The sequence below is a fragment of the Parafrigoribacterium mesophilum genome (assembly GCF_039652555.1).
Classification (GTDB): domain Bacteria; phylum Actinomycetota; class Actinomycetes; order Actinomycetales; family Microbacteriaceae; genus Parafrigoribacterium; species Parafrigoribacterium mesophilum.
On the sequence record NZ_JBDJAF010000001.1, the window covers coordinates 455,130 to 570,472 of the forward strand.

At 65.7% G+C, this 115,343-nt stretch carries 75 protein-coding genes (2 of these 75 cut by a window edge); 19 read left to right on the plus strand and 56 right to left on the minus strand.

Features of this window, described 5'->3' with window-relative positions:
• The 8 genes from dusB to recO form a co-directional block, all read right to left on the minus strand.
• Positions 1-611: the 5' portion of a tRNA dihydrouridine synthase DusB gene (dusB, locus tag ABFX56_RS02280; protein WP_346231660.1), read on the minus strand. 559 nt of this gene lie to the left of the window's left edge; 611 of the gene's 1,170 nt are visible here — the first part of the coding sequence; its start codon is at positions 609-611; its stop codon lies off the left edge, out of view.
• A gap of 61 nt (positions 612-672) precedes the next feature.
• Positions 673-1,572: a dihydrodipicolinate synthase family protein gene (locus tag ABFX56_RS02285; RefSeq protein WP_346231661.1), complete on the minus strand. Its 900-nt coding sequence runs from the start codon at positions 1,570-1,572 to the stop codon at positions 673-675.
• 200 nt (positions 1,573-1,772) lie between these two features.
• On the minus strand, positions 1,773-2,435 hold the full coding sequence (locus ABFX56_RS02290) for a DsbA family oxidoreductase (RefSeq protein WP_346231662.1): 663 nt from the start codon (positions 2,433-2,435) through the stop codon (positions 1,773-1,775).
• Positions 2,432-3,457 (minus strand): hypothetical protein, encoded by a 1,026-nt coding sequence (locus ABFX56_RS02295; RefSeq protein ID WP_346231663.1) that lies wholly within the window; start codon positions 3,455-3,457, stop codon positions 2,432-2,434. Before ABFX56_RS02295 ends, ABFX56_RS02290 begins: the two co-directional genes overlap by 4 nt.
• 288 nt (positions 3,458-3,745) lie before the next feature.
• Positions 3,746-4,126: a hypothetical protein gene (locus tag ABFX56_RS02300; RefSeq protein ID WP_346231664.1), complete on the minus strand. Its 381-nt coding sequence runs from the start codon at positions 4,124-4,126 to the stop codon at positions 3,746-3,748.
• Between the two features lie 51 nt (positions 4,127-4,177).
• Positions 4,178-5,560 (minus strand): glycine--tRNA ligase, encoded by a 1,383-nt coding sequence (locus ABFX56_RS02305; RefSeq protein ID WP_346231665.1) that lies wholly within the window; start codon positions 5,558-5,560, stop codon positions 4,178-4,180.
• A gap of 135 nt (positions 5,561-5,695) precedes the next feature.
• Positions 5,696-6,496: an isoprenyl transferase gene (locus ABFX56_RS02310; protein WP_346231666.1), complete on the minus strand. Its 801-nt coding sequence runs from the start codon at positions 6,494-6,496 to the stop codon at positions 5,696-5,698.
• Positions 6,493-7,284, minus strand: a complete 792-nt coding sequence (recO, locus tag ABFX56_RS02315; protein ID WP_346231667.1) for a DNA repair protein RecO — start codon at positions 7,282-7,284, stop codon at positions 6,493-6,495. The genes ABFX56_RS02310 and recO overlap by 4 nt, the downstream gene beginning before the upstream one ends.
• Before the next feature lie 60 nt (positions 7,285-7,344).
• Between recO and ABFX56_RS02320 the strand changes: the two genes are divergently transcribed.
• Both ABFX56_RS02320 and ABFX56_RS02325 read left to right on the plus strand, forming a co-directional pair.
• Positions 7,345-8,094, plus strand: a complete 750-nt coding sequence (locus ABFX56_RS02320; RefSeq protein WP_346231668.1) for an SDR family oxidoreductase — start codon at positions 7,345-7,347, stop codon at positions 8,092-8,094.
• Positions 8,095-8,194: 100 nt separating this feature from the next.
• Positions 8,195-9,109, plus strand: a complete 915-nt coding sequence (locus tag ABFX56_RS02325; RefSeq protein WP_346231669.1) for a hypothetical protein — start codon at positions 8,195-8,197, stop codon at positions 9,107-9,109.
• A 12-nt stretch (positions 9,110-9,121) separates the two neighbouring features.
• Here ABFX56_RS02325 and ABFX56_RS02330 read toward each other — a convergent pair whose 3' ends face one another.
• From ABFX56_RS02330 to hrcA, 12 genes are all read right to left on the minus strand, one after another.
• On the minus strand, positions 9,122-10,126 hold the full coding sequence (locus tag ABFX56_RS02330) for a D-alanine--D-alanine ligase family protein (protein ID WP_346231670.1): 1,005 nt from the start codon (positions 10,124-10,126) through the stop codon (positions 9,122-9,124).
• Positions 10,127-10,134: 8 nt separating this feature from the next.
• A complete protein-coding gene (gene alr / locus ABFX56_RS02335) occupies positions 10,135-11,331 on the minus strand; it encodes an alanine racemase (protein WP_346231671.1) in 1,197 nt (398 codons plus the stop codon).
• 24 nt (positions 11,332-11,355) lie between these two features.
• Positions 11,356-13,155 carry a 2-isopropylmalate synthase gene (gene leuA, locus ABFX56_RS02340; RefSeq protein ID WP_346231672.1) on the minus strand — a complete coding sequence of 600 codons (1,800 nt, stop codon included), beginning with the start codon at positions 13,153-13,155 and terminating at the stop codon, positions 11,356-11,358.
• 423 nt (positions 13,156-13,578) lie between these two features.
• Entirely contained in the window at positions 13,579-14,913 is a 1,335-nt protein-coding gene (locus tag ABFX56_RS02345; RefSeq protein ID WP_346231673.1) for an MFS transporter, read from the minus strand.
• A gap of 251 nt (positions 14,914-15,164) precedes the next feature.
• Positions 15,165-16,073, minus strand: coding sequence for a GTPase Era (era, locus tag ABFX56_RS02350; protein ID WP_346231674.1), 909 nt, complete (start codon positions 16,071-16,073; stop codon positions 15,165-15,167).
• On the minus strand, positions 16,070-17,380 hold the full coding sequence (locus ABFX56_RS02355; RefSeq protein WP_346231675.1) for a hemolysin family protein: 1,311 nt from the start codon (positions 17,378-17,380) through the stop codon (positions 16,070-16,072). Before ABFX56_RS02355 ends, era begins: the two co-directional genes overlap by 4 nt.
• 10 nt (positions 17,381-17,390) lie before the next feature.
• Entirely contained in the window at positions 17,391-17,852 is a 462-nt protein-coding gene (gene ybeY, locus ABFX56_RS02360; protein WP_346231676.1) for an rRNA maturation RNase YbeY, read from the minus strand.
• Entirely contained in the window at positions 17,849-18,895 is a 1,047-nt protein-coding gene (locus ABFX56_RS02365; RefSeq protein ID WP_428834385.1) for a PhoH family protein, read from the minus strand. Before ABFX56_RS02365 ends, ybeY begins: the two co-directional genes overlap by 4 nt.
• Entirely contained in the window at positions 18,885-19,241 is a 357-nt protein-coding gene (locus ABFX56_RS02370) for a histidine triad nucleotide-binding protein (protein ID WP_346231677.1), read from the minus strand. The genes ABFX56_RS02365 and ABFX56_RS02370 overlap by 11 nt, the downstream gene beginning before the upstream one ends.
• 56 nt (positions 19,242-19,297) lie before the next feature.
• Positions 19,298-20,032, minus strand: a complete 735-nt coding sequence (locus tag ABFX56_RS02375; RefSeq protein ID WP_346231678.1) for a 16S rRNA (uracil(1498)-N(3))-methyltransferase — start codon at positions 20,030-20,032, stop codon at positions 19,298-19,300.
• Between the two features lie 4 nt (positions 20,033-20,036).
• A complete protein-coding gene (gene dnaJ / locus ABFX56_RS02380) occupies positions 20,037-21,134 on the minus strand; it encodes a molecular chaperone DnaJ (protein WP_346231679.1) in 1,098 nt (365 codons plus the stop codon).
• 80 nt (positions 21,135-21,214) lie between these two features.
• Positions 21,215-22,237, minus strand: a complete 1,023-nt coding sequence (gene hrcA / locus ABFX56_RS02385; protein ID WP_346231680.1) for a heat-inducible transcriptional repressor HrcA — start codon at positions 22,235-22,237, stop codon at positions 21,215-21,217.
• Between the two features lie 200 nt (positions 22,238-22,437).
• Here hrcA and ABFX56_RS02390 point away from each other — a divergent pair, with 200 nt between their 5' ends.
• Complete coding sequence (locus ABFX56_RS02390) at positions 22,438-22,830, plus strand: DUF4870 domain-containing protein (protein ID WP_346231681.1); 393 nt, start codon at positions 22,438-22,440, stop codon at positions 22,828-22,830.
• A 34-nt stretch (positions 22,831-22,864) separates the two neighbouring features.
• Positions 22,865-23,236: a DUF4870 domain-containing protein gene (locus tag ABFX56_RS02395; RefSeq protein WP_346231682.1), complete on the plus strand. Its 372-nt coding sequence runs from the start codon at positions 22,865-22,867 to the stop codon at positions 23,234-23,236.
• 41 nt (positions 23,237-23,277) lie between these two features.
• Here the strand turns inward: ABFX56_RS02395 and hemW are convergent, their stop codons facing one another.
• A complete protein-coding gene (hemW, locus tag ABFX56_RS02400; protein ID WP_346231683.1) occupies positions 23,278-24,501 on the minus strand; it encodes a radical SAM family heme chaperone HemW in 1,224 nt (407 codons plus the stop codon).
• A 4-nt stretch (positions 24,502-24,505) separates the two neighbouring features.
• Complete coding sequence (lepA, locus tag ABFX56_RS02405) at positions 24,506-26,374, minus strand: translation elongation factor 4 (protein ID WP_346231684.1); 1,869 nt, start codon at positions 26,372-26,374, stop codon at positions 24,506-24,508.
• Between the two features lie 244 nt (positions 26,375-26,618).
• On the opposite strand from lepA, the gene rpsT reads away from it, so the two are divergent.
• Positions 26,619-26,879, plus strand: coding sequence for a 30S ribosomal protein S20 (gene rpsT / locus ABFX56_RS02410; RefSeq protein WP_346231685.1), 261 nt, complete (start codon positions 26,619-26,621; stop codon positions 26,877-26,879).
• 148 nt (positions 26,880-27,027) lie between these two features.
• Here the strand turns inward: rpsT and holA are convergent, their stop codons facing one another.
• From holA to pabB, 7 genes are all read right to left on the minus strand, one after another.
• Positions 27,028-28,029 (minus strand): DNA polymerase III subunit delta, encoded by a 1,002-nt coding sequence (holA, locus tag ABFX56_RS02415; protein ID WP_346231686.1) that lies wholly within the window; start codon positions 28,027-28,029, stop codon positions 27,028-27,030.
• Between the two features lie 2 nt (positions 28,030-28,031).
• Positions 28,032-29,276, minus strand: coding sequence for a beta-ketoacyl-[acyl-carrier-protein] synthase family protein (locus tag ABFX56_RS02420; protein WP_346231687.1), 1,245 nt, complete (start codon positions 29,274-29,276; stop codon positions 28,032-28,034).
• Positions 29,273-30,919, minus strand: a complete 1,647-nt coding sequence (locus tag ABFX56_RS02425; protein WP_346231688.1) for a class I adenylate-forming enzyme family protein — start codon at positions 30,917-30,919, stop codon at positions 29,273-29,275. The genes ABFX56_RS02420 and ABFX56_RS02425 overlap by 4 nt, the downstream gene beginning before the upstream one ends.
• Before the next feature lie 91 nt (positions 30,920-31,010).
• Positions 31,011-33,392 carry a ComEC/Rec2 family competence protein gene (locus ABFX56_RS02430; RefSeq protein ID WP_346231689.1) on the minus strand — a complete coding sequence of 794 codons (2,382 nt, stop codon included), beginning with the start codon at positions 33,390-33,392 and terminating at the stop codon, positions 31,011-31,013.
• A 10-nt stretch (positions 33,393-33,402) separates the two neighbouring features.
• Positions 33,403-34,044, minus strand: coding sequence for a helix-hairpin-helix domain-containing protein (locus tag ABFX56_RS02435; protein WP_346231690.1), 642 nt, complete (start codon positions 34,042-34,044; stop codon positions 33,403-33,405).
• Positions 34,045-34,324: 280 nt separating this feature from the next.
• Entirely contained in the window at positions 34,325-36,853 is a 2,529-nt protein-coding gene (gene leuS, locus ABFX56_RS02440) for a leucine--tRNA ligase (RefSeq protein WP_428834386.1), read from the minus strand.
• Positions 36,854-36,891: 38 nt separating this feature from the next.
• Entirely contained in the window at positions 36,892-38,247 is a 1,356-nt protein-coding gene (pabB, locus tag ABFX56_RS02445; RefSeq protein WP_346231691.1) for an aminodeoxychorismate synthase component I, read from the minus strand.
• An 11-nt stretch (positions 38,248-38,258) separates the two neighbouring features.
• On the opposite strand from pabB, the gene ABFX56_RS02450 reads away from it, so the two are divergent.
• Both ABFX56_RS02450 and ABFX56_RS02455 read left to right on the plus strand, forming a co-directional pair.
• On the plus strand, positions 38,259-39,053 hold the full coding sequence (locus tag ABFX56_RS02450; RefSeq protein WP_346231692.1) for an aminotransferase class IV: 795 nt from the start codon (positions 38,259-38,261) through the stop codon (positions 39,051-39,053).
• On the plus strand, positions 39,050-39,721 hold the full coding sequence (locus ABFX56_RS02455) for a DedA family protein (protein WP_346231693.1): 672 nt from the start codon (positions 39,050-39,052) through the stop codon (positions 39,719-39,721). Before ABFX56_RS02450 ends, ABFX56_RS02455 begins: the two co-directional genes overlap by 4 nt.
• A gap of 4 nt (positions 39,722-39,725) precedes the next feature.
• Here ABFX56_RS02455 and ABFX56_RS02460 read toward each other — a convergent pair whose 3' ends face one another.
• The 5 genes from ABFX56_RS02460 to ABFX56_RS02480 all read right to left on the minus strand — a co-directional run bounded on the left by ABFX56_RS02460 (position 39,726) and on the right by ABFX56_RS02480 (position 43,711).
• Complete coding sequence (locus ABFX56_RS02460; protein ID WP_346231694.1) at positions 39,726-40,652, minus strand: ABC transporter substrate-binding protein; 927 nt, start codon at positions 40,650-40,652, stop codon at positions 39,726-39,728.
• 37 nt (positions 40,653-40,689) lie between these two features.
• The gene (locus tag ABFX56_RS02465; RefSeq protein WP_346231695.1) at positions 40,690-41,406 is read right to left on the minus strand and encodes an ABC transporter permease; all 717 of its coding nucleotides are present in this window, start codon (positions 41,404-41,406) and stop codon (positions 40,690-40,692) included.
• Positions 41,403-42,086: an ABC transporter permease gene (locus tag ABFX56_RS02470; protein WP_346231696.1), complete on the minus strand. Its 684-nt coding sequence runs from the start codon at positions 42,084-42,086 to the stop codon at positions 41,403-41,405. Before ABFX56_RS02470 ends, ABFX56_RS02465 begins: the two co-directional genes overlap by 4 nt.
• A complete protein-coding gene (locus tag ABFX56_RS02475) occupies positions 42,083-42,916 on the minus strand; it encodes an ABC transporter ATP-binding protein (protein ID WP_346231697.1) in 834 nt (277 codons plus the stop codon). The genes ABFX56_RS02470 and ABFX56_RS02475 overlap by 4 nt, the downstream gene beginning before the upstream one ends.
• Positions 42,917-43,078: 162 nt before the next feature.
• Entirely contained in the window at positions 43,079-43,711 is a 633-nt protein-coding gene (locus ABFX56_RS02480; protein WP_346231698.1) for a TetR/AcrR family transcriptional regulator, read from the minus strand.
• Positions 43,712-43,908: 197 nt separating this feature from the next.
• On the opposite strand from ABFX56_RS02480, the gene ABFX56_RS02485 reads away from it, so the two are divergent.
• Positions 43,909-44,952 (plus strand): App1 family protein phosphatidate phosphatase, encoded by a 1,044-nt coding sequence (locus ABFX56_RS02485; protein WP_346231699.1) that lies wholly within the window; start codon positions 43,909-43,911, stop codon positions 44,950-44,952.
• Positions 44,953-45,055: 103 nt separating this feature from the next.
• The gene (locus tag ABFX56_RS02490; RefSeq protein WP_346231700.1) at positions 45,056-45,856 is read left to right on the plus strand and encodes a siderophore-interacting protein; all 801 of its coding nucleotides are present in this window, start codon (positions 45,056-45,058) and stop codon (positions 45,854-45,856) included.
• Between the two features lie 16 nt (positions 45,857-45,872).
• On the opposite strand, the gene ABFX56_RS02495 is transcribed toward ABFX56_RS02490, so the two are convergent.
• Positions 45,873-47,258, minus strand: coding sequence for a glucose-6-phosphate dehydrogenase (locus tag ABFX56_RS02495; RefSeq protein WP_346231701.1), 1,386 nt, complete (start codon positions 47,256-47,258; stop codon positions 45,873-45,875).
• Positions 47,259-47,418: 160 nt separating this feature from the next.
• On the opposite strand from ABFX56_RS02495, the gene ABFX56_RS02500 reads away from it, so the two are divergent.
• The 3 genes from ABFX56_RS02500 to ABFX56_RS02510 all read left to right on the plus strand — a co-directional run bounded on the left by ABFX56_RS02500 (position 47,419) and on the right by ABFX56_RS02510 (position 50,818).
• Positions 47,419-49,266, plus strand: a complete 1,848-nt coding sequence (locus ABFX56_RS02500) for a glycoside hydrolase family 15 protein (protein WP_346231702.1) — start codon at positions 47,419-47,421, stop codon at positions 49,264-49,266.
• A 140-nt stretch (positions 49,267-49,406) separates the two neighbouring features.
• Complete coding sequence (locus ABFX56_RS02505) at positions 49,407-49,739, plus strand: hypothetical protein (protein ID WP_346231703.1); 333 nt, start codon at positions 49,407-49,409, stop codon at positions 49,737-49,739.
• A gap of 35 nt (positions 49,740-49,774) precedes the next feature.
• On the plus strand, positions 49,775-50,818 hold the full coding sequence (locus ABFX56_RS02510) for an FUSC family protein (protein WP_346231704.1): 1,044 nt from the start codon (positions 49,775-49,777) through the stop codon (positions 50,816-50,818).
• A gap of 8 nt (positions 50,819-50,826) precedes the next feature.
• Here the strand turns inward: ABFX56_RS02510 and ABFX56_RS02515 are convergent, their stop codons facing one another.
• Positions 50,827-51,327, minus strand: coding sequence for a hypothetical protein (locus tag ABFX56_RS02515; protein ID WP_346231705.1), 501 nt, complete (start codon positions 51,325-51,327; stop codon positions 50,827-50,829).
• A gap of 40 nt (positions 51,328-51,367) precedes the next feature.
• Between ABFX56_RS02515 and ABFX56_RS02520 the strand changes: the two genes are divergently transcribed.
• Positions 51,368-52,345, plus strand: a complete 978-nt coding sequence (locus tag ABFX56_RS02520) for an NAD(P)H-quinone oxidoreductase (RefSeq protein WP_346231706.1) — start codon at positions 51,368-51,370, stop codon at positions 52,343-52,345.
• A 16-nt stretch (positions 52,346-52,361) separates the two neighbouring features.
• Entirely contained in the window at positions 52,362-53,258 is an 897-nt protein-coding gene (locus ABFX56_RS02525; protein WP_346231707.1) for a UbiA family prenyltransferase, read from the plus strand.
• A gap of 27 nt (positions 53,259-53,285) precedes the next feature.
• Here the strand turns inward: ABFX56_RS02525 and ABFX56_RS02530 are convergent, their stop codons facing one another.
• Positions 53,286-54,677 carry an MFS transporter gene (locus tag ABFX56_RS02530; protein ID WP_346231708.1) on the minus strand — a complete coding sequence of 464 codons (1,392 nt, stop codon included), beginning with the start codon at positions 54,675-54,677 and terminating at the stop codon, positions 53,286-53,288.
• Positions 54,678-54,780: 103 nt separating this feature from the next.
• Between ABFX56_RS02530 and ABFX56_RS02535 the strand changes: the two genes are divergently transcribed.
• Positions 54,781-56,310 (plus strand): molybdopterin-dependent oxidoreductase, encoded by a 1,530-nt coding sequence (locus tag ABFX56_RS02535; RefSeq protein WP_346231709.1) that lies wholly within the window; start codon positions 54,781-54,783, stop codon positions 56,308-56,310.
• A gap of 188 nt (positions 56,311-56,498) precedes the next feature.
• Here ABFX56_RS02535 and ABFX56_RS02540 read toward each other — a convergent pair whose 3' ends face one another.
• Positions 56,499-59,027 (minus strand): DEAD/DEAH box helicase, encoded by a 2,529-nt coding sequence (locus ABFX56_RS02540; protein ID WP_346231710.1) that lies wholly within the window; start codon positions 59,025-59,027, stop codon positions 56,499-56,501.
• 61 nt (positions 59,028-59,088) lie between these two features.
• Here ABFX56_RS02540 and ABFX56_RS02545 point away from each other — a divergent pair, with 61 nt between their 5' ends.
• On the plus strand, positions 59,089-59,370 hold the full coding sequence (locus tag ABFX56_RS02545) for a hypothetical protein (RefSeq protein WP_346231711.1): 282 nt from the start codon (positions 59,089-59,091) through the stop codon (positions 59,368-59,370).
• A gap of 21 nt (positions 59,371-59,391) precedes the next feature.
• Here ABFX56_RS02545 and ABFX56_RS02550 read toward each other — a convergent pair whose 3' ends face one another.
• Positions 59,392-59,850: a carboxymuconolactone decarboxylase family protein gene (locus ABFX56_RS02550; RefSeq protein WP_346231712.1), complete on the minus strand. Its 459-nt coding sequence runs from the start codon at positions 59,848-59,850 to the stop codon at positions 59,392-59,394.
• Between the two features lie 82 nt (positions 59,851-59,932).
• Positions 59,933-60,586, minus strand: a complete 654-nt coding sequence (locus tag ABFX56_RS02555; protein ID WP_346231713.1) for a DUF1684 domain-containing protein — start codon at positions 60,584-60,586, stop codon at positions 59,933-59,935.
• Positions 60,587-60,831: 245 nt separating this feature from the next.
• Here ABFX56_RS02555 and ABFX56_RS02560 point away from each other — a divergent pair, with 245 nt between their 5' ends.
• Positions 60,832-62,043, plus strand: coding sequence for an LCP family protein (locus ABFX56_RS02560; protein WP_346231714.1), 1,212 nt, complete (start codon positions 60,832-60,834; stop codon positions 62,041-62,043).
• Positions 62,044-62,055: 12 nt separating this feature from the next.
• Here ABFX56_RS02560 and ABFX56_RS02565 read toward each other — a convergent pair whose 3' ends face one another.
• From ABFX56_RS02565 to ABFX56_RS02635, 15 genes are all read right to left on the minus strand, one after another.
• Complete coding sequence (locus ABFX56_RS02565) at positions 62,056-63,423, minus strand: D-alanyl-D-alanine carboxypeptidase family protein (RefSeq protein WP_346231715.1); 1,368 nt, start codon at positions 63,421-63,423, stop codon at positions 62,056-62,058.
• 95 nt (positions 63,424-63,518) lie between these two features.
• Positions 63,519-94,604, minus strand: coding sequence for a carbohydrate-binding protein (locus ABFX56_RS02570; protein WP_346231716.1), 31,086 nt, complete (start codon positions 94,602-94,604; stop codon positions 63,519-63,521).
• A gap of 282 nt (positions 94,605-94,886) precedes the next feature.
• Positions 94,887-95,102, minus strand: coding sequence for a flavodoxin family protein (locus ABFX56_RS02575; protein ID WP_346231717.1), 216 nt, complete (start codon positions 95,100-95,102; stop codon positions 94,887-94,889).
• 70 nt (positions 95,103-95,172) lie between these two features.
• Entirely contained in the window at positions 95,173-95,448 is a 276-nt protein-coding gene (locus tag ABFX56_RS02580; protein ID WP_346231718.1) for an SHOCT domain-containing protein, read from the minus strand.
• 337 nt (positions 95,449-95,785) lie between these two features.
• The gene (locus ABFX56_RS02585; RefSeq protein WP_346231719.1) at positions 95,786-96,721 is read right to left on the minus strand and encodes a type II toxin-antitoxin system death-on-curing family toxin; all 936 of its coding nucleotides are present in this window, start codon (positions 96,719-96,721) and stop codon (positions 95,786-95,788) included.
• Entirely contained in the window at positions 96,718-97,449 is a 732-nt protein-coding gene (locus tag ABFX56_RS02590) for an N-6 DNA methylase (RefSeq protein ID WP_346231720.1), read from the minus strand. The genes ABFX56_RS02585 and ABFX56_RS02590 overlap by 4 nt, the downstream gene beginning before the upstream one ends.
• A 521-nt stretch (positions 97,450-97,970) precedes the next feature.
• Entirely contained in the window at positions 97,971-98,540 is a 570-nt protein-coding gene (locus ABFX56_RS02595; RefSeq protein WP_346231721.1) for a DUF4411 family protein, read from the minus strand.
• The gene (locus tag ABFX56_RS02600) at positions 98,537-99,667 is read right to left on the minus strand and encodes an ImmA/IrrE family metallo-endopeptidase (RefSeq protein WP_346231722.1); all 1,131 of its coding nucleotides are present in this window, start codon (positions 99,665-99,667) and stop codon (positions 98,537-98,539) included. The genes ABFX56_RS02595 and ABFX56_RS02600 overlap by 4 nt, the downstream gene beginning before the upstream one ends.
• Positions 99,668-99,898: 231 nt before the next feature.
• On the minus strand, positions 99,899-103,396 hold the full coding sequence (locus tag ABFX56_RS02605) for an SIR2 family protein (protein WP_346231723.1): 3,498 nt from the start codon (positions 103,394-103,396) through the stop codon (positions 99,899-99,901).
• A 247-nt stretch (positions 103,397-103,643) separates the two neighbouring features.
• Positions 103,644-104,363 (minus strand): M48 family metallopeptidase, encoded by a 720-nt coding sequence (locus tag ABFX56_RS02610; RefSeq protein WP_346231724.1) that lies wholly within the window; start codon positions 104,361-104,363, stop codon positions 103,644-103,646.
• Positions 104,350-107,451, minus strand: a complete 3,102-nt coding sequence (locus ABFX56_RS02615; RefSeq protein ID WP_346231725.1) for a type I restriction endonuclease subunit R — start codon at positions 107,449-107,451, stop codon at positions 104,350-104,352. The genes ABFX56_RS02610 and ABFX56_RS02615 overlap by 14 nt, the downstream gene beginning before the upstream one ends.
• Positions 107,448-108,401: a GIY-YIG nuclease family protein gene (locus tag ABFX56_RS02620; protein WP_346231726.1), complete on the minus strand. Its 954-nt coding sequence runs from the start codon at positions 108,399-108,401 to the stop codon at positions 107,448-107,450. The genes ABFX56_RS02615 and ABFX56_RS02620 overlap by 4 nt, the downstream gene beginning before the upstream one ends.
• A complete protein-coding gene (locus ABFX56_RS02625; protein WP_346231727.1) occupies positions 108,398-109,651 on the minus strand; it encodes a restriction endonuclease subunit S in 1,254 nt (417 codons plus the stop codon). Before ABFX56_RS02625 ends, ABFX56_RS02620 begins: the two co-directional genes overlap by 4 nt.
• On the minus strand, positions 109,648-112,083 hold the full coding sequence (locus ABFX56_RS02630; RefSeq protein WP_346231728.1) for a type I restriction-modification system subunit M: 2,436 nt from the start codon (positions 112,081-112,083) through the stop codon (positions 109,648-109,650). Before ABFX56_RS02630 ends, ABFX56_RS02625 begins: the two co-directional genes overlap by 4 nt.
• Positions 112,084-112,383: 300 nt before the next feature.
• The gene (locus tag ABFX56_RS02635; RefSeq protein ID WP_346231729.1) at positions 112,384-112,965 is read right to left on the minus strand and encodes a hypothetical protein; all 582 of its coding nucleotides are present in this window, start codon (positions 112,963-112,965) and stop codon (positions 112,384-112,386) included.
• 87 nt (positions 112,966-113,052) lie between these two features.
• Here ABFX56_RS02635 and ABFX56_RS02640 point away from each other — a divergent pair, with 87 nt between their 5' ends.
• The gene (locus ABFX56_RS02640; protein WP_346231730.1) at positions 113,053-113,370 is read left to right on the plus strand and encodes a hypothetical protein; all 318 of its coding nucleotides are present in this window, start codon (positions 113,053-113,055) and stop codon (positions 113,368-113,370) included.
• Between the two features lie 639 nt (positions 113,371-114,009).
• On the opposite strand, the gene ABFX56_RS16270 is transcribed toward ABFX56_RS02640, so the two are convergent.
• Positions 114,010-114,627: a helix-turn-helix domain-containing protein gene (locus ABFX56_RS16270; RefSeq protein ID WP_428834387.1), complete on the minus strand. Its 618-nt coding sequence runs from the start codon at positions 114,625-114,627 to the stop codon at positions 114,010-114,012.
• Between the two features lie 178 nt (positions 114,628-114,805).
• On the opposite strand from ABFX56_RS16270, the gene ABFX56_RS02645 reads away from it, so the two are divergent.
• Positions 114,806-115,343, plus strand: the beginning of a protein-coding gene (locus ABFX56_RS02645) for a tyrosine-type recombinase/integrase (RefSeq protein ID WP_346231731.1). Its footprint extends 641 nt past the window's final position; the window shows 538 of its 1,179 coding nt (coding positions 1-538); the start codon lies at positions 114,806-114,808; the stop codon falls past the right edge of the window.

Here is a 115,343-nt window from a genome sequence, read left to right on the forward strand (position 1 = left end):
GCGATCGCGGCCCAGTCGGCGTGGCCGCTGTAGAACTGCGCGGCGGTGCGGGCATGCAGGGCGATGCTGGACACCCCGGCGCCCTCGGCCGCCTTGGCGGCCTCAAGGAAGGTGAGATGGTCGGAGTCGATGCCCTTGCGCATCTTCACGGTGAGCGGCAGCGGGCCGGCGGCCTTCACAGCGCCCTCGACGATGTCGCGGAACAGTCCGCGTTTCCAGGGCAGCGCCGCACCGCCGCCCTTGCGAGTGACCTTGGGCACCGGGCAGCCGAAATTCAGGTCAATGTGGTCGGCGCGGTCCTCGGCCACGAGCATGGTGACCGCCTCGGCCACCGTCTTCGGGTCGACGCCGTACAGCTGGATGCTGCGCGGCGACTCGGAGGCGTGATGTTGAATGAGGTGCATCGACTTCGGGGTGCGTTCCACCAGGGACCGGCTGGTGATCATTTCGCTGACGTAGAGTCCGGCGCCGAATTCGCGGCACAACCGACGAAACGCCGCGTTGGTGATGCCGGCCATGGGGGCCAGCACGACGGGGGTGTCGAGGGCGATCGAGCCGATGGTGAGGGCTGGCTTCGCCGGGTGCGGGACGGTGGTCGTGAGGAGACTCATTTCCTCAATTCTCTCAGACAGCGCAATTTTCTGAAGACAGGCCTCGGTGTCGTGCGCCGCATCAGACCAGCCGGCCGGCCTCGAGCGCGAGGATCAGCGCGGCCTTCTCGTCGTATCCGAGCGGTAACAGGGGCTCGGGCGGCAGTGCCGAGCTGAGGCCGAGCAGGTCGACCAGGGCGTACATCACCCGGATGCTGCCCACCCGACGCATGAGCTCCCACATCGGCTGGAGGCGGGCGTCGCACCGCCGGGCGACGTCGTGGTTGCCGTCGGCGATCGCCTTCACGAGGGCGGTGCCGGCATCCGGAAGCGTGCCGGCCAGCACCGAGTACCAGGCGCCGGATCCCTCGATGAGCGCCTCCACCGCCAAGGCGTCGCCGCTCATTCCGATCACAAAGTCCTCGTCGACGAGCGGAAGGATCTCGGCGCGCCGCGCGGCCAGTTCCTCGCTGCTGCCCGCGCTGTCTTTGATTGCGGCCACGTGCTCCAGCTGGCTGAGCTCACCGATGAGCGCAGGACTGAAGGTGAACTTGGTGGTGCCGGGATTGTTGTAGATGCAGATCGGGAGCGCGACGGCCTCGTTGACGCGTTCGAACAGCCGCACCACTTCGCGGTCGTTCAGCGGTATGTACGACATCGCGGACAGCAGGATGGCATCCGCTCCCGCCTTCTTCGCGTCGAGGGCATGCTCGAGCACCTGGTCGGTGCGCAGGGCGCTCACCCCGGCGATCACCGGCTTGGTGAGCACGTCATGCGCGGTCTTGATCGCGCGACGGCGCTGCGCCCGATTCAAATAGGCGGCGGCGCCGGTGCTCCCCAGCACCCCTACCGAGTCGATTGCGGAGTTCTCCAGGCGCTCCAGCAGCACACCGAATTCGTCGACCATCACCTCCCCGGATGCCGACGCCGGGGTCAACGGGAACGCGCTCAAGCCCGTGAAAAGAGTGGATTCGTCAGCCATCGGGTCTCCTGCTTCCCAGCCTGCATTCTGGTTTTTCACAGTACACCGCGGGCGCGGCATGCCACACAGGCAGGAGGCAGAAGGCTACTCCGTGGAAAAAGGCCGATCAGCATCCGTTTCAGCGACGGGAATCGCGCAGACCCCGTCGACGCAGCTGGCGGCATCCGGATCGCCGATCATGTTCAGCGGTACCGGGGCGGTCATGCGGACACCTTCTCGTCGCGCACCTGAGCCAGGGCGCTGGCGAAAACCTGCGGATCTTGCGCCCCGGAAATGCCGTACTTGCCATCGATTACGAAGAACGGCACACCCTGGATGCCGTACGCGACAGCCTGCGCTTGATCGGCACGCACGTCGGCGAGGTATTCGTTCTCGGCGAGCGAGCGCAGCACATCCTCGCGGTCCAGGCCGATCTCCGCGGCCAGGTCGGCCAGGTCGGCGTCGCGGCCGACGTGCCGCCCCTCGACAAAGTAGGCCTTCAACAGGCGCTCCTTCATGTCCAGTTGCCGACCATGTGCCTTCGCGTAGTGGATGACCTGGTGCGCTTTGACCGTGTTGGTGTGCTTGAGCGCGTCGTAGTCGTAGTGCAGGTCGACGCTCTCCGCGACGCCGGTGACTCGCGCCAGCATCTGCGTGACCTGGTCGACAGGAAGGCCTTTGCGTGCCGCGAGGAAGTCGATCTCGCTGCCGTCGAAGTCGACGGGCGTATCGGGAGACAGTTCGAAGGAGTGGTACTCGACCTCCACCTCTCCGGCGAATTCGGCAGCGCCGGCCTCGAACTTGCGCTTGCCGATGTAACACCACGGGCAGGCGATGTCGGACCAGATGTCAACTTTGATGGCTTCACGCCCAGATTCACTCATACTGGGGCCAACTGAGCGATCCGCGAGATCATTCCCGTCCTCATCCTGCCCCCTCCCCTCGGAAATTCAGGAAGTCGGGTGGACGACCCATCCAGCATCCGCCATCTTCTGCGGCCGCGGTGGGCTGGGCGGACGCTGCATCCTGATTTTTCGAGGGACCAGCCCGGATGCCGGGCGACGATCGCGGACTCGATCGCTTCGACGAGACGGTCGAACTCGTAGCGGACCATCGTGTAAGTCGCTCTCAGTGCGTGGCGTCCCTCGATCGTGATGCTGATGTCTTTGCGCCGGTCTTTTTCGGACCGGCCCAGGTGGAGATCCCCATCCGTCTCCAGCGCGACGATGTCCTCGATCACGAGGTCGATGCGCTCGAGCCTGCCCACGGGAACCTGACTCGTCACAAGAAAACCATGCAGTTGCAGGCCGGTGCGCGCGATGCTCTCGAGGATGCTGTCGCACCGGACGTCGATCCAGTTGGCGATCATCCGTGCGTCGTCGGGCAGCGCGAGCAGGATGCGCTCGAGGCCCCGCCGGTTCAGGCAGCCGGTCCGCAACCCCCAGTCGAACGCGGCCACGGCGAGCTCGAACGGTTCGTCCAGCACGACACGGACGAACGCATCCGTCAGGCTCACGAGCTGGCTCCCGCCGCGCGCCACCACACCATCGTCGTCCCAGTGCAACACGACATCCGTGCTCAATGCCGGGTCCAATCGGGAGAATCGGTCCCACTGCTTGCGCAAGCGAGCTGCCCGATGCGGGACGGACACGTGCAGCGGATGCTCCTGCCAAGTCCAGCAGCCGAGTTCGACGAGCGCCGAGATTCCGGTCAGCCTGCCGCCGACTCGGGCTGCCCGTAAGACGGGTTCACTCTCCGGGAACGTGGAGTACCACCCTTGCCGCGCTCGGTGCACCTCGCCGCCGCGAACCGCCCGCGTCAGCATCCAGTCTGTTGCTCCAAGCGCAACCAGCTGCCGCTTCTGAGCCAACCCGCCGAGGCTCGTCACCATCTCCCGTATCGACATGGCGCCGACTCTGCGCCATGCGGCGAGCCGAGCCGCCGCCTCACCGGCGAGCCGGGCACACCCCGCCGGGACCTGCTCCTGGGGAGGAGAGGAGACACGACATCCGTCTCCCGCTGCGTCCCCCTACGGAAATTCAGGACTCCCCGTCGCTTCAGGCCCTCGGTGCCCGAGGATACGGACGGCCAACACGCCGATTCCTGAATTTCCGGGGGGGGCGTGCGGGTGAGGGCGGGGCGCGGGCGGGGCGCGGGCGGCGCGGGGGCGGCGCGGCGGCGCGGGCGGCGCGGGTCAGAGCTCGATGCAGTCGGCCCGACACGCGTCATCGTCGACGGCAGCTGCCCCGACGAGCACCGGGGTCGCGGCCCGGTGCAGCACGGCACGGGTCGGGGTGATGCGTAGGATGCCACCATCCTGCAGGGAGTCGCCGTCCACGATCAGCGAGTACCCGCCGTCGGCTGCCGGCGGCCACACCAGCGAGATCGCCGGTCGGGCCGCGGCGTTGCGCAAGGTGCGCCCACCAGCCTCCGCCACGACGACGACGCCGTCTGACACGCTCGGATGTACGGCCACGGCATGCACGCGTCCGCTGTCACCGACGGTCATCACGTAGGCGTACCCGTACTTGTCCACCTGGTCGGCCAGCTTGCCGACATCCACCTGAGTGCTCATGACCGAAGGCTATCCCCGCGGCGGCGGTCGGTCGAGTGACTTTAGTCCTACTCAGGCGACGAACTGCTCGGCCAAGTAGCCGCGCAGCCGGTCCAGGGAGATCCGCTCCTGCGCCATGCTGTCCCGCTCACGCACGGTGACTGCTTTGTCGTCGAGGCTGTCGAAGTCCACGGTGACGCAGAACGGCGTGCCGACCTCATCCTGGCGGCGATATCGGCGCCCGATCGCGCCGGCGTCGTCGAACTCGATGGCCCAGTACTTGCGCAGGTCCGCGGCCAGCTCCCGCGCCATCGGCGAGAGCCGTTCGTTCCTCGACAACGGCAGCACCGCCACCTTGACCGGCGCGAGCCTGCGATCCAGCCGCAGCACGGTGCGCTTGTCAACGCCGCCCTTGGTATTGGGTGCCTCGTCCTCCGAATACGCGTCGACCAGAAACGCCATCAGCGCACGGGTGAGACCGAACGCCGGCTCGATCACATATGGGGTCCAGCGCTTGTCCTGCGACTGGTCGAAATAGGACAGGTCGGTGCCGGATGCGGCGGAGTGCGTCTTCAGGTCGAAGTCGGTGCGGTTGGCCACGCCCATCAGCTCACCCCACGGGTTGCCCTGGAAGCCGAACTTGTACTCGATGTCCACGGTGCGCTTGGAGTAGTGCGACAGTTTCTCTTTCGGGTGCTCGTAGAGTCGCAGGTTCTCCGGGTTCAGCCCCAGGTCGGTGTACCACGCGTAGGACTGGTCGATCCAGTACTGGTGCCAAGTCTCATCGGTGCCGGGCTCGACGAAGAACTCCATCTCCATCTGCTCGAACTCGCGGGTGCGGAAGATGAAGTTGCCCGGCGTGATCTCGTTGCGGAAGCTCTTACCCACCTGACCGATGCCGAACGGCGGCTTCATCCGGGACGCGCCGAGCACATTGGCGAAGTTCACGAAAATACCCTGCGCGGTCTCCGGGCGCAGGTAGTGCAGCCCCGCCTCGTTGTCCAGCGCGCCGAGGAAGGTCTTGAGCAGTCCGGAGAAGTTCCGCGGCTCGGTCCACGATCCGGGCTGCCCGGTGTCCGGGTCGCGGATGTCCGCGAGGCCGTTCACCGGCGGATGCCCGTGCTTGAGTTCATACGCCTCAATCAGGTGATCGGCGCGGTAGCGCTTGTGCGTGTGCAGCGACTCCACCAGCGGGTCGGTGAACACCTCCACGTGCCCTGAGGCCTCCCACACCCGCCGTGGCAGGATCACCGAGGAGTCCAGCCCGACGACATCCTCGCGGCCGTCGACCATCCACTGCCACCACTGCCGCTTGATGTTCTCCTTGAGCGCCACTCCGAGTGGGCCGTAGTCCCAGGCCGACCGTGAACCGCCGTAGATCTCACCGGCCTGGAAAACGAATCCGCGGCGCTTGGCCAGGGAGATGACGGAATCAAGACGGGAAGGTGCTGCCACAGATGCTCCAAAGGTCAGCCGCGCTGGGTACGCGGTCGGCGTCGCGCCACAACCGTGCGACCACGCCGCAGGATGTCGCAGTGCGACCGCTCCGAGTCTACTGGCCGCTACCTGACCACCGTGCGGGCCCCGGCATCAGAGCGTGGGGCTGTCCACCGCGGCCCCGAACCGGCGGGTACGGGAGGCGTACAGTTCCACCGCGCGCCAGAGATCGTCCCGGCTGAAGTCCGGCCACAGCGTGTCGAGGAACACCATTTCGGCGTAGGCGCTCTGCCAAAGCATGAAGTTGCTGGTGCGTTGTTCTCCGGAGCTGCGCACGAACAGGTCGACGTCCGGCAGCTCCGGCGTGTACAGGTGACGCTGGATGGTCTTCTCGGTGATCCCGGACGGTTTCAGCCTGCCCGCCGCGATATCGTCGCCGACCCGGCGGAGAGCATCCACGATTTCGGTGCGTCCGCCGTAGTTGACGCACATGGTCAGCGTGAGCACGCTGTTGCCTGCGGTGAGGCGTTCGGCGAACTGGAGTTCTTTGATGACAGAGGTCCAGAGCCGCGGTTTGCGTCCCGCCCACCGGATGCGCACGCCCCAGTCGTTGAGCTGATCGCGCCTGCGATGCAGCACTTCGCGGTTGAAGCCCATCAAAAAGCGCACCTCGTCGGGCGAGCGTTTCCAATTCTCGGTGGAGAAGGCGTAAACGCTGAGGTGCTTCACGCCGATCTGGATGGCGCCGGCCACGACGTCCAGGAGTGCCGCCTCTCCGGCTCGGTGACCTTCGATCCTGGTGAGCCCGCGACGGTTGGCCCAGCGGCCGTTGCCGTCCATGACAATGGCGACGTGGGCCGGCACCGCGGCGGCGGGAAGTGGCTTCGGGTAGCGGCCGGTCCAGTCGACGGGTTTAAAGTCGACGGCGTCGCGATGGGTTTTGGGGACGGTCATGAGGTCTCGATACGCTCGCTGGCTTCCGCTACTCGACCAGCGGAAACCGCGCTCGGCTCGACGAACGTACGGTCCACGTGCTGCAGCGACCGCAGGCTGCGTTCAAGATGGAACTGCGTGTACGCGGCGACCACGCCGCTGGCCTGGCTGCGGGTGCCGCTTGGGCTGGCCTCGGCGATGGCCCAGTCCCCCGCAAGCAGCGCGGCCAGCAGGCCCAGCGTCGCCGAGTCGAGCCTGGGTGCGCCGGGCGGAGCCACCTCGTCGGACACCACGCCACCCAGTTGCACCACGAAGGCGGAGTGCGGTCCCGGGGCGCCGGTGACGGCGCAGTCGACGAAGCTCGGCGCCCACCCCGCCACGGACAGTGCTCGGAGCAGGTACGAGTCCAGGGTGAGGCTGGGGTGATGCTCGTGCCGCGACAGTGACCGCAGTCCGCCGATCAGCAGCAGGTACTGCTGCAGCGAGCCGTTGTCGTCGGTAATCTTGTCGGCTGTTTCGACCATGACGTTGGCGGCGGTATAGCATCCGTAGTCCTCGGCGATGTCGGCGCCGTAGGAGCCGAGCGACTCCGCCTGGGTGATGATGTCGAGGCTGCGACCCTCGTAGAGCTGAACGTCGGCGACCATGAACGGCTCCAACCGGGCGCCGAATTTGGATGCCGTGCGCCTCACGCCCTTGGCGACGGCGCGGATCTTGCCGTGCTGACGACTGAGCATGGTGACGATGCGGTCGGCTTCGCCGAGCTTGTGCGTTCGCAGCACCACTGCTTCGTCACGGTAGAGGGGCATACGTCAATTATCACCGGGGTGGAGGTGCGCCGAGGCAGGGCACAGCCACACAATGGATTCATGAGAGAAACTACGTTGGTAACCGGCGGCACAGGAACTCTGGGGCGCATCGTGGTGCGCAGGTTGCGGGAGGCCGGGGCGACCACGCGTGTGCTCAGCCGGCACGCCGCGCCTGGGGTATCCGTCGGCAACCTGGCCACGGGGGTCGGCGTGGATGCTGCGCTGCAGGGCGTAAGCACCGTCATTCATTGCGCCACGGGGAAGAACGACCCGAAACAGGCTGAGAACCTCATCGCGGCCGCTCGACGGGCCGGCGTGTCGCATCTGGTGTACATCTCAATCGTCGGGGTGGACCGGCATCCGTTCCACTACTACCGGGCGAAGTACGCGGTCGAAGGTCTCGTCGAGCACAGTGGCCTGCCGTTCACGATTTTGCGGGCGACACAGTTCCACAACCTGGTGGTGAGCGTGCTGAGCGCGCAGCGGCCCTCGCCGTTCATCCTGGTTCCTGATGTGCCGATCCAGCCGGTCGAGGTCGACGAGGTGGCTGAGCGTCTGGTTGCTCTGGCGGGGGCAGAGCCTTCCGGGCGGGCGCTGGACCTCGGCGGTCCGCAGATCCGCCGCCTGCGCGACCTGGCGGCGTTGTGGCGCACGGCGGCGGGCCGGCGCGGCGTGCTCGTGCCGCTGGTGCTGCCGGGTAAGACGTTCCAGGCATTCACCGCCGGCCTGCATCTGGCACCGGAGCACCCCGACGGCACGGTCACTTTCGAGCAGTTCCTGTCGCAGCCGGTGTCGACTCTGAGGCGCTGAGGGCCGCACCGTCCGGTCCCCGAATGCGGCCCATGGCCGGTGACCCGGCCGTGAAAACGGGGGCTGGGAACGGCTTCGAGCTCGATGTACCCTGCCCTGCATGGCTGCGGGCGAAGATGCGGGCGAAGAGTTGGGCGCGCGCGCTCGAGCAGCCCTGGACCTGGTCTGCCAGGATGCCGTGGCATGCGACCGGTTCACCAGGGCGTACACCGGGACGGGAGACGCCCTTCTCGCTCTCCGTGCGGCCGCCGACCCCGTGAGCAGCATCCCGGGCGAGCAGCTCGATGCGTTGCGCAGGATCGCCTTCGGGCGCACACGAAGTGCCGCGGAGGAAACCGCCGCATTGGCGGCGCGGCACGTGCTCCACGACGAAGAGCGTGTCCGCGCCCGGAACGCCGACGCACTGGATCGAGCCATCCACGCCCTCGGTGAAACCGGCGGAGCCGGGCACAGTCCCGCTCCACCGCCGCCCGCGGATGCCGGGCCAGCGGTAACCCGTCCCACCGGCGTGCTCCGGCGGATCTGGATCGCACCGATCGCGGCACTGTGTCTGGTGGTCGGCTATGGCAGCGCAGCTTTCAGCAGACACTCGACCAGCGCACCGCCGTCACCACCCGCAGCGCACGCGGAAACGGTGCAGCAATTCGCGGTCGTCGACCCGCCCAAAGCGACGAACGCGGGGTGGACAATCGCCGCCGAGGAGTGGTTCAGCACGCCTCAACTTGAGGAAGACACTGTTGACGCCCCTGCAGTGGTGAACGATCTGGGGATCGATCCGGCCACCACCCGCCTTATGGGAACCACTGTCCACGGCGCGCTCCTCTGGATCGCGAAGGGGACGAACCGCAGCTACTGCATAGTCGGAATGCGGCCCTGGAACGGTGGGGCTTTCGGCCTTTGCACCACGGTGGCCAACTTCCGCCGTGGTGGCCTGGAGCTGACGCAGGGACTCGACTCCGTCCGTTGGGACGGCATCAAATTCACAACCTCGTCCACCACGTCAGCGATTGGCTAGGCCCTTGCTGCGCTAGGCGGTGCGGGCCGGACGAGCGACCAGCGCGCGGTCGATGAGGCGGTTCAGCAACTGGCGATAGTCCACGCCCACGACGTCCCACATGGTGGGGTACTGGCTCAGTGCCGTCATCCCCGGCATGGTGTTGACCTCATTGAGGGTAATCGTGCCGGCCTCGTCGAGGAAGAAGTCCACCCGGGCCAGCCCCTCGCAGCCCAGCGCGCGGAACGCGGCGAGGGCGAATGCTTCGAGCCGGGTGGCGGCCAGAGAGTCGAGCTTGGCAGGAACCTCGAACTCGTGGCCGCCGTCGGTGTACTTGGAGGCGTAGTCGAAGAAGGTGCTGCCACCGGACGGGCGGATGCGCAGCGGCGCGCCAATCGACAGGCTGCCGTCGGCTGCCTGCAATACACCCAGATCCACCTCGGTGGCGTCAATGAGCGGCTGGATCAGCGCCGTGGAGTCAGAGGACAGCGCCAACCCGATGGCGGCATCCAACTGCTCGGCCGTATCGACGCGGCTCACGCCGACGCTGGATCCCGACCGGTTCGGTTTGACGAACACCGGGTAGCCGAGTTGGTCGGCACCAGCGGCGGCACCGGACCGGTCCAGTTCGGTGACCGCCACGGTGGGGATGGTGGGCAGACCAGCCGCGGCAAGCACGTTTTGGCACAGCAACTTGTCCATCGCCAGGGCGCTCGCGAGCACCCCGTTGCCCACGTACGGGATTCCAGCCAGGTCGAGCAGGCCCTGCACGGTGCCATCTTCGCCGAACCTGCCGTGCAGCACCGGCAACACCACATCGATGCCGGTGAGGTCGGGCAGCAGCGTGCCGGTCCCCGCGGTCGCGAGGCCACCGATCGAGTCGAGCCGGTGCCAGCCACCGCGCTTGTCCACGCCCAGCAGCACCGGGGCGAAGCGCTCCCGGTCCAGGCTGCCGAGGACCCCCTCCGCGGACGAGCAGGAGACCTCGTGCTCGGTGTTGGCTCCGCCGAAGATGATTCCTACGCTGGTGTGGCTCATGGGTTCTTTCAATGTCGATTCTGGTCGGATTGGTGATTCAGGCGATGTTGATTCAGGTGAGTGCGTCGCATCCTGCCGCCGAGACCGGTGAGGATTTCGTGCGGCAGGGTTCCGGAGATGGTAGCCCATTCCGCGGCATCCGGTTCGCCCACGGCGGCGTCGCCGAGCAGCACGACCTCATCGCCGAGGTGCACACTGGCATCACCGAAATCGACGCTGAACTGGTCCATCGACACGGCGCCGACGATGGGATAGCGGGTTCCGCCGAGCACGATTTCGCCGACCCCGCCGAGCGACCGTGGAACCCCGTCGGCGTAACCGACCGGGATCAGCCCGAGGGTGGTCGGCTTGGCGGTGACATACTTCTGTCCGTAGCCGACGCCGACGCCGGCGGGCACCCGCCGCAGCTGGGTGACGTGGGAAACAGCGCGCAGCGCGTACTTCAGCCCGTACTCGATGCCGTCGACGGTCTCGATGCCGTAGACCGAGGCGCCGCAGCGCACCATCGTGAACGAGGTACGCGGGTGGGCGAGGGTGGCGGCGGAGTTGGCCAGATGCCGCTCCTGGGGGGTCAATCCTGCCGCCAACGCGACATCGATACCGGCCTGGAACGCCAGCCACGCCGGTTCGACGCCGGACCAGTCCGGATCGGTGGCCAGCGCGAGGTGCGACCAGACGCCGGTAACCCGCACCGAACCGTCATCCTCGGCCCGCTTGGCCTGGGCGCACAGCGCCGGCCAGGCGGCGGCCGGAGTGCCGGCCCTGGACATCCCGGTATCGATCTCCAGGTGCACATCGGCGCGGATGCCGGCGGCTGTCGCGGCGGCGATGACCGCCTCGAGCGTGTCGTGGTTCGCGCACGAGACCGTCACCTGGGTGCGCAGCGCGCCGGCCAGGTCGCTCCACGGGTCGACGAGCCAGGCCAGGATCGGTGCCGTGACGCCGGAGCGGCGCAAGTGAAGCGCTTCGTCGACGGTGGCCACGCCGAGCCAGGCGGCTCCGGTCTCCATGGCAGTGGCAGCCACTTCCGCGGCGCCGTGGCCGAAGGCATCCGCCTTGACGACCGCCATGAACTTCGCGTCGCTCTTGGAGCTGAGTAACCGGATGTTCTCGGCGATCACCGAATGATCGATCGTGCACAGTGCCGTCGGTCGGGCCACCCTGGGTGCTTCGTGCGAACCAGGTACGGTCTGCACAAACGTCATCTCACGATAATACGGCGAACACCCCTAGGCGACGGGCACCCGCGCCGCGCTCGACTGCGTGGACGGTACCGGTTCCGGCGTCCAGTGGCTGTCCCGCAGGGCTCGGTTGACGGCCGAGACGACGGCCTTGAGCGAGGCGGTGGAGATGTCGGCGTCGATTCCGACGCCCCACAGCGGCCTGCTGCCGACGGAGCATTCCACGTAGGCCGCGGCGACCGCATCCCCGCCGGACCCGAGGGCGTGCTCGACGTAATCGAACACCTTCACCTCGATGGAACGGGCCGCGAGGATGTCGAGGAACGCGGCGATCGGGCCGTTGCCTTCCCCGTCGACCTCCACGATGTCGTGGTCGACGCGCAGCTTCGCGTGCAGGTGCACGCTGCCGGCCATGTCGCTCGAGGTGCGGGTACTGAGCAGTTCGAAGCGGCCCCATTTTTCCGGGGCATGGCTGGCGGGCGCCGGCAGGTATTCGTCCTGGAAGATCTCCCAGATCTGCTGGCTGGTGACCTCGCCGCCCTCGGCATCCGTCTTGGCCTGCACCACGCTGCTGAACTCGATCTGCAGTTTGCGCGGCAACTCGAGCGCGTGGTCGGCCTTGAGCAGGTACGCGACGCCGCCCTTGCCGGACTGGGAGTTGACCCGGATGACCGCTTCGTAGCTGCGGCCGAGGTCCTTCGGGTCGACGGGCAGGTACGGCACGGCCCAGAGCAGGTCGTTGACATCCTTGCCCTGCCCAGCCGCATCGGCCTCCATGGCCTCGAAGCCTTTCTTGATCGCATCCTGGTGCGAGCCGCTGAACGCGGTGTAGACCAGGTCGCCCGACCACGGCGTGCGCTCGTGCACGGGCAATTGGGTGCAGTACTCGGCCGTGCGCTTTACCTCGTCGAGGTCGCTGAAGTCGATCTGCGGGTCGATGCCCTGGGTGAACAGGTTGATGCCGAGTGCGACCAAGTCGACATTGCCGGTGCGTTCCCCGTTGCCGAACAGGCATCCTTCGATGCGATCGGCGCCGGCCAGGTAGCCCAGCTCCGCCGCGGCGACAGCTGTGCCGCGGTCGTTGTGCGGGTGCAGGGACAGGATGATGTTCTCCCGGTGGTTCAAGTGCCGGGACATCCACTCGATGGAATCGGCGTACACGTTCGGGCTGGCCATCTCCACCGTCGCGGGGAGGTTAATGATGACGTTGCGCTGCTCGGTCGGCTCGAACACCTCGATCACCTGGTTGCAGATGTCCAGGGCGAATTCCAGTTCGGTGCCGGTGTAGCTCTCCGGTGAGTACTCATAGTAGATCTCGGTGCCGGGCACGGTGGACTCCATGGCGCGGCACTTGCGGGCGCCGGCCAGCGCCAGGTCGATGATGCCCTGCTTGTCGGAGCGGAACACCACGTCGCGTTGCAGCACGCTCGTGGAGTTGTAGAGGTGCACGATGGCGCGCTTGGCGCCGCGGATGGCCTCGTAGGTGCGCTCGATCAGGTGGTCTCTGGCCTGCGTCAGCACCTGGATGGTCACGTCATCCGGAATCAGATCTTCCTCGATGAGGGTGCGCACGAAGTCGAAGTCGGTCTGGCTGGCCGACGGGAAGCCAACCTCGATTTCCTTGTAGCCCATCCGCACGAGCAGGTCGTACATGACCCGCTTGCGCTCGGAGTTCATCGGATCGATGAGCGCCTGGTTGCCATCCCGCAGGTCTACCGCGCACCAGCGCGGGGCCTTGCTGACGTGGTTGCTCGGCCAGGTGCGATCCGGCAGTTCGATCGAAAACTGCTCGTGGTACGGACGGTACTTGTGTATCGGCATCGCCGATGCTGACTGCATGTTCTTCATGGTCTCGCTGCTCCCCGGAGCCTCATGGGCTCGCGCTGTTGGGCTTTCGCCTAGTCTGTTCAGCCAACGACAAACTCCGCGACGAGGAAGGCCTGGGTTAGGACTCGGCGCGGCAGCTAAGGAGGAGCAGACCGTATGGCACGGTTCCAGGGTAGCACCGTGCCGCCGTCCCGGGCGACCGCACCGCATTCCCAGCCGCCCCTCCGCCTTTGCCGCGCGACCGTCCCGCCGTCCGGCCCACCCGCATCCGCACCCCGTTTCCTCACCACGTTTCCTTACCCCGTTTCCTTACCCCGTTTCACGGAGTTTCTGTCTCCGGGGCCCATCTGGGCAGCCAAGTAGGGGCCAGCCGGACAGAAACTCCGTGAAACGGGTTTAAGAAACGGGTTTGAGGGGGCCCGGCGAAACGGATGGCGAGGGCGGCTAGTCCTCCAGAGCCTGGCCGCGCTTCTCCGGCAGGGCGAAGGCGCCGGCCGCGGCGACCACGAAGAACGCGGCAAAGATGGCGAACAGGAGCACCGTCCCGCCGCCGTCACGCAGGAACGGCACGGCCAGCGGCGCCAGGATGGAGGCGATCCGTCCGATGCCGGCCGCCCAGCCCGCGCCGGTGGCGCGCATCCGGGTCGGATACAGCTCCGGAGTGACCGCGTACAGCGCACCCCAGGCACCGAGGTTGAAGAACGACAGCAGCATGCCCGCGATGATCACCTGCGAGACATCGCTCGCCACGCCGAACAGCGCCGCGGAGACGGCAGCACCGATCAGAAACACCGCGAGAGTCTGGCGCCTCCCCCACTTCTCGATGAGGTAAGCGGATGCGGCGTAGCCGGGCAGCTGCGCCAGCGTGATGATCAGCGTGAAGCCGAACGAACGCACCAGCGAGAACCCGGAGGCGACCAGGATGGTGGGCAGCCAGATGAACGCGCCGTAATAGGAGAAGTTGACGCAGAACCAGACCAGCCAGAGCGCCGCGGTGCGTCGGCGCAGCTTCGGGGCCCACAGTTCGGCGACGCGGGTACGCACCCCGGCTGTCATCCCGGTTGTGATCGCGTCGCTCGACGCCGGCAGGCCAGCCGCGGCTTCGAAGCGGCGCACCGTCGCTTCGGCTTCGCCGTGCCGGCCATGCGACTCAAGGAAGCGCACCGACTCAGGCAGCCGAAGTCGCACGAACACGGCGTACAGCGCCGGCGCGGCGCCGATCAGGAGTGCCCAGCGCCATCCGTCCGCCGAGGCGGGAACGACGACGTAGCCGATCACCGCAGCCACCGTCCAGCCGACCGCCCAGAACGACTCGAGGATGACGATGATCCGGCCGCGGATGCGCGGTGGCGCGAACTCACTGACGAGCGTAGAGGCGACCGGCAATTCGGCGCCAAGCCCGAGGCCGACGACGAAGCGCAGGGCGATGAGCACGGCGACCGACAGGGACAGCGCCGAGGCGCCGGTGGCCAGACCGTAGATCAACAAGGTGATGGCGAACACGTGGCGTCTGCCGAACTTGTCGGCCAGCAACCCGCCGAGGGCAGCGCCGACGGCCATGCCGACGAAGCCCGAGGAAGCGATGAGCGACAGTTCCAGGCTCGTCGCGTGCCACTGCACCGCCAGCTGGGCGAGCACGAACGAGATGAGCCCGACGTCCATCGCGTCCAGTGCCCAGCCGAGGCCGGACCCCACGAGCACCCGCCGGTGCTCCTTGGTGAACGGCAGGGCATCCAGTCGTTCGGTTCGGCTCAGGCGCGCGGAAACGTCGGTCGTCATTGGGTCCATTTCAGGTCAGTCAATGAGCGGAGTGCGGCAAAGGTTTTCCGCAGGGATGATCGAACTTTATTGCATCCGGCGCCCTCACGTCTGCCGCCGGGCGCAATTGTTACGCTCAGTCCAGTAATTCGCCGAGTGGGCCGCGCGCCCTCGGCGTACCCGTCACCGGCTCCCGCGACAGAACTCGAGGGTGCGGCGAGGTGACTTCGGGCGCGGGGAAACCCAAGGCCACGCATTCGGCAGGGTCCGGGTTAGAAGCCCAGGCGACCCAGCAGCTTGGGGTCGCGCTGCCAGTCCTTCGCGACCTTCACTCGCAGCGACAGGTACACCTGTTTGCCCACCAGCGGCTCGATGGATGCGCGGGCGCGCGCTCCCACCTCGGCCAGCCGGCTGCCCTGATGCCCGATGATGATGCCCTTCTGGCTGTCCCGCTCCACCCACAGGTTCGCGTACACCTCCAGCAGTTCCTTGTCGTCCCGGTGCACCAGGTCGTCGATGGTGATCGCGATGGAGTGCGGCAGCTCGTCCTGCACCCCCTCGAGCACGGCCTCGCGGATCAGCTCGGACACCCGAGCCTCGAGGCCCTCCTCGGTGACCGTTTCCTGTGGGTACAGCGGCTCGGACACCGGCAGCAGCGCGATCAGCTCGTCGGTGAGCACGTCCAACTGCACGTCGGTGACCGCGGACACCGGGATGATGCTCTCCCAGTCCCGCAGCGCGCTCACCGCGAGCAGCTGCGCGGCCACAGCCGACTTCGACGTCGCATCCAGCTTGGTCACGATCGCGACCTTCTTCGCCCGCGGGTAGGCGTCCAGCTGCTCGTTGATGAACCTGTCGCCGGGGCCGAGTTTCTCGTTCGCCGGCACGCACAGGCAGATCACGTCCACCTCGGCCAGGGTGGATTGCACCACGTCGTTGAGCCGCTCGCCGAGCAGCGTGCGCGGCCGGTGCATCCCGGGGGTGTCGACCACGACCAGCTGCCCGGATGCGCGGTGCACGATGCCGCGGATGGCGCGTCGGGTGGTCTGCGGCTTGCTACTGGTGATCGCCACCTTCTGCCCCACCAACGCGTTGGTCAATGTGGACTTGCCCACGTTGGGGCGGCCAACGAAGGTCACGAATCCGGCCCGGAAGCCGTCACTTTCAGTGGACACGCTCATTCACCGTTCCCGTTCTTGGGTTTTTCGTCCTCGAACGCGGCCTGCGCGTCGATCAACGACTGGTCCCGCTCCACCAGCACCGTTCGCAGCCGCCGGCGGCGGCCCTCGGTGCGCTCTGCGGTGAGGATGAGGCCGGAGTAAGTGGCGACCGACCCGGTGTGCGGCAGCCGGCCGAGCGCCTTCGTGAGTAGTCCCCCGACGGAGTCGACCTCGTCGTCGTCCAGTTCGATGCCGAACAGCTCCCCGAGTTCGTCCACCGGCAGTCTGGCACTGACTCGGAAGCGTCCCTCGCCGACCGCCTCGACCTCCACCGTCTCATGGTCGTACTCGTCCGAGATGTCACCGACGAGTTCCTCGATGAGGTCCTCCAGAGTCACCAGGCCGGCGATGCCGCCGTATTCGTCGACCACCATGGCCAAGTGGTTGGACTCCAGCTGCATCTGCCGCAGCAGGTCGTCGACCTTCTTCGACTCCGGCACGAACAGGGTCTGCCGCAGCAGGGTGCGCACCGGCACGTTCTCCCCGCTTCTGGGCCGCTCGAAACTCATCCTGGCCACATCGCGCAGGTACAGGATGCCCAGCACCTCGTCGACGTCCTCACCGATCACCGGCATCCGAGACACGCCCTTGCTGAGGAACAGGCCCATCGCGGCGCCCACCTCAGCGTCGCCGTCGACCACCACCATGTCCGTGCGCGGGATCATCACCTCGCGCACCACGGTGTCGTTGAACTCGAAGATCGAGTGGATCAGTTCGCGGTCGTCCTCCTCGAGCACCTCGAGTTCGGTGGCCTCGTCGACCATGCTGAGCAGCTGCTCCTCCGAGGAGAAGGTGGCCGTCTTCGGGCGGCCGGGGGTGACCCGGTTGCCCAGGGCGACCAGCGCGGCGGCCACCGGGCCGAGCAACACCCGCAGCGTGTGTACCAGCCAGGCGCTCCACCGGATGATGGCCCTCGCGTTGACCCGTCCGACGCTGCGCGGGCTGGAGCCGACGAGCACGAAGGAGGCCACGGTCATCGTCAACGCGGCCAACAGCAGCACCCACCACCACTGACTGAACACGGAGGACAACGCCAGTGTGATGAGCACCGCCGCGGTGGTCTCTGCCACGACGCGGACGAAGTTCACCGCGTTCACGTGGGCGCCGACATCCGCCGCTATCGCGTTCACCGAGACGGCGGCTCGGGAACCGACAGCCAACTCCTGCAGGTCGGCGCGGGACAGCGCCGCCAGCGCGGCGTCCACCGCGGCCATCAACCCGCCGAACGCCACCAACAGCACTGCGACGCTGACGAAAACGGGGATCATGGCCGACCCTCTAGGATCGTCGCTCGTGCATGGTGAACCCCACCAGGATGTCGCGCTGCACGCCGAACATCTCCTTCTCTTCTGCAGGCTCCGCGTGATCGAAGCCGAGCAAGTGCAGGATGCCGTGGGCGGTGAGCATGAGCATCTCATCCAGCGCGCTATGGCCGGCGGTCTCCGCCTGCGCCACCGCGACCTGCGGGCACAGCACGATGTCGCCGAGCAGACCGGCGGGGGTGACGGCATCTTCGGTACCCGGCCGCAGTTCGTCCATCGGGAAGCTGAGCACGTCGGTGGGTCCCGGCTCGTCCATCCACTGCACGTGCAGTTGTTCCATCGCCGCCTCGTCCACCAGCAGGATCGCCAGCTCCGCATCCGGGTGCACGTTCAAATGGTCGAGCGCGTAGATCGCCAGGCGCTGCAGCGCCGACTCGTCCACCGCGATCGCGGACTCGTTGTTGATCTCGATGCTCACTCGGACTCTCCCTCGGCGCGGGCCTCGCCCTGGCGAGGCGCCAGCCGCTGTGCCATGCGCTCGTTGTCGTACTTCGTGTAGGCGTCGACGATCCGGCCGACGAGGGTGTGCCGCACCACGTCGGCGCTGGTCAGGTAGGAGAAGTGCAGCTCGGGGATCGAATCGAGCACCCGGGTGACCAGCCGCAGCCCGCTGGCGCCGGTGGGCAGATCGATCTGGGTGATGTCGCCGGTGACCACCATCCTGGAGCCGAATCCGAGCCGGGTGAGGAACATCTTCATCTGCTCCGGCGTCGTGTTCTGCGCCTCGTCGAGCACGATGAACGAGTTGTTCAGCGTTCTGCCCCGCATGTAGGCCAGCGGCGCGACCTCGATGGTGCCAAGGCCGAGCAGTTTCACGACGACATCCGGGTCCATCATCTCGCCCAGCGCGTCGAAAAGCGGCCGCAGGTAGGGGTCGATCTTGTCGGTCAGGGTGCCCGGGAGGTAGCCGAGGCGCTCACCCGCCTCCACGGCCGGCCGGGTGAGGATGATGCGGTCGACCTCTTTGCGTTGCAGCGCCTGAACGGCCTTCGCCATGGCCAGATAGGTCTTGCCGGTGCCGGCCGGGCCGATGCCGAACACGATGGTGTTGTCGTCGATCGCGTCGACGTACTCCTTCTGACCCGCGGTGCGGGGACGGATGCTCTTGCCTCCGCGGGTGAGGATCGCCTGGCTGAGCAACTCGGCAGGGCTTGTGGACGGTTCACCGGCCAGGAACCGGGCCGATTCGCGCACCTCTGACGGGGCGAGGTCGTGACCGGTCTTCACCATCGTGATGAGTTCTTGCACCAGACGGTGGGCGGCCTGCACCTGCTCCTGCGGGCCGGTCAGCGTGATCTCGTTGCCGCGCGCGAGCACGTCCACGAGCGGGAACTGCTTCTCGACGGTGCGCAGTAACCGGTCCTCGGGGCCGAGAAGGCGGACCATGGCGACGTCGTCGACCCGCAACTGCACCCTGGCGCTGCCGGGCTCTCCCGCAAGGAAAATGTCGCTACTGGGCAAGGGTGCCTTCCGGCAACTCTCCGCCGAGAACGTGCGCGTGCACGTGGAACACCGTCTGTCCCGCCGAGGAGCCGGTGTTGAACACCAGCCGGAACTCGCCGTTGCTGAACTGCTTCGCCAGCTGATCGGCCGTCGCGACCAGTTCGGCCAGCAGGTTGGGGTTGGCCGCGGCCAATTCGGTGACGTTCCGGTAGTCGCCGGCCTTGGGCAAGACCAGGATGTGCACGGGGGCCTGCGGGGCGATGTCGTTGAAGGCGATGATGCGGTCGTTTTCGAACACGATGTCGGCGGGGATGTCCCGGTCGATGATCTTCGTGAAGATCGAACGCTCGTCGCTGTCTGCCATGTGCTCCATCGTAACCGCCGCGCCGTGATCACGCCCGGCCGGGCGAGCCGGTCCGCTCACCATCGCCCCAGCACACCGTTCAGTGCCGCGATCGCGGCGGGGCCCGCGGTGGAGGTGCGCAGCACCGCGTCCCCGAGGCGCACCGCGCGGGCGCCGGCCCGCGTCAGGGTGTCCAGTTCCTCCGGCGCGATCCCGCCCTCCGGGCCGACCACCAGCACCAGGTCCCTGGCGTCCTGCTCTGCTGCGACGGCGGTCAGGTTCAATTGCGCGCCCGGGGCGAGCACGAGCATCCGGGTCGCCTCGGCCTGTCGCGCGAGTTCGGTTGTGGTCAGTTGATCGGCCACCGCCGGGATCCACGGTCGCAGTGATTGCTTGGTGGCCTCTCGAACGATGCTGGCCCAGCGCTCGCGGCCCTTGTCCGCCTTGGCACCCTGCCAGCGCACGATCGAGCGTTGTGCCGCCCAGGGGATCACCGTGTCGACGCCGAGTTCGGTGGCCGCCTGAATCGCCAACTCGTCCCGGCCGCCCTTGGCCAGCGCCTGCACCAGGGTGAGCGTCGGTGCTGGCGCGGGGACCCGGCGCACCTCCTGGGCCCGGATCGCCAGCCGGTCCGCCGCCGCCTCCAGCACCGGGCCGGTGACCACCAGTCCGCTGCCGTTGCCGATCGAGAGGGTCTCGCCGACCCGAATCCGGCTGACGACCACGGCGTGCCGGGCTTCCGCGCCGAGGATCGACACCGTCGAGCCGACTGCGGCATCCGTCAGCTGCTCGTTCAGGTAGAAGTGCGCCATCCGGTTACAGGTTCAGGAACCGATCGCGCAGTTTCTGGAACATGCCCTGCTGGAACCGGGTCAAGGTCGGCGGCGTCACCTTGTGGCTGCGGGCGAACTGTTTGATCAGGTCCTGCTGCTTGTGGTCGAGTTTGGTCGGGGTGGCCACTTGGATGCCGATCTTGAGGTCGCCGCGGCCGCTGCCGCGCAGCCGGGTGATGCCGCGTTCCTTGATCGTGAGCACGTCGGAGCTTTGGATGCCGGGCCGGATGTCGACCCGCACCTCGCCGTCCAGGGTCTTCAGCGTTGCCGTGGTGCCCAGGATGGCATCGGACATCTGCACCTCGAGGGTCGCCAGGAGGTCGTCGCCGTTGCGGCTGAACACCTCGTGGTGGCGCACCTTGATTTCGAGGTACAGGTCGCCGTTCGGTCCGCCGGCCGGGCCGACCTCACCCTGGGAAGGCAGTTGCAGGCGCACACCGGTGTCGACGCCGGCGGGAATGTCGACCGGAATGCTGCGCCGGGCGCGCACTCGACCCTGGCCCTGGCAGGTCGCGCACGGGTTCGGGATGACGGTGCCGTAGCCGCGGCAGGTGGCGCACGGGCTGGAGGTCATCACGTTGCCCAGCAGTGAGCGCACGGCGCGTTGGATCTGGCCGGTCCCGTGGCAGATGTCGCAGGTCACCGGGCGGGTGCCGGGCGCGCAGCACGAACCGCCGCAGGTCTCGCAGAGCACGGCGGTGTCGACCTCCACGTCGCGGTGGGCGCCGAAGATGACCTCGTCGAGGTCGACCTCCACCCGCAGCAGCGCGTCCTGGCCGCGTTCTTTCCTGGACCGGGGACCCCTGGTGGTGCCGCCGCCGAAGAACGTCTCGAAGATGTCGCCGAAGCCGCCGAACCCGTTACCGCCGAACCCGGCTTGCGGGCCCAGGTCGTATTGCTGTCGCTGCTCGGGGTCGGACAGCACGTCGTAGGCGTGCGTGACGTCTTTGAACCGCTCGGAGGCATCCGCGCCGGGGTTGACGTCGGGGTGCAACTGTCGCGCCAGTTTGCGGTACGCCTTCTTGATTTGGTCCAGCGTGGCATCCCGCGGGACGCCCAGTACTTCGTAGTGGTCAGTCAATCCAGTTCCTCATTCGCCCCACGTGATGGGTTCGGCCGGCGCAGGGCGCGGCCTGCCGCCCAGGCGTGGTGGTCAGCGTGTCAATCGTCGCCCAGCAGGCGGGACAGGTAGCGCGCCACCGCACGCACCGCGGCCATGTTGTTCGAGTAATCCATTCTCGTCGGTCCGAGTACCCCGAGCCGAGCCAATTCGCCCCGCGAGGCCGTGTAGCCGGTGGTGAGCACGGATGCCTCTCCCAGTCCGAACTGCGCGTTCTCCCGTCCGATGCTCACCGAAACGCCGGTGCGGTCGGGCTCCATCTCGCCGAACAGTTTGAGCAGGGTGACCTGTTCTTCGATGGCTTCCAAGACCGGAAAGATGCTTCCGGCGAAGTCCTCTTCGGTGCGGACCAGGTTCGCGGTGCCGGCCATCACGAGCTTGTCATGCCGGCCGGCGGCGACCTGCTCCATCAAGCTGGTGACCACCTGGGTGACCATGGCCACGTGCCGCGCCGAGAACGTGGCGGGGATCTCCTTCAGCGCCGCACCGGCATCCGCCAGCCCGGTCCCGGCGATCGCGGCGTTCAACTTCGCACGCAGTTCCGCCACCAGCAGCTCGTCGAATTCTTCCCGAACGTCGATCAGTCGCTGCTCGACCCGCCCGGTATCCGTGATCAACACCGTCATGAGCCGCGTCGACCCCAGAGGCACCAGTTCGATGTGCCGCACCCGCGCGTGCGCGACGGACGGGTACTGCACCAGCGCGACCTGGTGGGTGAGCTGGGACAGCAGTCGCACCGTGCGCACCAGCACTTCGTCCATGTCGGCTGAGGCGCCGAGGAAGGTTTCGATCGCGTGCCGCTGGGCCTGGCTCAACGGTCGCAAGTCCGCGAGATGATCGACGAAGACACGGTAGCCCTTGTCGGTGGGGATGCGGCCCGACGAGGTGTGCGGCGCCACGATGAGGTCTTCCTCCTCCAAGAGCGCCATATCGTTGCGGATGGTGGCCGCCGACACGCCGAAGGCATGGCGGTCAACAATCGACTTCGACCCGACCGGCTCGCGAGACGCCACGTAGTCCTTCACGATGACGCGGAGGACATCGAGACCCCGCTCCGAAACCATCGCGCGCTCCCCTCCACTTAGCACTCGCATTATCCGACTGCCAATTCTACCGCGAGAGGGTCCGGTCGGGGGCATTGTGTGGCATCCGGGCGAACAGTACTCTCTGGGGTGAGTTCATGCGCGTGCCGGTTCGTGTGGCTTCGCGCCTGACCTGCCCCGGCTGCCATCGGCCGAGGTCGGCGTACCCGAAAGGCATGGCCATGACCGACACCAACCCGCCGCAGGCGGCGGCGCCGCTGACTGCGGAGGAAGACAAGCAGTGGGCGACGTTCGCGCACTTCGGCAACATCATCGTGTTGATCCCCGCCCTCATCATCTATGTCGTGTTCAAAGACCGCGGACGGCTGGTGCGCCAGGAGTCCACGGAAGCGCTGAACTGGACGATCAACGTGGCGGGCGCACTGGTCGCCATCTGGATCCTCGAGGCGATCTTCACGTTCATCCCGTTCGTCGGCTGGATCATCAATCTTCTGCTGTTGTTCGCCCTCTGGGCGCTGATCATCGTCAACGTGATCTTCGCCATCATGGGCGGTGTGAGAGTGAGCAATGGCGGCAGCTACCGCTATCCGGCGAACATCCGCTGGATCAAGTAGTGCGCCGAACCGGCCCGCTTGCTTTAATGGGCAGATGTCGCAGTCCACTCCACCCCCAGGCCCGTATCAGGCCGCTCAGCCGCTGAACCCAGCCGACGAGAAGCTGTGGTCGACACTCGTCCACATCGGTGGGATCTTCTTCTACTTCCTGCCCGCGCTCATCGGCTATCTACTGCTCAAAGACCGCGGGCCGTTCGTGCGGCAACACACGACCACGGCGCTGAATTTTCAGATCACGATCGCCATCGCCAGCATTATCGGTGGCATCACGACCGTCATCCTGATCGGTTTCCTGATCCTTGCCGCGGCCGCCATCGTGAACCTGGTGTTCAGCATCATCGCCGCGGTGGCCGCCAATCGGGGCGAGTACTACGAGTACCCGCTCGCCATCAAATTCGTCAAGTAGGCGCAGGCACCGATGGGCAGGCACCGATGGGCAGGCACCGATCAGTCCAGCAGCCTGCGCACCACGACATCGGCCAGCAGTCGTCCGGTGAGGGTCAGCACGACCCTGCCCTGGAACGCGGCTGACGGGTCCACGAGCCCTTCGGCGATGAGTCCGGCGACGGCGGTGCGGCCGGATGCGGTCAGTTCGCTGGTCGGGACGCCGTCGCGGATGCGACTGAGCAGCAGCACCCGCTCCACCCGGCGGGTCTGCGCATCCAGAGTCTCCCGGCCGGCCGCCGGCGACAAACCGGCGAGCACCCGCTCGGCGTAGGCGGCCGGATGCCTCACGTTCCACCAGCGCACCCCGCCGACGTGACTGTGCGCGCCCGGCCCGACGCCCCACCAGTCGTGACCCTGCCAGTAGGCCAGGTTGTGCCGCGACCGGTGTTCGTCGCCGGTGGCCCAGTTGCTCACCTCGTACCACTGGAATCCGGCGTCCGACAGCACCGCATCCGCGAGTTCGTACATGTCCGCCTGCAGATCTTCGTTGGGCTGCGCCACCTCGCCGCGCCGGATCTGCCTGGCCAGCTTCGTGCCGGTCTCAACGATCAGGCAGTACGCGGAGAGATGGTCGGGCTGCTGGGCGATGGCGGCGTGAAGTGAGCGCCGCCAGTCGTCGATGCTCTCGGAAGGGGTGCCGTAGATCAGGTCCAGGCTCACCTGAAGCCCGGCATCGCGGGCCCACCGCACGACGAGCGGAATCCGATCCGGGTCGTGGGTGCGTTCCAGCGTGGCGAGCACGTGCGGCACAGCCGACTGCATCCCGAACGACACCCGTGTGAATCCGGCGGCCTTCAACGCGAGCAGGTACCTAGCGTCAACGGAGTCCGGGTTGGCCTCGGTGGTCACCTCGGCGCCGGGCACCAATCCCCAGGTGTCCACGATGGTGTGGAACATGTCGGCGAGGTTCTCCACCGGCAGCAGCGTCGGTGTGCCGCCGCCGAAGAAGACCGTGGACACCGGCCGCGGCGGGATCGGCGTGCGTTCCAGCACGGTGCGGGCCTGGCCGAGCTCGAGGATGGCCTGGGCGGCGTAGTCGCTGCGCTTCACCCCTCGAAGTTCCGGGGCGGTGTAGGTGTTGAAGTCGCAGTATCCGCAGCGTGCCTTGCAAAACGGGACGTGTACATACACGCCGAAGTGGCGGTGCTCGGCCCCGACAGCCACCGAGTCCGGCAGCAGGCCGTCATCCGGGGCCGGGTCGGCGATCGGCAGAGCGCTTCCCACGCGCCTACTTCTTCTCTTTCTTCTCCGTGTCCCCGGTGAGGGCCGCCACGAACGCCTCCTGCGGCACCTCGACCCGGCCGACCATCTTCATCCGTTTCTTGCCCTCTTTTTGCTTCTCGAGCAGCTTGCGCTTGCGGGTGATGTCGCCGCCGTAGCACTTTGCGAGCACGTCTTTGCGCATCGCGCTGATGGACTCGCGGGCGATGATCCTGGCGCCGATCGCCGCCTGGATGGGCACCTCGAACTGCTGCCTCGGGATCAGCTTCTTCAGCCGCTCGGTCATCAGCACGCCGTAGGCGTATGCCTTGTCGCGGTGCACGATGGCGCTGAACGCGTCGACCGCTTCGCCCTGCAGCAGGATGTCGACCTTCACCAGATCGGCCTCCGCTTCACCGGCGGGCTCGTAGTCCAGCGACGCATAACCCTGCGTGCGGCTCTTCAGATGGTCGAAGAAGTCGAACACGATCTCGCCGAGCGGCATCGTGTAGTGCAGTTCGACGCGGTCTTCGCCGAGGTATTCCATGCCGAGCAGGGTGCCGCGACGGCTCTGGCACAGTTCCATGATGGTGCCGACGTAATCCTTCGGGGCCAGAATGGATGCCTTCACCATCGGCTCGGAGACGGACGCGATCTTGCCGTCGGGGAACTCGCTCGGGTTCGTGACGGTGTGCGACTTCTTGTCGTCGGTGGACACCTCGTAGATCACGCTGGGCGCGGTGGCGATGAGGTCGAGGCCGAACTCGCGCTCCAGTCGCTCGGTGACGATCTCCAGGTGCAACAGCCCCAAAAATCCGCAGCGGAAGCCGAAGCCCAGGGCGACGGATGTCTCCGGCTCGTACACGAGGGCGGCGTCGCTGAGCTTGAGCTTGTCCAATGCGTCGCGCAGCACGGGGAAGTCGGAGCCGTCGATCGGGTACAGCCCGGAGAACACCATCGGCTTCGGCTCGGCGTATCCCTTGAGCGCGGTCGCGGCCGGCTTCGTGGAGTTGGTGACGGTGTCGCCGACCTTGCTGAGGCGCACATCCTTGACCCCGGTGATGAGGTAGCCCACTTCGCCAACGCCGAGGCCCTTGGTGGGCACCGGTTCCGGGGCGCTGACCCCGATCTCGAGCAGCTCGTGGGTGCTGCCGGTGCTCATCATCACGATTCTCTCGCGGGGCGAAAGTTGGCCGTCCACCACGCGTACGTATGTGATCACGCCGCGGTAGGAGTCGTAGACAGAGTCGAAGATCATCGCCCTGGCGGGTGCGTCCGCGTCGCCGAGTGGGGGTGGGACCAATTCTGTGACCCGGTCCAGGAGTGCCTCGACGCCCTCGCCGGTTTTGCCCGAGACGCGCAGCACATCCTCTGGTCTGCCGCCGATCAGGCTGGCCAGTTCCTTGGCATACTTCTCCGGGTCCGCGGCGGGCAGGTCGATCTTGTTGAGCACCGGGATGATGGTGAGGTCGTGGTCCAAGGCGAGGTACAGGTTCGCGAGGGTCTGCGCTTCGATGCCCTGCGCGGCGTCGACGAGCAGGATGGCGCCCTCGCACGCGGCCAGGCTCCGGGAGACCTCGTATGTGAAATCCACGTGGCCGGGCGTGTCGATCATGTTCAGCGCATACACGGTCCCTGAGCCTGTCGAAGGGTCCACCAGCGACCACGGCATCCGTACCGCCTGGCTCTTGATGGTGATGCCGCGCTCACGCTCGATGTCCATCCGGTCCAGGTATTGGGCGCGCATGTCCCGGTCGCTGACCACCCCGGTGATCTGCAGCATCCGGTCGGCCAGGGTGGACTTACCGTGATCGATGTGCGCGATGATGCAGAAGTTGCGGATGCGTGCCGGGTCCGTCGACGCAGGCTCAAGCACCTTCACTGATTTCGGGCTCACGCGTTCCTCTTTGTCGATCCGGTCGCACAATTCTCCCATGCCCGCCCATTGTGCCCGTTCCGGCTAGGTGTTCCCGTTGCGCCGGGCACATTGAGCCGGAACGGGCACATTTGTGGCGGCATGAAAACTGGTAATGTTGCCTGTTGGCTTGCGCGCGACATCCGGGACCATCAGGATGTACACGCGAATCGCAGCTCGCAGAGGCTGCCCGAGAACTGTTCGATACACACAGAAGGTAGTACACGTGGCAAACATCAAGTCGCAGATCAAGCGCATCGGCACGAACAAGAAGGCCCAGGACCGCAACAAGGCGGTCAAGAGCGAGGTCAAGAGCGCGATCCGCGCCACCCGCGAGGCCATCGCCACCGGTGACGCCAAGAAGGCCGCGGCTGCGCTCACCGTCGCGTCGAAGAAGTTGGACAAGGCCGCCAGCAAGGGCGTGCTGCACAAGAACAACGTCGCGAACCGCAAGTCCGCGATCGCCAAAAAGGTCGCTGCGCTCTAGCCCGCCGCCCGCTGAAGGGCGCCACTACGAGGGGTCTCGACAAGCTCGACCACCGGTGGCGACCAGCACAACCACCGGACTGCGCGGCGCGACTACGAGGGGTCTCGACAAGCTCGACCACCGGTGATCACCGGCCTGCGCGGTGCGGTTAGCCGCGACGGCTGACCTGACCGATCATGCGCTCCAGGGCGAAGACGGGGTCCCGCCCGGTGCCCTTGACCTGGGCGTCCGTCTCGGCGAGCAGCTGGATCGCCGTACCCAGCCCGGCGTCGCTCCAACCCTGAAGGTCCCGCCGCGCCCGGTCGACCTGCCACGGAGCGAGGCCGAACTTCTGCGCCAACTGGGCCGACGAGCCGTGCCCACCGGACACCTTCGCCATCGTGCGAAGCTTGCTCGCAAATGCCGCCACCAGCGGAACCGGATCGGCGCCGGATGCCAGAGCGTGCCGCAGCAGGATCAGCGCTTCGCCGTGCCGTCCGGCGATGGCGACATCCGCCACCCGGAAGGCACTGGTCTCCACCCGGCCGGAATAGTACTTCTCCACGGTCCGTTCCGTCACGTCGTCGTCGACGTCCGACAATAACTGCTGGCAGGCCCCGGCCAATTCGGCCAGGTCGCCGGAGAACGCGGAGACGAGGGCGCGCAGCGCGCCCGGTGTCGCGCGTCGGCCGAGGGAGGAGAATTCCGCGGCGGCGAAGTCGAGCTTCTCCGAGTCCTTCTTCAGTTCCGCGCAGGTGATTTCGATGCCGCCGCCCAACCCCGCACGCACCGCATCCAGCAACTTCTTTCCGCGCACTCCCCCGGTGTGCCGCAGCACGAGATAGGTGTCGTCCGCCGGCGCCGATAGATAGCGCAGCGTCTCGGTCAGGAACGCATCACTGCATTTTTCGACGGCGGTGGCACGGATCATCCGCGGTTCGGCGAACAGGGAGGGGCTGGCCAAGGTGATCAATTCGCCGGGCACGTAACCGGAGGCATCCAGATCACTGACCTCGAGGCTGGGATCCTCAGCCTTGAGGATGTCGCGCAGTAGCCGGATGGCGCGGTCGGCCAGGAAGTCCTCCGGGCCCGAGACGAGCACAACGTGCGCCGGACGCACCTTGTCCCAGCTCAGGCGCGGAATCACCACGGCGGTTTTCGTTGCTGCCACGACTACACCCGGCCGAACACGACGACGCAGTTCTGACCGCCGAAACCGAACGCGTTCGTGGTCGCATACCGCACCGGCTGCTCCCGCGCCGTTCCCGGCACGTAGTCCAGAAAGCACTCCGGGTCGGCGGTGTCGTAATTGATCGTCGGCGGGATGACCCCCTGCGAAATAGACAGAGCGCAGAGCAGCCCGGCCAGTGCCCCGGCCGCGCCGATGAGGTGCCCGGTCATCGACTTGGGTGCGGAGACCGGCACCCGACGGGCGTGCTCACCGAACGCCGCGGCGATCGCCGCCGTTTCGGTACGGTCGTTGGCTCTGGTGGAGGTTCCATGCGCACAGATCATGTCGATGGCCGACTTGTCCAGCTGCGCGTTGGCCAGCGCCCGGGTGATAGCGAGCGCCGCGTACTTACCATTGGGCTCTGGAGCGACGATGTTGAAGCCGTCGCTGGTGAGCGCCCCGCCGACCACTTCCGCGTAGATGTGGGCACCCCGAGCCCTGGCGTGGGAAAGGAGTTCCATCGTGAAGACGACAGCGCCCTCGCCGAAGACGAAACCGTCGCGGTTCGCGTCGAACGGGCGGGACGCCTGCTGTGGTGAGTCGTTGCTCTGTGACAGCGCTCGCATCGCTGACAGTCCGGCGAACATTACCGGGGTGATCGCCGCGTCGACGCCTCCGGCGATGACCACGTCGGCGTCGCCGGCGAGCAGGATGCTGCGGGCCTCGAGCAAGGCGTAGGCGCCGCTCGCGCAGGCCAACGCGCTGGCGTTCACCGGTCCGTGCACGCCCAGATCGATGGCGATCTCGCATGCGGCCATGTTGGTCAACGCCGATGGAACGAAGCTGGGGCTGATCCGACGGGCCTCGCCGCGGCCGAGCAGGCCGGCGGCATCCGCGATCTCGGTGAATCCGGAGACGGCGCTGTTGACGACGACAGCGGCGTTCACCTCGTTCAGGTCCCGCCCAAGTCCGGCGTCGTCTACGGCTTCCTGAGCCGCCGCCACGGCCAGTTGGGAGGTGCGTGACGACCGGTTCGCGCGTTTCACCGACAACACCGTGGTCGGATCGAATCCCTTCACTTCGGCGGCGATGCGCGTGGGGAACTCAGTCGCGTCGAACTGGGTGATCAGGCCGACACCGCTGCGTCCGGAGGTGAGGCCGTCCCAGGTGTCCCGCCAGGTGTTCCCGAGGGGCGTCACGGCGCCCAGACCGGTGATGACGACCCGGTCGCTGTCGGATCTTGTCATAGGTGTTCCAACGCGCCGATCCGTTCGTCCTCGATCGCGGCCTCCGCCATCTTGAAGTGCATCTTCTTACCGGTAGCGGTCATCGGCAGTTCATCCACGAATCGGTACGCCCTCGGGCGTTTGAAGTTCGCGAGGGATTCGTCGGCCTTGCAGTGGGCATCCAGCGCCGCCGCCGTGAGCGTCTCGTCGCGGCTCACGACATAGGCGACGACTTTCTGCCCCCAGTGGGCGTCCGGCAGACCGACCACGATCGAGTTCGTCACGCCAGGGTACGTGCCGAGCACTTCTTCAACCTGAGCAGGATGCACGTTCTCGCCTCCGGAGATGATCATGTCGTCCTTGCGGCCGAGGATCGTCACGAAGCCGTCTTCGTCCCACACCGCGATGTCGCCAGGATACAGCCAGCCCTCGAAGAACTTCTCCTCGTCTTTGTCTGGCAGGTTCACGTAGGCGAACCCGGATTTCGGCGAACGCATGATGACTTCCCCGGCTTCCTGACCGTCCCTGGCCACCAGCTCGTCTGGCCGACCGCGGCGGCCTTCGAAGACCTTCACCACGGCCACGTCGTCGTCGGTGCACGCCCGTCCCGCACTGCCGGCCCGTGCCGGCAAATCCTCCGGACGCAGGAACGTGTTCCAGAACGCCTCGGTGGTTCCGTAGCCGTTGAAAATCCGAGGAGTGAGCAGCTGCTGGTAGCGCAGGATCGCGGCGCGTTCCATCGGGGACCCCATCGTGACGATGCCGGACAGCGTTGACAGGTCGCGCGGCGAGCGCTCCTGTTCGTCGGCGAGCATCGCCAGCGTGGTCGGGGCGCCGATGAGGAAGGTCAGCTGGTACTTTGCGACCCAGTCCAGCACGGTGGCCGCATCGAAATTCCGCAGCGGTACCACGGAGCCGCCGACGTAGAACACCGGGTTCGGCCCGCCCGAGTACAGACCGCCACGGTGGAACCACGGCGTCATGTTGAGCGTGCGGTCGTGCGGGGCGAGCGGGAAGTGCATGATCACGTCGTGTGCCGACATCACCTCCACGATGGACGGCAGGGCGACGCCCTTGGGCATGCCGGTGGTTCCGGAGGTGTAAAGCCTGGTGGTTTCCTCGTACACCGAGAAATCCGGTGGGAGCGCCGGCAGTTCGCCCGTCGCATCCTGGAGCGCGTCGTGGAACGGCACCGCTCCGGGTAGCGTTTCCTGCGCGCTGGAACCGCCGACCACCAGAAGCGCGGGGCTCGCTCCGCTCGTGGCCAGGGCGCGCTCGAAGTTGGCGACGACCTCCTGGTCGTAGACATAGACGAGCGGCTCGCTGTCCTCGATGATGTGGGCGATCTCCCCGGGCGCGAGCCGGTAGTTCACCGGCACACCGATGGCCGCCAGACGCTGCGTCGCCAGGTACAGGATGGCGAATTCCGGGCAGTTGAACAGCTGGTAGGCGACCCGGTCACCGCGGCCGACACCGAGGGCGGCCAGCGCCAGCGCGGCCCGCTCCACATCCGCGCCCAGCTGCCGGTAGGTCCACGTCCTGCCGCTGGGCGGGTCGATGATCGCGGTCTGATTCGGGAACCTGGACACATTTCTGCGGAACCCGGCGTCGTAGTTGAATTCGTGTTCGAAGTAGGCGCGGAATTTGGTGGCGTCGTAGGTCATGTGAATCTCCAAAGGAAGCGATTTCGGGGTGCTCCGGCCGCGCATCCAACCCCAGGTCGGTCAACCGTGAGTTTAGATCGTGGACGCCATCCTATTCCGTGGCCGGTGCCCTCGGCGAGTGCTCGCTCCACACCGTCACCGTGCCGCCAGCGGCCGGTGAGACCAGGATCATGCCCTGCCGATCGGTGCGCTCGGCGCTCGTCCCGACGGACGCGAGGATGCCCAGCAGTGCCGCCGTCGGATGTCCGTAGTCGTTGTGCGCGCCGACCCCGATGATGCCCACCCTGGCATGTGCCACCTGGTACATTCTGAGGTTCTGGTCGGCGGAGCCGTGGTGGGCCACCTTCACCACGTCGACCGGGCCGATCCGGTTCGCGGCCAGCACCCTGGCTTGCGGTTCCCGGCCCAGGTCCCCCAGAAAGAGAGAGCTGAGGCATCCGGACGCGCAGCCTCCGCCGCCGTGGAAGGCGATGGTCACGCTCGCGTCGTTGCCGGGTTGCACCGTGCCGAGCCGCGCTGGAGGCCACAGCACCCGCCAGTTGAGCTGACCGAGGGTGCCCGCCTCGCCCTGGGCCACCTCATCGACGTGAGCTCCGGATGCCGCGAGCGCCTGCCGGAGTTTTGTGTCGTGCGCGTCGGAGACCGGGCCGACCATGGCGCGGTCCACCCGACCGAAGACCGCGGCGGTCCCACCGACATGGTCGAGGTCGTAGTGGGTGAGCACGAGGAGCTGGATGCGGCCGATGCCGAGTTCGCGGAGGCACTTCTCCAGCGGTCTCGGGTCCGGTCCGGTGTCGACGAGCGCGACCTGACCGGCGCTGCGCACGAGCACGGCGTCGCCCTGTCCAATGTCGCAGGCGGCGATCTCCCAGTTGGCGGGTCTGGCCAACTGGCGCACGACCTGGTCGCCGACGACACCGCCCGTGTACACGACGAGGACCAGCACGAGAAGGGCTGCGGCGCCGCGCCGGGCGCGCGGCCAGCGGTCGCCGGCCAGCATGGCGAACAGGACGAGTGCGATCACCATGGCCGCCAGCGCGACACCGACGGCGCCGGGCAGCCACCGTGCCTGACTGCCGGGGAGCGCGGTGAAGAACCGCGCGACCGCGGCGATCCACGTGGACGGCAGCCATGCCGCAGCGGCCACGGCGTGTCCGAGCGGCGGCGCGATCGGGATCAGCAGGCACGCCGCCAAGCCGAGCACGGTCGCCAGCGGAGCGGCCGGTTCGCTGAGCAGGTTGGCGACCACGCCGTAGACCGGAATAGCGGGGTTCAGCAGGATGAGCACCGGCTGGCAGGCGATCTGTGCCGCCAACGGGATGGCGATCACCGCGGCGAGGGGGCGTGGCATCCCGCGGCCGAGCAGTGCGGTCAGCGGCCGCACGAGCAGGAGCAGCCCGGCCGTGGCCAGCACCGAGAGCAGGAACCCGTAGTTGCGGCACAGCCACGGGTCGATCGTGAGCAGGATGATCACCGCGAGCGAGAGCACCGGGATGCCGCGCAGCGAGCGCCCGCCCGCCATCGCGGCGAGAACCAGCGCTGCCATCACAGCGGCCCGCAACACGCTGGCCTGAGGGGTTACCAAAGCCACGAAGCCGACCAGTACGACCAGGGCACCGCCGACGCGCCAGTGACGAGGGATGCCGGCCGCGGCGCCGGCAATCATGACCAGCCCGATAATCACCGCGCAATTGGCGCCGGACACCGCGGTGAGGTGGCTCAGCGAGGTGGACTTCATCGCGGCGTCGAGGGTGACGTTCACCGCGCTGGTGTCGCCGATCGCCAGTCCGGGAAGCAGGTCGCCGCCGTCGCCGGGTAGCGAGCGTGATGCGCCGACGAAACCGGATCGCAGCGCGTTGGCCCAGTCCAGGTACCACGGCGGGTGCCCGATCACGCGCGGACTGCCCCGCGCGAAGACGAGGAAGGCGACCGAGTCTCCCGGTTCGGCGGCCGCGATCGTGCCGGCGAGCACGAGTCCGGTGCCGATGCCCGAGCCGTCCGGCGCATCCGGCGCGCCGAACAGCAGCACCGGCACCCGGGATGACGATCGCACCTGCCCCACGGTGACCGAGGTGAGGGTAATCGACAGCGGGGTGCGGGCGCTGCCCGGGTGGAATACCGCGTCGGTGACCGCGGTCGCGGTGATTGAGCGGTGGCTCTGGGCCGCGCGCACGAGCACCTGAGGCATCCGCGCCGGCGCGGCGAGTGCGGCGGCACTGAGCACCAGTGCCGCCGCGGCTGAGGCGAGGACGACGGAGCCGGCCATCACGCCCAGCGCTCGGCGAAGCCGGCTGGCGCCCAGCCCGCGCAGGCGGAACTGTTGCGGGCCGGCGATGAGCAGTGCCACGGCGGTGACGCCGGCGAGAATCCACAGCAGCACCGCGGCGGCACTGAGCCGGTCCGGGAAGCCGACCAGCACGGCCAGCACGATCCACGCGACCGCCGCCGGTACTGCCAGGCGCAGGTCGCCCATCAGTCGGCCATCACACCGTGACCAGGTCTTTGAGTTCCGCGAAGGTCTTCTCGCCGATTCCGGTCACACTCATCAGGTCTTCGACCGCGTTGAAGCGGCCATTGGCTTGGCGCCAGGCGACGATGCGCTTCGCCATGGCCGGGCCGACCCTGGGCAGTGTTTCGAGGTCCGATTCGCTGGCCGTGTTGATGTTCACCTTGCCGCCGACGGTGCTGGTGCCTCCGGTCACGGGCCCACCCGGCGGCCCGACGGCTTCGCCCACCTTCGGCACGTAGATCTGTTCGCCGTCCGAAACGGGACGGGCCAGGTTCAGCTGCGCCCGGTCGGCATCCGGGCTGAACCCGCCGGCCGCCGCGACGGCGTCGACCGCACGGTCACCCTGGTGCAGCTGGTAGAGGCCGGGCGTTGCGACAGCGCCGAGGATGTGTACGAACAGCGCGGCTCCGGGTGCCTGATCGGCCCCGGATGATGGTGCGGCGCCGACAGCCGTTCCCGACGACGGTGCGGGAGCGATCGTTGTGGTGACGCCGGCGGACGAGAACGCCGACACGAGCACCGCTATCCCCAGCCCGGCGATCAGCAGCACAACGGCCGCTCCGATGCCCACACGCATCCGGGAACGTCGTCCGTCGGCCAGGAGTTGCCCAATCATGCGCGCGACGTTAGCGCGCGTCAGTGGCCCGGCACGGCCGATCGGTCCAGTTTGTGCACTTCCGCGCAACGTCTCACCGGTGAGGGACTAGTCCTTCTCGAGGGACTAGACGTCCCCGTCCCGCAACCCGTTTCACGGAGATTCTGTCCGGAACACCCGGATCGACTGGTAATTGGGGTGCCGGTGACAGTTTTTCCTTGAAACGGGTTTCTACCGGGCTGGATGATCCGGGCGGGAATGGGTGGACGAGGGGAGGGCGGGGCGGGGCGGGGGGGTACGGCTAGCGCACGACGAAGTTGACCAGCCGCGGGGCGCGGACCACCACGGTGCGCACTTCCGCCGCACCGATGTGCCGAGCCACGGACGGCAGGGCGCGGGCAAGCGCTTCCAGGTCGGTGGCGGCGATGTCCGGGGCGACCTGGAGCCGGTCGCGCACCTTGCCGTTGACCTGCACGATCGCGGTCACCGACTCCTCCACGAGGAGTGCGGGATCGGCGTCCTGCCAGCCGGCCAGGGCCACCGTCGGCTGGTGGCCGAGCTTCTCCCACATGTCCTCGGCGGTGTACGGCGCGAACAGGCTCAGTGCCACAGCGACGGCTTCGGCGGCCTCCCGCACCGCGGGATCCCCTCCCCCGACACCGGAATCGATCGTCTTGCGGGTGGCGTTGACCAGTTCCATGATTCTGGCGACGGCGACGTTGAACTTGAACGATTCGATGATGGCGGGAACTTCGGCGAGGAAGTGATGGGTGATCCGCCGCAGTGACGGGTCACCGGTCGTGGCGTCCACCCCCGGCTCACTCGTCACGTCTCCGGCCAGCCGCCAGGCGCGGGCCAGGAACTTCGCCGAGCCGTGCGGCGAGACGTCTTTCCAGTCGATGTCGTCCTCCGGCGGCCCGGCGAACGACATCGTGAGCCGCACCGCATCGACGCCGTGCTCCTCGAGTTGCTCGCTCAGCCGCACCAGGTTGCCCTTGCTCTTGCTCATCGCTGAGCCGTCCATGAGCACCATGCCCTGGTTGAGCAAGGCGCTGAACGGTTCGGTGAATCCGACATAGCCGAGGTCGTAAAGCACCTTGGTGATGAACCGGGCGTAGAGCAGGTGCAGGATGGCGTGGGTCACGCCGCCGACGTACTGGTCAACGGGCGCCCATTCGTCGACCTTGTCGCGCTCGAAGGGCTTGTCCGCGTCATGCGGGTTCAGGAACCGCAGGAAGTACCACGAGCTGTCCACGAACGTGTCCATGGTGTCCGGGTCGCGGCGGGCCGGGGTGCCGTCGATCGGGTTCGGCACGTTCACCCAATCGGTGGCCGCGCCGAGCGGCGATGTGCCGCGCGGCTTGAGGTCGAGTCCTTCGGTGGGCGGCAGCACCACGGGCAACTGGTCTTCCGGTACCGGGATCAGGGTGCCGTCGGCGCCGTGGATGATCGGGATCGGAGTGCCCCAGTAACGCTGTCGGGAAATCAGCCAGTCGCGCAGACGGTAGGCCTTGGTCGCGCGGCCTTGACCGGATGCGGTGAGTTGCTCCGTGATCTTCCGGATAGCGTCCGCCTTGCCGAGGCCGTCCAGGTCGCCCGAGTTGATCATCACGCCGGCACCGGCGAGCGCCACTCCGCTGTCGGCGGGGTCGGCGGCCGGTTCCTCGGCCGTGCCCGTGTCCACCACGACGCGTACCGGCATGCAAAACGCACGGGCGAAGTCCAGGTCGCGCTGGTCGTGGGCAGGCACCGCCATCACCGCTCCGTGGCCGTAGTCGGACAGCACGTAGTCAGCGGCCCAGATCGGTAGCCGCTCACCGTTGACCGGGTTGACGGCATACCGGTGCAGGAACACGCCGGTCTTCGGCCGGTCCGTGGACTGCCGTTCTATCTCGGTGATCTTCTGCACCTCGCCGAGGTAGTTGCGGAAGCTCTCCTGAACTTCAGGCGTGGATCCGGCCGCAAGTTCTGCCGCGAGCTCGGAGTCGGGGGCGACCACCATGAACGTCGCGCCGTACAGCGTGTCCGGGCGGGTGGTGAACACCGTCACCGGGTCGTCGCGCCCTTCGATCACGAAGTCGACGTCGGCGCCGACTGACCGGCCGATCCAGTTGCGCTGCATCGTCAGCACCTTGGCCGGCCAAGCACCCTCAAGGCCGTCGAGGTCATCGAGCAGCCGATCGGCGTAGTCCGTGATCTTCAGGTACCACTGCGTGAGCTTCTTCTTGACGACCATCGCGCCGCTGCGCTCCGACGTGCCATCCGCCAGCACCTGCTCGTTGGCCAGCACGGTGAGGTCCACCGGATCCCAGTTCACCCAGGAGTCCTTGCGGTAGGCCAGACCCTTCTCGTACATCTTGAGGAACAGCCACTGGTTCCACTTGTAGTATTCCGGGTCGCTCGTGTGCAGAACGCGGGACCAGTCGAACGAGGCGGCGTAGAGCCGCATGGTGCTCTTCTGCTGATCGATGTTGTCGTAGGTCCAGCCGCGCGGGTCGATTCCCCGCTTGATCGCGGCGTTCTCGGCGGGCAGCCCGAACGAGTCCCAACCGATCGGATGCAGCACGTTGTAGCCGCGCTGGCGCCAATACCGGGCGATCACATCACCGAGCGCGTACGCCTCCGCGTGCCCCATGTGCAGATCCCCCGACGGGTACGGGAACATGTCGAGCACGTACTTCTTCGGCCGACTGTCGTCGTCGGCGGCGGTGAACGGCTGCAGGGAGTCCCACACCGACTGCCATTTCGACTGGATCTGGGCCACGTCGTACCCGCCCGCGGCGTCCTGCTGCGCTGCCACGGTTTCCACGGATTCACGATCGTTGCTCACGGGACTCTCAATCACTCTGTTTCAGCCAGAATCCAAGATTACCGAACGCCGAGCACAGCGAGCAGCGCGGCGGCCTTGAGCTTGACCTCGGCCAGCTCGGCCTGCGGCACCGACAACGTGGTGATGCCTCCCCCGGCACCGACCGTCGCGCCAACCTCGTCGATCACAATGCTCCGGATGACCATGGCCAGCTCGATGCCGCCGTCACCGGAGAAGTAGCCGAACACGCCGGAGTAGATGCCGCGCGGGCGCCGTTCCAGTTCATCGAGCAGTTGTGTCGCGCGCAGCTTGGGGGCACCGGTCATCGACCCGGCGGGGAAGCAGGCGGCCACGGCGTCCAGCCCGTCCAACCCGTCCGCCAACTGACCGCGGATCGTGCTGACCAGCTGGTGTACCTGTGCGAAGGTCTCCACGGCCAGCAGGCTCGGCACACTGACCGAGCCCACGGCGCAGACCCGGCTGAGGTCATTGCGCATCAGGTCGACGATCATCAGGTTCTCGGCACGCTCCTTGTCGTCGCTGGCAAGCTCGCGCCGCAGCGCGGCGTCTTCGGCATCACTCGCTCCGCGCGGCCGGGTGCCCTTGATCGGCCGAGTTTGCACCACACCCTGCGGTGTGACGGTGAGGAACAACTCCGGGGTGGCGCTGAGCAGCGCAGTCTCGCCGACCCTGATCAGGGCCGAATGCCGGGTGGGGCTGGCTGCGCGCAGCGCCAGGTAGACCGCGAGCGGATCGGGATGGACATCGAGGCTGGCCTCGTTGGTGAGGCACAGTTGATAGGCGTCGCCGCGCCGGATGGCGGCCTGAGCGGCGCGGATCAGGCCCAGGTATTCGCTGTCGCTGTATGCCCAATGCACGGCGGGTTCCCCCGCCGGGCGGGATGGTTGATGTACCTGGGTGACGGAATCGGTGTCGATACCGTCCAAGACGGCCACGGTGCGTTCCCGCCAGTCAAGGACCTCCCCGCGCCACTGGTCGGCGAGCGCCATCAACGACACGGTGCCTGAGCCGTGGTCGAACACCACGACCCGGTCGGCGTAGAGCAACGCGGCATCCGGATGTCTGCTCCGGTGAGACACCGGCACGCCCATCGTCTCTCCGCGCCGTTCGTAACCGAGCCAGCCGACCCAGCCGAGCCGGAACGCCGCTTCGGTCGGTTCGGACCCGACCGGCGGTGATCCGCCGGCCAGTTCGGCGCGCAGGAATGCGAGCACCGACTCGTCGTCGCGAGGAACGAAGATTCGCGACGACGACCCCAGGTAGCTTCTGCCGCTCGTCGCGACACTGCCGCTGTCCAACCAGAAGCAATTCGTGTCGCCGCCGTGCAAGGCCACGAACGCGTCTTCCGGATCGATCCACCGCCGATATTCAGTTGTGAGAACGCGGCGCCGCATACCCTAACCCTATGACCATGCACTCCTGCCTTCTGTGGGCTTCCGACCGGTTCGAGCAGGACGAAGTCGCCGGTGAGGACGTGACGGTGCTGGCGGCCGATTCCTGGTTGGTCGCGGAGGGTCAAGTTCTCGCCCTGGAGTTGCACAGGGCACGGTTTTTCGCCGCCTTCACCCCGGAGCAGCGCGGCCGACTTCGGCTCGACGAGTTTTGGGCCGCGTCCCTTGACCGAATCCCGCTCGCCGGCGACTGGTTCCCCCGCGTGGAGTTGCGTCAGGCCGGTAGGATTCAGCGGCTGGCGTTCCGGCTGCGGAGCGCGCCGCCGCTGGGCACGACGCTCACCGCGCTCACCCACGATGGCCACGACCCGCGGCGCCGACCCAGCATCAAAGGACCCGACCTCGCCACACTCGGGCGCCTGCGCCGTGATGTCGGTGCGCGAGGAGCAGACGAGGCGATCATCCTCAATGAGGCCGGCGCGATCGTGGACGGCTGCTCCACCGCGATCCTCTGGTGGCGCGGTGACACGCTGTGCGCGCCACCGACGCACTTCGCCCGTGTGGACAGCGTGACGGCGAAAACGCTGGTTGCCCTTGCCACCGCTGTGGGCAGCGGGATACGGTACGAGGCGGCTCAGCCACGCGAACTCGACGCTCTGGAGGTGTGGGCAGTGAACGCCCTGCACGGCATCCGCACGATCACCACCTGGATCGACGGACCAGCGATGCTCGGTCCGTCGGCCCGGGCGTCCGCCTGGCAGGCCAGGCTGGATGCGCTGGCCAGGCCGCTGCGGCCGCCGCGCCCATGAACGACGCGCTGAGCTGGATCCTCAACCTGATCCAATCGGTCGATCCACTGCTGCGATCCACCCTGGCCGGCACGGGGATGTTCCTGGAGACTTCCGTGCTCGTCGGTCTCGTCGTCCCCGGCGACACCGTCGTGTTGGTGGCCAGCACCGCGGTCGCCGGCCTGCCGGAATACCTGGTGCTGGTGGCCATGGTGATCGTCGGATCGCTCAGCGGGGAAAGCGTCGGTTTCGCCCTCGGACGTTATTTCGGACCGAAGATCCAGGCCAGTCGCCTGGGGCAGCGCTTCGGCGCCCAGCACTGGGCGCGTGCCGAGCGCTACATCGACCGACGCGGCGGCATCGCCGTCTTCATCTCCCGATTTCTGCCGGTCTTCCATTCGCTGGTACCGCTCACCGTCGGGATGAGCACGATGCGATACCGCAAATTCCTGGCCTGGACCGCTCCCGCCTGCGTGCTGTGGGCACTGGCGTACATCTCGGTGGGGTGGGCAGCCGCCGACAACTTCAGGAGCATGTCAGGCCAACTCCACTTCGCCGGCTACGTGTTCGTCGGGATCATCATCGCGTTCCTGCTCCTGGTGGTCCTCGCCAAAAAGATCTTGGCCGGGCGCGAGGCGCGCCACATGGACCACCAGGCAGGAGGCGACGAGAGCCGGGCAGAAGACTGAGCCGTTACTTGACCAGTCCGGTGTCGGCCAGCCACGCCTTGGCGATGTCCTTGGCCGACTTTTTGTCGTTGACGCTCTGGGAGTTCAGCTCCACCAAAACGCTCTGCGACAGCTTCGCATCCACCTTGTCGAGCACGGCCGTCGCCTTGGCGTCGACCTTCTTCGACACGACAGGAGCGACGTTGTCGGGAAAGAACAGTCCATCCGGATCGGCCAGAGCCACCAGGTCGTTCGACTTGATATTCGGGTCTGCCGTATAGATGTTGGCCAATTGGATCTCGTTGTCAACGAGCGCCTTGACCGTCAGCGGTCCGCCACTGTCCTCCACTGCTTTGAACCCCACGGTGGTGATGCCGTACTTCTCTTTCAACGCGGTCGGGCCGTAGGGCCGCGTCTCGAGCTCCGAGTTACCGCCGACGATGATCGGCTCTGTCACGTTCTTCAGCGACGCGATGTCGGTGAGGTTGTACTTCTTCGCAAACGCGCGGGTCACCGTCCACGAGTTCTGATCGGCAGCTTCAGCCGGCTTCAACACCGACAGGCCCTTGGGCAGAACCGAGGTGAGGTCCTGATAGACGGCCTCCGGCGTTCCGCCCTGCGCTGACTTGTTGAGTGCTTGGTCAAGGCTGCCGATGTATTCGGGGAACACGTCGATCTTGCCTGCCTCGATTTCCGGCAGGTACACCTCGCGCTGACCGATCCGGAAGTCGCGTCGGATGGTGTATCCGGCGTCTTCCAGCGCCTGCGCATAAATCTCGGCGATCACCTCGTTGGAGTAGTAGTCCTGCGAGCCGACGACGAGCTCACCGCCGCCGGACGCCGAGGATTCGGTGGCCAGGGGATTACCCGATGCGCACCCTGAGAGGGCTACTGCGGCCCCCACCACGACGGCGCCGATAGCGGCGAGTCGGCCTTTTCCTGCTGTGTACATAACAGAATTCCTTACCTGTTGGGGATGATCACGTTGATCACCCGAGTGTCGAGCGAGACCGGAGTGGCCTCGTCCGGACGACCTGGACACTGCCGGCGGAGACTCCCGCCGGCACCACGATGCGTTGAAGCACGCTGAACACTACCTCGGAGAGCATCGCAAGCACGATGACGACAATCGACCCGGCGAGCATCTGCGGATAATCGTTGGTCTTGAGGCCGAGGAACAGAAAATGGCCGAGCCCGCCTGCTCCGACGTAGTCGGCCAGGGTGACCGTGGAAATCACCTGCAGCGACGCCGAGCGGAGCCCGCCGATGAGCAGCGGAAGCCCGAGCGGGACTTCGACCTTGGTCAGGGTCTGCCACTGAGTCATTCCGACCGACCTGGACGCATCGATGGTGCTGCGGTCGATCGCTTCGAACCCGGCATAGGCACCCGCTAGCACCGACGGAACCGCCAGGACCACGAACGCGATGAACGGCGCCTCCAGCCCGATCCCCAGCACCAGCGCGAGGATGATCATCAGGCCGAGGGTAGGCAGCGCGCGCACCCCGCCGGACAGGGCGACGGTGAGCGTCCTGCCCCGCCCGGTATGGCCGACAAGATAGCCGACCGGAATCGCAATGACTGCCGACACCACGAGCACCTCGACGCTGATGAGAAGGTGTTGGAGGATGCGGGTGTCGATGCCGTTGACGCCGCCGTAGTGGGAGCCGTCGAAAATCCAGCCGATCGCTTCCAGGAAGAAATTCATGCGACCGCCGCCGCGCGGCCGGAGGGTACCGCGGCGCGGCCCGGTTTGGCCACCCGGGTCCACGGCATCAGGGCCCGGCCAATCAGCACCAAAATCAGATCCACCGCCAGTGCCATGGCGATCGTGAACACGATTCCTGCGGCGATCTCCTCGGGGATGTTGCGCTGGAACCCGTCGGTGAAGAGGATGCCGAGGCTGTCGATGCCCAGCACCGCGCCCACCGTGGTCAGGCTGATGGTGCTCACCGCTACAACTCTCAGCCCGGCCAGCAGCACCGGTCCGGCCAGGGGTAGCTCCACTCGCCAGAACCGGGCTCGGCCGGAGAATCCGACTGCGGTAGCCGACTCCCGTATGTCAGCCTCCACCGACGCCAGCCCATCGGCAGTCGACCGCGCCATCAGTGCGATTCCGTACACCGTCAGCACGACCACCACGTTGAGCGAATCCCGAAGTCCCGTACCCAGGACCAGCGGTATCACCAGGAAGAACGGCAGCGACGGGATGGCGTATAGCAGCGCTGCGGCGGAGAGCACGAGGCCCCGGCTGACGGCGAAGCGGTTGGCGGCCCAGCCGATCGGAATGGACAACAGAAAACTCAGGACGATCGGCGGCACCGCCGTCGCCAGATGCACCAGCGTGAGCTGGCCGATCAGTTCGAGGTTGTCGAGAACCCAGTTCACCGCACCGCGCCGTCCGGTTCGCGTACCAGCACACCGGCCGCGCGCCCCTCGCTGTCGACGACGATGTCACCTCTGGACGTTTTCCGGATGCTCAGCGCCCGTTTGCCCTTCCGCACGCCGATGAAGTCCTCGACAAAACTGTTAGCCGGCGCGGAGATGATCTCGGTGGGCGAGCCGACTTGAGCGATCTTGCCGCCCGCCTCGAGGATGACCACCTGGTCCCCGAGCAGAAACGCCTCGTCGATGTCGTGGGTGACGAAAACAACGGTCTTGTCCAATTCCCGTTGCAGCCTGATCAGTTCTTGCTGCAGCTCCGACCGCACGATCGGATCGACGGCCCCAAACGGTTCGTCCATGAGCAGGATGTTGGGATCGGCGGCCAATCCTCTGGCCACTCCGACGCGCTGCTGCTGCCCGCCGGACAGTTGACTCGGGTAGCGGGTGGCCAGCGACCGATCCAGACCGACGGTGTCGAGCAGCTGCAGGGCATTTTCTCTGGCCACCCGTCGCGGCACACCGCTGATCATCGGCACGGTCGCGACGTTGTCGATCACGGTGAAGTGCGGCAGGAGTCCGGAATTCTGCATCACGTAACCGATACGGCGGCGCAGTGCTACCGGCTCCAGGGTGGAGGTGTCCTCACCGTCGATCTCGATGGTGCCGGCCGTGAGGTCGACCATCCGATTGATCATCCGCAACAGTGTCGTCTTGCCCGACCCGGACGAGCCCACGAACACGGTCGTCTTGCGCGACGGGATCACCAGGCTGAAATCATCAACCGCGACAGTCCCGCCCGGGAAGGTCTTGGAAACGGACCGGAATTCGATCATGAATGGCTCATTCCTCTCGGGCGCCCGAGAATCGACACTTGCCACTGGGTCAAACGCTACCCGGAAGCCGGCTTATTCCCTCGTGTTCCGGCGCCCGCGCCAAAAGACACGGCGCCAAACGACAACCGTCGGGTCAATAGCGGCGCTTCGGCCCGCCGTTCGCTACGCTCCTGCCGGCTCGCCGTAGTGGCCGACGAGGTAGCTGCGAACGACAGCACGGGCTTCATCGATGTAACGGGGTTCGCCCTTGCGATTGGTTGCGAAGGCACGGGCCAACAGCGAATCGGCGATGGTTACGGCCACCTCCACTCGTACCCGCAGCTCGTCGTCATCCGGCAGTCCGTAAGTCGACGCCAACACCGACGCGATCTCTCCCGACATGATGCTGTTGCCGCTGCGATCATCCGTCGCCGGATGCACGTCGATGACGTCCCCGAACCGCAGGGAACGAAAACCGGGGACGGATCGGAAAGCGTTCACCGCGTCGTCGAACACGGTGCTGACCGCCTCCCACCAGTTCTCGCGAACCGGCTCGGTCAGTGACGGCCGAATGCGTTGCACGAATTGGGCCAGCGAACGGGCAGCAAGCGATTGCAGCACAGCGATGCGGTCCGGGAAATACCGGTACACGGTACCGATTGACGCGCCGGCGCGCTCGGCGACCATGGCCGTGGTGAGGCGTTCAAATCCTATTTCATCGACGACTTCGGCCGCGGCGTCCAGTAAGGAAGTCAGGCGGGCTGTGCTCCTCGCCTGCACGGGTTCATTCCGCAATAGGGCTGTTGCTCCTGGCATTGGTTCTCCCCAATCGTGTGGGCAATTCGGCCTCATCCTTACTAGAGGAATAGTACCGTGGACAACCCTTCGAAGACGCGCTCTTTTGTCACTGAACCGGCTTTCTAAGATATTTCTCAGTATCTGCTGTAGGCTTCGGACCCGCGTCCGCTCCTCCCACAGAAAACCTGGCAGCGCTCTCGTGAAAGACTTGACCCATGACTTCCGCCCGCAAATCGTCGCGAGGCCCATCGGGAGCCCCTTCACTACCTCATTTCGCAGCGCGCATGGAGGACCGATTCCACGCCTTCCGTGAGAAGCGGGCCCGCAAACGCGGCCTGACGTCCGCCGTGATTGCCTATACCGGTTACGGCGCTCCGGGCTGGGTTCGGGTACTGTGCCGCGTGCTGCTGGCCAGGCCCGGCGCGACGGATGACCGTTCCAAAAAGATCCGCGGATGGCGCAGTTTCACCAGCGTTCCGGTGAACGACGTCGCCGTCACGGTCGACATCGGCGGCACGGAGCACCGGGTCACCGCCGACCGGGGTGGAGTCGTCGACGTCGTCCTGGAATCCGCCTTGGCCCCGGGATGGCACACCATCACGGTGCGCACCGACGAGTCGGAAGCGATCGAGTGTCCAGTGTTCATTGTGGATCCGGCGGTGGGGTTCGGAATCGTCTCGGACATTGACGACACCGTCATGGTGACGGCGTTGCCACGGCCGCTGCTGGCGGCGTGGAACACATTCGTGCTCGATGAGCATGCCCGCCGCCCGGTCCCCGGCATGGCAGTACTTCTGGAGCGATTGACCCGCTCGCATCCGGGTGCACCGGTGATCTACCTCTCCACCGGCGCGTGGAATGTCGCACCAACCCTCACTCGTTTCCTGTCCAGGCAGTTGTACCCAGCCGGACCGCTACTGCTCACCGACTGGGGGCCAACGCACGACCGCTGGTTCCGAAGCGGCCGTGACCACAAGCGGGAGAGCCTGGCCAGACTCGCCACCGAATTCCCGGGTATCCGTTGGTTGCTCGTCGGTGACGACGGGCAACACGACGAAGACACCTACGGCGAGTTCGCCGACGCACATCCGGACAGCGTGTCGGCCGTGGCCATCCGACAGTTGTCGAACAGTGAGGCGGTGCTCGCCGGCGGCCGCAGCAGTGCCGAAGAACGGCGGAAGGGCAATGAGGCATGCTGGGTGTACGCGCACAACGGCGCTGGATTGGCCAAGCGTCTCGCCGATGTGGGGTTGCTTTAACGATTCCCGTCCGGTGCGGGAACGGGATAGGCTGTCCGGTCAGAGCTGGTTGCCGGCTCGCCTTCGACGTCAGTCAGCCTGTCCGATCCCCAGGAGACACTACTTGATTCATTCTGATCTGCGTGTACGTCACGACCCCGCCACCCGCACTCTGTCCGTTGCGCGAACGACGCAGTTGACGCCCGGTTTTGTGCGGATCACCCTGGAGGGCGCGGAGCTCGACGGTTTCACCAGTGTCGGCCCGGCCGATCACGTCAAGGTGACCTTCGGGGGAATCGGCGGCGCCGACCAGGCGCACGCCGACGCGCAGCAGGATGCGGTGACCCGCGATTACACCCCGAGGCTGTTCCGCCCCGGCACCGGGGATACTCTCCCCCAGCTCGACCTGGATTTCTTCGCCCACGCGGGAGTCGGCCCGGCAACCCAGTGGGCGCGCGGTGCCGCCGTGACGGACACCGTCACCGTGCGCGGGCCGCGTGCGTCACGGATGGTGCCAGCCGGGATGAGCCGGATCATTCTCGTCGCGGACGAGTCGGCGCTTCCCGCGTTCGCCCGCTGGATCGAGCTGGTTCCCGAATCGGTGGAGATCCTGGGGCTCGTGGAACTCGAGAACGAAGCGGACGCCGCCTACCTGGACCCCGCGCACGTGAACCGTGCACGCGTGGTGTGGCTGGACAAGTCGACGTCGCCGCTCGAGCGGGCGCTGCGCAGTTTGGGTCCGATTGACGACAACACCCACGTCTGGGCGGCCGGGGAAGCGACCACGCTCATTCCGATCCGCCGGTACCTGCGCCGAGAATTGTCTCTCGCCGCCTTCAGAGTGAAGGTTGACGGTTACTGGAAGCGCGGCGAGGCCGGCCGAAACCATCACCTGCCGATCGATCCGGCCGACCCCGAGGACTGACTGCCACCGGGACGACTCAATCGAGCCCCGGCGTCGATGTCCACGATGCAGGGCCCGCCGAACCTGCCGGGTACTCGTCGATCGGCACCTCGTTGTTCTTCCAGGCGGCAAGGATCGGCGTGACGATGCGCCAACACTCTTCCACCTCGTCGGCACGCACCGACAAGGTGGGGTCATCGCCCATGATCCCGGAAAGCACCTCACCGTATGGCGGTAACTCTCCCGGTGCAAGTCCGGTGCGCAGTCGCACCCGGTCGAGTGTCAGCGGGTCACCCTCGCCGTTGATGCGAATACCCAGTTCGATTTCGTCCGGACCGAGGCCGATGCGTAGCTGAGACCTGCCGGGAGGGCCGGAGAACCCGCCGGGCAGATGCGGCACGTCCTTGAAACTGATGACGATGTCTTTGCGGGTGTCGCCCAGAGCCTTGCCCGAGCGCAGCACGAACGGAACCCCGGCCCAACGCCAGTTCTCCACCCCGAATGTGACTTCCGCGAGGGTCTCGGTGTGCGCATCCGGGTTGACGCCCGGTTCGTCGGTGTACGACGGCAGCGACCGGCCGGCCACGGAGCCCGCCGTGTAGCGGCCCCGCCGGCTTGCCGTCCTGGCGTCGCCGCCCCAGATCCGGGTGGCTCGCAGCGCCTGCGCCATCGATCCCCGAAGGTCGCCCGCGTCGATACTGGACGGCGCTTCCATGGCCACCAACGCCAACACCAACAACAGGTGGCTCTGAATCATGTCGATGAGCGCGCCGGCCTTGTCGTAGTAACCGGCCCGGCCCTCCAGGGCGAGCTGTTCGTCGAAGAAGATTTCAACCTTGGCGATGTTGTCGCGGTTCCAGACCTGTTCGAACACCCGGTTGGCGAATCGCAATCCGAGCAGGTTGAGCACGGTGGATTTTCCGAGGAAGTGGTCGACGCGGTGCACGCTGTCCTCGGGGATCATGGTGACCACCGTGCGGTTCAACTGCGTTGCGCTGTGAAGATCGGTGCCGAACGGCTTCTCCATACCGAAAACGGAATGCTCTGGCAGTGTCACCTTCTTCATGGCTGCACAACTGGCGATCGTGACCGCGGGCGGCAACGCGAAGTAGAACGCCGGAACTCCCGAGCAGGCAGCAAAGACCCGCTTCAGGTCGTCCGGATTCGTCACATCCGCCTGTACGTACCGGGCGGCATCGGCCACCCGCCCCGAACCCGCCCCGGATGCCCCGGCCGACGCGAAGGAGGTTCTCACCTCGTCGCGCCACTTGTCGTCCGAGTACTCGCGTGTGCCGACGCCGATCAGCTGGAAGCCGTCGTGCCGCTCGTGATCCAGCAGTTGGCCGAGGCCCGGCAGAAGCAATCGTTTCGTGAGGTCCCCCAGCGCGCCGAAGATGACCAGTGTTGTGATGTTCTCACTCATCGGCCCAGCGTAACTCGGCGGCCTGGGACCGCACAGTGCTTAATCACGCATCGGCTTAATCACCCACAGCGCCTGATCACCCACAGCGCCTGATCACCCACAGCGCCTGATCACCCACAGCGCCTGATCAACTGCCGGGTACCGGTGTAACAATGAGGGAATGGCGATGCAGATAGAGGATTACGCGCTGATCGGCGACTGCCACACCGGTGCCATGGTCGGGCGCGACGGGAGCATTGACTGGTTGTGCCTGCCCAGGTTCGACTCGGCGTCTACCTTCGGAGCTCTGCTCGGCGATACGGACCACGGCCGCTGGTTGCTGGCTCCCGAGCACGGCGTCGTGAGTACCAGCCGGCGTTACATCGAGAACACGTTTGTGCTGGTGACCAGGTGGGTGACCGACACCGGCGAAGTCGAGGTCACCGACTTGATGCCGTTCGGTGATCGACGTGCCGATCTGGTGCGCCGCGTCGTCGGAGTCAGCGGCTCGGTGGATATGACGCAAGAGTTGCGCATCCGGTTCGGCTATGCCGCGGCGTTGCCGTGGATCCGTCAGGTGCCCCAAGAGCACAACTTCGCGATCGTTGCTGTGGCCGGACCGGATTCGGTGATCATCCGCGGTCCGAAACTGACCGCTGACGGTCACCGGCACGTGTCGCATTTCACCGTACACGCGGGTGAGACTGTGGACATCACGATGACCTGGTACCCGTCGCACCGGCAGCCGCCGCCCGCACCGGACGTCTCGGCGGGCATCACCCGCACCGTCGACTGGTGGCAGGACTGGATCTCCTCGTATGTCACGTCGCCGTACTACGACGACGAGGTGCGCCGGTCACTGCTGGTGCTGCGGGCGCTCACTCACGAGGACACCGGCGGGATTGCCGCCGCGGCGACGACCAGCCTGCCCGAACAGTTCGGCGGAATGCGCAACTGGGACTACCGGTACGTCTGGTTGCGCGACGCGTCGCTGACCCTCAACGTGCTGCTCAATCACCGCTTCGCCGAAGCAGCGAAGGGGTGGCGCGGCTGGCTCTTGCGGGCCATCGCCGGGGACCCGGCCGATGTGCAGATCATGTACGGTCTGGCCGGCGAGCGGATGCTCATGGAACTTGAGCTCACCACCCTGCCCGGCTACCGCGGCGCCTCACCGGTGCGGGTGGGCAATGCGGCATACAAGCAATACCAGGGCGACGTGTTCGGCGAGGTGATGGTGGCACTGCAGGCGGCCCGCGAACTGGGCGTCGAGGAGACCGAATTCTCCTGGCCGCTGCAACGGGCTTTGATGAGCTTCGTCGAGAAGAACTGGCAGCGCCCCGACAACGGAATCTGGGAGATCAGGGGTCCGCAGCGCCACTTCACCCACTCCCGTGCCATGCTCTGGGCCGCGTTCGACTGTGCGATCAGCGCCGTCACCGACTACGGGTTGGATGGCCCTCTCGAGCGTTGGACCAAGATCCGCGACCGTATCCACGACGAGATTGAAGAACACGGCTTCGACAAGGACCGTGGCACCTATACGCAGTACTACGGAAGCCACGGCGTCGACGCATCGCTGCTGCAACTGGCTCAAATCGGCTATCTGAAGCCGACGGACCCACGGATGCTCGGCACCGTTGCCGCGATCGAGGCGGACCTGCTGCACGACGGTCTGTTGCTGCGCTACCGCAGCGAATCCGGAGTGGACGGATTGCCGGCGGGCGAGCATCCGTTCCTGGCCTGCTCGTTCTGGCTCGCCGAGCAGTATGCACGCAGCGGACGTCTGGACGACGCCCACGAGCTGATGGACCGGTTGGTGGGCTTCGCCAACGACGTCGGCCTGCTCAGCGAGGAATACGACGTCGCGGGGCGGCGGCAGGTGGGAAACACGCCGCAGGCGTTCTCGCATCTCGCGCTCGTGCGCGCAGCCGATGCCCTGTCCTACGCCCACGATCCGAACGCAGACTCGTCTCAGCGGCTGCGCGGTCCGCTGCCTCCTGCGCAGACCGAGCCGGCCGCGACGAGCTAAACGGCCGCCGAGCTTGACCCCCAAACCAGGGGTCTGCTAAGTTTTCCTTGGGATTTGGTGCCTGCCCCCCCTAGCTTTGCCAGATCCTCAGCTCCCGTACCCCGACGAGAGTGTTCCTTACCCGAGAGGAACGGCACGCAATGTCTGCTGCCTTACCCGCTGACTCCGCAGTGCTCCAGACGATTGCGATGCCACTTTCGGTGACCATCATCGTCGCGGCGTTGGCGCTCGTGGCCGTTGCCGTCTACGTACGACAGCTTCGTACCTCGTCCAGGCTCACGGTCGTCACCGGGAGCGTGAGCGCAGTCGGCGCCGCACTGGTGCTCGCCGTCGCGCTGTTCATCAGCGTGTCGCTCGGGAACGTGTCCGCGGCCACCGCGGCGACGAATTCCGATGCTGCCAGTATTGCGCCGGCGGCCGCGCCGCTACCGATCACCGACGACTTGGACGGGTTCCAACTGCCGACCAGGTAGAGTGCCAGGCGGCGCCATCGGACTAGCCTGGTGCGATGCGACTGACCAGTTCTTTGCGTGCCTCCTCGCGTAGTCCGCTACTTCAGGTGCTCAAAACGTCGCTCGCCTCAGTGGGCGCCTGGGTGCTCTGCGTGGTGCTGCTGAACCAGCCGATACCGATCTTCGCCGCCATCGCGGCGCTCCTCGTCGTTCAGCCGAGTGTGAACCTTTCGCTGGCGAAGGGTATCGAGCGCAGCCTCGGCGTGGTCATCGGTGTGATTCTGGCCAGCGGAGCCACACAGTTGTTCGGCCACGCCATGTGGGTCGTCCTCGCGATCATCGTGGTGTCGTTGCTGCTGGCGTGGGCGCTCCAGCTGACGCCGGGATCGAGCGTGCAGATTCCGATCAGCGCGATGCTCGTCGTGGCGATGGGAGCGCAGACTCCCGGATACGCGGCCAGCCGGGTGCTGGAAACGGTGATCGGCGCCATTATCGGACTCATCGTCAACGTCGTGGTGGTCCCGCCGGTGCTGTTGGCGCCGGCGCACGACTCGGTCACCCGACTCGCCGACGGCATCGCGACGACGCTGGAGCGCCTCGCCGATGGTTTGCATTCTCGGCGGAAGGCCGACGTATTCGAGACGATACTCGTCGATGCGCGCGATTTGCGGCGGCTGAAAGACGCGGCAGGCAACGACATCAGCAAGGCGAGCGACAGCCTGATGCTCAACCCTCGCAGCGCGAAACACCGGGACGTTCTGGAGCAGGACAAGGACTTCCTGGCCGCATTGTCAATCCTGGTGACGCGCGTGCTCGGCGTGGCCCGCGCTATCCGCGACCATTACGACGCCGGGTTGAGCGATGACCCTGTGGTGCGATCCGTCGCCACCGAACTGTCCAGGGCAGGCCACGATCTGCGCCTTCTGGCCCGCGAACGCTCGGATGCCGCGGGAACCAGCCGTACGCCGGTTACTGCCGAACTTCCGGCGCTCACGGCACCCCTGCTGATCGAAAACCCGCATCCGGACCACTGGATACTGATCGGCTCGCTCATGGAGGACCTGCGCCGAATCCGGGAAGTCATCACCGGCGATACTTGACCGGAGTGTCAGCGGCGACGCCGTGTGGCGGGTGCCGTCAGGTCGAACCAGGACAGCCGCGCGAATTCCTCGGGGCTGAGGCCGAAGTTCTCGTGCTGGTGCCCGATGACGCCGCGCAGGTTGGGGACTATTCGGCCCTGCCGCACAAGCACGTTGATCCCGGCCTGAGTCGCCCTGGTCTTCGCGAATCGCACGACCACGATCGCCTCATCACCGCTGGCGCCGACCACCCACCATTTGCTGGGGAATAGCTTGTGCAGGCGCCGGTCCCGGCCGACGAACACACCACGGTGCCACGTCGCGACAGCGCTGACCCTGGTGGTTTCGCCACCGGACGAGGTGTAGGCCACGGAGTGCAACAGGCTCACTGGGCGCTTTGGCACCGGCTCATAACTGATGGTGGGCATCCTGCGATCGCCCCTGAGCCAGACCGGCAGATTGGACGCGCCGAGATACCAGGTGCCACTGAGCACGGACACGAGGGCACGAGGATCCGATTCGGGCGGCATTTTTCCAATCTAGCCCGCAAGACTGGCATACCGTTGAGACATGTTGGCTGTCACGATTCCACGGTTCGGATCCGCCGAAGTGCTCACCCTCGCCGAACTGCCCGATCCGGTGCCCGCCGATGGCGAGTTGCTTATCGAGGTGGCCGCCGCCGGGGTGAACCGCTCGGACATCGGTCAACGCCAGGGGAGCTATCCCCCGCCTCCCGGGGCACCGGAATGGCCGGGTCTGGAGGTCTCCGGCACCGTCGCAGCGCTCGGCCGATCGGTGAGCAGCTGGTCCGTCGGCGACCGGGTGTGTGCCCTGTTGGGCGGAGGCGGATACGCCTCCCTGGCGGTGGCTCCCGCGGCCCAGGTGCTCCCCGTTCCCGACACCGTCGATCTGGTGGACGCGGCGGGGCTGCCGGAGGCTCTGCTGACGGTGTGGTCGAACGTGTTCCAGCTGGCCAGGCTGACGGCCGGCGAAACCCTCCTGGTCCACGGCGGTTCGAGCGGCATCGGCACCATGGCGATCCAGTTGGCGCGCGCGTTCGGCGCGCGCGTCGCGGTGACCGCGAGCACGCGGGAGAAGCTGGAGTTCTGCCAGCAGCTCGGCGCGGACATCCTGATCAACTACCGGCGTGAGGACTTCGTGGAGAGCGTGCTCGCCGCGACCGACGGCGCCGGGGCCGACGTCATCCTGGACCCGATCGGCGGCGGATACCTGGCCCGCAATCTGGCCGCACTGGCCCGCCGAGGTCGTCTGGTGGAAATCGCGAATCAAAGCGGCGAACCCGGAGAACTCGACATCCGAACGCTCATGGGCAAGTGGGCCAGCATTTACGGAACGACGTTGCGGGCCAGGCCGTCGTCCGAGAAGGCCGACATCGTGGCGAGCGCGCTGGAGCAGGCCTGGCCGTTCGTCGCCACCGGCCAGATCGTTCCGGTGATCGACAGCCGGATGCCGCTGGCCGAGGCGAGCGCGGCGCATGAACGGCTGGAATCCTCCGCGCACATCGGCAAGGTGCTGCTGCTGCCCTGACAGCTAATCTGTCACCGTGCCGCACACCACGCAGAACCCCGCATCCCTGCCGAGGCGAGCGCCGCATCCGGTGGTGGCGTTCGCGCTGGCCACACACCCCGGCCCCACCCTGATCGTCACGGCGGTGGCCGTGGTACTGGGAGTGGCGGTCGGACTCGACGCGGGCCGGCTTGTCCTGCTCGCTGCGGCGTTCCTGAGCAACCAGGCCTCGGTGGGCCTGTCCAACGATTGGCTCGACGCGGCCAGAGACCGCGCCGTCGGTCGGGCCGACAAGCCGGTCGCCCTGGGCTGGATCAGCGCGACTGCGGTGCGCAACGGGGCGTTCTATTGCGCGGCGGCGGCGGTGACGTTGACGCTGCCATTGGGACTCACGGCCACCGTCACGCACACCGTGTTCATCGCCTCGGCGTGGGCCTACAACCTCGGTCTCAAGAGCACGCCGCTGTCGGTGCTGCCGTATGTGGTCAGTTTTGGGCTCCTGCCCCTGATCGTCACGCTGGCCTTACCCGAGCCGGCGATGGCCGCGTGGTGGGCGATGGGTATGGGGGCGATGCTCGGGGTAGCCGCCCATGTCACCAACGTTGTCCCCGACCTGGACGACGACCGCCGCACCGGCGTGCGGGGCCTGCCGCACGTCCTCGGCAGAGTGTGGGGCGGGGTGGTCACCTTTCTGGCGCTTGTCGCGGCAGCGGTGCTCGCCGCCGCCGGGCCGGGGCTAGCTGCCCGGGGCGAGTACGCCGGGTGGGTGGACCTGCGCTGGGTCGGGCTGTTGGCGACACTGGTGATCGCCGCGCTGGGTATCGTCCTCGTGGTGACGCGGCCGCCGAGCCGCTTCTTGTTCCGGTTGATCATGGCCGCGGCGCTGATCGATGTGGGCGCGCTGGCATCCTCGGGCTCTCGCTTGCTGGGTTGAACGGTCACCGCGTGGTGACCGCGGCGGCTATGCGGCCGGTGCTGCCGGCTCCGCTGCCGGTGCGGTCCTGGGCTGCTTGACGGGGTTGCGGATGCCGACCGCGGAGATCAGGCCGCCAAGGATGAGCAGTGCCGCGGTGACGATGAGGCCGCGGTGGAATCCCGCGACGTCCAGGGTGGTCCCGGTCATGATGCCCAGCATGGCGATCGCGACGAGGCCGGCCACCCGGGCGACCGCGTTGTTGATGGCCGAGCCGATGCCGGCCTGGCGTTCGCTGATCGCCCCGAGGATCGCCGAGGTGAGCGGCGCCACGGTGATCGCGAGGCCGAGCCCGAAGGCCAGCATGCCGGGCAGCAGCTGTGTCCAGTAGTTCACCTGGGCCGTCATGCTGAGCATCAACACGTAGCCGACGCCGCCGAGGATCGGGCCGACGGTCATGAACAGTCGTGGACCGAACCGCGCGGACAGGGTGCCGAAGAAGGTCGACAACACCATCAGGATGATGGTGGGCGGCAGCACCGCGAGCGCCGCCATGGTGGCCGAGTACCCGGCCACCTGCTGCAGGAAGATGACGACCAGGAATCCGCCGAGGGACAGGGCGCCGTAGACAGCGGTGGTCGCGAGGTTGCCCATCGCGAAGTTGCGCACGCGGAATAACTCCAGTGGCATCATCGGCGCCGCGGCGACGTGCTGGCGCCACAGGAACGCGGCGAAGGCGAGGACGCCGATGACCATCGGCAGGTAGATGGCGGGGCTGGCCCAGCCGTAGTGACCCTGTTCGATCAGTGCGTAGACCGGTCCGCCGATTCCGATAACGGCGAGCACCGCGCCGAGGTAATCCACGCTCACCCCCTTCTCGCGCACGTCGTGCTGCCGCAGGATGACTAACAGCCAGATCGTGACGGCAATCGGTAGCACGTTGATCGCGAACACGAGCCGCCAGCTGACCAGGTCGACGAAGGCGCCGCCGATCAGCGGTCCGACCAGGAAGGCGACGCTCGTCCAGCCCGTCCAGGAGCCGATCGCCTTGCCCTGCGCCACTCCGCGGAAATTGGACATGATGAGAGCGAGCGAGCTGGGCACCAGCAGCGCGCCGGCAATACCCTGCAGTCCTCGGGAAATGACCAGGAATTCGGGTCCTGGCGCCACCGCGCACAGCAGCGAGGTCACGCCGAAACCGAGAAGACCGAACCGGAGAACGGTGATCCGCCCGAAAACGTCGGAGAGCGAGCCGGCGACGAGGATCAAACTGCCGAGCGTGATCAGGTAGGCGTCCACCACCCACTGCTGAGTGGTCAGTGCGCCGCCCAATTCTCGGCTGATGGCCGGCAGCGCCACGTTGACTACGGACCCGTCCAGGAACGCCACGAAGGAACCGAGGATCGCAATCGCGAGCACGAGGCGTTGTTGTTTCGTCATACCGCCATTCTCACTCTTTCTATGCGGGCCACCGGAAAGGAAAATCGTGCGCTTGGGTATTTTTCCGTCTAATACTTCTACGCTGGAACATCATGGATGCGCGATGCGCCTGACCCGGGCGACTCTTGAGCGAGCCGCTCTATCCGGAATCGCCGCGGCCGTCGCCGGTCTCGGCGTTGCCGAGTTGGCGGCTGCGCTGGTGGCCAGTACCTCCAGTCCCCTGTTTGTGGTCGGGTCCTTCGTCATCGACTTCATGCCCGGTGCGGTCAAGGAGCTCGCGATCTCACTTCTAGGACACGCGGACAAGCCGGTGCTGATCGCGTCGCTCGCGGTGCTGGTCGCCGCCTTGTCCGCCGTCGCGGGCATCCTGGAGTTACGCCGTCCGCCGTTCGGGCGAGTGCTACTGGTGCTGCTCGCGGCCGTCGCCGCCACCACCGCGATCACCCGCGCGGATGCCGGGGTGCTCGCCTTCGTGCCCGGGGCGGTGGCCGCACTGGTGTCTGTCCTGGTGTTGTCCTGGTTGATGGGCCGACTGCGGAACCCCGACACGCCGCCAGGCCCGGCCGGTGGTCTGGCGCGCCGCGGATTCCTCACCGTGGTCACGGCGACGGCCGGTGCCGGAGTTCTCGCCCTGGCGGTGGGACGCGTGCTCGGCGCAGGTTCACAGGTGGCCGTCAAGGCGCGGGCGCTGTTCACCCTGCCGGGTGCGGCTGTGGACGCGACGCCGCTGCCGGCGCCACTGAACGTGACGGGCATCACCCCGTTCATCACGCCGAACGCGGCGTTCTACCGTATCGACACCGCCTTGCAGGTTCCCAAGCTGAACCCAGACGACTGGTCGCTGACCATCGATGGGATGGTCGATCATCCGTTCACGCTGTCGTTCCACGAACTCATCGCCCTTCCGCTGGAAGAAAGCCGAACCACCCTGGCCTGCGTATCCAACTACGTCGGCGGCAACCTGATCGGCACCGCCACCTGGCTGGGTTATCCGATCCGCAGGCTCCTGCAGCGTGCCGGTCCGCGGCCGGATACCGACATGGTGCTCTCCACCAGTAGCGACGGCTTCACGGCAGGCACGCCGCTGACCGCCCTCACCGATGAACGAAACGCCATCCTCGCGGTGGGGATGAACGGCGAACCGCTGCCGTTCGAGCACGGCTACCCGGTGCGGATGGTTGTTCCCGGGCTGTATGGCTACGTGTCGGCGACGAAGTGGGTGACCAAGTTGAAGGTGACACGGTTCGATCGGGACACCGCGTACTGGACTCACCAGGGCTGGAGCCCGCGCGGCCCGGTCAAGCTGTCTTCCCGAATCGACGTGCCCGCGGCGGGTGCCACGGTGGAAGCGGGCACAGTAGCGGTGGCCGGTGTGGCCTGGCGCCAGCACGTCGGAGTTTCCGCCGTGCAGGTGCGGGTGGACGACGGGCCGTTCCGCGACGCCGAACTAGGCGCGGTGGAGTCGGCCGATACCTGGCGGCAATGGGTGTACCGCTGGCGGGCGACCCCCGGAAGACACACCATTACCGTGCGGGCAACGGATGCCAACGGTGCCGTGCAGACGGCTCGCGTCGCGGACGTGGTGCCCGACGGTGCCACCGGCTTGCACAGCGTCGAGGTCACGGTCACCTGACCTCCGCCGCAACGCTTGCACTCCTCCGGTGGTCGAGCCCGTCGAGACCCCCACAGGAACCTCGCCCGATTTCGACAAGCTCAATCACCGGGCAGAGGGTCACTCACGGGATTTCGACAAGCTCAATCACCGGGGAGATGCTCAATCACCGGGGAGAGGCTCAATCACCGGAAAAGGAAGCGGAGGGGTCAGAGACGATTGACCGCAGTGACCTGCACAACGGCCACCCCCGCTTCCACGGATTCGGCGAGATCCACCGTGGCGCTGATGCCCCAGTCGTGATCACCCGCCGGGTCGGCGAAGATCTGCCGCACCGTCCACGATGTTGCACCCTCGTCCATCATGATCATCGCCGAACTACGGGCATCCGCATCGGTGCCGATCCACTCGTGCTCGCGGAAGTAGTCCTGCAGGGCATCCGCCCACGCGTCGGCGTCGAAGCCGCTCTGTCCGTCCAACTCGCCGAGGGTCTCGTAGTCTTCCAGCGCCGCGAGCTGGACTCTGCGGAACAGTTCGTTGCGCACCAGAATGCGGAACGCCCGGATGTTGGAGACCACGCTACGCGGAGCGGGCGGCACCACCGGCGCATCCGGTCCGGCTAACACAGTCGGGTTGATCAGCTGCTCCCACTCGTCGACCAGGCTCGAGTCCACCTGATGCACGAGCTCACCGAGCCATTCGATAAGATCCAGCAGTTCCTCGTTCTTCGCCTCCGCCGGGATGGTCTGCCGAGCGGCCCGATACGCATCGGATAGGTAGCGCAGCACCAGTCCTTCCGACCGGTTCAACTTGTAGAACCCGATGTACTCATTGAAGGTCATCGCCCGCTCGTACATGTCCCGCACCACCGACTTCGGGCTGAGCTCGAAGTCGCCCACCCAGGGTTGGGAAGCCCGGTAGGTCTCGAAGGCTGCCTCGAGCAGTTCCGCCAGGGGCTTGGGGTGGGTCACCTCCTCGAGCAGCTCCATCCGCTGGTCGTATTCGATGCCCTCAGCTTTCATAGCGGCGACCGCTTCACCGCGTGCTCGGAACTGCTGAGCGGAGAGCACGGGCCTGGGGTCGTCGAGGGTCGCCTCGAGCACCGAGACCACATCCAGCGCATAACTGGAGGCGCCAGCCGCGCCCTCAGGATCGAGCAAGTCGAACACCGCGAGCGCGAACGGTGACAGCGGCTGGTTGAGGGCGAAGTTCGGCTGCAAATCGACGGTGAGGCGGATGCGGGTGCGCCCCTCGGCATCCGTCGTCTGTTCTACAATCCCCGCGGTGCGCAGCGTGCGGTACATGGCCAACGCCTGACGCAGCAGTTCGAGCTGCCGGTGCCGCGGCTCGTGATTGTTCTCGAGAAGTTCGCGCACCTGAGTGAATCCGTCGCCGCCGCGGGCGATGACATTGAGCAGCATCGCGTGGCTCACGGTCATGCTCGAGGTGAGCTTTTCCGGTTCGGCCGCGACCAGCCGGTTGAAGCTCGGCTCCCCCCAGGAGACGAAACCCTCCGGAGCATGCTTGCGCACGATCTTCCGCCGCTTCTTCGCATCATCACCGGCCTTGGCCACCGACTTCAGATTCTCCACCTCGTGCTCGGGCGCCTGCGCCACAACGGTGCCGGCCGTGTCGAAGCCTGCCCGTCCCGCGCGTCCGGCGATCTGGTGGAATTCCCGTGCGTTCAGTTGGCGCATCCTGGTGCCGTCGAACTTCGTCAGCGCCGTCAACAGCACCGTGCGAATCGGCACGTTGATGCCCACCCCGAGCGTGTCGGTGCCGCAGATCACCCGCAGCAGCCCGCGCTGCGCCAGCTGTTCGACCAGGCGCCGATACTTAGGCAGCATCCCGGCATGGTGCACCCCGATGCCCGAGCGCAGCAGCCGCGACAGGGTTCTGCCGAAGTTGGTGGTGAAGCGGAATGCGCCGATTTCGGCCGCGATCGCGTCGCGCTGCTCGCGGGATACGATTTTCACGCTGGTCATCGCCTGCGCGCGCTCCAGGGCGGCCAACTGGGAGAAGTGGACGATGTAAATCGGCGCCTGGCCGGTCGCCAACAGGTCTTCGACCGTCTCGTGCACCGGGGTCGTTGCGTAGGAGAAGTTCAGCGGCACCGGACGATCGACTCCGGTGATGACGGCGGTTTCGCGCCCGGTGCGGTTCGTGAGGTCGTCCGCCAGCCAGCGGATGTCGCCCAGCGTCGCCGACATCACGATGAACTGCACCCGCGGCAAGGTGAGCAGCGGCACCTGCCAGGCCCAGCCGCGTTCCGGATCCGAGTAGAAGTGGAATTCGTCCATCACCACCTGGTCGACGGCGGACTGCTCACCGTGCCGCAACGCCACGTTCGCCAAGATCTCCGCCGTACAGCAGATGATGGGCGCATCCGGGTTCACCGACGAATCTCCGGTGACCATCCCGACCCGCTCGGCGCCGAAGATGTCGACCAGGGCGAAGAACTTCTCCGACACCAACGCCTTGATCGGTGCCGTGTAGTAGCTGCGCTTACCCTGCGCCAGCGCAGTGAAGTGCGCGGCCACGGCGACGAGGGACTTGCCGGTGCCTGTCGGCGTGGACAGGATGACGTTCACGCCGGTGACGATCTCGATGATCGCCTCGTCCTGGGCCGGGTAGAGCGTGATTCCCCGGCCGAGCGCCCAGGCAACGAACGTGTCGTAGGCGAGGTCCGGGTCGAAGGCCTCCCCCGGATGTTCCGGGTAGCAGAGGGAGGCGGGCATAGAACAACCTTACGGTCGGCCGCCGGGCCGCCCCCTCCAGCGGCAGCCATAGGCTGGCGGTATGACGGATGCCGTACCTCCAGCAGGACCTCATTCACAGCGGGCAGCTGCGGAGCCGGTGCGCCTCATCGCGACGGTGCCGCTTGGCACCAGGATGACGGTGCGCACGCGGATCGACGGCGGCTTCACCGACGCGGTCGGTTATCTGCGCGCGCGCACCGACACCGAGTGCGTGGTAGAGACCAGACGCGGCACAGTCGCGCTTGAACTGGCACAGGTCACCGCTGCCAAGGTGGTGCCACCACCGCCACCGCGCCGAGCCCCTCGCTACCCAATCGGGTAGGACCAGCCCAGGCGCGACGACTTAGTTGACTTCTGCTGGAAGACTCTGGTGGGTGCTGACCGCAAGACGGTTCCACACGTTGATGGCCGCAATGGCCATCAGCAATTGCACGACTTCCTTCTCCTCGAAGGCGGCGGTGACGCGCCCCCAGACGAGGTCAGACACCCCGCCGTTGCCGATGAGCGTGACTTCCTCCGTGAGGGCGATGGCGGCGCGTTCCCGCTCGGAGTAGAGCTCCGGCGCCTCTTCCCAACCGGCGAGCACGTCAATTCGTCGGTTGTCGACACCGGCGGCGCGTGCCTCACGTCCGTGCATGTCCAAGCAGAACGCGCATCCGTTGATCTGCGAGGCGCGGATCTTCACGAGCGCCAGCAGCGCTTCGCCGAGGGTTCCGGCATGGATGTATTTCTCCATGGCATACATCGGCTTGTAAGCCTCGGGGTCGATTTCGTGGACGGAAATGCGTTGTTCGATTGACACTGTCGTGGTTCTTTCTGTTCGGAGTGTACGGGAAGCGGTGTAATTCGATGCTACGTCGGCTCCCCAGCTGCCGCACTGCGGCCTAGTAGCCTGCCCCGAACGACAATTCGCCCACCGGCACTGCCGTGGTGAGCCGGTTGCCGGCTTGCGGCAGCGGACACGCCCACGCGGGGTCGTAGGCGCAGGACGGGTTGTAGGCGAAATTGAAGTCGAGGACGAGGCTGATCGCCGCGAAATCACCGGCTGCTGCACCCGGCCCGAGGTAGGCACCTTTGATGGTGTCGAGCAGGTAGCGTCCGCCGCCATACGTTCCGCCCGGTCGTCCGGCCAGCCCATCGCGCACCGGAAGGAAGATGCCGCCGGCGTAACCGGCCAGGCGCCACACGTCGAGCGAGCCGATGCCGCGAAGGCGCACCGTGCCGAGGAGGTCGAACGGCACCACACCGTCGGTGCCGGTCTCCACCTCGAGCCGCTGCGGTTGTTGTGCCGGCTCCACCACCGCGTCGAACCGCCAGGCCGGATCGTAATCCGCCACCGTCAGGCCGGTGAAGGTGGCACGGTGCTCCGGCAGCAACGGTGACGACGGATGCGTGGCGAATAGCTCATCGCGCCCGTCCCGCCAGAGGGAGTGGGCGGCGGCCGGGTCATCGGCGCTGAGTTCGCGCACCTGCGCGTAGAGCTCGAACACCCGAAGCCGCCAGTCGACGATGTTCGCCGCGTCCCACGAATTTTCCATATGACCAGGTTCCCACTCGATCAGCCTTAACGACCTCGCATCGACTGTCACACCTGCGACAAAAATCCAGCAATGGTCGCTAGCGTGAGAGGGTGCGCACGCTACGACTGTTCCGCGCGCTGATTCATGTGCCCCACGAGAGGTGACCCGGCGTGAGTTCCCACAGGTCTACCCGATCACCGCGCCGCGCGCCCGCCGAACCGGTCAGGCATGGTCAGCTGAAAAGCAAACGGCCGTGGGCAACCGTGGCGAAGATCATTGTCGCGATCGTCGCCGTTGCCGGCGTGGGCGGCGCGTCGGTGGTTGCCATTGCCGCCTGGGACATCGCCAGATCTGGAAAGCCGGGAATTCACCTCGAGCACGTCCCGGGGGCGGCCGGGGCCACCGGAGACCAGGTCACGGCCATCGACGGGGAGGTCAATCTATTGCTCGCCGGGACCGACACCCGCACCGGGCAAGGTGGAGCCTTCGAGACCAAGGACGAACTAGCTGGTAGTTCCGGCGTCGGAAAGAACGACGTAACCATGCTGCTGCACATCTCCGCGGACCACAGCGATGCGACGGTGGTGTCGTTCCCGCGGGACATGGTGATCCCGATCCCCAGCTGCACGGCACCCGACGGGAAGACGGTGCCGGCTACGAGGGCGGCGATGATGAACACCACTCTCGAACGCGGTGATCTCTCCTGCACCGTCCGCACCGTCGAGACTCTCACCGGTATGCACATCCCGTTCGCCGCGAAAATCACCCTGGAGGGGGTGACCGCGATGTCGAACGCCATCGGCGGGGTGACCGTGTGTCTGGCCACCCCGGTGGTGGAGCGGTACACCATTCCCCCGCTGAACCTTGCTGCCGGACCTCAGACACTCGAGGGTGCCGAAGCACTATCGTTCCTGCGCAGCAGACACGGAGTCGGAGACGGCAGCGATCTGGGCCGCATCAGCAACCAGCAGGTGTTCCTCTCCGCGCTGGTGCGCAAGGTGAAGTCGGCCGGAGTGCTCGGCAATCCGCTGGCGCTATATCCGCTGGCCAAGGCCGCGGTGTCGAACATGCAGTTCTCCGACACCCTCACCGATCCGACCACGCTGGTGAAGATCGGGCTCGCCTTGAAGTCGATCGATCTGAACCACCTGGTCTTCGTGCAGTACCCGACAGTGCCCAATCCCCGGGATCCGAATCGGGTGATCCCCGACCCCCTCAATGCGGATGCGGTCAACCTGGCCCTGCGCACCGACCAACCCGTGCAATTGACGGGGAAACTGGGCGAAGCCGCGGTGCTGGACCCGAACGCCCCGAGCGCCTCCCCCACTCCGTCGAATGTTCCCTCCGCGTCACCATCCGGTGGGATATCTGCCAGCCCGAGCCCTTCGACCCCGGCGGCGGTGACCCTCGGGCCGACGGTGACCGGGCAGACCGCGGCCGACGAGACCTGCACGAAGGGGTTCAAGCGACGCTGATTCCCGGTGCAGTTACTTCGTCAGCAGTTCCGCCGGATGGGTCAGCCGCCACCAGGCATCCGGGCCGTTGAGCGCGCCGTCGAGCACGAGCGGTACCGTGACCGTGCGCCTTCCGGCGACGAACGTCGCCGTGCCCACCCCGGACCCGCGCCTGGCAGTGGTGACTCGCTTGGTCGTGAGCGTGTCGGTGATCGGCAGATCAGACCAGGTGAGGACGGATGCGCCGTCCGCGGCGACGACAGCGGCGGTGTCGCCCCACGCCGTGGTGTAGGTGCCCAGCTTCTGGTGTTGCGTGAGCAGCGGCACTCTATGGAAGCCGGCCTTGATGCTGCGTAGAAGCGCGCGTGCCGCGTCGTTGACGGCGTTGTGGTCCGTGCCGCCGAGAATCACGCCGAGCACGGTGATCGGCTTGGCCAGTCCCACCTCGACGGTGGCGGAGAACAGCAGACAGGCGCCAGCGGCATCCAGCGTTCCGGTCTTGATGCCGGTGACACCATCGACGCCGAGGAGCCGGTTGGTATTCGGCAACGCGTCGAAGCCGGGCACGTCGAGGTTTTTCGACGCCACAATCGCGGCGATCAATGGGGTGGCGAGCGCCATCTTTCCCAGAGTGAGCAGGTTCGCCGGCGTGCTCACATTCCGGGAGTCGATCCCGGTCGGTTCGACGACCGTGGTGCCGGTGAGATCGTGCACGCTCAACCACGATTTCACAGCTCGACGGAACCCGGCCTGAGAGCCGAACGCCCAGTCCGTCACCGCCTCCGCGTAGTTGGAGGCCGAGACCACGAGCATGAGCTTCAGAGCATCCCGTTCCGACAAGGTGCTGCCGGCTTTCATCGGTTGCTCGGTGGCCTGCAGCACGTAGTACTTGTCGTAAAGGTCAGCGTCGGTTTTGCTGAAGGTGATGCTGGGACCGTTCTCAGTGGCGCCGAGCGGTTTGGCGTCGAGCACGACCAGGGCCGTGATCAGCTTGCTGATGCTCGCGATCGGGCGCGGCCCCGGGCCGCCGCTAGCGGCGAGGATGCCGTTGGTTCCGGCGGTGCTGGTGAACTCTTTTGCGCCGGAGATACTGATGGCGCTGGCACCGACCTGCGGGAGCGACAGCACGGCGGCGACCGGCTGTGCCACCTCCGGCAGTTCTACACTCGCTGTTGCAGCATCCACCGGCGCCATCAGTGTCGTCGGCACATAGGCGCCGATCCCGGCAACGATCACGAAGGCGACAGCGCCGCCAATAATCCGCCGCCGACGCCGGCGGCGCCGAGCGGCGCCGAGCACCTCTGGATCGAGCCGGTGTGCCTGCCACCGCTCCGCATCCGCACTGGCGCGCTCCAGGAGCGCGGCGAGGTCGTCTGCGCCCGCGGGGAACTCGTCCCTCACCAACAGCGGCCGAGTTGAGAGAGTGTCGCGAAAGTACCCACGCTTGATGCTACGTCGCGGGAGCCACCGCCAATGGAACAGTAGACGGCATGGCTCTACGGAGTTGCGACGACGTTCGGAGTCAGGTCGGCCTCGTAGTTGTTCCAGCCGTCGAGCGTCTTCATCAGGCTCGAGATCTGGGCCGCATCGCCGGAGTTGAGGGCTTGGTTCACGGCGGCGATCAACCAGGTGGAACTCTGCGGGTAGGAAATGTATTGGCTGGTCGTCGCGAGCAGGCCCGCGACGGCGGCCCGGAACAGGGCGATCACCCCGCCACCACCCGCGCTCAACGCGTCGAGCAGCGTCTGGTCGGCCATCGCCGCTGGCACTCCGGTAAACACCGAGCTGAGCAGTTGGTCCGGCGAGTAGATCGGCGTGCCGTCGGACTGCGCCGGCCAGAGCGTGGTGTGGTTCTTCCAGTAGCCCGGGGTCAGGCCCTCACCGCGGGCGTTACCGTAGTAGCCGGCGATGTCGCTGCCGGTCGCGACCTGGCCGGTGACCGGCTCGAGGGCACTAGCTGTGGCGGTGTTGCGGTACCCACCCAGGCGCACGGTGGTGGTCGCCCGGAACAACCAGGTCTCCCCCACGTCCAAACGGGCGTTGTGGTTGGCATCTCCGGAGTTGTATGCAGCGCCCTGCCAGGTGCTGAACACCGGCTCGGGGGTGAAGTCATCCGCGGTATCGGGCGTGCCGTTGTCATCCCGCAAGCTCGGGGAATCCAGCGACGCGTTGCCGCTGTTGGTCACCAGGTACGTCCAAACCGCGGTCGTTCCCGCCAGCAACTCTTTGACTGAGGCGCCGTTCGCATCCTCGATGGTGGACGGATGCCACGGGTCGAGGGCGTTGACGGCCTTGACCACGGTGATGTCCGCCAGCACTCCAAACGAGTAGTTGATGTCGTCGTCCCACACCGTCACGGTGCCGGTGCTGACCGTCAGGTCACCACTGACCCTGACCACATTGTTGTAGTCGCCGACCGGCACCAGGTGCGGCGCATCGAACCACCAGACCTCACCGGGGTCGAGTACACCGTCGCTGTCGATATCTCCGGAGCGGTAGGTCGGCACGATGTCATCGGTGAGATCGTCCGGCGTTCCGTTGTCGTCGGTGATGACGATGCCGGCCAGCGGCGCCGAGGTGGTCGACGCAACCTGGTAGGTGAACGTCGCCGTGGTTCCGGCGGCAAGCCGGACGGCAGCATCCGCAGTCTCGGCCGCCACACCGTTGACATACTTGTGGACGACGATGCCCGCAGCCGTGCCGGTCAGGTTGGCGACGTCGGAAGCGCTCACCTGAGGCACCGGCTGCCCCGGCACGCTGGCGATGACCGTGGCTGTGTTGCGATACGGGCCTGCGGTGACGATGCCGGCGGCGATGAAGCACCAAGTCTCCCCCGGGTCGAGGAAGCCGTTGTCGTTGACATCCACAGTTCCGGAGCACTGCTCATCGACCGAGAAGCCCCCATAGATTTCACCGGTGCCCGCGTCGTCCGTCAGGCCGATGAGGTGCAGGGGCACGGTGCCGGTGTTGGTCACGAGGTACGTCCAGGTGGCGGCGGTCCCGACGAGCAGAACCGGCCCGGAGGTGTTCGCGTCCTCGCGCACTGTGGGGTTCCACGGGTCGAGCGCGTTCACCGCCTTGCGGATCGTGATCGAACTGGTGGCAGCGTAGTGGTTGCTGAGGTCGGAGGCCTCTGCCTGCGCCCCGGTGCGCGGCTCGGTGACGGCGATACCGACGGTGTTGGAGTACTGTCCGCCCACCGTGTTGTAGCTGACGACTCCGGCCGAGCTGTAGAGCCAGATCTCACCGGGGTCAACCAGGCTGTTGCCGTTGGCGTCGCCCGACAGGTACTTCGGGTGGAAGTCGTCGGCGGTATCGGTCGTTCCCGCATCGTCAGTGACCGTCGTGACCCGCACAGCGACGGCACCAGGGTTGGTGACCAGGTAGGTCCAGGTAACCGGAGTTCCGATCGCCAGGATGAGCTGGTGCGCGGTGTCGTTGCCGTCCTCAAGCACGGTCGGATGGAGCGGGTCCGCGGCGTTGGTGGCCTTCGCAACGTTGATCACTGGGACAACACCGAGATACCAGGCGGAGTCGCTCGAAGCGTAGGTGACCCCGCCGACCACCGTGAGGACCGTGCCGACGTTGCCATGGAGTCCCGCGGCCGCCGTTCCGGGGATGATTCCGGACGAGGTGTACAGCCAGATCTCGCTGCCGTCGAGGCTTTCGTTGTAGTTGCTGTCGCCGATGTTGTAGGAGACCTTGTGGTAAACCGTCATCACGGCGTCCGGCTGGAAGTCGTCACCTCGGTCGGACGTGCCGTTGTCGTCGGTCACCGCGATCGCGCTACCGAGGATCGACAACCCGTTGGGGCTGCTGACCAGGTAGGTGAAGACTGCTGGGCCACCTACGGTTACGTAATACGGGTTGGCGGGATCGTTCGCATCCTCGGCCGTCGTCGGATGCAACGGGTCGGCAGCATCCACGGCCTTGCGGATCAGGACGCCTCCGGCAGGCACGCCCGTGTAATAGGTCGGATCGGTCGCCGAGACTGCCGGGCCCGAAACCGGAGAAGCCATGACCGAGGAGCCGTCCAGGTAAAGTCCGGTGACCGCGGCGAGGCCTGGAGTTACCGCTGCCAGCGAGCTGAACAGCCAAGTTTCGCCGATGTCAAGCACCCCGTCGCCATTCGCGTCGCCGACGTTGCTGCCGTCGGCTCGCAACACGGGCCGAGGGAGGAAATCGTCCGCCGGCGTCGCGGTGCCGTGATCATCGGTGACGACCACGGTGGTCAGCGGCACAGCGCCGTCGTTGGTGACCAGGTAGGTGAAGGTCACGGCCGATCCGGCGGACAGGTACGGCCCGGTGGGGTCGTCGGCGTCCTCTGTCGGTGTGGGATGCAGCGGATCGGCAGCGTTGACCGCGGTCTGTAGCGTGACTCGGGCACCCAGACCGGTGTACTGCGCGGTGTCGACGGCGGTGAGGACCTGCCCGCTCGCGGTGGTGACGCTGACCGTTGCCGTGTTGGTGTGCGGGCCACCCAGCTGTGCGGTGGTGGCCCACTGGAACGCCCAGGTCTCGCCGGGGTCGACGACGCCGTTGCGGTTGAGGTCGCCGATGTTGTGCAACCGGTCGGCGCCGAGCAGCGCGGACATCGCCGAGAACGGCACATCGTCGTCGGTGGCGGTCGTCGCGTTGTCGTCGACCAGGTCGGTGATCGTCATCGGGCTGCCGCTGGAGTTGGACACCAGATAGCTGAACACGACGCTGGAGCCGGTCGGAACGCTCGGCCCGGTGACGTTCGCATCTTCCGCGATCGTCGGATGCTGCGGGTCGGCCGCGTTGACCGCCTTGACCAGGGCCAGCCCCGAGTCGCCGAAGTACCACGCCGGGTTGGTCGCTTCGGAAACGTTGCCGGCGCGGTCGGTGGCGGTGACGGTGCCGATGTTGCGCTGCCAACCCGGCACGGCTGCCGTAGGCGCGGCCGCTACACCGGCCGAGGTGTACAGCCAGGTTTCGCCGCGCTCCAGCAGCTGGTCGAAGTTGGTGTCGCCGAGGTTGTACTGGGCACCCCGGAAGGCGACGAGCACCGGCAGCGGGAACCAGTCATCCGCGGTGTCGGTCGTGCCGTTGTCGTCGACGACGGCCACCACGGTCAGCGGCGAGGTGGAGTTGGTGATGACCCGGTAGGTCCACACGAGGGAGCTTCCGATGCCGAGGTGGGGGGCAGTGGCCTGGCTGTCCGCCTGCTGGGCGAGCGTCGGCCGTAGCGCCAGACCGGAGTTGAGGTCCTTGAAGATCTGCACAGTGGGAAGAGTGCCGGTGTAGTTGGTGGGATCGCTGTCAGTGAGCTGCAGTCGGCCGGCCCGGTCATAGCCGATCACGGTGACCACGTGCTGGTGACCGCCGGACAGCACGACCTGCGGAGCGCCCCGGACGCCCACGGCGGTGAACAGCCACACTTCGCCAGGGCCGACGAGCAAATCGCCGTTCGTGTCCCCGGAGACGTAAGTCGGGTGGAAGTCATCCGATGTGTCCGCGGCAGTGGCGTTGTCATCGGTGATGGACAACAGCTGGAGCGGCACGGTTCCCGGATCGGTGACCAGGTAGGTCAGCACCAGTGGGGTGCCGACCGGCAGGATGGGCCCTGTCGCGACCTGGGCATCTTCGATGTCGGTGGGCTCCAGTGGGGCGACGGCGTTGACCGCACCCGTGACGGCGATGGTGGGATCGACGTTGCAGTGACAGCCCAGGTCGACCAGGCCGCGGTAGTCGATCTGCACGCCGGGGACGTTCCCCGGTTGTGGGTCGCGCGGTCCGCCGTGCTGGTCGTTCCAGTAGGAGTCACCCGGGGTGCTGAGCGCGGTCTCATCCAATGGTGCGTTCGGAGTGAACGTGGTGTCCTGGCCGCCCGCCATCGACAGCGCGGTGATGAACGCCTGGATGTGCGGGTTGGGGCTGCGGTTCACAACCGGTCCGCCGAACGGGCTGAACGGCACGATGAAGCTGTTGTACTCGCCGGTCCAGTCGAACATGCGCGCCTGGCCGGTGTCGGCGATCAGCACGTCGCGGCCCGCTCCGCCGTAGGCGAAGGTGGGTGCGGCCCAGGTGGCGTCCTCGGGCACCCGGTTCCGCTCGCCATCGGTCTCCAGGTTCTGGGAGGACTGCAGCAGATCGTCGCCGAAACCGCCGAACAACCAGTTCGTGTCGGTGCCGCCGACCAGCCAGTCGTTGCCGTTGTCGCCGTAGACGATGTCGCATCCGTCGCCGCTCTTGACCAGGTTGCCCAGCGTATCGGTGATCGGGGTGCCGGACGCATCGAGCACGTACGGGGTGAAGTTCAGGAAGAAGTCGACCTTCTCCCCTGTCGCGCAGCTGCCGTCGATTCCGATGTCCTTGATCCCGCTCGTGCAGTCGTAGATCTTGGCCCACGGGTCGTCAGCGTTGTAGTCCGCGAACTTCGTGCTCGACGGGTTGTACAGCAGCGGGTCGGTCGGGTCGATGCCCCAGGTGCCGAGGATCGCCGACTGGGCGATGTCCCTGTAGTAGAACGGCAGCGCGGCAGCGCCGGAGATGGCGTCATCGCCGCCCTCGCCGTGGATCCAGTCGTTGCCGAGCCCGCCGTACACGATGTCGGCGTAGCCGCCCACCGCCGGGTCGACGCTGTTGTAACCGAGCAACCGCGCCTGGTTGAACAGGTCGCCGGCCTGGAAGGTGGTTGCTTGCGTGTACGGGCCGGGCAAGGCTTCCAGAACGTCGGTGGCGTTGGCTGTCTCGACATCCCAGAGCGGCTCGGTCAGTCCGTTGCGGCTGGTCGTGAAGTAGCCGTCGTCGCTCAGGACCCGGTCGTCGCCGGTGCCGCCGTAGACCCGGTCGTTTCCGGTTCCGCCGATGATCGTGTCATCCTGGCCGTCGCCGGCCAGCACGTCGCCGCCGAGCTGTCCGAGGATCACGTCGTCGCCGGCCTCGCCGTGCACGAGATCGGCACCGCCGATGTCGGAGGAGGCCGCGGTCCCGATCGTGTAGTCGAGGTAGCTGTAGGCACGCGGGATGACCGTCTCGATGGTGCTGTACCGGTCGTAGTTGAAGGTCAGGAATGACAACACGGCTTTGGCTTGTCGGTTGGCGTCGAGCGTGGTGCTGCCGTCGGCACCCACGAGGCGGTAGATGTTGCCATTATCGGCCACGATCACGTCGGCGTCGTGCGCGTGGCCCTGGGCGGAGAGGTCACCGAAGTCGTTCAGCCCGACCCGTGTTCCGGCACCGCCGTAGATGGTGTCGTCGCCGTCCGGGCGCTGATCGACGATCACCAGAGAGAACATGCTGGAGCTGCCGCCGACCAGGTCGTCCTGACCCAGTCCGCCGTAGAGCACGTCACCGCCGCCGTTGCCCTCGAGGTAGTCGTCGCCGTCAGTGCCCGGGCCCGCGTAATCCTCCACCGACCGGCGCTGGTCGGTGACCGTGTCGCGGGTCTGCACATCGACCGTGACGAAGCCCTCATCATCGATGACCGAACCGTCGCCCTGTACCCAGTCGTTGCCGAGCTGCCCGAAGAGCACGTCATCGCCGGCCCCGCCCGCGATGTCGCTGTCCGCGAAGGTCGTCGCATCCGGGCTGAAGCTTTGATCGAAGAGCTGGATGAACCGCACGTGCGCACCGCGTGGGTCTTGTTGGAATCCGTACGCGCTGCATGTCGTGGGGACGAGTCCGCCGGGGTCGATCCAACCGCACGGCAGTGACGAGCCGTCGTAGTTTGTTCCGGCGACGTTGGCCGAACCGTCGGCGGTGTCGAGGATGCTCGTGGCCGTCAGCACCCGGAACCGTGGGCTGTAGGTTGAGCCGGTGCGCAGGATGGTGGCGTTGTCTCCGGCGATGGCGTCGTTGCCGGTCCCGCCGTCGAGGTAATCCCCGTAGCGGCAGTCATCCGCACCGGTGCAGGTGCTGTGCGGTCCGTCGATGCCGCCGGTGCCGTCATAGCCGTCGCCGAACGCTATCGAGCCGGACCGGTAGTCAGCGCGGGCGTTGTAGCCGCCGGCTCCGCCGGTGTTGGCGCGCAGTGTGCCGCCGGCAAGTTCGATGGGGGCTCCGGTGTTGCCGCCGATGATGTCGTCGTCGCCGGCTCCGGCCGTGATCCGATCGGACCCGGCACCGCCGATCAGGATGTCGGCGCCGGCGTTGCCATTGATCAGGTCGTTGCCCCAGTTAGCGCTCTGCTGGGTGTCCAGGGAGGTCCAGCTGAAGGTGTGGTCGTTCAGCGGCACGTCGAACGGCAGCCCGATGGCCTCGATCCGGTAGCCGGGGTTGGCGAGGGTCGGGTCGGTCGGAGCAGCGCCGATCTGGATGCCGGCGACCCGGCCGAAGTCTCCGAAGGCAAGGTCGTTGCCGCTGTTGCCCCAAACGGTGTCGCTTCCGCCGCCGCCGATCAGGATGTCGTTGCCCAGGTCCCCTTCGAGGGTGTCGCCGGCGCCGTTCTGCTGCTCAACGCTCTGTAGCCACATCAGCTCGGTGGTGGTCTGCAACCGCTGGAGCCGAACGCCGCTCGTCGACACGAACGTGCCGGTGGACTCGTCCAGCGCCCAGCTGCGCGCATCCTGCACGTCTTGCACGACCACGCCGTGATCGCCGAAGATGACGTCCTGGTCGTCGCTGTTGCCTGCCGCCGTGCTGGGTGCCGAGTCCAGACCTTCGCCGATGAGGACGTCGTGGCCGGCGACGAGGCTGTCCGCGTTCGGCAGCGTGCTGATGTCCACCGTCGGCACCGTGAGCACCCGGGTAATGACGTCGATGGTGATGCCGGAATCGCCGTAGATCAGGTCGCGTCCGCGTCCCCCGAGGATGAGGTCGTTCCCGGAGCCGCCAGCGAGGATGTCCCCGGCCTGGCTGCCAAGGATGGTGTCGTTGCCCGCACCGCCGTACACGGTGACGCCGATGGACGGGAGGTCGGCGCTGCCGAGGCCTGAGTGCAGGGCGCTGGCGTCGATGAAGTCATTGCCGGAGTACTGGAACGACTGGGCTACCGGGAAGACGTAGTTTGCCGCGTTGCCCACCGGCTCGATCGTCGGTTTCGGCCCGAACACGTGACCGGACTGCGCAGCCGGGTCGCCGCTGTACCAGATGCCGTCCTGGGAGGTGTCACCGAAGATCACCAGCGGCGAGCTCGGGCCGGGTGACCCGGCGCCGACGCCGGGTCCGTCAAGGACGAAGATGTGGTCGCCGCCGATGCGGACAAAGCCGGTTTGCGGTGACGTCGCATCGAACACCGAGACGGTACCCGACGAGACCACCGGCGCGCCGGGTACAGCGCTCTCGCGCAGCAGCATGGTTTCGCCGTTGCTGCCGGAGAACCCGGTGATCGTGGCGCTGCCGAGTGCGGTCAGCCACGGGAGGCTGATCCGCTGGCCAATCGCGAATCCGGCCTCAGTCCACGACTGTCCGTCGTTGCGAGTCACCCAGTCGGCAGTGTGGGTGAACGAGCCTGTGACCGTCAGGAGCGAGTTGCCGCCGCCCTGCACCAGGGTGAGGCCGCCGTGCAGCGAGGGGATGCCGGCCGGTAGCTTGTCGTCCTCAGCCTGGTCCGGCCCTGGGATCATCGTGCTGCGAATGATCAGGCGGTCGTTGCCCTGGCCGAGCATGATGTTCAGCACCTCGATGGTGGTCTTCGACGCATCCGTGATGAAGTTGCCGTTCGCGTCCACCGAGATGGTGCCGTAGCTGATGCCGGCGGGGAATGCGCTCGGTTCGCCCCAGGAAGTGGTGCCGTCGAAGGTGACCGCGGGGCCCATGCCGAACCCGGTGAGAGCGGTCGACCTGAGCTCGCCGGTCTGGTCGGCGCGGCTGCCGTCGTCGAAGACGTTGAGCACGTCGACCTGCCGTGCCTCCGACGGCTGTTGGCCGATTCCGAACGGCGGCGTGTTCACCTCACCGGGCAGGAGCACCGCGCTACCGAGAGTGTGGTGTTCGCCGGCGGTACCGCCGTCGATCTGCAGCGGTCCGCGGATGGCCGAGAGCAGGTGCGGCTGCTTCGGGAAGGTGAACAGGTCAGCGCGACCGGCGGGGAGCACGTAGTCGCCGTTGGCCGACACGGTCACGGTGACCGGGATCCACCAGTTGGACTGATCGAAGGTGATGGCCGGCGGGGTGATCGAGGTCTGACCGTCGCCGATCAGCGTCACCGTGACCGTGGCGGTCGGCGCCGCCAGCAGCCGGACAGTGAAAGTGTCAGTGATCCCCGGAGTGGATCCGCTCGGCACACTGACCACCGTGGTGCCGCCCGTTTGTGTGGAATAGACACCTGGGGTTTCGTCGTCCAGCACCATGATGTCGAGCATCGCGGTGACGCTGTCGTATCCGGTGTCCCGGCCGGCGCCGGTGTCTGTGGTCGCGGTGAACCGCAGGGTCGTGTAGCCGGCGTCCTCGCGCTGGAAGTCGTCGACCGCCCGGGCGGTGACGGTGACCGGGCTGTTCCAATCGGCGGCGTCGAAGGCGATTCGATAGGTCTGGATGCCGCTTATCACGGCGCCGAGGGAGAATCTGGTGTCCGCGCTGGAGAGCAGCACGCGCGCATCCGTCGGCGTGATGATGTAGCTGACGGTGCCGGCGGGGGCGCCCGGCAGCGCGACCGTGAAGGTATCGGTGAGCTGGGTGGTCACAGTGCCTTCGATCACCGTGGTAGCTGTGTCGGGGCTGCCGGACGAGTCACGCTGCACAATCACGACTCCGGGGGTGAGGTTGTCGTGAACCATGGTCTCGACGTTGCGCACCACCGCGCCGCCGAAGGCCCGGTCGGCGCTGATCACGGAGTGAGCGACGGTCACGACGATGTCGCCCTGCGGTGTCAGATCGTTGGCCGCGGCGATCCAGACGGCCTGCGGTGAGTTCCAGTTCGCGGCGGTGAAGTGCAGGACGAGCGCACGGTTGGCGACCCCGGAGCCGCCGAGGCCTTCGTACTGCGGCACGCCGTCGACATAGACGGTGCGGAAGTAATTGTCCGCTGACGAGCACTCCGCCGCCGATCCGGTGCAGAGATAGACGGTGTCGGCTCCGGGGCGTGATTCCGCGGGACTGAGTGTCGCCGATACCGTGATCCACACGTCGGAGGTGGGCGCGGAGGCGAGCGAGACGGAGTACGAGTCGACGCTCCCGATCGAGGAGTCGTTACTCAGGCGACGCACGTCGGTGAAGCCGCCGGTCTCCGCGATGATGACGGCGCCCTGGGTCGGCCGGGCCACCGACACGTCGATGCCGGCGGTGACGATGTTGTTGTAGTTCGAATCGCTGGAGGTGACCAGCTGGTTGATCGTGGAGTGGCTGCCGCTCACATCGCGGCTGACCACATCGCCGACGACGTCGCCCGCGACGTTGATGATGTCGCTGCCGAGGCCGCCCAGAACCCGGGTTGCCACGCCGAGCGCGGTGGACAGGACGTCGATCGTGTCGTCGCCCTGCAGGGCATCCACTTCGACGACCTGCACGGCGCGGAACGTGACCGCCAGTCCGGCGCCGTAGATGGCTCCGGCGGTCACCACGATGTGGTCGGCGAACTCGGTGCCGAGGACGGCGAGCTTGTTGAAACCGGATCCGCCGTCGACAGACACAGGGGCGTTGATGTTGTACTGCACCTGATCGTTGCCGCCGCCGCTGCGGACGTCGGTCTGCGCCGCGGTGCTGAACCCGGAGGTGAGGGTCGGACTGGGCAGCACGCCGCTGACCGTCGCGCCGGCAAAGGTACCGGAGACGAGGATGCTCGAAACGGTCAGCGTCGAGGCGGTGACCGCGGTTATCAGGTAGGGCAGGCAAGGCTGAACAGCGGTCTCGACGCAACCGGCGAGGTTGTCGTTGGCCCCGGTTCCGACCAGCCCGATGACCTGGCCCGCGAGATAGCCCTCGGTGAGGAAGCTCCCGGTCGCCCGGGTGATGATGCTGGTTCCGGCGATCGCACCCGCGGCGATGACGAGCTCTGCGCGGGTCAGCGGTCCGCTGCTCAAGGATGCGGTGAACGAGCCACTCTGCTGCAGCGGTGCCGTCGTAGTCAGGCCCGTCGCGAGTGTGATGGCCATCGCGGAGACGGCGCTGATGATGTACGCGTGGGCGGCGTCGTTGTCGTTGCCTGTCCCAGCACCCTGGATCACCAGGGTCTGGCCAACCGCGAAGCCGTCGGCGAGGAAGCTGCCACCGGCGTCGATGCGGGCGATCGTGCCGGCCGTGCTGTCGATGACGACCGGGCCGGTGAACAACGGGCCCATGACGAGGGTGCCGTCGGCGTGGGTTTGCGCGAGCGCGAATGCCTGCACGACGAAGAGGTCGTTGCCGGCGTCGCCCTCCAGACGCAGGGGTGCGTGGTTGGAGTAAACGGTGAACGTATCGTCGCCGCTGCCACCCTGGGCGACCAGTGGTGCGCTCGTGCCCTTGGAAAGGTAGCCGCGCGTGGTGGCGATGGTCGGGAAGTAGTCGGATGCGCTCAGTCCGCTATAGGCGGCGTCGCGGCGCATGCCGAATACCTGGCCGACCTGGAAGGTGTCGTTGCCGGTCCCGCCATCGAGGGTTGTGGTGGCGGCGTTGTCGTCGACGGCGAAGTGATCGTTGCCACCGAGGCCGAGCACCGTGAGCATGCCGTTCAGGCCGCGGTCGTAGTTGATTCGCTCGGAGACGCCCGCGTAGCCGGAGGTCTCTGCGACGGTCAACGGATCGGCGCCGGACGGGTCGGCCCCCGGATGCAACACCGCAACGTAGGCCGGTGCGCCGCTGCCATAGACATCCGGGCGGGCTGAACTCTCGCCCGGGAGGTACGACGCGCTCCGCAGCAAAAAGATGTCATCGGTGGAATAGGGCGCGCCCGTGACCGCGTCGATTCCGCCCACGGCGCTGTCTGCTCCGTAGATGGCGAGGGTGTCGACTCCGTCGGCCGGTGCACTGCTGTCCAGAACGTTGACGACGTAGTGCGCGTCGCCGTGTGCACTGCCGTGGGTCCACACAATGTAATGGTCGGTGTCGGCTTGGCCGTCGAGGCTCAGTGTCGAGCTGGCTGGCATGGTCTGCAGCAGGTACACGACGAGAGTGTCCTCACCGTCTTCGGCCGGTGCGAAGCCCTTGTAGGTGGTCGGTGCAGCGGAGCCATAGGCCCGCGTTTGCCCGCCGAGCAGGCTTTGGTCGAAGATGATCTGATCGTCGTCGGCATCGCCGAACACGCGAACCAGTCCGCCATCGCCGGGAGTGATCTCCCCGCGCAGCACGATGACGGTGCCTTCGTTCGGCGTGGCGTCGGTGACGCCGGGGTGCCAGTCGCCGTGGATGTCGATGTTGCCCGTCGCCGTGGTGGGCTGGTTCGGGTCGAGAAGGTCGGAGTTACCGGTACCCGGGTCACTCGCTGTGGTGCTGGCGAGGATTTGGCCGTGCGGGTCGGTGATCACGTCATCGGCGGACAGCAGCAGCACGTTGCCGTTGCCGGACTCGATCACCCCGTTCGGCACGTCCTGGGGGGCGTTTTCGACGACCAGGGTGCTGCCGGACTGGCCGAGACGGATGTCGTTGCCCTCGGCCGAGGTCTCGGTGGTCGTGATCCGCACGTCGCCGGCGACGGTTCTGGCGAGCAGAACGTTCGCCGGTCCATCGAGTTCGGTGAGGTAGATGCTCCGGTCGGCCTGGGCGGAGATCCCATAGTTCGCGGTCACCGCGCGGTCGCTCGCGGAGGCCTGGAACCAGTCCAGCGTGAAGGAACTCTGGTAGCCGGCGCCGGCCGCGGAGTTGATCTTGAGGTCGCCGGTGAAGACTCCGGTGGCCGCGTTGGTGAAGGCGCCGACGCTGCCGCCCAGCGCCAGCAGGTCAATGGTGTTGCCGATGACGTTGATGGCGGTGCCACCGGCGCCGAGGTTGTGGCCGTCCAGGATCGAACCGGCATCGGTGGTCAGGCTCACGTCGGCGCAGGTGGCCAAGGTGGTGCCGAAGCAGGTGGTGACGGTGTCGACGTGCAGGTTGCCGGTGGTTTCGGTGAGTCGTACGACGCCGGCTGCGCGGGCGTTCAGCACACCGAAACGGTCAATCGAAGAATCGATCTCCAGGAAGTTGCTGTCGCTGCCGACGGTTCCTGCTCCTTCGGTGCCGGCGGTCAGGGTGATGTTGACGCCGACCACCTCGGGAGTGGGTGAGGTCTGGGAGTGACCGGTGGCCGGTGGGATTGTGGAGCCGACCGGTGCGTCGACGATGGAGGCCGGCGAGGTCAAGGTCACATCATCGTCAGTGGATCGGACGAGGCCGGCGCGCAAGTCCCGGTTCGGCCCGGCCGCAACGATGGCGCCGACGGTGCTGGCGAAGCCGACGGTCGAAGGAAGCAGGGTGTTCTGAATCTGCAGGTGTACGGCGACGCTGTCGGCGTCGCTCTCGGTGAGGGTGACGAAGCCGTTGGTATCGGTGTTGACGTTCCCGTTCTGGTGCACCTGCACCAGGCCGATGATGTTGATCCTGGTTGCGGTCGGCGTCGGGTCTGCCGCCGCCACGGTGATGCTGCCGTTCGCGCCCGTCGAACCGGCATCCAGCAGGCTGAAATCGTAGGTGCTCGCGACCGGGTGTGGGTTCGAGCCGAACGCGCCGACGTCGAAGGCGCAGGCCCGAGCGGATTGGCCGGGGCAGTTCTGGTCCGGACGGAAGAAGTTGAAGTAGGCAGTGCTCAAGCGCTCGGAGGGTACGACCACCAGTACGCCCGGAACCGCCGCGGTCCCCGCGCCGTACAGCGTGGCGTGCAGCAGCAGGTCGAGGTCGTTGCCGGCCACCAGATGGTCGATGGCAATCGCGTAGGGCGGGTTGCCGGAGACTGCCGGGTCCGCGATCGATGGGTCGCGCAGCCAGGTCAGCAGATCCAGGTAGGCGTCGACACCGGCCGTGGCCGTGATCTCCAGCACGTGGCCGGCGAACTGCACGAGGTCGACGTTGAGTCGGTCGGCGGCGGACCCGATGCTGCCGGCGGCGGCATCCAAGTGCAGGATGTTGGTGCGGATCAGCGAGGAGCGGCCGTCATCCGTGATGCCGGCGCGGGCCGTGCTCGAAACGATGGATCCGCCGACATTGAGGATGTCCGTTTCGCCGATCGGGTTTTCGATCGTGCCGTTGAGGGTCAGCAGCGAGGCGCTCGTATTGTCGACCACGACGAGGGTCGGCGTGACGTTCTGTACGAGCCTGAACGTCGCCGAGACCGCGTTGTTGCCCGGCGCCGTGTTCAGAGTGACCTTCGGGACGCCCAGTCGGTTGATGACATCGATGTTGTTCACGATCATCGGCAGAGCTGATTCGTTGATCAGGGTGACGCCGTTAAAGTTCTGCCGGAAGGTGAAGGTGCCCCAATAGTGAGTTCCTACCGGGCTGCCGCCGGTGATCGAGCCGCCATCAGACGTCATGTAGATACTGCCGCGGTCGTTGTTCACGATGTCGCTGACCGTCACCGTGCCGGTCAGCTGCGCGTGCAGGTCCGGGTTCGGCACGCCGTTCACTGTGACATTGATTGCTGTGGCAATCGTGCCGTCAGGATTGACGACGAGATAGGGGTCTGGCCCGGAGTTCACCACGACATCGGAGTTCCAGTCGATGTTGCGGTGGGCCGTGGTGTCGTCGGTGTCGACGTTGCTGCCGTTTTCGGCTTGCACGTATAGTGCCAGAGCGCCGTCACCGTTGGAGACCAGCGGCGAGGCGGGTGCGTTGTGGGCTTCATTGATACCCGGGACCAGTCGCGGACCGGCGTACACGGTCACGCCCTGGTGGCCGGCGACGTTGTTCCCCAGCGTCACCTCTGTTCTGGAGCTATCTGGCGAGATACCCAGGCAGTAGCAGCTGGAGTCGTGGTCGTTGTGATAGGTCAGGTCGAGGTGGCGGGCGCGCACATCCACGCCGTAGCGGCCGGTGATCGTGCCGCTGTCAGCGCTCGTTCCGTCAAGTAAGGCGGTGTCGTTGGAGGTCACGAAGATGCCACCGCCAACATGAGTCGCACCGAACAGCGCATACATCGTCGCGTGTGCGAACATCCGGTGGTCGCCGCTGGAGCGGGCCAGTACCTGCACGGTGTCGCCGGAGATCTGTGCGCTGGAGCCGATCACCGCGGCGGTGTCGTCCATGGCGTTTGTCGTGGCATCCGCGGTGAAGCCGCCGGCGAAGCCGCCGCCTTCGCTATGCGCGTAGTCGTTGGTGCGCTGGTTGCTGGTGGCCGAGATGACGACGTTGCCACCCGCGGTGATCGCGGCGCCCGAACCGACGCTGGCAGTGCTGCCCGAGTGGACGGTCAGCGTGGAGTTCACGACGCCGACGGCGATGAATCCGCCTGAGCCGTTCTCGGTGGAAACCGAATCCTTCGTCGAGGCGGCCGACGTGATCGTGACATCACCGCTGGCGGTGATGTTGGCCGCGGTGAATGCCCGCACAGTGGCGCTATCGGTCAGGGATGCCGTTGGCATCTTCACGCTGATGACACCACCGCCGCCGCCGGCCGCTGAGGCACCGGAAACACCGTCTCCGGGCGGCGGGGACAACTGACGCAATGAGGTGTAAGGCTGTCCGGCGGCGGGTGTGGCCGAGGAGTAGAGACCGTAGAGGGCCACGTTGAAGGGGAACGGAACGGGTGTTCCCAGGTCGATTCGGATGCTGTCGGTCGGACACTGGTTTGGATCGGCCAGGGTGCAGCCTTGGAGGGCCAGGCCGGTCGCGAAGATTCGCTGGGCTCCGTAGATGTCGGCAGCGGTGGTCTGTCGCCCGTCGGGGCCGTCGGTGACGCTGGTGTTCAGTGTGACGGATGTGCCGTCCAGGTGGTTCAGCGTGAAGCTTGATACGGTCGGATTGTCGACGAGGTAGGTGTATCCGTCGGTCAGCCCGCCGATCGGCGCGGGCACGATCTGCTGGATTCCGCTGTCGTCGGCGGGTGCCACCACGGCGATCGGTTTCGGCTCGTCGGTGCACGTGTCGGTCCCGCATGCGTAGCTGTGCGCCGTGGTGTCGTACCGCGTTGCCGCGAGCTGGATGACGTACTGGTTTACAACGATGACGTAATAGGTGCCGCCGTTGGCCAGCCCGCCCACCAGTTTTCCCGTGGTGCGGTAGACGACCGCCTGGCCGGTGGTGAGCCGGTGCGACACTTGGATCGGCGTGCCGTCGTCCCTGAGCCCGGTGACCGGTCCGACGACAATGTTGTGCTGGCTGGCGTCGGGTTGGTAGCAGTTGTCCTGGTCGGAGCAATCAGGGTTGACTCCGACCGCGGCCATCCGGAAACCTAAGGCGTCGGGCGCCCGGTAGGTCACTCGTTGGCCGTCGGTGAAGCTGTTGGCCAGGTTGATCGTATTTCCGCTGACGTGGTCCGGAGTGAATTGTAGTGCTGCAACGGTCGCCGCTGCAGCACTGGTGTAGAGCTGAATCGTGGTCAGGTCGATGACTCGGACGTATAGTTTTTGACCGTTCTGAACGGTTCCGTTGATGGTGCCGTCCCCAGCGAGAATGACGGTGTCGCCGTCGATGAAGTTGTGCGGGGAAGCGAACCGGATCACCGAGCGGTTCGGGTCAACGCCTGCGGTGCCTGACAGATCTCCAGCATCGATGGTGCCGGTGCGGAATGTGTCACCGAATTGCACACTGTCTCGGTCTGTGGCGATGACGGTGTACACACGGCCGCTGGTAAGGCCGGGCACCGAGGTGCCGAAGTAGATGACGGTGTCACCGTTGCTCAACCCGTGGCTGGGGAAATACAGGGTGTCGTTGCCGCTGCTCACGTTGGCGACGTTGGTGGTGGTACCGCCGTCGGCGTGGGAGCCACCGGCCAGGTAGGTGTCGCCCAAGGAGGCCCCGGATGCCTGAGTCTCGGCGTGGACGCTCACGTCGCCGCCGGCGATCACTGTGACGTTGCGGCCGAGGTGCGCATCGACACTGGGCCGGGTGATGGCAGTGGCTACCGCGATGCCCACATCGAGGCCGCCGCCACCGTAGCTCTTGGCCGTCGCATCCGCTTCTGCTCGAACCGACGTCGCGGTCACGGCCAGGTTGCCGCCCAGACTCACCCGGGTGGCGGAAGCGGTGTCGCCGGTCGAACCGATGTAGGCCAGGACGGTGGGAGCGACGGTGCTGGTGGCGCGGGTGGCGCCGACCTCGATCGCTCCGCCCGCCCCGGCGATCGAGGACACCGCGACGGTGGACGTATCGGTTGCAGCGACGGAGAGCGAGGCGGGAGTGCCGGCGGGAGTGCTGCCGATCGTGACTCCGTCGGCCACGTGCGCATCCGTGCTGCCCGCCGTGGTGCCCTCGGCCTCGAGTACTGCGACGCCGATAAGACCGCCGGCTCCCCCGTTGGCCGCCACGGTGGTGGCCCCACCGTGGGTTGCCGCTATCTCGATGATGGTGTTCGGGCTGATGATCTGGGCACCGCTGCCGATGCTGGCGACGGTGTCGCCTCCGACGCTGCCGTGGGCGCCGGCGCCAGCCCCACCGGCAAGGAGGCCAATACTGACGACCAGGATGTGGGCCGCGGCGACGTTGGTTCCGCTCGCGCTGATGGACAACTTGCCGGCCTGAATCAGGGTTCCTGCAAAGCTGGCGGAGGCGCCGCCGTTGTCGCTGGCCGAGGCGATCAAGGCGCTGACGCTGACGCCGCCGCCCGAGCCGCCGTCAGTCGCGGCATCCGCGCGGTCCTTCATGGTGGCAGCGATCGACAGGTCGGCATCGCCGAGGTCGAGCACCGATCCGTTCTGCACGGACGCCTTTACTTGTGCCTCTGACGTGATTTCCGCGTCGGAGTTCGCTCCCCCGCCGGCGAGGATCCCCACTGCAACCGGGGTCGATTTGGCCGTTGCGGTATTCGTTCCGTTCGCCCTCACCGTGAGGGCACCGCCGACGACCGATCCGAGGAACGACGCGATCACGCTCCCCTGGATCTTCGCCGTTGGGATCGTTACACCGATACCCGCCACGCCCAGGCTGCCGGCATCCGACGTGGCCTCGGCAAGGTTGATGCCGGCAGAGTTGAAGTTTGTCGCGCCGGAGACCGCGAGGTCAGCTCCCGAGGAAGTGGCGGAGACATCAGCATCTGCCGTGATGTGCGCGAAGCTAGCCGCGCCGGCACCGCTGTAGGTACCCAGGCTGGCCGACACCGCATCAGCTTTCGCGTGATTTTCGCCGGTTGATGCGACGTTCAGGCTACCGGCTGCGATCGTCCCGCCAACCGCAGCTGTGACTGCCCCCGCGACCGTAGCCCCTGCGGAGAACGCACCGACGCTCACCGAGCCGCCGCTGCCACCAGCCGCTTGAGCATTCGCAGTGTTCGTGGCGTTCGCGCTGACCTCGAGTGCGTCCGTTGCGGTGATCTCCGCCGCCGCACCGATCTGAGCGATTGTCGTGGCGTCACTGGTGATCTCTGCGGTGGCGGTGGCCCCAGCGCCGCTCGCCAAGCCGATCGACACCACGATGGTGGTCGCCTCCGCCGAGTTCTGCCCGATCGCCTCCACAGTGAGACTTCCTACGCTCAGGATGCCGTCCACTTCGGCGAGGACGCCACCCGCCACGGTGGCGGTCGGCAACATCGCCGCAATAGAGATTCCACCACCGGTTCCGCCGTCAGACTTCGCGGATGCGCTGTTGGTGCCGCTTACCGAGACGGTGACTGCTCCGCCCGGAACCGCAAGATGCGCCGCTGCGGCCACCTGCGCCGTCACATCGGCATCCGCGGTGATGATTGCGTCAGCGGAGGACCCGGTTCCGGAGAAGAGGCCGAGGGAGATTGCCAGGGCCTCGGCGTTGGCCGTGTTATGGCCCACCGCGTCGACCTGTACAGCAGACGCGTGTGCGATGTTGCCACCCACTGAGGCGGTCACCGTGCCGGCGATGGTCGCGGTCGGCACGGTGACACCGATGCTCAGGCCGAGTGAGCCCGAACCGGCATTCGACGTCGCCACCGCGCGGTTCGTACCATCCGCGGTAATGCTCACCGTGCCGGAAACGGCCGTGCTGCCTGCAAGGGTCCGCGCTGTGATGTCCGCAGTGGAGGCGATCTCGGCGAGAGACCCCGTTCCTGCTCCCGACATCGCGCCACCCAGGGAGACTGCGACGGTGTTGGCTGTGGCGGTGTTGGACCCTTCTGCCGCCACGGTAAGCGATGCGGCCCCGACACCCGTAGAGCCGACTGGGATGGTCCCCGAGAAGGTTGCCGTGACCGGCGCAGCAACGTGCGCGTCGGAAATCATGATGGTGCCCGCGCCGAAGAATCCGCCTGCGCCGCCATCGGCCGTGGCTGTTGCGACGTTGTTTCGGCCCTGTCCCCCGGCCGTCACCTCGATTGCACCACCGCTGGAGATCACGGCGGCCGATCCCACTCCGGATGCGACTGCTGCGCCGTCTGTGACGTGCGCTTGGGCGTACGCCCCGCTCGCAGCACCGCCATCGAGCGAGACGCCCACCGCGGTCGCAGTGGCGATCGCGACGTTCTCGGCCGTCGCAGCTATCGTCACGGAGTCCGAGCCGGTGACGTCACCGTCGACCTGGGCAGTGGTGTGACCCGAAACCGTGGCGAACGCAAGCATGAGCACGAGGGCCGCATCTCCTCCCAACAGGACTCCGGGGGTTGTGGCCTCCGCCGAGTTCCACGCCGTGGCCTCCACGGAGACGTCCCCGCCGACGTTGATGCTGCCTTCCTCAAGCAGGACCGCCTCGGTGGACCGGTCGTCACTCGCCAGGGCTACGGTAATGCCACCCGCTACGCCAGCACTCAGCGCGACATTGACGGTGTCAGCGTGGACATTCGCATGGTGTCCTGTCGCTGCGACAGTGACGTCGCCCCCGATCCGCACAGCTCCGTGGGCGCCCGACTCCGCGCGCGTTGTGCCACGGTACGTAATGACGGCGACCGCCCCGCTGAGAGCGTCGCCGATTCCGCCCTGGGCCGAAACCGCGAGATCGGTTGGGGTGAACACATCGCTCGCCAAAACGCTGATGCCACCGATCGGCCCGCCAACACCGATGGCAACATCCCCGATCGAGGCGAGTGTGTCGCCGCTGACGACAACAACGGCAACGGCCGCGCCGATCGCGGCGCCGACTCCAAGGCCCACACCCACGGCGCGCGCCGCCACAGCACGGGTGGCGGTGGCGCTCACATCGATGAGGCTCCCGGCCTGCGGGACCGAGGCGCCGTCGTCAATATGCGCTTGTTGCGAGCTGGAGTCGACGATGACGACGACCTGACCGGCGATAACGATGCCACCCACGGCTCCGGAGGCTGCGACGCCGTCAACGCTCTCGTCGAGGGTCGCGTGCACTCCCACGGTGTCTGCCGCGCTAACTGACGCGCCGTCGTAGATGCCCGCATCCGTCTTCAGGCCGAGCACTAGTATCGACACGCCGGCGCCCAGGGCACCAAAACCTTCCGCAACAACCCCGGCAGCCGTCACAATATCCACGCTGTCCTGCGCGACGACCTGCACGTCGGCGCCCGAATGCACGCTGCCATAGATGCCGGCGGAGGTCCCCGCCGGAGGGTTGGTCCGTGTGAAGAGGTCTGACGTGACGCTTGTGCCGGGGTCGGCCCCTGCGACGGCCTCATTGGCAGCGTCGGCGCCGCCGGACTGGTAGCGTGCCTGTCCTTGGATGTTCCGCCAGCTGGTCGTGTCTGAATCAGGCGCGGTAGTCGATCCGGTGATGTGGGCCTGCGCCTGGTAGTGCACTCCGTTGTACACAACGACCGTGCCGATGGTGTAGCTGTTGCCAGATTTCCAGGTCGGGCTGGATGAGCCGGACAGGATGGAGCCCCAGCCGACGGTTGCCCCGGTGTTTTCACCCGAGGCGGCCGTGTCGCCCATGCCCTGGGCGCTGCCGTTCTCACCGGCCATAGGGTGCTGGTCGGAGAGCGACCAGTACACTGTGTCGGATTCAGACGGAGTGTTACCGGTGTTGTTCTTCCGTGCCGCGTAGGTGCTGCCGTTGTGGGTGACGACATCTCCCGCTTGGTACGCCGTGCCCGACGCCCAGGTTCCTCGTTGAGTGCCCTGGTTGTTCTGCTGGTAGGTATCCGTTGGCTGAGTGCCGACCGCCCACACCGAGACCGCTCCTGCGACGCTGACGAGTCCGTCACCGACGCTCACCGCGATGCTGTGAAGTTGCTTCTCGGCCGATGCGCTTACCAGCACAGTGCCGCTCGCCCAGACATCCGTGTCGTCGGCCAGGTACGCCTGCACACTGACATTGGCGACGCCGATGTCCACCCCGCCGGCCACAGCGACGCCGGCGTCGCCGATACCACCGGCGATGGTCAACGCGTGCAAGGAGTCCGTCGCTGACACCGTGACGCCCTGACCGGAGGCAACTCCGGCGACGATCGCGCCGTCACCGCGATTCACCGTGGTCTTCGTATTGAGGTACGCCTGCGTGACGATGGTGAAGACGTGCACCCCGACCACGCCGGCGACGCCCACTATGCCACCACCGAGGCCGAAGGCGACTCCGATCGCGTCCTCGGTGGATGCGGCGACGACGCTGAGCCCGGGCGCTCCCAGGACGACGATCGTGTTCCAGGTACCGAGGTGGGCCGTTGTCGCCTTGGTGACCACAGCCACGTCGACGCTCGCTCCGACGCCGACGATCGCGGCGCCTAGGCTCGCCGTGATCAGAATGAGGGACGTGTCGTCGGTAGCCAAGACCCCGATCGAGCCACCGGCACGCATCGTGACCTTATCGCCGGTACTCGCATCGGTAGTGACGTTGAGCACGGTCACGGTGACGGCGCCAGCGACGCCGGCGTAGAGCGATCCGGCGGCGGCGGCCACGGCGGAAATGACCACGTCCTGTCCGCTCGCCTTCACGGTGATGTTGTGGCGAGCGTTCACGACCGCGTCGTCGCCGATGGTGGCGGAGGTGGTGAGGGATACTACCCGTACCCCGACCCCGGCGCCGATCGCCGCGTCGCCTGACAGAGCCACCGTGGCGGCGATGCCAAGCTGGCGGAAGCTGTTGCCGGCGATGACGAAGACGGATTGGGCGGGGCCCGCGGTCGGGTCGATGGCGCTGCAGGCGCTGTCGCCTGCGGCACAGTTGATGCGGGCGCCGGCACCGATGCTGGCGGTGGTCTTCACCGTGACCACGGCAACCGTGCCACTGACGTTGACCGCGACAGAACCGGAGATTCCCCCGCTGATGCCGATCGCGCTGACATTGTCGCTGTTGGTCGCGGTCACTGCGACGCCGGTGAAACCGGTCTGAGTCTGGGCGGTAACGGTTTGCGGGCTGGTCGCCGATGCGTCCGCTGAGGGCATGCTGCCCGGGAGGACCAGGCTGTGCGAACGCCCGGTTGCGAGTGCGGGGTCCAGCACGAGCACGGAGCCGCCGTTGGTCTCGGACAGCTGGATGAGTTGTGCGCCGTAGGCGCCCGTACCGATCACGGTGACGTAGTAGGTCTGGCCGTCGACTAGGCCGCCGATTGGGCTTCCTCCGCCGGTGCTGTACAGGAGTTGGTCGCCCGTGCTCAGACCGCTGATGGAATAGGGGAGAGCGACGACATTGTTGCTGACATCGGTGGCGGGATTGAATCGCGGGGAGGTGTCGCTGACGACACCTGGCTGGTTGGTCGGGACGAAGCGCTGGTTCTCGCCCATCAGTCCTGTCGGCAACGACAGGCCGGTGATGGCGACCAGGCCGGGGCCGCAGTTGCTTGAGCACACCGGTGGGGCGCGCGGGGTCAGCGACAGCATGATCCTGGAAGAAGTAATCGGAATGACGTAGTAGCTCTGGCCCGAGGTCAGCCCGACGATCGGGGCACCGCCGGCGGCATCATAGATGACTTGCTGGCCCGATGCGAAGTTCGCTTGGTAGCCGAGATCGATCACCGCCGGATCTCCCGGTGCGCGCGGTAGCAGTCCATCGCGGGGGTCGAATCCGGGGTTGGTGGCGCTGATCATGAATTCGCCGGAGTTAACAGTGTTCGTCCCGGTCGACTGCGACAGCGCGGTCACCTGCGCTCCGTCGCCGATCGTCGCGTTTGTGGTCTTGGTCACGACGGGCACTGCCGCACCGGCGCCCACCGAGGCCGACCCGGACACAGACAGGTTGCCGGCCACGACCATCAAGGTGAGGCTCTCGTCCGCGGAGACGATCACGTTGCCTCCGGCCAGCACCGTGGTGTGCGCACCGATGCCGGCGGTGGTGGTGATGTCGATCACCGGCACCGCGGCATTGATGGCGACGGCAACGTCGCCCCCGATGATGGCGCCCGCCGAGATCGAGGTGATCGCCTCACTGGAGGTCGCGATGACGAGAACGTCACCCGTGGCTTGCACGTGGGAGTCCGCACCGATGGCTGCCGTCGTGGTCTTGTTGATGACCTCTACGTCAGCTCCGGCGCCGACACCCGCGGTGCCGCCGATCGCAAGCTGGCCGGCCGCATCCACGATGACTGTGGCGTCGTGTGCAGTGACGGCGACCGAGGACTGTGGTGTTGTCGACACGCTGGCGGGGTTGACGCATTCGGCGCCGAGGCAATTCACCAGAGTGTCGTCTCCAATGCCCGCGGCCGTGGTGTCGGTGAGCACGAGTACTGTCGCGGATCCGGCAATTCCGGCGTCTCCGCCGCCCCCACCGCCGACCGCAATGAGCATGACGCTCAGCTCCTGCCCAGCGTTCACTGCCACTCCGGTGGTTCCGGCCGAGCTGACGTCGTCGAACGAACCGATGGTCGCTTGCACCGTGCTGGTCCGGACCAGGGCGATGGACGCGATGCCTGCCCCTGCCGTACCACCCATCGCCACTCCCCCGGCGTACAACTCGATCTTGTCGGTGGTGTTCGTCGCGCTGACCGCCAGGTCACCGCCAGCGCGAACCGTGGATGTCTGTCCCTCGTCGCCGTCGATGAAGGCGTAGGTGCCGGGCTGGTCGTCGCCTTGGTTCATCACCAGCACGATGATCGACCCGGCGACCCCGACTTCGCCGGCTGCCCCAGCGGAAGCGGCGATACCCACGATCGGTTCGTTCGACGTGGCCGCGACGGTGATGTCGCCGCCTGTCGCCACGGTCACGCTCTTGCCGAGGTAGGCACGCACGTCCTTCTCGGTAACGTCGACGATCACCGCGACGCCGACGCCGGCGGTCCCCGAGGTGAGGCCCAGCGATCCGGCGACGTTGATAATCGGGGTGTCGTCATCCGCGGTGACGGTCAGACTCTGCCCGGCAAGCGTGTCGACAGCCTGGTTGATCCGGGTGCCATCGCCGAGATGGGCGTCAGTGCTGCGGTTCCACACGTCGACGATGAACGAACCGGATGCGGCCAGGGCGCCGGTGCCGGCGGCGCCGGACACCGCCACCGATGACACGGCCGGAGTGGTCGTCTGGCCGTCGGGCGCCGGGATCAGCACGACGCCGGGGATGTTGACCAGGTTTGACAGTATCGACGTGCCCAGCAGGGTCAGGTCGATGCCGAGCGGCGACAGGCTGGCACTGGCTCTCACGTCGGTGGCGCCGGTCGCGTCAAGCGAGGTGGGGGTTGCGGAAGCGGAGTCGATGACCGCGGTCGTGGTCGCATCCACGATGTTGATGGCGATGGCGGCGCCGAGGGCGACGCCGCCGAGGGCACCGGCGATGGCCAGGTTCTGCAGGCCCATCGGGTTGGCAGCATCAACCACCAGGTTGCCAGCCGAGCTGAGCGTTGCGCCGGCACCGACGTGCGCGCCGGTCTCGTATTTCACGACGTTGATGCCGACCGATCCCGCGACCTGCGGGCCGGTTCGACCGCCGGCTCCCGCAAAGCCCCATGCGATGACGGTGTTCTGGGTGAGTGCATCGGCGTCGTCACGTGGTGTCGTAGCTGCCACGGTGATGCCGACCGCCGTAATCGCGGAACCGGTGCCGACCTCGGCGGTGTTGACGATATCGAGGTAGTTGAAGCCGACGCCGACTGCGATGTTCGTCGACGCCTTGGTGGCATTCAACGCGATGCCTATTCCTCGAGCCGCGGCCGTGGTCAGCTGCGTCGCGCGCACTGCCACGGGGCCGCCGGCGATGAGGGTGACGGGTCGGTCGGCGATGACGGTGACGATGCCGTCGGTCGTGACGGTAACCATTCCGTCGATCGTTGCCAAGTTGGAAGTTTGCAGCCACAGCACGCCGATGGCTGCGGCCACTCCGACGCCGCCGCCGGACTTGCCCGCCTTACCGCTGGACTTCGATGCGCCCTGGCTCGCGGAAGTGCCGGCAGAGGGGACCGTATTGGCGCCCTTGTTCTTGGCGTTCGGATCGTTGTTCACGGCACCGGTCGTGGTGTCATCGGCGGATTTTCCGCCCGCGTCGAGACTCAAGCTGCCCATGGCGCTGGCGTTGGCGATGGCCGCGCCGGCGACGAGGGAGTCGGCAGCCACAGTGATGAATCCCGCCGTTGTCACATCGCGCGCGAGATCGGCGCGTGTGGTCCAGCCGATCACGATGGGAAGGGCGACGGCAGCGCCGATCGCCACGCTGCTGCCGATGACGTTGGCGTTGGCGTTGGTGGCGCTCACATCGACGGAGTGGGTCGCGGCCACAGTGACGTTGCCGGTGGCAGTGAGCCCGGTCGGTGCGCTGCCGATTCTGGCGATCGTGGTGTCGCCCGTGTCAACCACCAGGGCCAGTGCCGGACTGAGTGCCGTACCGCCAGATGTTCCGGCCTCGGCGAGGGTCGTGATGGAGCGGTCGGCGGTCGCGATGACCGAGATGTCGGTGCCGCCGGTGATGACGGCGGCGTCGCCGATCTCGGCGCGGGTGATGGTGGGGGTGAGTACCTGAATCGCCACCGAGGCGCCGACGCCCACTCCCGCCGGAGTACCGTCCTCGCCGGTGATCAGCCGCGACAGATCGCACGGCAGGCCGAGCACGCTCGCACAGGTTTTGAATCCGGCCTTTGACGTCGCTTCGGCGATGTCTTGCTCGGTTGAGATGGCGGTGAGCGTGACGACGCCATCCCCCGCCGCTACAACTGCACCGGTCGGAACCAGGGCCTCGGTGTCGGCGGCCACTATGTTGATGCTCAACGCACCGGCGGCACCGAGTGACTCGGCGTTGCTCGCCCCGGAAGTCGCTGTCGCCGAGATGGTGTGCGTCTCATCGGCGTCGCCGGGTTCTTCCGGTTCGACGGAGGTCATGGTCGCGGTGACAATCAGGCCGACCGCTCGTACGGTCGATGCGCCAGTGGTGGCGATGTTGGTGATGGACACGTCATTGACGACCACACCAGCGCCGATACCGACGCTGCTCGCGGCGATCGTGTCGCCGCGCGCCGAGCCGATCGCATCCGTGTTGGCCGAACTGGCCAGGGTCAGCGCACCGTCAGCGGAGGTGACGGTGATGCCGTTCGCGAGCCAGGCGCGCGAGGTGCTCGTGACGATGGTGATCGTCACTGCCCCGGCGACAGACAGTGAAGCTCCACCGCTGTCACCGGTGCCGGCGGTCGGCGTGGTGCTCGTGCTCGCCCGTTTGCCAGTGTTCAGGGTAGACACTGCATTTCCATTTCCCAGAATCCGGTCGGCGGTGCCGTTGACCGAATCAGTGGCAGAGGTGGGAGCGCCCGGCGCGGCAGCTTCCGACTCGCTCGTGTTCGTGGACGACCCGCTGGCGATGATGCTGACCGGTCCATCAGCGCGCAGGTCGCGTGCCACGGACGCGCGCACGTCGTCATCAACGACGGCGATCGCGATGGCCAAGGCGACTCCGAGGCTCTCCAAGTCGATGTCGCCGCTGGAGGCGGTTTCGGTCACCGCGGTCTGTGCGGCGTCGACTTCGATGTCACCGGCCAGATCCAGACCGGGGCCGGTGCCGATGGACGCGGATGTGGCGACGTTGACGATGCTGAGAGCGACGGCCGGAGCGATGGCGATTTTACCGCCGGCGCCGTTGATCGCCTCGGTCGCGGCGGCGTTGCCGTCTTCGGCCCGGACGGTGAGGTTGTTGCCTCCCACGAGCTGGGCACCGTCTTGCAGGCCCGCGGTGGTCGTGACATTGTCAATCGTGAGTGCGAACGAGGCACCCAATCCGACGGTCGGGTTATCGCCTTCCGGTACCAGGTAATGCGACTCGCCGTTCGCTTCCGAGGGGATCAGCACCAAGGTTTCGTGAGCCATCGCCGCCACCCACGAAACGGCGAGTTGGATGTAACCGGGCTTGTCCACCACCACCCAGTACTTCTGGTTCTCGACCAGCGTCGTCTCCTTGTTGACACCGTTGCTTATTCCGATCGGGTCGCCGCCCCCGGTGTGGTAGACGACGACGTCCCCGGTCTTGAGGTTTCCGTCCTTCAGCGCGTAACCGAGCACGATGGTCGTAAGATCGCCGTGCGCGTCCGCGATAATCGCGCTGTTCGGGTCGAAGGCATTACGGAATGCGGTGGCCGACGTCGTCGCGTCGACGTCGGTGGCGGCGGTCAAAGACACATCGCCGCTTCCGACAGTGGCGCTCGAAACGGTCAACCCTGACGACTTCAGCTGCGCACTGGTGGTTGACGAAGTGATATTGATACCCGCCGACACCGCCGCACCAAGCGCGCTCGCACCACCGGTCGCCGAGACGGCGACGGCCTCAAGGTTGTTCGTCCAGTCGGTGTTCTCATCGACACACTCGGTGTCCTCATCGGCACAACCGGCGGACTCTGCGTCGAACACCGGCGCCATCGTGGCGCTCAGGATGAGCCCGTCGGCGTAGATGACCGCACCGGGAAGCACGTCCGCCGTGTTGGTGAGCTTGGCCAGGTTCACGGCCACACCGACGCCAACAACAGCAAGGGCGGCGTTGGTGCCGGCCTCGCCGTCGGCGATCGCGCTTGCGTCGGTGTTCGCGGTGGAGGCCAGTGTCAACGGACCGCCAAGCACCGTCATGACGACATCGCCCGGCAGCGAAACGTCGCTGACGGTCGTCACCAGGTTGAACGCGATCGCGGCGGCGGCGTTGATCGGGTTCCCAAAACCGTCCACGGCGGATGGTGTGGCCGGAGCCTTGCTGGTACCCGCTAGATCGTTGGCCATGCCCAGGAACCTCTTCGCCTGTGCGTTGACCGATCCGAGCGGTGACGAGTTCTCGTCGGGTGCGCCGCCGGTGCCCGCCCAAGAGAGAACACCGGTTGAGGAGGATCCGTCGGCGGTGAACGTGGCGGAACCCACGGCGGTAACGCTGCGTGAGGTCGTGGCCGTCACTGTGTGGTCCGCGTCGTTCACGGTGACGGAGACACCCAGGCCACCATCGGAGGTCGTATCGCCGCTGGCCCCGGAGCTGATCGACGCCGCCTGGGTCGAGTGCACGTCCAGGGCCCCGGTCAGCACGAGCTCGGCACCGGCGCCAAGCCCGGCATGGGTGGTCACGTTTGACAGTGCGACGGCCACGACGGGCGTGATGGCGATCGCTCCGGTCGAGCCCGCTTTCGCCTCGAGCGCCATTTCATCGGTGGTCGCGGCCGAAAGTGTGAGCTGATGCGCGCCGGCCAGGGTGGCACCATCGCCAATGGTCGCGGTGCCGGTATCGCTCACGATGTTGACCGAGACTCCGGCGCCGATCCCCATAATGTCGGTCGGCTTCTGCACCAGGGTGAGGAAGTGGTCGGTTCCCTCGGCGACCGATGAGTCGAGGGTCAGCACGTTGTCGCTGGTGAAGGCGGGAACGAGCATGCTGCCGGAAATCAGTTGCACCCGAGTGATGCCGGTCACCGGGTCGGGGGTGCAGATACCGTCGTCCGGGCAGTAGAGGTAATAGGTGCCCAACATGACGAGGCCGCCGATGCTGGCGCCGCTGCCGCCGTTGGAATACACGACTCGATCCCCGGTCAGCGCCGGGATGCCGGCGAGGAGTCCGTTCGCATGCAGGAGCGGGAACGGCAGGTCGATGGTCTTGCCGTCGGCTTCCACTGCGGTCGTCGGGTCGAAGAACGGTCCTGTCGGACGGGCACTCGTCGTCGAGTCGGTGCTGTGGTCGCTGACGATGGACACGTCCGCGCCATGGACGCCGACGGTGGCGTCCGGGGCAAGCATCGCCTCGTGGGTGACGGTCACGATGTTCACGGCGAAGGAACCCTGGAAGCTCGACGACGAGACACCGCCGATGGGCGACAGCGCGACGCTGGTCCCTGCCCCGGAGGTGGCCTTCGTAGTGAAACTTTGCGACGAGGCCGGCGTCTCGATGGTGAGGGCACCGGTCTGCAGATCGACGGAACCACCGACGTAGGCCTTGGCAGCGGCGTCGGCGATGGCGATAGCAACGGCTGCGCCGATGCCCACTCCGGTCTTCAGCGCGGCATGCCCGTCGGCCGTGGTCGTCGCTTCGGTTCCGTCTGCAGCATGGACGAGAACGGCACCACCGGCATCCGTGGCGACGCCGAAGGTCCCGCTCGCCGGGGCGATGTACGCCTGCGTGTCGGTGTCGATCTGGGCGACGGACAACGCCGCCGCCACGGTGAGGGGGCTCAGCGCCGTGATCGTGCCGCCGGCGAACTGGGCCGGTGTGATCGCCAGACCGCTGCCGTCTGTGTTGCCGGTGGCGCCTTGTGGGCTCGCCGCCGAGTTGGTCGCCACCGTGTTGTTGGCGTCGGCGGTGACGGTGAGGTTTGCGGCGCTGTTGCCGGGACTGTTCGCATCGATGTAGCTCGTGGTGGTCTGGTTCAGGGTGACCAGCGCGATTCCCGCCCCGGCGGCGGCTAACAGCGCATCGCCGGATGCGGTGAGGTCGGACTGTGAGCTGGCGGACAGGGTGAGCTGCCCGGTGACCTGGAAGTTCGTGGAGCCTGACAGGTTGGTGCGGGCGTTCATGGTGACGTCGAGCCGGGAGAATGCGGCGTCTGCTGCGGGGTCGGCATCGGCGCCTGGCCCGCTGGCCTTCGCCGTCGCGGTCACCGTGGAGCTGCTGCCCAGCGTCACATCCCCGCTGGAGACGATGGTGCTGTCCTCGGCGCTCACGAGGGCGTTCGAGGTCACCGTGATGACGTTGACTGCGGTCTGCGATGTCGGCGCGGCGGTGGCGGCAGCGGCCAGCACAATGTCGCCACCCTTGAGCGTTGCACCGGTCAGCTGGATAGTCGCCCCGGCCGTCGCGGTGATCGTCCCGGATGTTCCGGTTCCGTCTTGGGAGGCGGTCGCCTGGAAGTTGATGGCGCCGTCTCCGCTGCCGCCCTGGGTGTTGATCGTGACGCCGTTGACGACGATCGTTTCGGCAAGCGCCGTGAGCGACACGCCGGGGATGAGCAGGTTGGTCGAGAAGGACACCGAGTCTGTTCCGTCGCCACCGTCGATGACGATGGACGTCACAGTGGTCGGCAGCTCCATCGACTGCGTCATCGACCCGGCGACGGTAATGATCCCGTCGGTCAAGCCGATGGTGATCGTGTCATCGTTCTGGGTGCCGGCGATGTGCACTTCGTTGCCGCTGACGGTGATGGGTTGCGGGTCGGCGACGACCTGCGCTGCGCTGTCGATGGTCAATGGTGCGTCCATCGGAACAGTTGGGGTAGGTGCGACGGCCGGCGCTGCGTCCGTGTTCGAATCAGCAGCCGGTGGTGCCGTCGGGTTCGAGGTGTCCGCCGGTGCCGTCGTCGTGTCGGTCGTGCCAGTTGCGTCGGCTGGCGCTGCAGGCTGGTCGATCGGCGCGGGCAGTGCCGTGGCGTCGACCTGCCAGACCTGGCCAGGGTTCAGGGCGGGTGCCATCAGCCCGGCAGCGGTGTGATCTAGTCCGAGGAAGTGGCCCACCTCGTGGCGGACCACGGTGAGCAGGTCGATGTGCTGGTCGCCGCTGCCCCAGCCCCATCCGGCGGCGGTCGTATCGATGATGACGGCGTTGGAGCCCTCGGATCCGAGGGTCAGGTCCGGCAGGTCGCCGATGCTTGCCGAGAACCCCGTGAAATCGGCCGACGGGTACGCTGCGAGCCATTCGGTCTCGACCTCGGCGACTGCCGCCTCGAGCTCAGCCGGGGACACACCATCTGCGGGGTCGATGGGGGTGGCGGGAGCTGCCGCCGCGAGGAGTGGTTGGCCGCCGGCATCCGGTGCCGCCGCGGTGGTGGAGGGATCATCGGTGGGAGTTGGAGTGTCAGTGGCTGACGGGGACGGCTCAGGGTCGCCAGCGGGATCCTGTTCCGCGGCCGGATCCTGGTCCGCAGCCGGATCGGGAACAGTCGCCGGATCTGGGGCAGTGTCGTCCGATCCTGTCGGAGCTGCAGCGCCGGATGTGCAGGTCACCGAATTGCCGTCGGCGGAGCGCACGCACACCATCTGCGAACCGGTGCTTTGCTGCGTCGGAGTCGTCTCAGGAGCCGGCGTGGTCGCCGCCTGGCTGGGTGCTGGTATGACCGGTGCGACCTGGATTGTGACGGGCTTCGGCGTCACCGTGATCGGTGCGGCGGGCGCCTCTGCGATCGGCGTGACCGCCACCGGCGTCGGGGTCGGCGCTGGAACATCCTGTTGCGTGATCTGGCGGACATAGTCGTCGGCCGTTCCGGTATACGGCTGTGTCGCTGGCGACGCCGTCGTAGGACTGGTGATGGGTGCCACAGAGTCGCTGTCCCAGGTGGTCGCGCCGGCGGTCTGCCACCCGCCACCCAGGGTGAGCGCCATCGTGATCGAGAGAAGACCACAGGTGAGGACGCGGGCCGCTCTTTTCAGCAGGGCAAGGGAATGACGTCGGAACCGGAGCATCGTCGCTCGGGATCCGCTCATTGAGGTTTCTTTCTTTCCGCGCGACCCGGGGTTAGTCGCAAACGCTGCCGTTTAAAGGGGGTGTGGGCGTGGAGACAACACCGGCCTTACGCCGAATGGTTCCTCGGGAAGGGCACCGTCGATTGGGGGCGTGCGGTCTCGGCCGCGGTTACATCATCCTGAATATTTCTTGAGCACTCCATCCCTCAGTGTGAGGGAATTTCGTTCTCCGACCCCCCTCATTTGGGGGGTCCCGCCGATCGAGGACTGGTCGAAGGTCACGTCTGTAGCGCGGCCGCCACCTCACGACCCCACTGCGCCGCCTTCTCGAGCTCCCCGTCCAGAAAACGCATGCGTCGGCCCACCCACCACGAGCATGTCGTACCTCTCGGCGGTGTCAGGGGCCGAGTCGACGTCTACGACATCGACCTGCGTCGTGGCGGACAACTCCGCCGCGACCGCGCGGGCCACCTTTTCGGTGTTGCCCCACAACGATTCATACACGATGAGTGCTCGCATGACTGCTCCTTAGGTCACGCCGCCGCAACGACGGATGCCCCATATCTGATCGCAGGTCGGATCCTGGTCATCAGACCGTCGCCGAGCCCTCGCCAAGCACTTTGAGGCGCTCGCGATATTCGTCCGTCGTCAACTCGCCCCTGGCGTACCTTTCATCCAGGATCTGCCGAGACGCGCCTCTCACCGGACGATGGGACTGGCCGGCACCGCCGAAGGATGCGTCATGCCGCGCTCCACTATTGACTGCCCACACCACCACGAACACGATCAGGCCGACGACGACCAAGGAGAGCAGCCAAAACAGCCACATCCACCCAGGATTGAACCCGTATCCCCACATCATCATGCGACCTCTCATCGCGCAACGTTCCGGTTTGTAGGAGCGAGATTACGAGCTGGCTCGCTGTCAAACAAGGGACCTTCGACCCTGCGCGCCAACCGCCAGTGGGCGTACTTTGAACGGGATCGAGGAAAGGAACATCCATGTCTTACAGTGATGGTTCCACTGGCTCACGGTTAGTGCAGCCCCCACCCCTCCAGAGCTCATCCAAGGGGATGATGCCATTGTCCCAGTACTCCGTGACGCTCGACTTCGGAGTGGCGCCAGCATAGCAATGGCCCATGTCGCCGTTCCGGCTGTATCGAACACCATCCGGACAGTACTGCCAGGTCGTCGATGCGGCTCATTGCGCGCGCTCCGAGAGCATTCGGACGACCAGCGCAACCATGAGTTCCTTCTCCTTCGGGTCGCTCATGGCGACCATCAAGGTGATCGCGGCCAGAGCGTTGTTCGAGATTCGGGGCTGGCCTTTAGCATCCATTAGGATGCCGTTGCGACTGAGGAAGGTTACGAATAGAGCGGCGGCGCTGCGCTTGTTGCCGTCGGACAACGGATGGTCCTTGACCACCAGATACAGCAGGTTCGCGGCCTTCTGTTCCACGGTCGGGTAGAACTCCTGATCGGCGAACCCCTGATAGATCGAGGCCACTATGCCCTCGAGAGCGCCGCCACTCTCTTGACCGAACAGGGCATCCTCGGGGAACTTGTTCCTGACCTCGGCAATCAGCGAGCGGGCTTCCTCGATGGTGAGCGTCCAGTCCGGCTTCGCGCCTGGGCCAGCATTCAGCTGTCCAGCATCGTAGTCGCGCAGAAGCTGCAGCCCCGGAAGGTAGCCGGCGAGCACACCCGCGACGCCTGCGACAAGCTCATCGGAGGAGCGTGACAAGATGCGCACGATTGAGCCGAGTTGCTCGAGACGGTGCTCGTTGACTGCGACGCCCTCGAGAATGTACTGCTTGAGGATTGCTGTCGCCCATCGACGAAAGGTAATCGCTCGGGAGGAATTCGCCCGGTAACCGACGGCAAGGATCACGTCGAGACTGTAGAGCGTGACGGGACGGTCGGAGGAAGCAATTTGCATTTTTTGCAAATTGCTCGGCTCATCGACCTCCGAATCCCGGAACACATTGCGGATGTGACGCGAGACTCCGGACAGATCGATACCGAACAGCTCAACGATCTGAGCCTGGGTTGCCCAGACCGTTTCACGTTCTCGATCCAACGGCAACCGCAGTTCCACACCCGGGGCCTCGTAGACGACGATCTTCTGCTCGCTCATGACGTGCTGGCCTCCAGATCGGTGCCCTCCAGGTCGGCCACGATCGCGTCGATCGCGATGCGGAGTTCCGCCTGCCGAGCCACAATACGAGCGATCTGTGCGTTCAGTACCGTGATGTCGATAATCTCGCGGGTGTCTTCCGCCTCAACGTAGGAAGACACCGCAATGTTGTAGGCATTCGCTGCGATCTCTTCGTTCGGGACGAGCTTGGTGAAGTAGTCCGTGTCCTCCCTGGTGGTGAAGGCGTCAAGGATCTTCTTTCGGTTCGCCTCGGTGAGTTTGGACTTCTTGAGCACGATGATGCAGGTCGCGATGGTGGTGCCGAAGAACAGGTCCGGTGGCAGTTGGATGACCGCATCCACATAGTTGTTGTCGATGACGTTTTTGCGGATCTTCCGCTCCGCCCCGCCGCGGTAGAGCACGCCGGGGAACTCGACAATCGCCGCGGTGCCGTTCAACGTGTCCCCGAGGGCCAGATTGAACTGGTCGTACGGCACGTCGTGCAGGAACATGTTGATCCTGGCGAGATTGTAAGTGGTCAGGTTGATTTCTTGCTCACCGCTGTTGATGTATGCGGCAAGGTTCTCCGAGATGAACCGGTAGAAGAGAAGCCCAAGCACGTAGCTCTTGAACTCCCAGCCGTCAACGCTGCCACGCAGGTCATTCGCGATCCGCCAAATCGTCTTATGCAACTCCGCACGCTGGCCCTCCTTCGTAGTGGGAGCCATCACGCCACCACCACCCTGGGGAACGTCCTCATCGTCTCTGACTCGTTCGTCATCGGGTGGGTCATATCGTATGCGTTCTCCCTCACACCGAGGTGCGTCTCATGACTGTGTTGACGGCCTTCCCTCAGCGTATCGGTGGGGACTGACGTGACGTCACCCTCGAGCGACCGAGCCGGCGAGGCCGCGTCGAAGTCAAGGCACAAGGTCTCGATACGCTCGTGACCTCGCTACTCGACCTACGGAGTGAACCTCGCTACTCGACCTACGGAGTAAGGCACCGAGCATGTCTCAAAATGTGGATCCAAGGGGATTCGAACCCCTGACCCCCTGCGCTGTGAGGGCTTCAAGAGCCACTATTTTCCGGCCAATTTACTGGGGTGCAGACGGCACAAGAAATGGAGAATTCGACGGTAAGTGTGTCGTTTGTGTGTCTATCGCGTCCGGCAGCCATGCAAGTTCCAAGCGCTCGTCGCTCGCCAGTACTCGTCATATCCACAGTGCTCGAAGCCTTCCCTACTCTGTCACTGCCGACTCGCAGCCTCCATTGCACGGTCGCCTGCGACGCCTTCCTGCGACGCCTTCTTGGGCATCTCCCGAGCAAGGAAGCCGGACACCGATAGACATTCGAAGCCGTATCTCGCGCAGACCTCGGGAATCTTTGGGCTGTTAAGGGTCACCGTTGGACGGATTCTCTCATTTGTAATCACCACGAGCTTTCGGACGCTGGCAAGCGAGATCACCTCCAGGTCGGCGATGTAATTGTTTTTGCTGCCGTAGTCCGGGTAGTCATTTACGATGCGCTTGGCGGAGGCGAGCTGGTCGCTAGTCATGTCGACGAACATGCCCGAACGCTTGGCGAGCCAGCCCTTCATCGTCGGGATCTCCTTCTCCCATTTGACGAGTTCCAGCTCGACTCGCCGTGGCGCGATGATCTCCCCCGACCCGATCATCGTCTCGACAACGCTCCACTGTGCGGCGAAGGCGTCCCGCCTGTACGGCTCGTCGTCATCCTCATGCAGGAACGACACAATCACGTTGGTATCGATGCAGTATCGCGACTCAATTGAGAAGAGTGTGAACGCGTCGGTCATCCGCCACCACCGCCTGACTTAGCGAGCTCGGTTCGGAACCGACCGAAGTTGTGCTCGGGGATCTCAACGAGGGCGCTGGCGTCCTGGCGGTCGATAGCCCCCGTCTCGTACGCGCCTACGACCCCGCGCGCGAAACGCCGGCCCACCTTGTTGATCGCCGCCGGATAGTACCGACCGCCCTTCTTGTCGCTTCGACCGCGACGCTCGCTCCGCCGCCGCTCGAGCACCTCGTATTGATGCGGGGCGAGTACTCCGCAGTCCCGCAGCCGGATAAGCAGGCTGGCTTTGCTCACACCGAAGCGACTGGCGAGGTAGGCGGTTTCCTTTTCGTCGGCTTCTACCGACACGCCCCACGCGCGTTTCGGCAACTCCCTCCGAAGAAGGCCGCCCGGCATTAGAACCGCCGCTGCGACTGAGTTGCAGTACCACTCAACGGTCGCGTCCTCGTCGAGATCGCAAACTCCTGCCGAGCGCAGCACGACGTGCGCATACTCGTGCAGCAGCGAAAAGATCCGCGCGTAGGGGATGTCCTGGGTGTCCGCCACGACTACCACCTGCCGGCCTGAGACGATACTGAAAGCTCGCGCAGTCGGGTCCTCAAGGTGGCGCATCGAGACGTAAACGCCCTGTTCCTGCAGCGCAAAGCTCCAGAGACGCAGTGCAGCATAGTCGCCCTTGGTTGCGACCTGCTCATCCCAAGACACGCCGAGAAGCTCACGGATCGCGGCCGCGGCGTCGACGACGGCTGTATCAAGGGTGATCGTCAGCTTCGGAACCTCGAACGCGACCTCCGGAAACAGCTCTGACGCCGCACCGAGCATGGCCTCGACAAGTCCGATCTGGTCAACCAGATCAGATGACAGCGGCTGCTTCTGGTTTGCTACGGTGCGATTGTCCCTGGGGCGCTTCCCGAGTTCTTCCGGGGCGTCGACTAGAAGATACGGCCACGGACGGCCGAAGCGCTTTGCGAGAGCGACGAGTTGCTCGAACTCGAGCTCTTGGTCCTCGGCTGCCAGCCGCTGGACGTCGATTTCGGCCCTGAGCCCTTCGCGGAAGTGCATCACCTCCATGTGCCGGTTCGTGAGCATGCTCACGAACCTCGTAGAGCTGACAATGACTCGGGCCATATTCCGACTGTATGGAGGCGAGGCGAGATGAGGACCGTGACGCGCCGAGGCATCAAGAGCCTCACCGCCGGTGTCCCGTGCCCAGCACCGACTGGTAACGGAAGCAATTCGCCCCAGAGCGACGCGCCGACGGTCTCACGCCGCAATGGGGTAAGGCTCACGATAGATCAGAGATAACGACGGACCAGCCGCGTCCACACTCTGGCTATATCTGGTGTTACGCCAGGTTCGCTACTCGTCAAGGTGCTCGCGGGCCGGCCCGTACCCGAGCCTGAGCAATTCGCTCCACACTCCTTGTGCGAGCGCGATGTCGTGGTCACTCGTCTCCGACACTGCTTGGACGAGCAGGTTGAGAAACGGAGGCAACGTGGTGCGCCCTCGCAAAAGGTGCAATGCGACCCTGAGAAATGCGGATCTGTTGTCTGGCGGGAAGTGATCGAGGTCGTAGTAGTCAAAGCCGTGATCCTCGTCCACAGACGTCGCCTCTGGTCCGCGCGTGAATAGATCAGCAGCTCGATCGAGATCAATGCCGGGAAGGGTGATCCAGTCCAGGAGTGCTCGCTGCTCTGGACCGAGGAGGGGCGGCTGACCGTCAAGCCTGTGCTGCCAGTGCGCGAACAGGAGGTCTTGGAAGCTTGGATCTTCGCCGTCGAGTTGTCGTGCTACTGATCTGATCCAGCGGACTCGTGTCTTCACGGGGGCTGCGGCGATGAACGGATCCACCCAGGTGTGTTCTTCAGCGGTGGTGTAGCAGGCGAATTGGGCAGCATGGATCTCGATGAATGACTCGATCGAGCCGGGGAGCGATCGCGCGATGAATTGCCATCCAGTCCGCAGGGCCTCGCGGATGCGCAGCATCAACTCCTGTGAGAAGAAGTTGCTGGTTAGTATTCCTGCCCAGAGACTTCTGCGCTGTGGCGACTCGTCGATTTGGAGCAGCGCAGGCTGTAAGTGCGTGTCGAACCACTCGGGCGCCATGGCAAGGATGTGCCCTGCGTATCGCGCGAGCATCATTGGGCTGGGATCTGCAAGGTTGTCGGCTTGAGCAACGACCAGCTCACTCAGACCCTTTAGCCCTTCCGCGTCGACCGTAGAGTCGCCTCGCTCTTGGGTGGCGCGCAGCACTGTCTCCACGTAGGCGTAGGCGAGTGCGCCGCGGGCTGTTGAGTGTGCTTCGGAGGGATCCGTTGGCGGGTCGTCAGACAGTTCTGCAGCCACGTTGCGCCAGAGTCCAAGTAGAAGTCGGCATCGTTCCGTGGCGTTTTCGAGAGGTCGCTCGGTGTCCTCGGTTGGGTAGGTGATCGAGAAGACCAGCCTGTGGGCGATGTCGGCAAGATCGTGGGGTATCTGGTCAAGACGTTCCACGAGCGGCGCTGCTGTCCAAGCAGCCCCCAACCGAGTGCTACTCGTCAATGCCGCCGCCCACGCTGCCGGCGACCAAAGTGCCTGAGCGATAAATGCGTCCATCAGCGGCAGCTCTTGATCGGTCTCCTGAAGGAGAAAGTCCCGCAGTTCTCGCAGCACTGGTCCGCTGTCGTAAACGTCGTCAAGAGTCGAATCTGCGGCGAGCATCTCCACCACCTCTTGCACTGGTAACCCTCGAAAACGTCCTTCGGGTTCCGCCTCGGGTCCATCATTTGAGCCCGTGGTGATCCAGAAATTCTGATCTGGATGGTCGATTGGCCTGAAGTCCGGGTGCTCATCCTGCATTGTGGCCAACGCCCGATGAATCGGATCGTCTACGGGCTGGTCGTTGCTTATCCAGGCCAGCGCGTTGTATCGTTCCTCGTCACGGATCTGCGTGCCACCTCCGCGGGTGTCCGCGCCGCGAATATGCGCGAGCAACTCCTGTTTGGCGTGCGGTGACGCGTGCCGGTAAATGGACTTCATGAGCCGGAACACCTCGGGCTTCGTTGAGATCCGAAAGACTAGTCCACGCTCGGTCAGTAATTCCAACAGTGCATCCGCTTCAATGCTTCGTGCCTCGGCGAGCGCGTCGATTGCCAGTCGCTGAATCATCTCCGATGAGCTATCCAAATACTTGATCGCTCTATCGGTTCCCTCGCTCCGAACGAACTCCCGTAGGAGGTCCCGTGCGATGTCAACAACGAGCACGTAGGGGTCGTCACGCGTGTGTGGTTGGACGCCGTCGACCTTGTGGCGTCGGACGGAAAGTGTGTATCTGCGGTCAACGCCGCTGAAGAGCGCCTCGGTCGCCTCCACCCCTCGGATCAGGCCAAGCGCCACTGACAGCAGATGATCGGGGTCTGACAAACTTGACAAAAGCGTCGGCCACGCTTCTCGAATGGAAGAATCTCGCCACGGGAGCACGAGATCGGAGTCCAGTGAATCTCGGCTGCGCGGCCATCCTCGATGAGGTCGAAACCGGAGCCGCGGAATGAGCAAATGGTGCAGGAGGATCTCCGCGGCCGCGACGTCCTTCTCAGCCACGGGTCGGAGAAGCCCGGAAAGACGTTCGCTATCCCGGGAAGGCTGGTCCGCGGCGAGCAAGAGAAGCCACTGTCGGTGCTGATCTACTGGATGATAGTCACCGAAGAGTTGTAGCCAGGCGTGCAACCACAAAGCGCGCGAAAGGCGGCCCTCATGTCGAGCAACCGCCGCGAGCAGAGCATCACCGTGGTCTGTGTCAAAACCACGCGCCGCCCACTGCGCCCAGTTATCCAGCTCCTCGGTATCGCCGCCGGAGTCGAAGAGCGAGTCAATCCCTCCGATCGCGTCCAACCGCTGGATCCATACTGCGGGGTCAGCGGCATTCCTGAAATGTCGCGCATGCTCGGGATCGTTGATTAGCCATAGAAGTTCCCCTTCCGTGACGGCGAGGTCACTGGGTCCAGCCGTGACGATTGATCCTATGCGGTCGAATCGCTCGGCCGAAGTGGACGTCAGCCGCTCTCGCCAATGCCCAATGAAGCTCATCAGTGAGGCGTGCCTTACATCGTCGGGCGATGGATAAAGGATAGGCGTAACACCCAGACGCTCCCACCTCACGGACATCATCGCGGAGTGTTCAGCGTCCACGAACGCGAACCGCGTTTTCCCGTCGGCAGGTAGAGCACGTGCGAGATACCGCATAACTGTATCGTCAGCGCTGTAGCCGACAAAGAGGGTGACGTACCGATCGAACATTCGAGTGAGGAACTGGGTCGCCCACCCCTCCGTAATATATGCCTGACCGAAATCGGAGTCCGTGACAACCATCCGCTGACTGCGCGAAGGGTCAGTCGGGCCGTGAAGGTGCACCAGGCCAGTGAAGTCGTTCCCCAGTGGCAGAGCTGGAGCGATGTGCACCGGGAGAGATATCCCAAGTCGCTTGGCTGCCACCTCAAAGAGCAAGTCGAAGTTGGTCGTGACGATTCTCGGTGTTCGGCCGGAGCTCCGAGAGATCTGGACGAGATCGAGATGATAGGAATTGGGTTCCACTGTCGATCTAAGCCGCGCGCTCACTCGCGCGTGCACGTCGCGCTGGAGCTCGTTGAGCTCCCCCATCACCACGTCAAACTGGACCGGTTCATCTGGGTCGTCGGGCAACAGGTCCGATCGTCCGAGCTCCGATGCGATCTCCTCGACAAGGCCACGAAACCCTGGAAGACACGATGGTGGGGCTGCTGAAATACCCGCACCACAGAACAACACCAATGAGTCCGTTTCATAGGCATGCTCAATCGCTGTTGGGAGCTCTACTCCGTCGGATTCCCACTCTCCTACCACGTCGCAACTCCTGACCAGAACCTTCCTCCGATCATCCCACCCATACCGGCCAACACATGAGCGGCGGCAAGGCCACCATCGAGTTCACGGCCCGACCCCAAAGGGGATGCAGGAGTTGTCCACGGCGCTGCAGTCGCCGTTTCCAACCAGGACATCAATGAGTTGCCAACCCGCCATGCGGCTGATGGCAGTTCGACACACGCAGCAAGAGCAACGAACGAACGAGCAATGGACAGAACCCGCTCCTCTACGCCCACTCCTCCTCGGCGAGCGGTGCCCCATTCAGCTCGTCGCGCAACCCGCGCCAGTTCGGCAGGCGACGGTCCATCAGTTCCACGAAGCGCTCGTTGTGGGTGCGCTCGTCAAAGTGAGTGAGCTCGTGCACGACGATGTACTCGAGGCAACGAGGGTTCTTCTTCGCGAGTTCGGGGTTGAACCATATGCTGCCACTGTGGGAGGCGCAGGTGCCCCACTTGGTCTTCATCCGACGCACCACAATCTTGTCGGCCTCGTGGCCGACGATCGGCTGCCACTTGGCAAGCAGAGGCGTGAGCGCCGCCCGGAGTTGGCGGCGGTACCAACGGTCGAGGATACCGCTGCGGGCGTTGGCGTCCGATCCTTCGGGTGCGGTCAGAACAAGCTTCCTTCCCTGAATCGACACGCCGGGCCGACCCGTGCGTGGCGCGTCGAGCCGCAGCCGTTGCCCCCAGACGTAGTGGGTCTCGCCGGTGACTATCTCACGCGCGCCCTGCCTGTCGGCGTTCTGGAGTTGCTCGCGCTGCTTTTTAATCCACGGCAACCGCTGCACGATCGCCAAGCGAATCGCATCCTCATCCATGCGCTCGGGCGCCGCCACCCGCACCCGCCCCACGGGCGGGTAGACGGAGATGTGCAGGTTCTTGATGTCCTTGTAGACCACGTCCACTCCGAGGCCGGCGACCGTGAGGTAGGCGTTAGCGGTACTCATCCCGCGCCCTCACGAGATCGAAGAGTTCATCGAATCGCTCGAAGTCCTCGGGCAGCACCTTGCGCAACGCGTTGGCGACGACCTTCTCCTTCAGTTTGTTGCCCACCCAGTCGTACGGCTTAGCGACGGTGATCGCCGTGTCAATCTGGATAACGATCGTCGAATCGGCCCAGCCGAAATCCACCAGCGCGCGCTGCGCACCGTTCTTGGCCCAGTCCGGATAGACCGTGTCGGACTCGCGCTTGCCCACCTTGACGGTGAGTGCGATCAGTTTTTGCAGGAACTCCTTGTAGTCGAGGGCTTCCTTGCGGCGTTGCTCGATCAACGCGTCGAGCAATGAGGACATGGTGTCGTAGTACTTCGGGTTCATCGCGTGCTCATCGACTATGGTTTTGCGAACGTTGTTGATGATGGTCTCGGCAGCCGCATCCTGGTTCTTCCGGATGCCCGCGGGCAAGCCGTCCAATGCCGCCGCACCGCGTTCCACGATCAGCTCGACTAGGCCCTTCTCCTTGAAGTCGCCGATGCTCTCCGAGGGGTCCGCTTGGATGTAGGTGTCGAGCAGAGCGCGCATGCCCGCCTCGAACTGCTTGAAGTCGACGTTCTCCATAGCACCGATCTTCACCTCGTCCCGCACGGCGACGTAGTGGGCGACCTCCTTCTTGATGGCCGCGGCCTCGGCGAGGCTGTATCCGGCTTCCGGCATGTCGTTGGCCAGTTCGGCGTAAGCACGCACAAGGGACGACACCGCCTTGTAGAACGCGACACGTCTCGGCTCATTTGCCTTGAGCTGCTCCATGTTGCCCGGCTCAGTCGCGCAAAAATAGTGCTGGTAGCTCAACGTCTCTTTGGGCGGGGCGACCGGCTCGCACAACGCACGGATGCGCTCGACCGCGTCATCGAGATCCTTGCGGTTCTGCTCGGTGCGGTCCTTCAGCAACCCGTCTATGTCGGTCTTCTCGTAACCATCCAGCGCACCGGAGGTGTAGTCGGTAATCGCCGTCTCGAGCGAGTTGAACAGATCGCGGTAGTCGACGATGTACCCGTATTCTTTGTCGTCGCCGTCGAGCCGGTTGACCCGACAGATCGCTTGGAACAGCCCGTGATCCTGCATCTTCTTGTCGATGTAGAGATAGGTTGCACTCGGGGCATCGAAGCCGGTGAGGAGCTTGTCGACGACGATGAGTAGCCGCATCTGGCCCGGCTCCTCGACGAAACGCCGCTTCACGTCGGTCTCGAACTCCGCGATGCGCCCCACCGCCTCATCCGCCGGTTCGTCGAAGTAGTCTGCGAGCATCTGCCGGTAGATGTTGTACTGCATTAGCTTCTCGGTGTAGCCCTCGCCGGCGTCCTCTTTGGAGATGTCGGTGGCGTTCGGCTCGAAGCTGGTGACAATGGCGACCTTGCCTCTGAAGCCAGCGTTCACGAACATCTCATAGAACTTGCATGCCTGGTAGATGCTCGAGCCCACCAGCATCGCATTACCGCGACCGTCCATCAGGCGCGGCTTGATCTCCATGTCGAGCAGGATGTCCTGCACGATTTGCTGCGCCCGGGACGATGCCGAGGTAACCCGCTGCATCGTCCCCCAGCGCTTCCTCAGCTCCGCCTTAGAAAGATCCGTCAGCCCCTTTGTCTTGGCGTCGAACCAGGCGTCGACCTTTCCTGGACCGGTGAGTTGTTGATCGATGTCGCGCGCCTCGTAGCGCAGGTCGAGCACTACCCCATCGGCGACTGCCTCGTCGAACTTGTAGGTGTGGATGAAGGTGCCAAAGGTTTCGAGGCTGGTCGCTTTGTCCTTCTTCAGCAACGGTGTGCCGGTGAAGCCGATGAACATGGCGCCGGGCAGCAGTTCCTTCATCGCCTTGTGCATCGTGCCGGACTGGGTGCGATGCGCCTCGTCGACGAAGACGAACAGGTTGCCCTTGGCCGTGAAGTCCGCCGGCACCAGTGCCTTGAGTTGGCGGATAAAGTCGCCGCCTGCCGCATCCCGGTCGGCGTCGTCCTCGCTGCCCCGGAACTTGTGGATGAGCGAGCAGATCAATCGCTCCTTGTTGCTGCCGAGCTGTGCGATCAGGTCGACGCCGCTGGAGGTGCGGTAAATACTCTCGTTGACGCCCTTGAAGACCTTCTCGATCTGCTCGTCGAGTTCGGTGCGGTCGGTGATCAGCAAGACGCGCGCATCCGTCTGGTGTTCGCGCAGCCACTTCGCCAGCCACACCATGGTCAGGCTCTTGCCGGAGCCCTGGGCATGCCAGATGATGCCGCCCTCGCGGCTGCCCACCCGGGCTTGCGCGGCTTTCACGCCGAAGTACTGGTTGTGCCGACAGGTCTTCTTCGTTCCGGCGTCGAAGACGATGAAGTCGTGGATCACCTCAAGGAAGCGATCCTTGGCGCCCAGCTGCAGCAGCGCCTGATCCAGCGGCCCGTCACCGCCAGCCGAGCCGGCCGCCACCGGCTCTTTCCAGGCCATCCAGTACTTCTCGGGGGTGTCGATCACGCTGTAGCGCAGGCCTTCGACGTCGTTGCCGGCGAAGAGCAGTTGCACGGTCGTAAAGAACGGCCGGATGAACTGCTGGTCCTGATTGCCGATGTTCTGACGGATGCCCTCCGAGACGCTCACCCGGGATCGCTTCAGTTCGATGACGCCGAGCGCGATGCCGTTCGCGTAAAACACGATGTCCGGACGTTTGTTGTGCTCGCCCTTGATCGACACCTCTTCCGCGACGGCGAAGTGGTTCGCCTCCGGGTTGTCCCAATCGATCGGCCAGACCGTCTCGATGTATCCTCCAACGCCAGCACTGACCTTGATGCCGTAGCGTAACGCCTCGTACACCTCGCGATTAGCGTCATAAAGCTTGCGCCCACCGCCGAGCGCCGCGAGCTTTGTCAATTCGGCAATCGCCTTGCCAATCACAGCGTCGCCATAACCGCGTGCCAGGAGGTTCTTTCGCAGCAGTTCCTCTTCGATGTTTGAGTTGCCCAGCCGGTCTTCCCAGTTGCCCAAGTACTCGTAACCGAGCTGCTCCCGGAACAGCGTGACGACGCGGTTCTGTGTTTTGCGTTCGAGCTGGCCGACGACGCTCACAGCAGCTCCAATCCGGCATCCGGCACCGGGGTTGCCTCCGGAATGTCGCGTGCCTGCCAGCCCCCGAAAGTCTGACCGGTGGCGACGCTCTGCCAAGCCGTCCGTCCGTTAGAGGATCGGCCCGTCACGACGGCACCTGCAGCTGACGGCGAAGCAAACGCGACGTCTCTGGTGAACGCCCAGCGATTCTCCGCGCTGAGCGCGATAGACCCGTCCTCTATCAAGCTGTCGTGTAGTCGCCGATACCCAGGGTGTCGGTCGGTTCCCTCCCACGAGCCGCGCGCAGTCGACCCCTGCAGGACCGTGAACTCACCGTCGATCTCCCGAGCCTGGGCGAGGATCGAATGACGGCCGACCTTGAGTTGAAATACCGGAGATTCCCGAATCAGCTTCCCGACTGGGTCTTCGTGCGTTCGCGGGACGTGGCTGAGCTGACGAAAAAGGTTCACCCCGAGGACCGGGAGCACGATGAGCATCTGTCCGATGAAGTACTCCATATCCGAAATGTCAGCCTCGGGAAGCTGAATGAGCGGCGGCGCGGTCCCGTTCATGAGCCGTGCCCGCCGTGCCGCTGTGGCGAGGCCGATCAGTCGCGCTTCCAAGTACCTCGCGTGTGCCTTCGTAAGGTTGGCGTCTTTCGAGGTAACGATGATGACGCGATCCCAAAAGTCCTTGCCGCCCTGGTCCTCGGACCGAGCATGCTGGCGCAGCCGCGTCGCTATCTCATCGCCCTCCCCTATGTACGCTGCCGTCCCTGCGGTCAAGTCGGGGTCGTCCCCGAGGAGGAGGTAAATGCCGGTGCGTTTCGCCTCGTCACGCGAGAGCAGTTTCCCGATGTCGGACCGGGAGGCGGTGGCAACATGACCTGTCCAGTTCATGATTTCCGCGTTCACCAACCCACCCGCAGTCCCATCGGCGAGGAACAGTCGAATCTGCTTGCCTGAAGTCATGCTGCAACCTCTTTCTCGATCAGTCGGGTGCGACCGGTGAGAAGCTCCTGCATCATTCCCTGCTTGATGTTGCGGGTGGTCTTAAGTCGGCGCTCTAGTGCTTCGATTTCCGCGTCAGCGTCGTGCAAGGCGTTCGCAATGAACTGCTGCTCTACGGTGGAAGGCAGACGCAACTCCACGCCTGAGATGTAACTTCCCGCCGTCGCGAGCACCTTGGTTCCCGCCGCAAATCTCAGGAGCGTGTTCCGGAAATTGGGGACGAACTGCAGGTACCCCTTGAACCCATCGGCCAGGACCGACTTATCAAACCGTGCCGCTATGGTGTGCATGCCCGCAATAAGACCAGCGGACGGCACTGATGCAATCTCGACCGACTTGCCGACACCTGCCGCATCCTCGGACGCATCAGCAAACACAACGTCGCCAACTTCCAGTCGAGCAGCGGAACCGATGAGTTCCCGACGCGCGCGAGGCATTATCTGCCGTGCGGCGTCTAGGAAAGCCGACGCATTGGCGTGAATATCGCCGTAGTGGAGATACCGGACCGATGAAGTGTCGTCGAGCTGTGCTCTTGAGAGAGCTGTCGTCTTTACGTATTTCACACAGTCTCCGAGACGCACAGTCTTCCAGGGTTCAGCGAACGCACCGAGTCGCGTCTTACCCGTCAGGAGCTCCTGCATCATGCCCTGCTTGATCGCCCGTTTCTTGGCGATGAGCCGCTCAAGCGACGCAACGAGGTCGTCAGCGTCGGCAAGCGCCTCAACAATCTGAAGTTGGACATCGATGGCACTAGGCAGCCGAAGTGGGATTGCCCGCAATTGAGTGCCATTAAGTGACGGCAGGGCTGTCGTCGCCACGAGGCTCGACATCCTAAAGTCACACAGCAAGTAGTGCGCAAACCGAATGTCTACGCGAGCCCGGTCGACTACAAATGCCGCCATGTTGTTGTCGATGCAACTGTCCTGCGCCAAAATGCGCTTTCGCTCCAGAAAGACAGCTGCACCTACTTTGGCGAACACGATCGCCCCCGCGGGTATCCGCACCGCACCCATTGACTTCCGCTGGGCCTCACTCACGTAGTTGTTGGCCGTGCGCATGTACAACTCGTTGCCAGGCTTGTTCATATCTGAGACTTTGAAAAACGGCAAGTCGCCAGACCCAAGCCCCTGAAATTTGACAGGAAATCCACTCCCGCCCTTGAAGTAGCCCAGTTCTCCCGCGGGCATAACTTGTAGTCCGGGCAAGGTCATCGCACCCCCATTGCCGCTAGATGCCCCGCGACCCTAGCGCTCAACGTCTCCACCTCATCGCTGAGTTGGTCGAGCGTCTGACTGTATCGTTCCCCCAGTTTGCGCAGACGATCGACGAGCTGTTGGGTCAGCACGTTCAGCTCGGCGCTCACGCCGCGAGTGGTAGCCGCACCCCACTTGCGACGGATGACAAGTGTCTGAATGTCGGCCGTGTTCAACCTGCCGTATTGCGCGATGGTTGCCTCGTCGAGTTTGAGTGCTGTGTCCTTTGCGCCCTTCTTCGCGGCCGTTTCCGCGTCGTACAAGCCGACCAGTTTCGTAAGCGCCTTCACTTCGTCACTAGTCGCGTCCTCTCGCTTGGCTTCGCGAAGTCGAGCGCTAGCGAGTGTCTTACTGATCTTGTCGTCGTCTATCGCGTCGGCCAGCAGTCCGTCCTCGCCGGAGTTTTCTTCGACGAACTCGTCGATGGCTCGGGCGGCCGCTCCGGCCACTGCATCCAATTCTTCAAGCTTCATCGCGTCGTCCCCGAAGTATTGCGCCACGATTAGCGCAGGGGGCAGGAGGTCCATCTTGTACTTCGCCCCACCACGTCCGGATCCGATCACCAAGTCAGGGGTTTCGGCGAGCTTACGATCCTTGTCCTCGATCGCCTTGCGCGGCTTTGCCGCGCGATCCCAACCTTCGCTCATGATCAGCGCGACGTCGTCGTGCATGACCTCGTTCCAATAGCTCATGAACCGCTCGTACACGCCGTACTCGTCGATCAGCGGGATTGGGCGGAACAGGTCGAGCAGCGTCTCCCCCAGGATGGTGGCCAACCGGTTCGGGCGTGTCTCTGCGGTAATCGCCTCAAGTTCGACGCGATGCTCACCCCACCATTCGGCGAGGAGGGAATCAATCCTCTTGCTGAACTCCTGGTACATCGGAGCGTCTGTGATGACCGCCAGCACGTCATTCTTGTCGATGGCCAGCTCGGAGTAGCCCTCGCGCAGCGGGCGGAAGAGCGTCGCACGCACCGACGGGAACGCATCCCAATACGGCTGTAGGGCATCCAGGTCGCGGTCCGGAATGCCGCCGTGCAAGTGCGCGCGGAGATCTTGAATGTCTTCCGGTTCCGATGAGTCGATGTAGCGCGGGATGTTGAGGTTGTAGTCGTTTTTCGGGTCGGCGATCTCGCTGAGGGGCACCATCCGCGAGAAACGGGACACCTCCCGCAGCCCCCGAAATACCTCGATTATCTGGTGCATGTCGCGCGGTCGCAGCCGGTTCTTCGGGCCGTCCTTCGCGAAGCCCTTTGAAGCGTCAATCATGAAAATGCCGGTGCGCGACTGAGCGCTCTCCTTGTCAAGCACGATGATGCACGCCGGAATGCCGGTGCCGTAGAAGAGGTTCGCGGGCAGGCCGATGATGCCCTTGATGTAGCCGCGTTTGATGAGTTCCTTGCGGATCTGCCCCTCAGAGTTGCCGCGGAACAGCACGCCGTGCGGCAGGATCACCGCGCCCTTGCCGGTTGACTTCAGCGACTTGAGCATGTGCAGCAGAAAGGCGTAGTCGCCGTTCTTCTCGGGCGGGCGACTGTAGCCGTCGAAGCGGCCGTACTCGTGGGTCAGGCCGTTGCTCCACGACTTCGTGGAGAACGGTGGATTGGCAACGAGGAAGTCAAAGGTCTGGAGCCGGTCGCCGTCGAGGAATTCGGGGCTCGTCAACGTGTCGCCTTTGCGGATGTCCGCGATCTCGTTGCCGTGCAAGATCATGTTCATCTTGGCTAGGCCCCAGGTGGCGTTGTCCTTCTCCTGGCCGTAAATCGTGAGGCCGTGCGGGGCGGCATCCGCGACTTTGAGGAGCAGGGAGCCGGACCCGCAGGTGGGGTCGTAGACGGTTGCCGAATACGGGGTCTGGGGCGTGATACCGATGAGCTGCGCCATGACCCGCGACACCTCGGCCGGAGTGTAGAACTGGCCCTTCGACTTGCCCGACTCGGTAGCGAAGTGCCGCATGAGGTATTCGTAGGCGTCGCCCAACAGGTCGTCACCCTCGGCACGGGAACCGCGGAAGTCGAGGTCCTGGAAGATCGCGATCAGCTTCGTCAGCCGGTCTACCATCGCCTGGCCCTTGCCAAGCTTCTCCGCGTCGTTGAACCAGACCTGGTCGATCACGTTGTGGAGGTCATTGGCCTCGGCGAGCTTGGCGATCGCCTTGTCGATCTTTTCGCCGATGTCGACCTGGCCCTTGAACGAGACCAGGTCGTCGAAGGACCCGCCCTCGGGCACCTCGATCAGGCTATTCTTATCGGCCTTCGCCTTGTCGGTGACGTACTTCACGAAGAGCAGAGTCAGCACATAATCCTTGTACTGGGAGGCATCCATGCCCCCGCGCAGTTCGTCCGCGCCCTTCCACAGCGAGCTGTACAGGTCGGACTTCTTGAGCGCCACTACCGAACCACCGCATCGGGTGCCTCTGTTGCCAATACTGATTCGTCCGCCAGTCCTACATCCATCTCGTGCGCCTTCTCCTCCACGCTGAGGTGATCGTCATAATTACCCACAAAGCGTTCTCTCAGGCTAACGGCTGGTGCTCACACAGCCGAGTCCCCGCTCTGGGGTGATCCACATCCGGGAGATATCTCGAAACGCAGCCGCATAAGACGCAGGGACAGAAGTAAACCAACGACGACGGGCCACGCGGCCAAGCGACCATCCTGGTGCGCTTCAGGCCGTGCTCCTGATCCCGACCTACTCGGTGCTCCAACGCCAACCGGGCAGCGCGCCAGCTTCGTCGACGCGGTGTTTGGGCAGGCGACCGTCCCGTTGGGCCATGCGTTGGTTTCGCTCCCAGACCGCCAGTTGCTGCTCCGCCCTGCTCCCGCTTGACAGGCTCGGCCGCCGATCATGTTCGATCACAAACGCACGGTAGTCATCGACTTTTCGGTCCCAGGCTTCTTCCTTCGGGCTCCATTCGAAGCCCGGGATCGCCTCGAGGCGGTCACGCTGGTACGTGCAAAGCGATTGGGAATGTCGACGTTGTTCCCGCAGCCAGTTGACCAGATGCTCCTCCGCCGCATCGGCAGAGTCCTTGCGCCCCCGCCAGGTACGGTGTGGCAACCGCCCTCGACTGTCGACAAATTGGTGCAGTGCGCGGACGTTGGCGAGCCAGTTCCGCTGACGCACCCCGAGGGCATTGAACGCGTCTCTGTTGGATTCGCCAGAGTACAGACGTAGCGACCTCACCAAGTCGTCGTCGCTTTCGTCGCTTTCGTCGCTGGCGAGGCTGGACCACTTGGCGAAGTGGGACTGTAGGTCGTCGTCGATAGACATGGTGTTCCCGGTTCCGGCACGGCCTGAATGCGTGCCCTCGGGAACCCCTATGCGCGGTCCTCACCTGTCACTTAATGAATGCCCGCGGTGAAATTCGACGAGTCTGTCCAGCTAATCTGCGAGGTGATGGCTGATGACCGATCCACCGCCGATGGCCGCCTAAGGGTGATTGCCCTGAACGAAAGTGACGCGACCCTGGAGAGGCCGTTCGTCATCGACCGGCCTGGACCCGATGCTGTTGTCCATGGCATTGAGCGTCTGGATTTTGACGGAGTCCTCAAAAGATCGGTCCCGGTCGCCGCGACCGGCTTCCGCAACTCGTGGCTCTGCCGCATGCGAGCAACTTGGATCCGAACTATTGGGACACAGTGGCAGCATCGAATCCATCGGTTCAGCGATGAGTGATGGCCTCTCACCTAAACAGGCCGGCTTGGCGGCTGCCGAGCTGAATCTCGCCGCCGGCGAAGTGATCGCACTCGACAACGGAATCCTGACAAAGGTACACAGCGTCGCCGCTTGTTCCGGGCCGCACTGCTGGGTGCATAACCCGTCGCCACACCACATGGTCACGTGGCCAGTCCGTTGGCGTGACGACAGACGACTCGCTGAACGGATTTGCGAGCACGGTATCGGGCACCCTGATCCCGATGATGTGGCATTCAATCTTCGGCTTGGAAGGGACGTGCGAGTGCACGGATGCGATGGATGCTGCGGAAATCTCACAACTACCAAGGCTTAACGTTCACAACGTCGCGAGGCCAATGCACCAACTAATACGAGCGAGAATGCGTTGGGCCCACCACTGACCGGCCCCGCCGGCACCCTCAACAGCATCGGCGGCATCATCCCCGTCTGTTCCCATGACTTCGTGGCGATATTCCGACCGCACTTTGCCGACGCTGCGGGCGCCCAGACCTGACATAGAACCAGAGATCGCCTACACAACGGCGATTTACTCCCCGCCACGAATCGACTCGAACGCGCACGAGGTACAACAACAACGTCGCCAGACGACGATTCTCATTCGGCCAACAAATGGCCGCACTAGCTGGCAGGGTTGCGATTTTGGAGTGGAGCCTCCATCGATCCCAACCAGAGGAGCTGCTTCCACGTGAGCAGAATCCCGCGTTCCCGTAGCTCCAGTGGCGTGCCTTTCCGTAAGTCCGCGTTCGGCCGCTGGCCGAGCGGCGACCACTCGCTGTCGAGCGACGAACCGCGGGCTTCGACCCAACCGGGAAGACGCAGCCCCTCCTGCACAAACACGTTGGCGATGCACGCAGCGAGTAGGCAATCCCACCGATTGGAATGCTTCCTGGCCAACGGAGGACTGTCCGACAACACGATCTGAAGTGCTGCGGTTTGTCGTCGAAGCTCGAGCACAAATCTTCCAACGACGGCGACCGCGTCCCGGGATTGTTCTACGTGCGCGAATTTCGAGAGTTCGCCGGACACCTCTCTCGCGGTGGATGCCGTCGTGTGCACTGGGACGAGACGGTATCCGAGAACCTTCAACAGCGCATTCACCTTTTCTGCGGACGGCTGTCTTTGGCCTCGCTCAATCACCGAAAGGGTGGACGCTGGCAATCCGCAGAGGTTCGCAAACTCTCGTTGACTGATGCCTTGAGCAGCTCGGGCATTCCTGATGTCGACCCCGAAACTCAAGGTTCACCTTTCGGAATTTATCGGATCCGGTAATTCTACCCAGCTTCGCGATCTCGCCACGGACATGGATTTCGGGCGCGCCTTAGTCGCTGCTCATCTGCGCGGTGATTTTTCTCTTCGCAGGTTCATTAGCGTCTGAGATCCACTCAGACGCAGGCTGGAAAGGATCGGTATCGTAATGAGCCGTCCCCCGATGCCCCGCGGAACGTGGGGCAATATCAACACCAAAAAGACGAACAACGGCTCCTGGCGTGCCTCTACCCGATTCCGGGGATATGACGGGAAAGCGCGGGCAGTCAACGCCTTCGCGGCCACTTCCAACGCCGCCAAGCAGAAGCTAAAGCTCATTCTGCTGGAGAAATCGGAAGAAAGTCAGAGCGACCTTTCCGGTGCGACCAAGCTGAAGGCGGTCGCCGAGCTCTGGCTCGAAGAAGTCCGAGGGAGCGTCGCTCCCAACACATTCGACGAATATCGACGGATTGCTCGGAGAAAGATAATTGAGGATCTCGGCGACCTATGTCTCCGCGAGGTGACCGTGGGAACCGTGGACCGCTTCCTAAAAGACCACGCCAAGCTGACGCCTTCGCAAGTGCGCAACATCAAATCGGCGCTGAGCCAGGTCATGTCACTAGCAGTTCGCCACGACGCAATCAGATCGAACCCGGTACGCGACGTAGCTCGAATCACGATCAAACACAAGTCTCCGAGAGCGCTGA

What these genes read in the sequence shown, in the direction of transcription:
- ABFX56_RS02460 (WP_346231694.1), bottom strand. Translation starts at nt 40,652, where the DNA reads ATGTACACAGCAGGAAAAGGCCGACTCGCCGCTATCGGCGCCGTCGTG.
- ABFX56_RS02450 (WP_346231692.1), top strand. Translation starts at nt 38,259, where the DNA reads ATGACCATGCACTCCTGCCTTCTGTGGGCTTCCGACCGGTTCGAGCAG.
- ABFX56_RS02395 (WP_346231682.1), top strand. Translation starts at nt 22,865, where the DNA reads ATGTCGCAGTCCACTCCACCCCCAGGCCCGTATCAGGCCGCTCAGCCG.
- ABFX56_RS02370 (WP_346231677.1), bottom strand. Translation starts at nt 19,241, where the DNA reads ATGGCAGACAGCGACGAGCGTTCGATCTTCACGAAGATCATCGACCGG.
- ABFX56_RS02480 (WP_346231698.1), bottom strand. Translation starts at nt 43,711, where the DNA reads ATGCCAGGAGCAACAGCCCTATTGCGGAATGAACCCGTGCAGGCGAGG.
- ABFX56_RS02475 (WP_346231697.1), bottom strand. Translation starts at nt 42,916, where the DNA reads ATGATCGAATTCCGGTCCGTTTCCAAGACCTTCCCGGGCGGGACTGTC.
- ABFX56_RS02535 (WP_346231709.1), top strand. Translation starts at nt 54,781, where the DNA reads ATGCGCCTGACCCGGGCGACTCTTGAGCGAGCCGCTCTATCCGGAATC.
- ABFX56_RS02590 (WP_346231720.1), bottom strand. Translation starts at nt 97,449, where the DNA reads ATGGCTCCCACTACGAAGGAGGGCCAGCGTGCGGAGTTGCATAAGACG.
- ABFX56_RS02455 (WP_346231693.1), top strand. Translation starts at nt 39,050, where the DNA reads ATGAACGACGCGCTGAGCTGGATCCTCAACCTGATCCAATCGGTCGAT.
- ABFX56_RS02290 (WP_346231662.1), bottom strand. Translation starts at nt 2,435, where the DNA reads ATGAGTGAATCTGGGCGTGAAGCCATCAAAGTTGACATCTGGTCCGAC.
- ABFX56_RS02575 (WP_346231717.1), bottom strand. Translation starts at nt 95,102, where the DNA reads ATGCGAGCACTCATCGTGTATGAATCGTTGTGGGGCAACACCGAAAAG.
- ABFX56_RS02625 (WP_346231727.1), bottom strand. Translation starts at nt 109,651, where the DNA reads ATGACCTTGCCCGGACTACAAGTTATGCCCGCGGGAGAACTGGGCTAC.
- ABFX56_RS02595 (WP_346231721.1), bottom strand. Translation starts at nt 98,540, where the DNA reads ATGACCGACGCGTTCACACTCTTCTCAATTGAGTCGCGATACTGCATC.
- ABFX56_RS02610 (WP_346231724.1), bottom strand. Translation starts at nt 104,363, where the DNA reads ATGAGTACCGCTAACGCCTACCTCACGGTCGCCGGCCTCGGAGTGGAC.
- alr (WP_346231671.1), bottom strand. Translation starts at nt 11,331, where the DNA reads ATGACGTTTGTGCAGACCGTACCTGGTTCGCACGAAGCACCCAGGGTG.
- ABFX56_RS02620 (WP_346231726.1), bottom strand. Translation starts at nt 108,401, where the DNA reads ATGACTTCAGGCAAGCAGATTCGACTGTTCCTCGCCGATGGGACTGCG.
- ABFX56_RS02530 (WP_346231708.1), bottom strand. Translation starts at nt 54,677, where the DNA reads ATGACGAAACAACAACGCCTCGTGCTCGCGATTGCGATCCTCGGTTCC.
- ABFX56_RS02390 (WP_346231681.1), top strand. Translation starts at nt 22,438, where the DNA reads ATGACCGACACCAACCCGCCGCAGGCGGCGGCGCCGCTGACTGCGGAG.
- ABFX56_RS02585 (WP_346231719.1), bottom strand. Translation starts at nt 96,721, where the DNA reads ATGAGCGAGCAGAAGATCGTCGTCTACGAGGCCCCGGGTGTGGAACTG.
- ABFX56_RS02435 (WP_346231690.1), bottom strand. Translation starts at nt 34,044, where the DNA reads ATGATTGGGCAACTCCTGGCCGACGGACGACGTTCCCGGATGCGTGTG.
- ABFX56_RS02515 (WP_346231705.1), bottom strand. Translation starts at nt 51,327, where the DNA reads ATGCCGCCCGAATCGGATCCTCGTGCCCTCGTGTCCGTGCTCAGTGGC.
- ABFX56_RS02510 (WP_346231704.1), top strand. Translation starts at nt 49,775, where the DNA reads ATGCGACTGACCAGTTCTTTGCGTGCCTCCTCGCGTAGTCCGCTACTT.
- ABFX56_RS02555 (WP_346231713.1), bottom strand. Translation starts at nt 60,586, where the DNA reads ATGGAAAATTCGTGGGACGCGGCGAACATCGTCGACTGGCGGCTTCGG.
- ABFX56_RS02600 (WP_346231722.1), bottom strand. Translation starts at nt 99,667, where the DNA reads ATGGCCCGAGTCATTGTCAGCTCTACGAGGTTCGTGAGCATGCTCACG.
- era (WP_346231674.1), bottom strand. Translation starts at nt 16,073, where the DNA reads ATGAGCGTGTCCACTGAAAGTGACGGCTTCCGGGCCGGATTCGTGACC.
- ABFX56_RS02355 (WP_346231675.1), bottom strand. Translation starts at nt 17,380, where the DNA reads ATGATCCCCGTTTTCGTCAGCGTCGCAGTGCTGTTGGTGGCGTTCGGC.
- ABFX56_RS02295 (WP_346231663.1), bottom strand. Translation starts at nt 3,457, where the DNA reads ATGTCGATACGGGAGATGGTGACGAGCCTCGGCGGGTTGGCTCAGAAG.
- ABFX56_RS02500 (WP_346231702.1), top strand. Translation starts at nt 47,419, where the DNA reads ATGGCGATGCAGATAGAGGATTACGCGCTGATCGGCGACTGCCACACC.
- ABFX56_RS02580 (WP_346231718.1), bottom strand. Translation starts at nt 95,448, where the DNA reads ATGATGATGTGGGGATACGGGTTCAATCCTGGGTGGATGTGGCTGTTT.
- ABFX56_RS02495 (WP_346231701.1), bottom strand. Translation starts at nt 47,258, where the DNA reads ATGAGTGAGAACATCACAACACTGGTCATCTTCGGCGCGCTGGGGGAC.
- ABFX56_RS02570 (WP_346231716.1), bottom strand. Translation starts at nt 94,604, where the DNA reads ATGAGCGGATCCCGAGCGACGATGCTCCGGTTCCGACGTCATTCCCTT.
- ABFX56_RS02285 (WP_346231661.1), bottom strand. Translation starts at nt 1,572, where the DNA reads ATGGCTGACGAATCCACTCTTTTCACGGGCTTGAGCGCGTTCCCGTTG.
- ABFX56_RS02485 (WP_346231699.1), top strand. Translation starts at nt 43,909, where the DNA reads ATGACTTCCGCCCGCAAATCGTCGCGAGGCCCATCGGGAGCCCCTTCA.
- ABFX56_RS02300 (WP_346231664.1), bottom strand. Translation starts at nt 4,126, where the DNA reads ATGAGCACTCAGGTGGATGTCGGCAAGCTGGCCGACCAGGTGGACAAG.
- ABFX56_RS02310 (WP_346231666.1), bottom strand. Translation starts at nt 6,496, where the DNA reads ATGACCGTCCCCAAAACCCATCGCGACGCCGTCGACTTTAAACCCGTC.
- ABFX56_RS02320 (WP_346231668.1), top strand. Translation starts at nt 7,345, where the DNA reads ATGAGAGAAACTACGTTGGTAACCGGCGGCACAGGAACTCTGGGGCGC.
- ABFX56_RS02330 (WP_346231670.1), bottom strand. Translation starts at nt 10,126, where the DNA reads ATGAGCCACACCAGCGTAGGAATCATCTTCGGCGGAGCCAACACCGAG.
- ABFX56_RS02425 (WP_346231688.1), bottom strand. Translation starts at nt 30,919, where the DNA reads ATGACCTACGACGCCACCAAATTCCGCGCCTACTTCGAACACGAATTC.
- ABFX56_RS02545 (WP_346231711.1), top strand. Translation starts at nt 59,089, where the DNA reads ATGACGGATGCCGTACCTCCAGCAGGACCTCATTCACAGCGGGCAGCT.
- pabB (WP_346231691.1), bottom strand. Translation starts at nt 38,247, where the DNA reads ATGCGGCGCCGCGTTCTCACAACTGAATATCGGCGGTGGATCGATCCG.
- ABFX56_RS02375 (WP_346231678.1), bottom strand. Translation starts at nt 20,032, where the DNA reads ATGGCGCACTTCTACCTGAACGAGCAGCTGACGGATGCCGCAGTCGGC.
- ABFX56_RS02325 (WP_346231669.1), top strand. Translation starts at nt 8,195, where the DNA reads ATGGCTGCGGGCGAAGATGCGGGCGAAGAGTTGGGCGCGCGCGCTCGA.
- ABFX56_RS02505 (WP_346231703.1), top strand. Translation starts at nt 49,407, where the DNA reads ATGTCTGCTGCCTTACCCGCTGACTCCGCAGTGCTCCAGACGATTGCG.
- ABFX56_RS02420 (WP_346231687.1), bottom strand. Translation starts at nt 29,276, where the DNA reads ATGACAAGATCCGACAGCGACCGGGTCGTCATCACCGGTCTGGGCGCC.
- ABFX56_RS02430 (WP_346231689.1), bottom strand. Translation starts at nt 33,392, where the DNA reads ATGGGCGACCTGCGCCTGGCAGTACCGGCGGCGGTCGCGTGGATCGTG.
- ABFX56_RS02635 (WP_346231729.1), bottom strand. Translation starts at nt 112,965, where the DNA reads ATGTCTATCGACGACGACCTACAGTCCCACTTCGCCAAGTGGTCCAGC.
- recO (WP_346231667.1), bottom strand. Translation starts at nt 7,284, where the DNA reads ATGCCCCTCTACCGTGACGAAGCAGTGGTGCTGCGAACGCACAAGCTC.
- ABFX56_RS02540 (WP_346231710.1), bottom strand. Translation starts at nt 59,027, where the DNA reads ATGCCCGCCTCCCTCTGCTACCCGGAACATCCGGGGGAGGCCTTCGAC.
- hrcA (WP_346231680.1), bottom strand. Translation starts at nt 22,237, where the DNA reads ATGGTTTCGGAGCGGGGTCTCGATGTCCTCCGCGTCATCGTGAAGGAC.
- leuA (WP_346231672.1), bottom strand. Translation starts at nt 13,155, where the DNA reads ATGAAGAACATGCAGTCAGCATCGGCGATGCCGATACACAAGTACCGT.
- ABFX56_RS02345 (WP_346231673.1), bottom strand. Translation starts at nt 14,913, where the DNA reads ATGACGACCGACGTTTCCGCGCGCCTGAGCCGAACCGAACGACTGGAT.
- ABFX56_RS02520 (WP_346231706.1), top strand. Translation starts at nt 51,368, where the DNA reads ATGTTGGCTGTCACGATTCCACGGTTCGGATCCGCCGAAGTGCTCACC.
- ABFX56_RS02465 (WP_346231695.1), bottom strand. Translation starts at nt 41,406, where the DNA reads ATGAATTTCTTCCTGGAAGCGATCGGCTGGATTTTCGACGGCTCCCAC.